The sequence below is a fragment of the Micromonospora craterilacus genome (genome assembly GCF_003236315.1).
Lineage (GTDB): Bacteria > Actinomycetota > Actinomycetes > Mycobacteriales > Micromonosporaceae > Micromonospora > Micromonospora craterilacus.
Genome location: NZ_POTY01000003.1, coordinates 1 through 93,732 on the forward strand (window position 1 = coordinate 1; position 93,732 = coordinate 93,732).

78 protein-coding genes and 1 pseudogene are annotated in these 93,732 nt (G+C 71.5%); 32 read left to right on the forward strand and 47 right to left on the reverse strand.

Annotated elements, in window-relative coordinates; translation table 11 throughout:
* The 4 genes from C1I95_RS00935 to C1I95_RS00950 all read right to left on the reverse strand — a co-directional run.
* A partial coding sequence (locus tag C1I95_RS00935; protein ID WP_111211816.1) for a fatty acyl-AMP ligase occupies positions 1 to 1,753 on the reverse strand: 1,753 nt, incomplete at its 3' end.
* Positions 1,754 to 1,759: 6 nt separating this feature from the next.
* Positions 1,760 to 8,122: a non-ribosomal peptide synthetase gene (locus tag C1I95_RS00940; protein WP_111211817.1), complete on the reverse strand. Its 6,363-nt coding sequence runs from the start codon at positions 8,120 to 8,122 to the stop codon at positions 1,760 to 1,762.
* A 54-nt stretch (positions 8,123 to 8,176) separates the two neighbouring features.
* Positions 8,177 to 8,557 (reverse strand): ArsR/SmtB family transcription factor, encoded by a 381-nt coding sequence (locus C1I95_RS00945; protein ID WP_111211818.1) that lies wholly within the window; start codon positions 8,555 to 8,557, stop codon positions 8,177 to 8,179.
* Positions 8,558 to 8,611: 54 nt separating this feature from the next.
* Complete coding sequence (locus C1I95_RS00950) at positions 8,612 to 9,874, reverse strand: NAD(P)-binding domain-containing protein (protein WP_158566232.1); 1,263 nt, start codon at positions 9,872 to 9,874, stop codon at positions 8,612 to 8,614.
* A gap of 123 nt (positions 9,875 to 9,997) precedes the next feature.
* Here C1I95_RS00950 and C1I95_RS00955 point away from each other — a divergent pair, with 123 nt between their 5' ends.
* Genes C1I95_RS00955 through C1I95_RS00970 form a run of 4 tightly spaced genes read left to right on the forward strand, consistent with a single transcriptional unit; the run spans position 9,998 to position 15,765 of the window.
* Positions 9,998 to 11,542, forward strand: coding sequence for a VOC family protein (locus C1I95_RS00955; RefSeq protein WP_111211820.1), 1,545 nt, complete (start codon positions 9,998 to 10,000; stop codon positions 11,540 to 11,542).
* Positions 11,535 to 11,921, forward strand: coding sequence for a DUF5990 family protein (locus tag C1I95_RS00960; protein ID WP_146605603.1), 387 nt, complete (start codon positions 11,535 to 11,537; stop codon positions 11,919 to 11,921). Before C1I95_RS00955 ends, C1I95_RS00960 begins: the two co-directional genes overlap by 8 nt.
* Before the next feature lie 13 nt (positions 11,922 to 11,934).
* Positions 11,935 to 13,692 carry a carbamoyltransferase family protein gene (locus C1I95_RS00965; protein ID WP_111211822.1) on the forward strand — a complete coding sequence of 586 codons (1,758 nt, stop codon included), beginning with the start codon at positions 11,935 to 11,937 and terminating at the stop codon, positions 13,690 to 13,692.
* A 9-nt stretch (positions 13,693 to 13,701) separates the two neighbouring features.
* Positions 13,702 to 15,765 carry a hypothetical protein gene (locus C1I95_RS00970; protein WP_146605604.1) on the forward strand — a complete coding sequence of 688 codons (2,064 nt, stop codon included), beginning with the start codon at positions 13,702 to 13,704 and terminating at the stop codon, positions 15,763 to 15,765.
* Positions 15,766 to 15,768: 3 nt separating this feature from the next.
* Here the strand turns inward: C1I95_RS00970 and C1I95_RS00975 are convergent, their stop codons facing one another.
* From C1I95_RS00975 to C1I95_RS00995, 6 genes are all read right to left on the reverse strand, one after another.
* The gene (locus tag C1I95_RS00975; protein WP_158566234.1) at positions 15,769 to 21,594 is read right to left on the reverse strand and encodes a type I polyketide synthase; all 5,826 of its coding nucleotides are present in this window, start codon (positions 21,592 to 21,594) and stop codon (positions 15,769 to 15,771) included.
* Positions 21,563 to 24,835, reverse strand: coding sequence for a non-ribosomal peptide synthetase (locus tag C1I95_RS00980; protein WP_111211825.1), 3,273 nt, complete (start codon positions 24,833 to 24,835; stop codon positions 21,563 to 21,565). The genes C1I95_RS00975 and C1I95_RS00980 overlap by 32 nt, the downstream gene beginning before the upstream one ends.
* 91 nt (positions 24,836 to 24,926) lie before the next feature.
* Entirely contained in the window at positions 24,927 to 25,277 is a 351-nt protein-coding gene (locus C1I95_RS00985) for an ArsR/SmtB family transcription factor (RefSeq protein WP_111211826.1), read from the reverse strand.
* A 111-nt stretch (positions 25,278 to 25,388) separates the two neighbouring features.
* Positions 25,389 to 26,102, reverse strand: a complete 714-nt coding sequence (locus C1I95_RS00990) for a DUF169 domain-containing protein (RefSeq protein ID WP_233513177.1) — start codon at positions 26,100 to 26,102, stop codon at positions 25,389 to 25,391.
* 148 nt (positions 26,103 to 26,250) lie between these two features.
* Positions 26,251 to 26,403 (reverse strand): hypothetical protein, encoded by a 153-nt coding sequence (locus C1I95_RS35070; RefSeq protein ID WP_158566236.1) that lies wholly within the window; start codon positions 26,401 to 26,403, stop codon positions 26,251 to 26,253.
* Between the two features lie 34 nt (positions 26,404 to 26,437).
* Positions 26,438 to 26,641: a hypothetical protein gene (locus tag C1I95_RS00995; RefSeq protein WP_111211828.1), complete on the reverse strand. Its 204-nt coding sequence runs from the start codon at positions 26,639 to 26,641 to the stop codon at positions 26,438 to 26,440.
* 20 nt (positions 26,642 to 26,661) lie between these two features.
* Here C1I95_RS00995 and C1I95_RS01000 point away from each other — a divergent pair, with 20 nt between their 5' ends.
* The gene (locus C1I95_RS01000) at positions 26,662 to 27,390 is read left to right on the forward strand and encodes an ankyrin repeat domain-containing protein (protein ID WP_111211829.1); all 729 of its coding nucleotides are present in this window, start codon (positions 26,662 to 26,664) and stop codon (positions 27,388 to 27,390) included.
* Here C1I95_RS01000 and C1I95_RS01005 read toward each other — a convergent pair.
* Both C1I95_RS01005 and C1I95_RS01010 read right to left on the reverse strand, forming a co-directional pair.
* Positions 27,387 to 28,811: a CUAEP/CCAEP-tail radical SAM (seleno)protein gene (locus tag C1I95_RS01005; protein WP_111211885.1), complete on the reverse strand. Its 1,425-nt coding sequence runs from the start codon at positions 28,809 to 28,811 to the stop codon at positions 27,387 to 27,389. The two genes, C1I95_RS01000 and C1I95_RS01005, sit on opposite strands and share 4 nt — an antisense overlap.
* A 120-nt stretch (positions 28,812 to 28,931) precedes the next feature.
* A complete protein-coding gene (locus C1I95_RS01010; protein WP_111211830.1) occupies positions 28,932 to 30,131 on the reverse strand; it encodes a lipase family protein in 1,200 nt (399 codons plus the stop codon).
* A 157-nt stretch (positions 30,132 to 30,288) separates the two neighbouring features.
* On the opposite strand from C1I95_RS01010, the gene C1I95_RS01015 reads away from it, so the two are divergent.
* From C1I95_RS01015 to C1I95_RS01025, 3 genes are all read left to right on the forward strand, one after another.
* Positions 30,289 to 31,821 (forward strand): VOC family protein, encoded by a 1,533-nt coding sequence (locus C1I95_RS01015; RefSeq protein WP_111211831.1) that lies wholly within the window; start codon positions 30,289 to 30,291, stop codon positions 31,819 to 31,821.
* A gap of 118 nt (positions 31,822 to 31,939) precedes the next feature.
* Positions 31,940 to 32,566: an organomercurial lyase gene (merB, locus tag C1I95_RS01020; RefSeq protein ID WP_111211832.1), complete on the forward strand. Its 627-nt coding sequence runs from the start codon at positions 31,940 to 31,942 to the stop codon at positions 32,564 to 32,566.
* 137 nt (positions 32,567 to 32,703) lie between these two features.
* Positions 32,704 to 33,396: a hypothetical protein gene (locus C1I95_RS01025; protein ID WP_146605605.1), complete on the forward strand. Its 693-nt coding sequence runs from the start codon at positions 32,704 to 32,706 to the stop codon at positions 33,394 to 33,396.
* 4 nt (positions 33,397 to 33,400) lie between these two features.
* Here the strand turns inward: C1I95_RS01025 and C1I95_RS01030 are convergent, their stop codons facing one another.
* The gene (locus tag C1I95_RS01030; RefSeq protein ID WP_111211834.1) at positions 33,401 to 33,889 is read right to left on the reverse strand and encodes a heavy metal-responsive transcriptional regulator; all 489 of its coding nucleotides are present in this window, start codon (positions 33,887 to 33,889) and stop codon (positions 33,401 to 33,403) included.
* Positions 33,890 to 33,973: 84 nt separating this feature from the next.
* On the opposite strand from C1I95_RS01030, the gene C1I95_RS01035 reads away from it, so the two are divergent.
* On the forward strand, positions 33,974 to 34,300 hold the full coding sequence (locus C1I95_RS01035) for a thioredoxin family protein (RefSeq protein WP_111211835.1): 327 nt from the start codon (positions 33,974 to 33,976) through the stop codon (positions 34,298 to 34,300).
* 71 nt (positions 34,301 to 34,371) lie between these two features.
* Here the strand turns inward: C1I95_RS01035 and C1I95_RS01040 are convergent, their stop codons facing one another.
* Entirely contained in the window at positions 34,372 to 35,211 is an 840-nt protein-coding gene (locus C1I95_RS01040) for an NAD(P)H-binding protein (RefSeq protein WP_111211836.1), read from the reverse strand.
* Positions 35,212 to 35,283: 72 nt separating this feature from the next.
* Between C1I95_RS01040 and C1I95_RS01045 the strand changes: the two genes are divergently transcribed.
* Entirely contained in the window at positions 35,284 to 36,222 is a 939-nt protein-coding gene (locus C1I95_RS01045; RefSeq protein WP_111211837.1) for an AraC family transcriptional regulator, read from the forward strand.
* Between the two features lie 19 nt (positions 36,223 to 36,241).
* On the opposite strand, the gene C1I95_RS01050 is transcribed toward C1I95_RS01045, so the two are convergent.
* Positions 36,242 to 37,207 carry an AraC family transcriptional regulator gene (locus C1I95_RS01050; RefSeq protein WP_233513178.1) on the reverse strand — a complete coding sequence of 322 codons (966 nt, stop codon included), beginning with the start codon at positions 37,205 to 37,207 and terminating at the stop codon, positions 36,242 to 36,244.
* Between the two features lie 219 nt (positions 37,208 to 37,426).
* Here C1I95_RS01050 and C1I95_RS01055 point away from each other — a divergent pair, with 219 nt between their 5' ends.
* Positions 37,427 to 40,183 carry an ATP-binding protein gene (locus tag C1I95_RS01055; RefSeq protein WP_111211839.1) on the forward strand — a complete coding sequence of 919 codons (2,757 nt, stop codon included), beginning with the start codon at positions 37,427 to 37,429 and terminating at the stop codon, positions 40,181 to 40,183.
* Here C1I95_RS01055 and C1I95_RS01060 read toward each other — a convergent pair.
* Positions 40,146 to 40,763 (reverse strand): ferritin-like domain-containing protein, encoded by a 618-nt coding sequence (locus tag C1I95_RS01060; RefSeq protein ID WP_111211840.1) that lies wholly within the window; start codon positions 40,761 to 40,763, stop codon positions 40,146 to 40,148. The two genes, C1I95_RS01055 and C1I95_RS01060, sit on opposite strands and share 38 nt — an antisense overlap.
* 327 nt (positions 40,764 to 41,090) lie before the next feature.
* Here C1I95_RS01060 and C1I95_RS01065 point away from each other — a divergent pair, with 327 nt between their 5' ends.
* The 5 genes from C1I95_RS01065 to C1I95_RS01085 all read left to right on the forward strand — a co-directional run bounded on the left by C1I95_RS01065 (position 41,091) and on the right by C1I95_RS01085 (position 46,796).
* Positions 41,091 to 41,396, forward strand: a complete 306-nt coding sequence (locus C1I95_RS01065; RefSeq protein ID WP_111211841.1) for a putative quinol monooxygenase — start codon at positions 41,091 to 41,093, stop codon at positions 41,394 to 41,396.
* A gap of 37 nt (positions 41,397 to 41,433) precedes the next feature.
* Entirely contained in the window at positions 41,434 to 42,435 is a 1,002-nt protein-coding gene (locus C1I95_RS01070; RefSeq protein WP_111211842.1) for an alpha/beta hydrolase, read from the forward strand.
* The gene (locus C1I95_RS01075) at positions 42,432 to 43,130 is read left to right on the forward strand and encodes a class I SAM-dependent methyltransferase (protein ID WP_111211843.1); all 699 of its coding nucleotides are present in this window, start codon (positions 42,432 to 42,434) and stop codon (positions 43,128 to 43,130) included. The genes C1I95_RS01070 and C1I95_RS01075 overlap by 4 nt, the downstream gene beginning before the upstream one ends.
* Entirely contained in the window at positions 43,127 to 43,567 is a 441-nt protein-coding gene (locus C1I95_RS01080) for an SDR family oxidoreductase (RefSeq protein ID WP_111211844.1), read from the forward strand. Before C1I95_RS01075 ends, C1I95_RS01080 begins: the two co-directional genes overlap by 4 nt.
* Positions 43,568 to 43,790: 223 nt before the next feature.
* On the forward strand, positions 43,791 to 46,796 hold the full coding sequence (locus tag C1I95_RS01085) for a 3-keto-alpha-glucoside-1,2-lyase-like domain-containing protein (protein ID WP_111211845.1): 3,006 nt from the start codon (positions 43,791 to 43,793) through the stop codon (positions 46,794 to 46,796).
* Between the two features lie 87 nt (positions 46,797 to 46,883).
* On the opposite strand, the gene C1I95_RS01090 is transcribed toward C1I95_RS01085, so the two are convergent.
* Positions 46,884 to 47,330, reverse strand: coding sequence for an NUDIX hydrolase (locus C1I95_RS01090; RefSeq protein ID WP_199523539.1), 447 nt, complete (start codon positions 47,328 to 47,330; stop codon positions 46,884 to 46,886).
* A gap of 139 nt (positions 47,331 to 47,469) precedes the next feature.
* Here C1I95_RS01090 and C1I95_RS01095 point away from each other — a divergent pair, with 139 nt between their 5' ends.
* Positions 47,470 to 47,799 (forward strand): putative quinol monooxygenase, encoded by a 330-nt coding sequence (locus tag C1I95_RS01095; RefSeq protein ID WP_111211847.1) that lies wholly within the window; start codon positions 47,470 to 47,472, stop codon positions 47,797 to 47,799.
* Between the two features lie 57 nt (positions 47,800 to 47,856).
* Here the strand turns inward: C1I95_RS01095 and C1I95_RS01100 are convergent, their stop codons facing one another.
* From C1I95_RS01100 to C1I95_RS01110, 3 genes are all read right to left on the reverse strand, one after another.
* Complete coding sequence (locus C1I95_RS01100; protein ID WP_111211848.1) at positions 47,857 to 48,189, reverse strand: nuclear transport factor 2 family protein; 333 nt, start codon at positions 48,187 to 48,189, stop codon at positions 47,857 to 47,859.
* 85 nt (positions 48,190 to 48,274) lie between these two features.
* A complete protein-coding gene (locus C1I95_RS01105) occupies positions 48,275 to 48,706 on the reverse strand; it encodes a VOC family protein (RefSeq protein ID WP_111211849.1) in 432 nt (143 codons plus the stop codon).
* A gap of 52 nt (positions 48,707 to 48,758) precedes the next feature.
* A complete protein-coding gene (locus tag C1I95_RS01110) occupies positions 48,759 to 49,178 on the reverse strand; it encodes a helix-turn-helix transcriptional regulator (protein ID WP_111211850.1) in 420 nt (139 codons plus the stop codon).
* Between the two features lie 168 nt (positions 49,179 to 49,346).
* On the opposite strand from C1I95_RS01110, the gene C1I95_RS01115 reads away from it, so the two are divergent.
* The 7 genes from C1I95_RS01115 to C1I95_RS01145 all read left to right on the forward strand — a co-directional run bounded on the left by C1I95_RS01115 (position 49,347) and on the right by C1I95_RS01145 (position 57,688).
* Entirely contained in the window at positions 49,347 to 50,576 is a 1,230-nt protein-coding gene (locus tag C1I95_RS01115; RefSeq protein ID WP_111211851.1) for a PucR family transcriptional regulator, read from the forward strand.
* Positions 50,577 to 50,704: 128 nt separating this feature from the next.
* Positions 50,705 to 51,538, forward strand: a complete 834-nt coding sequence (locus C1I95_RS01120; RefSeq protein ID WP_111211852.1) for a carbohydrate ABC transporter permease — start codon at positions 50,705 to 50,707, stop codon at positions 51,536 to 51,538.
* The gene (locus tag C1I95_RS01125; protein ID WP_111211853.1) at positions 51,535 to 52,818 is read left to right on the forward strand and encodes an ABC transporter substrate-binding protein; all 1,284 of its coding nucleotides are present in this window, start codon (positions 51,535 to 51,537) and stop codon (positions 52,816 to 52,818) included. The genes C1I95_RS01120 and C1I95_RS01125 overlap by 4 nt, the downstream gene beginning before the upstream one ends.
* Positions 52,815 to 53,822 (forward strand): ABC transporter ATP-binding protein, encoded by a 1,008-nt coding sequence (locus C1I95_RS01130; RefSeq protein WP_111211854.1) that lies wholly within the window; start codon positions 52,815 to 52,817, stop codon positions 53,820 to 53,822. The genes C1I95_RS01125 and C1I95_RS01130 overlap by 4 nt, the downstream gene beginning before the upstream one ends.
* The gene (locus tag C1I95_RS01135; RefSeq protein ID WP_111211855.1) at positions 53,819 to 54,694 is read left to right on the forward strand and encodes a carbohydrate ABC transporter permease; all 876 of its coding nucleotides are present in this window, start codon (positions 53,819 to 53,821) and stop codon (positions 54,692 to 54,694) included. The genes C1I95_RS01130 and C1I95_RS01135 overlap by 4 nt, the downstream gene beginning before the upstream one ends.
* A 17-nt stretch (positions 54,695 to 54,711) precedes the next feature.
* The gene (locus C1I95_RS01140; RefSeq protein WP_111211856.1) at positions 54,712 to 55,179 is read left to right on the forward strand and encodes a hypothetical protein; all 468 of its coding nucleotides are present in this window, start codon (positions 54,712 to 54,714) and stop codon (positions 55,177 to 55,179) included.
* A 118-nt stretch (positions 55,180 to 55,297) separates the two neighbouring features.
* Entirely contained in the window at positions 55,298 to 57,688 is a 2,391-nt protein-coding gene (locus C1I95_RS01145) for a WD40/YVTN/BNR-like repeat-containing protein (RefSeq protein ID WP_233513179.1), read from the forward strand.
* Positions 57,689 to 57,764: 76 nt separating this feature from the next.
* On the opposite strand, the gene pdxY is transcribed toward C1I95_RS01145, so the two are convergent.
* From pdxY to C1I95_RS34705, 6 genes and pseudogenes are all read right to left on the reverse strand, one after another.
* Positions 57,765 to 58,616: a pyridoxal kinase PdxY gene (pdxY, locus tag C1I95_RS01150; protein ID WP_111211857.1), complete on the reverse strand. Its 852-nt coding sequence runs from the start codon at positions 58,614 to 58,616 to the stop codon at positions 57,765 to 57,767.
* A 97-nt stretch (positions 58,617 to 58,713) separates the two neighbouring features.
* Positions 58,714 to 59,010 carry a hypothetical protein gene (locus C1I95_RS37010; RefSeq protein ID WP_111211858.1) on the reverse strand — a complete coding sequence of 99 codons (297 nt, stop codon included), beginning with the start codon at positions 59,008 to 59,010 and terminating at the stop codon, positions 58,714 to 58,716.
* Positions 59,007 to 59,447 (reverse strand): annotated as a pseudogene (locus tag C1I95_RS37015) (hypothetical protein). Before C1I95_RS37015 ends, C1I95_RS37010 begins: the two are co-directional and overlap by 4 nt.
* A 332-nt stretch (positions 59,448 to 59,779) precedes the next feature.
* Positions 59,780 to 60,979: a helix-turn-helix domain-containing protein gene (locus C1I95_RS01170; RefSeq protein WP_199523540.1), complete on the reverse strand. Its 1,200-nt coding sequence runs from the start codon at positions 60,977 to 60,979 to the stop codon at positions 59,780 to 59,782.
* A 370-nt stretch (positions 60,980 to 61,349) separates the two neighbouring features.
* Complete coding sequence (locus C1I95_RS01175) at positions 61,350 to 61,763, reverse strand: DUF5959 family protein (RefSeq protein ID WP_111211860.1); 414 nt, start codon at positions 61,761 to 61,763, stop codon at positions 61,350 to 61,352.
* Positions 61,764 to 62,079: 316 nt separating this feature from the next.
* On the reverse strand, positions 62,080 to 62,547 hold the full coding sequence (locus tag C1I95_RS34705) for a hypothetical protein (RefSeq protein ID WP_146605606.1): 468 nt from the start codon (positions 62,545 to 62,547) through the stop codon (positions 62,080 to 62,082).
* A 732-nt stretch (positions 62,548 to 63,279) separates the two neighbouring features.
* Between C1I95_RS34705 and C1I95_RS01185 the strand changes: the two genes are divergently transcribed.
* Positions 63,280 to 64,404 carry a serine hydrolase domain-containing protein gene (locus tag C1I95_RS01185; RefSeq protein ID WP_233513191.1) on the forward strand — a complete coding sequence of 375 codons (1,125 nt, stop codon included), beginning with the start codon at positions 63,280 to 63,282 and terminating at the stop codon, positions 64,402 to 64,404.
* 65 nt (positions 64,405 to 64,469) lie between these two features.
* On the opposite strand, the gene C1I95_RS01190 is transcribed toward C1I95_RS01185, so the two are convergent.
* The 3 genes from C1I95_RS01190 to C1I95_RS01200 all read right to left on the reverse strand — a co-directional run bounded on the left by C1I95_RS01190 (position 64,470) and on the right by C1I95_RS01200 (position 70,705).
* On the reverse strand, positions 64,470 to 65,102 hold the full coding sequence (locus C1I95_RS01190; protein WP_111211863.1) for a hypothetical protein: 633 nt from the start codon (positions 65,100 to 65,102) through the stop codon (positions 64,470 to 64,472).
* A gap of 25 nt (positions 65,103 to 65,127) precedes the next feature.
* Positions 65,128 to 67,896, reverse strand: coding sequence for a M14 family metallopeptidase (locus C1I95_RS01195; RefSeq protein WP_111211864.1), 2,769 nt, complete (start codon positions 67,894 to 67,896; stop codon positions 65,128 to 65,130).
* A 358-nt stretch (positions 67,897 to 68,254) separates the two neighbouring features.
* Positions 68,255 to 70,705 carry a M14 family metallopeptidase gene (locus C1I95_RS01200; RefSeq protein WP_233513180.1) on the reverse strand — a complete coding sequence of 817 codons (2,451 nt, stop codon included), beginning with the start codon at positions 70,703 to 70,705 and terminating at the stop codon, positions 68,255 to 68,257.
* 316 nt (positions 70,706 to 71,021) lie between these two features.
* Here C1I95_RS01200 and C1I95_RS36085 point away from each other — a divergent pair, with 316 nt between their 5' ends.
* The 4 genes from C1I95_RS36085 (at position 71,022) to C1I95_RS01220 (ending at position 74,044) form a co-directional block, all read left to right on the forward strand.
* A complete protein-coding gene (locus tag C1I95_RS36085) occupies positions 71,022 to 71,339 on the forward strand; it encodes a hypothetical protein (RefSeq protein ID WP_233513181.1) in 318 nt (105 codons plus the stop codon).
* A 128-nt stretch (positions 71,340 to 71,467) separates the two neighbouring features.
* Positions 71,468 to 71,947 carry a hypothetical protein gene (locus C1I95_RS01210; RefSeq protein WP_111211865.1) on the forward strand — a complete coding sequence of 160 codons (480 nt, stop codon included), beginning with the start codon at positions 71,468 to 71,470 and terminating at the stop codon, positions 71,945 to 71,947.
* Between the two features lie 77 nt (positions 71,948 to 72,024).
* Positions 72,025 to 73,197, forward strand: a complete 1,173-nt coding sequence (locus tag C1I95_RS01215; RefSeq protein ID WP_111211866.1) for an MFS transporter — start codon at positions 72,025 to 72,027, stop codon at positions 73,195 to 73,197.
* A 235-nt stretch (positions 73,198 to 73,432) separates the two neighbouring features.
* Positions 73,433 to 74,044: a hypothetical protein gene (locus C1I95_RS01220; RefSeq protein WP_146605607.1), complete on the forward strand. Its 612-nt coding sequence runs from the start codon at positions 73,433 to 73,435 to the stop codon at positions 74,042 to 74,044.
* A gap of 73 nt (positions 74,045 to 74,117) precedes the next feature.
* On the opposite strand, the gene htpG is transcribed toward C1I95_RS01220, so the two are convergent.
* From htpG to C1I95_RS01245, 5 genes are all read right to left on the reverse strand, one after another.
* Positions 74,118 to 76,031: a molecular chaperone HtpG gene (gene htpG, locus C1I95_RS01225; RefSeq protein ID WP_111211868.1), complete on the reverse strand. Its 1,914-nt coding sequence runs from the start codon at positions 76,029 to 76,031 to the stop codon at positions 74,118 to 74,120.
* 167 nt (positions 76,032 to 76,198) lie between these two features.
* The gene (locus C1I95_RS01230; RefSeq protein WP_111211869.1) at positions 76,199 to 76,465 is read right to left on the reverse strand and encodes a GlsB/YeaQ/YmgE family stress response membrane protein; all 267 of its coding nucleotides are present in this window, start codon (positions 76,463 to 76,465) and stop codon (positions 76,199 to 76,201) included.
* A 121-nt stretch (positions 76,466 to 76,586) separates the two neighbouring features.
* A complete protein-coding gene (locus tag C1I95_RS01235) occupies positions 76,587 to 77,192 on the reverse strand; it encodes a GerMN domain-containing protein (RefSeq protein ID WP_111211870.1) in 606 nt (201 codons plus the stop codon).
* Positions 77,189 to 78,544 (reverse strand): sensor histidine kinase, encoded by a 1,356-nt coding sequence (locus tag C1I95_RS01240; protein WP_111211871.1) that lies wholly within the window; start codon positions 78,542 to 78,544, stop codon positions 77,189 to 77,191. The genes C1I95_RS01235 and C1I95_RS01240 overlap by 4 nt, the downstream gene beginning before the upstream one ends.
* Positions 78,541 to 79,224 (reverse strand): response regulator transcription factor, encoded by a 684-nt coding sequence (locus C1I95_RS01245; protein ID WP_111211872.1) that lies wholly within the window; start codon positions 79,222 to 79,224, stop codon positions 78,541 to 78,543. Before C1I95_RS01245 ends, C1I95_RS01240 begins: the two co-directional genes overlap by 4 nt.
* Before the next feature lie 154 nt (positions 79,225 to 79,378).
* On the opposite strand from C1I95_RS01245, the gene C1I95_RS01250 reads away from it, so the two are divergent.
* The 3 genes from C1I95_RS01250 to C1I95_RS01260 all read left to right on the forward strand — a co-directional run bounded on the left by C1I95_RS01250 (position 79,379) and on the right by C1I95_RS01260 (position 80,851).
* Positions 79,379 to 79,810, forward strand: coding sequence for an STAS domain-containing protein (locus C1I95_RS01250; RefSeq protein WP_233513182.1), 432 nt, complete (start codon positions 79,379 to 79,381; stop codon positions 79,808 to 79,810).
* Positions 79,811 to 79,853: 43 nt separating this feature from the next.
* A complete protein-coding gene (locus C1I95_RS01255; protein ID WP_111211873.1) occupies positions 79,854 to 80,123 on the forward strand; it encodes a GlsB/YeaQ/YmgE family stress response membrane protein in 270 nt (89 codons plus the stop codon).
* Between the two features lie 86 nt (positions 80,124 to 80,209).
* Positions 80,210 to 80,851 carry an STAS domain-containing protein gene (locus C1I95_RS01260; RefSeq protein WP_111211874.1) on the forward strand — a complete coding sequence of 214 codons (642 nt, stop codon included), beginning with the start codon at positions 80,210 to 80,212 and terminating at the stop codon, positions 80,849 to 80,851.
* Between the two features lie 47 nt (positions 80,852 to 80,898).
* On the opposite strand, the gene C1I95_RS01265 is transcribed toward C1I95_RS01260, so the two are convergent.
* The 13 genes from C1I95_RS01265 to C1I95_RS36090 form a co-directional block, all read right to left on the reverse strand.
* Positions 80,899 to 81,414 carry a hypothetical protein gene (locus C1I95_RS01265; RefSeq protein WP_111211875.1) on the reverse strand — a complete coding sequence of 172 codons (516 nt, stop codon included), beginning with the start codon at positions 81,412 to 81,414 and terminating at the stop codon, positions 80,899 to 80,901.
* A gap of 162 nt (positions 81,415 to 81,576) precedes the next feature.
* Positions 81,577 to 82,839, reverse strand: a complete 1,263-nt coding sequence (locus tag C1I95_RS01270) for a cytochrome P450 (protein ID WP_111211876.1) — start codon at positions 82,837 to 82,839, stop codon at positions 81,577 to 81,579.
* Complete coding sequence (locus C1I95_RS01275) at positions 82,836 to 84,389, reverse strand: AMP-binding protein (protein ID WP_111211877.1); 1,554 nt, start codon at positions 84,387 to 84,389, stop codon at positions 82,836 to 82,838. Before C1I95_RS01275 ends, C1I95_RS01270 begins: the two co-directional genes overlap by 4 nt.
* A gap of 16 nt (positions 84,390 to 84,405) precedes the next feature.
* On the reverse strand, positions 84,406 to 85,140 hold the full coding sequence (locus tag C1I95_RS01280) for a class II aldolase/adducin family protein (RefSeq protein ID WP_111211878.1): 735 nt from the start codon (positions 85,138 to 85,140) through the stop codon (positions 84,406 to 84,408).
* Positions 85,137 to 85,841: a 2-hydroxychromene-2-carboxylate isomerase gene (locus C1I95_RS01285; protein WP_111211879.1), complete on the reverse strand. Its 705-nt coding sequence runs from the start codon at positions 85,839 to 85,841 to the stop codon at positions 85,137 to 85,139. Before C1I95_RS01285 ends, C1I95_RS01280 begins: the two co-directional genes overlap by 4 nt.
* On the reverse strand, positions 85,838 to 86,776 hold the full coding sequence (locus C1I95_RS01290; protein WP_111211880.1) for a thioesterase family protein: 939 nt from the start codon (positions 86,774 to 86,776) through the stop codon (positions 85,838 to 85,840). Before C1I95_RS01290 ends, C1I95_RS01285 begins: the two co-directional genes overlap by 4 nt.
* Positions 86,777 to 86,792: 16 nt before the next feature.
* On the reverse strand, positions 86,793 to 87,575 hold the full coding sequence (locus C1I95_RS01295; protein ID WP_438941266.1) for an alpha/beta fold hydrolase: 783 nt from the start codon (positions 87,573 to 87,575) through the stop codon (positions 86,793 to 86,795).
* Positions 87,575 to 88,900: a beta-ketoacyl synthase N-terminal-like domain-containing protein gene (locus C1I95_RS01300; protein ID WP_267900683.1), complete on the reverse strand. Its 1,326-nt coding sequence runs from the start codon at positions 88,898 to 88,900 to the stop codon at positions 87,575 to 87,577. The genes C1I95_RS01295 and C1I95_RS01300 overlap by 1 nt, the downstream gene beginning before the upstream one ends.
* Entirely contained in the window at positions 88,897 to 90,012 is a 1,116-nt protein-coding gene (locus C1I95_RS01305; protein ID WP_111211881.1) for a beta-ketoacyl synthase N-terminal-like domain-containing protein, read from the reverse strand. Before C1I95_RS01305 ends, C1I95_RS01300 begins: the two co-directional genes overlap by 4 nt.
* Positions 89,990 to 91,195 (reverse strand): beta-ketoacyl synthase N-terminal-like domain-containing protein, encoded by a 1,206-nt coding sequence (locus tag C1I95_RS01310; RefSeq protein ID WP_111211882.1) that lies wholly within the window; start codon positions 91,193 to 91,195, stop codon positions 89,990 to 89,992. The genes C1I95_RS01305 and C1I95_RS01310 overlap by 23 nt, the downstream gene beginning before the upstream one ends.
* Positions 91,192 to 92,397 (reverse strand): beta-ketoacyl-[acyl-carrier-protein] synthase family protein, encoded by a 1,206-nt coding sequence (locus C1I95_RS01315; RefSeq protein WP_111211883.1) that lies wholly within the window; start codon positions 92,395 to 92,397, stop codon positions 91,192 to 91,194. Before C1I95_RS01315 ends, C1I95_RS01310 begins: the two co-directional genes overlap by 4 nt.
* A gap of 3 nt (positions 92,398 to 92,400) precedes the next feature.
* A complete protein-coding gene (locus tag C1I95_RS01320; protein ID WP_111211884.1) occupies positions 92,401 to 92,655 on the reverse strand; it encodes an acyl carrier protein in 255 nt (84 codons plus the stop codon).
* A gap of 6 nt (positions 92,656 to 92,661) precedes the next feature.
* Positions 92,662 to 93,732 (reverse strand): 3-hydroxyacyl-ACP dehydratase FabZ family protein (locus C1I95_RS36090; RefSeq protein ID WP_233513184.1); only part of this gene is annotated, 1,071 nt, incomplete at its 5' end.

Genomic DNA, 93,732 nt, shown 5'->3' on the forward strand with positions numbered 1-93,732 from the left:
GGGCTTCGAGGCTGTGCCCGAGCAGCGGGAGCCAGCCTGCTCGGTAGGCGTCCCGGCATGCTTGGCGGCGTACCTTGCCGCTGCTGGTTTTCGGGACGGCACCGCGGCGAGCCAGCGCGACGGCGTGTACGTGCAGGCCGTGGCGTGCGGCGATGGCCTGTCTGATGGCGGCCGCAACCGCGGTGGTCTCTTCCTCGCTGAGGTTCTCCGCGTTGACCTCGTGCACGATCACCAGCTGTTCGTCGGTGTCGTCGGCTGGGTCGTCGGAGAAGGCGGCGCCGCAGGACGGGCGCAGGGCCGGGTGGCTTGACTGGACGGTCCATTCCAGATCGGTGGGGTGATGGTTCTGGCCCCGGACGATGATCAGGTCCTTGCGCCGACCGACGACGTAGAGCTCGCCGTCGACCAGCGCGCCGAGGTCGCCGGTGCGCAGGTGGGTGCCGGGCGGTCCGTCGGCGCGGGTCGCACCGAAGGTGGCGGCGGTGGCCGCCGGGTCCTGCCAGTAGCCGGCGGCGACACCGGGACCGCGAATCCAGATCTCTCCCACGGTGCCGTCGGCGACCGCCCGGCGATTCTCCGGGTCGACCACTGTGACGGTGGTGTCGGCCACCGGACGGCCGCTGCTGGCGGCCCGGCGGCTGTCGGCGGCGCCGGTGGCCGGGATCAGCCGGCCGGCACGTACCTGGGCCGCGTCGACGTCGAGGATGCGCGGAGGTGCGTTGCGGGGCGCTCCGGCAACGATCAGCGTGGCCTCGGCAAGGCCGTAGCAGGCGAAGAACGCCTCGGCGGAGAAGCCGGAGACGGCGAAGGCCGCGGTGAAACGGCGCATGGTCGTTTCCCGGACGACTTCGGCTCCGTTGTAGGCGCCCCGCCAGCAGGACAGGTCGAGCCGCCGCCGCGACGCGTCGTCGGTCCGGCTGACGCACAGCTCGTAGGCGAAGTTGGGGCCGCCGGCGACGGCCGCGCGGTACCGGTCGATCGCTTTCAGCCACCGGATCGGGCGGGCCAGGAAGGCCGCCGGGGGCATCAGGACCGACAGGGCCCCGAGGTAGAGCGGCTGCAGCGCGTTGGCGATCATCCCCATGTCGTGGAACAGCGGCAGCCAGCCCACGAAGGTGGAGTCCTCGTCGTTGATCAGCGATGACGCGATCGCCCGCTCGTTGGCCATGATGTTGCCGTGCGTCACCATGACGCCCTGCGGTTGCCGGGTCGAGCCGGAGGTGTACTGCAGGAACGCGAGTGCCTCCGAGTGCAGTTCAGGCCGGCGCCAGCCGTCGGCGGCGGCAACCGGTACCTCGGTCACATCGAGGTGGATGCCGGGCTGCCCGGTGCCGTCGTCGACTGGGTGTGGCCGGGGGGCGAGGAGGAACCGGGGTCGGGCGTCGCGGGCGATCCAGCCGAGCCGGTCCGCGCCTGGCCGGGTGGTCGGTGCGTCGCAGGGTACGGCGATGACGCCGGCGTAGAGACAGCCGAGGAAGGCGGCCATGTAGTCGAGGCCCGCCTCGGCCGGGTAGGCGACCAGTGCCCGTGGCGGCGTGCCCGCCGCGTCCTGGCCCGCGGCCAGGTGCTGCAGCGTGGCCGCGACGGCGCGGGCCCGCGCGTCGATGTCGGCGAAGGTGAGGCGTTCCGTCTCCTCCTCGCCGTCGGGCAGCAGGCAGTAGGCGGGCCGGTGGGGCTGCGCGGTGGCGCGGTGGCGCAGGACGTCCACGAGGGTCGGCAGGCCGTACGGCGGGGCCGGCGGTGGGAGACTCACCGCCGCTCACCCGCTCGTCAGCACGGTGGCCGGCGGGTTGGCCACGGCGCGGGCCCGGTCCACGGCCTCGGCGAACGAGGTGACGGTGCTGGCGTCGAAGATGGTCCGCACCGGCAGGTGCAGGCCGAAGACCTTGTTGGTGCGGGTGACCACCTGCATTGCGCGCAGTGACTCGCCTCCCAGGTCGAAGAAGTCGTCGTCGGCGCCGACGGCGTCCACGCCCAGTACCTGTTCCCACACCGCGGCTATCACCTGCTCGGTGTCGGTACGCGGGGCCGACGGCGCGGTCGCCCGGGCGGCGGTGCGGTCGACGGCGGGCAGGGCGCTGCGGTCGACCTTGCCGGTGCCGGTCAACGGCAGTGCGTCGAGCCGGACGATGGTGGCGGGCACCATGTACTTCGGCAGCCGGTCCCGCAGGTACTGCTGCAGGCCGGCGGCGTCGGGCGGGTCCATCGAGGTCACCGCGACGTAGGCGACCAGGGCCAGTTCCCCGCCGCCGTCGGCGCGCGCCACCACCACCGCGCGGGTGACTGCGGGGTGGATGTCGAGCACACCTTCGATCTCGCCGAGCTCGACCCGGAAACCGCGGATCTTCACCTGGTGGTCGGTGCGGCCGAGGAACTCCAGTTGGCCGTCCGTCGTGTGCCGGACCAGGTCCCCGGTGCGGTACATGCGCGCGCCGGGCTGGGCCGCGAAGGGATCGGGGAGAAAGCGGGCGGCGGTGCGGCCGGGCCTGCCGAGGTAGCCTCGGGCGACGCCGGCGCCGCCGAGGAGGAGTTCGGCTGGCACCCCGATCGGTACCGGCTGACCGTGGGCATTGAGCGCGTACGCCCGGACTCCGGCCACGGGCTGACCGATCGGCAGTTGGCTGCGGTACGGGATCGGCTCACCTGTCCAGGCGGTCGCCCAGACGGTGGCCTCGGTCGGCCCGTACTCGTTGACGAGCCGCGCGGCCGGCGCCACCCGCCGGGCCGCCGCGTGCAGGTCCTTCGTACTGGCCTCGCCGGCCGCGATCATCACCTGCAGGGTGGACAGCTGCCCTGGTTCGGCCTGCTCGAGGAGGGTGGACAACAGCGACGGCACGGCGAGGGTGTGGGTGATGTTCTCCTCGGCGAGGTGGCGCAGCAGGCGGGCGGGTTCGAGCTGACTGCCCTCGGTGGGCAGGTACACCGCCCCGCCCGTGCACAGCGGCCAGAACAGCCCGGCGATCGAGCTGTCGAAGACCAACGATGAGACGAGGAGGAACTTCGCCGGCGCCTGCCGGTACCACTGGGTGCGGGCCAGGGTCGAGTTGACCAGGCTGCGGTGGGTCACGCCGACGTGTTTCGGGGCGCCCGTGGATCCCGAGGTGGAGATCACGTAGGCGAGGTTGTCGGCTGCGGTCGGGACACCGGTGACGGCGGTGGGCCGGCTCGGCGGTTCCACGAACGGAGGCCGGTCGCGCAGCGCGAGCACGGGCGCGGTGGTGATCCGGTGCAATTGGCCGGGTTCGGTGAGGACGACGACCGGTCGGAGTTGGCCGGCGATGCTGTTGAGCCGTTCGTCGGGATGGTTCGGGTCCATCGGGAGGTAGGCGGCACCGGATCGCAGGACCGCCAGTACCGCCACGATTGTCGGGACGCTGCGGCCGGCGAGCAGGCCGACCAGGCGCTCCGGGCCGGCGCCGTGCTCCTGCAGGGTCCGCGCGAGCCCTCCGGCCCGGCGGGTCAGTTCGGCGTAGGTGAGGGTGCCGGTGGGCGCGCTGACCGCGACCGCGTCGGGGGTGGCCCGGGCCTGCGCCCAGATGAGGTCGGGCAGCCGCGCGTCGCCCCCCAGGGCGGGCCCACCGTTGGCGAACTCATCGAGTACGCGGGTCAGCTCCGGTTCGGACAGCAGGGCGGTGCGGTGGTATGCCGCCTCGGGTTCGCTGACCATGGCTGTCAGGACCCGCTGGTAGTCCTTCGCCATCTGGTCCATCAGCTCGGCGTCGAACTGGAGGTTGTCGTACTCGATGCGGATCTCGAGCTGTCCGTTGTCCCGGTTCAGCCGGAAGATGGCGCAGAACGGGAAGGTCGATTCGCCGTACAGCTCGGTCGCGACGTGCTCGATGCCGCGGGCCCGCCACCGGTCCAGTTCCCGGAAGACGTGGTAGTCGGTGAAGAAGAAGAGCGTCTCGGCCAGCGGCTCGTTGCCCTGGTGCCGCTTCAGCTCGGCCATCGGCAGCCGCCGGTACGGCAGGGAGCGTTGCTCGCTGGCCAGCGTATCGGCGATCAGGTCCAGCCAGGTGCCGCCGGTCATGGCGACCCGCACCGCGAGGCTGTTGACGAACAGGCCGATCGCGGTGCTTCCGTCAGCCTGCTCGGGGCGCCCGTTCGTGACGGTGTAGGTGAGGGTGTCCGGCTGCCCGTGGTAGTGGTTCATCACGGCCAGGTGACCGGCGAGCAGGACGCTCTTGAGCGGTACGGCGTGATCCAGGGCGAGCCGCTTGAGTCGGTCGGACAGGTCGGTGGAGATCGGCACCGCGATCCGGACGATTTCCCGGGCGCCCTTGTCGGCGGTGGGTGCGGCGTTCAGCCGGGGCAGCCGCATCAGGGTGGCGTCGCGCAGGTACTCCGACCAGAAGGTGATGTTCTCGGGGCGGCGCAGCGCCTCGATCTCGAGTGCGACGGCGTCACGCATGGACGAGCGCGGCGGCGCTGGGGTCCACGACTCGCCGAAGGTGATTGAGAAGTAGTGCCCGAACAATTCGGTCACCATCAGCGCCTCGCTCCAGCCGTCCACGATTTCGTGGTGGAAGCCGTAGGTGAACTGGAACGTCGCGTCGTCGAGCCGCTGCACCATGAACCGGATGAGCGGATACTCCTCGAGTTCGAAGCCGCGCTGCTTCTCGCTGTCCACCCACGCCTCGATGTGTCGTTGCTGTTCGTCGGGGGTGCGGCCGCGTAGGTCGGCGTAGGAGAGCGGGTCGGGGAAGCCTCGGTGCACGAGCTGCAGGGGGCGGCTGAACGTGGTCTGGTCGAACGAGGTCCGCAGCATCGGGTGCCGCTCGACCAGTTGCCGGATCACCGAACGCAGCGCGTCCACGTCCAGCGGCGCCGTGAGCCGTACCGAGGCGATGGCGTGGTAGACGGCGGACTTCGCTGCGAAGTCCCGGTGGAAGATCATGCCTTCCTGTAGGAGGTTGAGCGGGAAGGCGTCCTCGACGTCGGCGGGCATCAGCGCCCGGTCTTCGGCGGAGACGAGGCTGAACGGGGCGGTCGCCGGCTCGGCGACCATCGGCTGCCCGGTCACTTCCTGGGCGAGGGCCCGGACGGTCGGCCAGCGGTGCAGGTCGGCGACCGTGACCGCGACGCCGCGGGCCTGGGCCCGGCTGGCCACCATCACGCTGCGGATCGAGTCGCCGCCGATGGTGAAGTAGTTGTCGTCGACGCCGACCCGGTCCCGGCGCAGCACCGCGGCGATCGCCCCGGCGAGGATCTCCTCGGTTTCGGTGCGCGGCGCCAGGTACGGCGTGCTCGCTTCGGGGTCGACCGTCGCCTGTGCCGCGAGTGCCGCCCGGTCGAGCTTCCCGTTGGCCGTCAGTGGCAGCTGGGCGACAGTGCGGACGTCGGCCGGGACGAGGTACTCCGGCAGCCGCTGCCGGCAGTAGGCGACGAGGTCGGCCGAGGACGGTGCGGCAGCCGGCGCGACAACGACGTACGCGACGAGATGATTGCGGCTCGGCTCGCCCGGCGCGGACCCGGCGGCGACCGCGGCCTGCACCACCTGAGGGTGTCCGGCCAGCACGGTCTCCACCTCGCCGGGTTCGATCCGGTAGCCGCGCACCTTCAGTTGATCGTCCGTGCGGCCGAGGAAGATGAGCTCGCCTGCGGCGTCACGGCGGGCGTGGTCCCCGGTGCGGTAGGCACGTGCGGTCGGGTCGGCCGGATCGGTGACGAACCGCCGCCGGGTGAGCTCCGGCCGATTCAGGTAGCCGTCGGCGACACCGGCGCCGGCGATGACGATCTCCCCGACCGCACCGTCCGGAACCGGAGCGCCGAATCGGTCGAGCAGGTGGATCCGGGTGCCCGCGATCGGGTCGCCGAGCGGCACCGGGCCGGATGCCGGCGTGTCCGGGTGAATCTGGTACGCGCACGATCCGACCACGGTCTCCGTAGGCCCGTACTCGTTGACGATGGTGATGCCGGCGGGTTGGGCCCGCAGGTCCGCCAGTTGCTCGCCACGCAGCGGCTCGCCACCCAGAACCAGGGTGCGCACCTGCGTGGCCAACCGCGCCGCCGGGATGACCGCCAGCAGCGCGTCCAGTTGGGACGGGGTGAGCTTGAGCAGGGTGACGTCGGGTTCGTCGCGCAGCACCGCGACGAGTCCGGCCAGGCCCGGTCCGTCCGGGACCAGTCTGCACCGCTGCCCGACGAGCAGCGGTCCGAGTAGCGCGGTGAGGGTCAGGTCGAATCCGGCGGAGGTGTGCACGACGGTGCCGCCGCCGTCGCCGAGCCGGTACGCCCGCGCCGCCCAGCCCAGGTAGTTGAGCAGGCCGTGGTGGGTGACCGGCACACCGTTGGGCACCCCGGTGGAGCCCGAGGTGTACATCACGTAGGCGATGTCGCTGCCGCGGCCGACGGCGAGCTCCGCCCCGACCTGCTCCGGAACGGGCGCGGTCAGGTCGAGTCGTACCGGGTGCACCTGCGGTGGCAGGTCCTCGGTGGCGGTGCCGGGACCGAGGACCGCGAGCCGGGCCTCGACGTCCGCTGCGATAAACCGCACCCGTTGCGCCGGCTCGGCGAGGTCGACCGGCACGTACGCCGCGCCAGTCTTGGTCACGGCGAGCAGCGCGACGACGAGTTCCGCGCCGCGAGCGGCCCGGACCAGCACCCGTTGCCCGGCGCCCGCGCCGGCGGCCGCCAACCGCACGGCGAGCGCCGTGGCCGTTTCCTCCAGCCGCTCGTACGTCAACTGGTGGACACCGTCGTCGACGGCGACGGCGAGCGGTGTCCGGGCGGCCTGACTGGCGAACGCGTCGTGCAGGGTCGCCGGGCCGGTCGGCACGGTTGTCGGGCCGGACCGGCCGGTGCGCAGCCGCTGTGCCTCGCCGGGCAGCAGCAGGCTGACCGCGTCCACAGCCGGGGCGTCCTGGCCCACCAGCCGGTCCAGAACGACCCGGAACCGGTCGAGCAGCGTGGCCGCCGCCGGCGGTGGCAGCCGCTCGGAGTCGTAACCGAGGTGGACCCGCACACCGTCGGGTGCCAGGGTGAGCCGCAGCGCGACCGGTGCGCCGACGCAGCCGATGGCGGCCAGTGGCGGTGGCGGGTCGTCAACGGTGCGGTCCGCTGTACCGCCGTCGAGCTGGTCGACGTGGTGGACCCACTCGAACACCGGTGCCCGCCGTGCCGGCGGCGTTGCCGCCGGCTGGAGATCGTCGACGTGTTCGGCGGCATCCAGCAGGATCCGGTGTACCTGGGCCACCGCGTCGGGCCAGCTGGTGCCCGCAGCGAACCGGCAGACCACCGGTGCCTGCCGGGCGTACGGTCCGACCGCCCGGCGTAGCTCCGGGGCCGCCCGGGCGGGCAGCAGCACGTCGCAGAGCACGTCCCGTTCGCCGGCGATCCGCCAGAGCAGGACGGCCCAGGCGGTCGCGGCGACGGCACCGGGGGTGGTGGTCGTCGCGGTGGCGACGGATCGTATGGCGGCCCATGTTGCGGGGGAAAGAGTTCGGCTGTCGACCTGCCACGGTCCGGTCACGACGGTGTCGGCGAGCAGACCCTGCAACGCCACGGCAATGGCCGGGTCGCGGTGCGGTTCCCAGTACGCCCGCCGTGTCGTGCCCTGCGCATCGGCGAGCAGGTCGTGGTGCCAGGCGGCGAAGTCGGCGTACTGGACGGCCACCTCGGAAAGCGGGCGGCCCTGGTATGCCGCGACGATCTCGGCGGCGACGATGCGCAGGGATTCGTCGTCGGTGACCGCGGCATGCCCGGTCAGGACGAGCACCGGCGATTCGGGGCAGTGGACCAGGGTGATCCGGGCGGCAGGCCCGTGTTCGAGGTCGATCTGGTCTCGTTCGGCGGCGAGAATTCGCCACAGTGGGTCACCGTCGTCCGCGCTTCCCGCCGGCGGGGCGTCAACCCGATCCACCACCGCGTCGAGTCCGTGGTCGGCTTCGTCGATGACCTGGACGGGAACCTGGTGTTCGGTCGCGGACCGCACTCGGGTCCGCAGGGCCTCGTGCCGGTGTCGGACCTGGCGCACCGCCGCCGCGAGCCGGTCCGGATCACATCCAACACCCGATGTGGCGGCAGGAAGCGGGTACGCCGCCTGTACCCAGGCCGCCGGCAGCTGGTGCGTCTGCCGTTGCACCGGCGAGACCCGGAACCCGGCGATATCGGCTTCCTCCACGGCGGGTTCCCTTTCGCGTCGGTCGGGCGCCGGCTCGCTGATGTGCCGGCCGGGTCAGATCCAGTCGGGGCCGATCCGGCTGCAGGAACTGAGGTGGTCGCACTGGTCGCTGGCGACGATCTGCGCGACGGCGAGCACGTCACGCAGCCGGGGGTCGGCGATCCGGTACACGCCTCGGCGGGACACCCGGTCGACTTCGACGAACCGGCACCAGCGCAGGCAGGCGAGATGGTTCGACACACGGCTCTGCGGCACGTTCAGGATGCTGACAAGTTCGCTGACGCTGCGTTCCCCGTCGAGCAGGAGCCGCAGGATGGCCAGCCGGGTCGGGTCGGACAGCACCCGGAAGAAGCGGGCATCGGCGACGGCGGTCTCGACCGGCGACTGGGTGGTGGTGGTATCCGTTTTGGCTCCGCTGGCAGGAGCTGGCGTCATGGCGCGATCCTAAAACAGGATGTCCTGATACGACAGAGCCGAATCGACGGCGGTTCATCCGTCGCCGGCCGGCGACGGCTGCCCGCCGATGCGGTGGACGGTGACCCCCGGCCGGTCGGTCACGACGTGCCAGGGGTCGACCACCACGGAGCCCGCCGCGAAGGGGTACCCGGTGAACTCGGGTTCCGGGCAGCCGATGAAGTAGGCGCGGGCGGCGGCGGCAGGCGGCCGGCCGATCAGATCCGCAGGCGTGGCGACGACCTCGGCCGTGGCGCCCGCGAAGTGGAGCATGGTCACCATGAGCGCCGAGGAGCTGCCGGTCTGCAGGTCCGTGCCCGGTTTGAAGGCGGTGCCCAACACCGTCATCGGGAGGGGGCCGGCGTACTCGGCGAATCGCCGGGCCAGCCACTCCACGTACGCCTGCCGGGTCCGCAGGACGCCGGTGAACAGGTCGGCCTCGCCGCCGTGCGCCCGGAACAGCCAGGAGAGCGCGATGTTGTCCCGCGGATGGCAGGGCCCGCCGTCGCCCATGCCTGGGCTGAGGTATGCCGCGCTGGTCAGGCGTTGGTCCCCGCTGCGGATGATCCGCAGGACGTCCCCGGCGTCCGCGCCGGTCTCGTGCGCCATCCACTGGACCAGGTTGGCGACGGTCACCTTGGCGCTGACGAACGTGTTGTAGACGACCTTGGCGAGTTCGGCGGTCTCGTACGAGACCTCGAACAGCGGTGCGTCGGCGAGGCTGGCGAGCACCGTCGACACGGTGCCGTGGCGGTAGGTTGCCGGGGCGCCGATCATGGTGAACTCCGGCCGGCTCAGGTCCTGCGCGACGCGTCCCATGCCGACGAACTGTGGACAGTAGAGGATCGGGTGCGCGGTGGCGACCGGCAGGATCTGTGCGCGGATGGTCCCGGGCAGCACGGTGGACATCACGCCGATCTCGATCGGCCCGGGCGCGTGGGCGGCCACGTCGCTGACGGCACGCCGCAGCGCGGTGTAGTCGAAGTCCGCTCGGGAGTCCGGCAGCGGGGTGATGCCCTCGTACATTGGGCGATGCGGTGTCTCCACCACCACGAAGACGCAGTCCGCTGCGGACAAAAGCTCGGGTAGCGGTGCGAACCGCAGGGGTACGGTGTCGTCCACCAAGTCGACGAGGGTGCCCTCACCGTCCGGTCCGCGTTCGTACCGGGACAGCGCGGCGGTGCGCATCCGGGCGTCGTCCCGGTCGTATCCGATGACCTGGTAGCCCCGTAGGGCGAGCGCCGCTGCGACCGGTAGACCGAGCTTGCCGAGCCCAACGACGCCGATCGTTACCGCCATAGCGTGCAACTTGACCATGGGTGCGGTTGCCGCACAAGGCCCGCATCAGGTTTCCCTGATGGATGAACATCGGCCCGAGTCGGACAGTGATACATCTGGCTTCCCGGATGTTACGGTACCGGCGTGCGGGTGCGACCGACGCCACCGCCGGCCCGCCGGCCGGGCACAGTCGCCTGCCTGACCGTCGGCGACATCGGCAAGGCCGTCGCCTACTACGAGCAGTTCTTCGGCTTCCGGGCCCGCCTCGTCGAGTCCGCCGCCGCCTGGTTGACCGGCCACGGCACAACGCTGCGGCTCCGCCTCGGACCGCCGACGACCGCCGGAGCCGACGACCGCCCGGACCCGGACGCGGTGCTGTACGTAGGCCAGCCCGAGGTGCTGCGGCGGCGACTCGACGACTGGGGCGCGCACCTGACCAGCGGCACCACCCTGGGCGAGCAGTGGCGGGGCTACTACGCGGTGCGCGACTGCTACGGGAACCTGCTGGCTTTCGGAGCGACCGGCGCGCCGGCGGCGCTGCTGCGACCGCTTTACGAAGCCGGCGACGGCGCGCGGCGCTGGCTCGGACGGCAGATCGGCGACCGCGACCAGCGCCGGGAGTCGCGCCGGCTACGGGACTTCCACCAGCGGCACCAGATCCCCCAGGGCGCGTACTACCTGCACGTCACCACCGGGCTGCTGCACTGGCTGCTCGCCTGCGAACGACGCCTTCCCCCCGAGCTGCCCGTGGTGGTGGTCGGCTCCGGACTGACCGCGCAGGAGTCGGACTGGCTCGCACGCCAGCTGCCACGACCGTTCCACCACATAGCTGCACGCCGGGACGACGCCGGCGTCCTGGAACTCGTCTTCGCCGCCGCCACCGGCGACTTCGGCTGGATCGAGCCGGGCTGCCTGGTGCTCGACCACCGGGTGCTCACCGACCTCGCGGCACCCGCGGACGGCGTCGCCCTGCGGTGCGCCTGGTCGTACGACGCCGGGCTCGGGGCTCCGCTGGCCGCACCCTACCTGCTGTTCTTCGACGCCGACGCGATCCGTCAGGTGCGAGCAGCGGTCCCCGGCATCTCCCCTGGCATCTACGCCTACGACCGGTTCAACCGGCAGGTCGACGGCGAGCGGTGGTACACCCGCACCCCGAGCCGCCAGCAACGGCGACGGTTGGCGGCGGTGGCGCCCCGGGCGGCCGACGGGCGCCCGGCGACCCCGCTCGGCACGTCCTTCTACGACACCACCGTGCTGTACCAGCTGGCCGCGCGGACCTGCGGGTGGTCGGTACGCCCGGTGCGGTCGCTGCGCGCCAACAACCACGTCCGGGGCGACGCCGTGCAGGACGACGCCTCCGACGAGCTGGTCTACATCGGCGCGCTCGGCTACGCGGACCCGCTGGAGGAGTTCAGCGGCTTCTTCCACGACGGTGCGGTACGGCAGCGCTACCTGTTCGCCGAGTACGTCACCTTGCAGCCGGTGGCGGACCAGCTGCCGGACAGTTACCGGGCGCGCCTGGCGGCGGTTGTCGAAGCGATGGCCGCACAGGGCCTTCGTCCGGACGACGCCCACGCCGCGGTCCGCGACTACCTGTGCACCGTGCTCGGACTCTCCGCTGCGGCCACCGCTTCGGTGCTGCAGGCCGACAACTCGGGGCCGACAGTTCAGGAGGCGTTAGTTGAGTGACGTTCAGGTGAGGCTGACCATCGTGGCCGACGGGTTGCCCTCGACGGCGGACACGTTCGAGGTCGGTCTGCAGGCCGGGAAGGACCGGCTGCTGGCCGGGACCCCGACCGACGACGGTGGCCTGCGGTACGAGTGTGAGGTGGCTGCCACGAGCCGGCCGGACGGCTCGACGGGATTCCGCGGCGAGTGTGTGCACGGGCCGACGGCCGAGCGTTTCCTCTACCTCAGCGTACGGGCTCCCGGTGGCGACAGCTGGTATCGACGCATCAAGATCATGCTGCCGCGGGGTCCCGACCTCGGCACCGGCCGGCTGACCATCCGGGTACGCGACGAGGGCCGGGCTCGGGCCGCCGTCGTCACCGACTGGACGCCGGCCTGAACCGCCCACGACCATGATCGTCGTCGGCGTCTCCGCGCTCTACCACGACGCTGCGTGCGCGGTCCTGGTCGACGGCGAACTGGTCGCCGCCGCCCAGGAGGAACGGTTCACCCGGAGACGCTACGAGCCGGCGATGCCCGCCCAGGCGATGCGGGCCTGCCTGCGCCAGGGCGGACTGACGATCGCCGACGTCGACCGGATCGCGTACTACGAGAGCCCGGCCGCCCGGCTCAGCCGTCAACTCTGGCAGGGCCTGCCGGATCTGCCGTCCGCCGCGCCGCACTGGTTCGGCCGCCTCGACGCGGATCGGCCGTACCGTGAGATCCGCGAGCTGCTCGGTTACGACGGACCGGTCATGTCGGTGACCCACCACGAGGCCCACGCGGCAAGCGCCTTCTACTGCTCGGGTTTTGCCGAGTCGGCGCTGCTCACGGCCGACGCGGTCGGCGAATGGACCACGACCAGCTACGGTCGGGGCGGCCCGGAGGGCATCGAACTGTTCGAGGAGGTGTCGTTTCCCCACTCGTTGGGCCTGCTCTACAGCGCGGTTACCAGCTACCTGGGGTTCGACGTCAACAGTGACGAATACAAGGTGATGGGGCTGGCGCCGTACGGGCGACCGACCCTCGTCGGCCGGGTCGAAACGCTCGTCGAGAACCTCGCCGGCGGCCAGTTCCGCCTCGACCAGAGCTGCTTCGACTTCTCCACCCCGGACCGGATGTACCGGGATGCGTTGGCGCAGCGGATCGGCGCGCCGCCGAGAGCCAGGGACGAGCCCGTGACCCAGTTCCACCGGGACCTCGCCCGCAGCGTGCAACACGTGCTGGAGGAGATCCTGCTGGACAAGGTCCGCTATCTGTCGCGGCAGACCGGCAGCGACAACCTCAGCTACGCAGGCGGGGTAGCCCTCAACTGCGTCGCCAACGCCCGGATCCGCCGCGACGGTCCGTTCACCGCGCACTTCATCCAGCCCGCCGCGGGCGACGCCGGCGGCGCGATCGGTGCCGCCGCGATCGTGCACCATCGGGAGACCGGCACCTACACCCGCCGGCGGCTGTCGGACGCCCGGCTCGGTCCCGCCTACGACACCGGTGAGCTGCAACGGGCGCTGGACCTCGCCGGCGTGCCCTACCTCAGCTACCGCGGCCGGGAGGGCGACCTGGTCGCGGACGTGGCGGCAATGATCGCCGCCGGCAAGGTCGTCGGCTGGTACCAGGGCCGGATGGAGTTCGGGCCACGCGCCCTGGGCGCCCGGTCGATCCTCGCCGACCCGCGCGGTCGCGACACCCGCGATCACCTCAACGCCCTCGTCAAACAGCGCGAGGCGTTCCGCCCCTTCGCACCGGCTGTCGCCGCCGAAAGGGCCCGGGACTTCTTCGACCTCGATGTCGCCTCGCCGTTCATGCTCGACGTCGCCCAGGTACGCGATCCCGACGCGCTTCCGGCGGTGACCCACGTGGACGGCTCCGCCCGCCTGCAGACCGTCGACGCCGCCGTGAACCGCCGCTTCCACGCGCTGCTCACCGCGTTCGGGGCGCTGACCGGATACCCGATCCTGCTCAACACCTCTTTCAACCTGCGCGGCGAACCGATCGTCTGCACACCGGCCGACGCCCTCGCGGGTCTGGTCCGCTGCCGGCTGGACGCCCTCGCCGTCGAGGACATCGTGCTGCGACGCGCCGACCTGCCCCCCGATTGGCACGACATCGTCGATGACGTCGCGCCGGTCCGCCCGGGCGGCATCCCCACCGACGTCTACAGCTTCGTCTAGGTGGTCGACATGACCGGTGATCGGCGACTGCGCGCCGCGTTGGAGCAGCTCGCCCAGTTGCTCGCGGACAGCCGGGGAACGGTGGTGTTGACCGACCTGCAGCACGCCGCGCGGCGGCGGGACGACGCCCGACACCTCGCGCCGACCGCGAGCGACGACACGATCGGGCCGTGGCGGATCGCGCCGAGCCCGGACGGGGTGGCGCTGCTCCGTCGACCCGACCAGCCGGACCTTGCCCACGCCGACTGGTCGCCGGTCACCGACATTCCCGGTGCCGGAGCGGCCCGGCGGGTGGTCCTGCTCGGCGAGTCGGCCGCCCGTGGCTGGCCGCACGGCCCCGGCTTCACCCCGGCCGGCGTGCTCGCCGGCCAGCTGGCCCGGGCCGGCGACTACCAGTGCGTGGACCTGTCCAAGACCGGGGCCGACGGCCACGACCTCTGCCACGTCGCCGAACGTGTCGCGGCACTCCAACCGGATGTGATCGTGTCGTTCGCCGGCAACAACTGGGCCCTGCCACCGCCCGGCCTGACGGCGGCCGGTCCGGCCACCACGGAGCGCCCCGACGGCCTCGATCTGCACCACGAGCTCGCCGACGCGCTCGCCGCCGGCGGCTACCCCGGCCTGCGGCGGGCATTCCAGTCGGCCGTGGTGCTGCCGCCGGCGCGCCGCTATCTCGACCTGCTCGCCGCTGCCCGGCAGAACTGCGGCGCGGAGATCATCATCGTGGTGCCCGAGTTCAACCTGCGGGGCTGGACGCCACCGGCGGACATCGAGACCACCGCCCTGCCTGCGTCCGCCCTGCGGCAGTGGTACGCGTTGCGGGCCGAGGCGCAGCACGCACTCACCGACAACCGCCCGCAGGAGGTGCCGGCGCTGGCCCGGCGCATGGCGCAGCTGGACGGCGGCTGCAGCCCGATCCCCGGGCATCTGCTCGGCCTCGCCGCCACCCGGCTCGGCGACGGCGCACTGGCCCGCCAGGGCTTCGAGCAGTCCCGCGACGCGGTGTGCGGCCTGCTCGTCCGGTACACCCCCCGGGCGGTCCGCGCCGTACAGGATCTTCTGGTGTCCTATGCGGACGCCCACGGCTGGCCGTGCGTCGACCTGCGGAAGGTGCTCGCCGCAGCGGACCTGCCCGACCTGCCCGACGAGTCCAACTTCCACGACTACTGCCACCTGTCCGACACCGGCATCGAACGGGCTATGGCGGCGGTCACGGACGCGATCTGCCGCCGGCCGCCGGGCTCGACCCGTCCCGGTGCCGGGCTGCCCGACCCCGAACCACGTGGCTTCGTCCTGGCACGGGCCGCCGCCCACCTGGCGTACCAGGGACAGCCGGCCGACGCCGTCCGGGCCCGGCTCGCTGCGGCGCTGCGGCTGGCGCCGTCCGTACGGCCGCTGCTCGCGGACACCCGGGACGTGCTCGCCGCACCGAAGCCGGCCTGGACGCACCCGGCCGTTACCCGGCTGGCGGGAGACGCACAGGTCTGGCCGTTCATCGCCGCCCTGGCGGCGCAACCCGCCCTGTCCCCGGAGCTGTGGACCCTTCGATCCTGCCTCGACGACCTGCTGGCCGACGACGAGCCGGAGCGCGCACCGGCATCCGACGCCGGCCGACACCCGGCACGCCAGGAGATCGACCTCGTCGCCGCACCGCACCCCGACGGTCATCCGCTCCCGAACTGGGCTGCTCCCCGGGCCCATCACCACGCGACCGCTCGACGCTCGGTTTTCGGCTTCGCGGTCGACGCACCGGTCGACGGCATCCTGTCGATCGCCTACCGCATGCCGACCGGCTCCGGCTCGACGGCCGAGGTGTACTGCGGACCGACCCGGTTGGGCGACCTGCCACCGTCCCCGGTGTGGGCCTCGACCCGGTTGGCGGTCCCCACGGACGCGCTGCGTCCCGGAGTCAACTGGATCACGGTGATCTGGCCGCCCGAATGCCGGGATCCGACCGGCCAGGTGGAGCGCGACGCGGAGGCGCTGGGCTGCGGCAGGCCCGCGTACGTGCTGCCACTGTTCGGCGAGGTCCACGAGGCCCGGCTGCTCCTGTCCGCCGGCAGGGGCCAGTAACGGTCAGATCAACACGTCGTCGTCGCCCGCCAGATTGTCCTCCGGCTCCGGTCGCTGCGCACCATCGAGGCGGGCGGCCAGGGTGCGGATCGTCGGGGCGCCGAAGAACTGCGCGACGGGCAGCGTCACCCCGGTCGCCTCGCGGACGCGGGCAAGCATCCGGAGCGCCACAAGGGAGTCGCCACCCAGCTCGTCGAAGAAGTGGTCGTCGATTCCCAGCCGGTCGAACCCCAGCAGCTCGCTCCACAGGTCAGCGAGGACCTGCTCGGTCCGCGTCTCCGGCGCCGGATGCCGGTCCGGCTGTTCCGGACCTCGGCGCGCACCCGGTACCGGAACCATCGTCTCCAAGAGCGCGACATGCGCCTGTGGGGTGTACGCGGCGTGCACGGCGAGGAGTTCGTCGAGCGGCTGGGTAGAGATGATCACTGTCGGGGCGGGGCGGTGCGTGAGCACCCGGCGGAAGATTTCCGTTCCTTCCGCCGCGGTGATGCCGTGCAGGATGTCGCTGTCGGGTCGCAGTGCCGTCGGCGAGGACGGGGCGTAGCGGCCGGCGAGCCGGCGCTGCGCCGCCGCCCACATGCCGGCCTCCAACCAGTCGGTCCAGGCCACGGCGAGCACGCCGGGCGGTGCTGTCGGGTCGTCGGCGCGGTGTGCGGCGTAGGCGTTGAGGAACTCGTGGCCGGCGAGGTAGCCGACCTCGCCGAACTTCAGGTGGTGCAGCACGGTGCCGATCGAGGAGCTGAGGAGGACGAACTCGGGGCGTTGGTCGCCGAGCGCCGCGACGAGCGAGAGGGTGCCCTCGATCTTGGCGGCCGCCGCGGTCACCGTGTCGTCCCTGGTGCGACGTTGGATCATGCCGCCGAAGTCGGGTACGCCGGCCGCGTGGATCACGCCGGTGATCGGGCCGTGCCGGGTCACCACCCGCTCGACGACGCTGCGCATGCCGGCCCGGTCGGTCACGTCGACCTGGGCGATGTCGACCTGTCCCCCGGCTTCCTGCATCCGCCGCAGGCGGCGGATCGACAGCGCCGTCGGGTCGTCCTCGGGATGCGCCCGGAGCCACGCCGTCCATTCCTCGGGTGCCGGGAACCGCTCGCGTCGGGTCAGGACGACGGTCGCGGGCAGCGATGCGAGCGAGGCGGCCAGGCTGAGACCGATACCGCCGAGCCCACCGACCACGAGGTACACGCCGCCGGGTCGCAGTGCGTCGCCGAACCGGTCGGGTTCGGGCAGGCGGGCCGGCTCGAACCCGGGTAGCCACCGGCGTCCCCCACGGTAGGCGACCGCTGGCCGGGACTGGTCGGCGACGAGTTCGCCGACCACGTGCCGGGCGTCCCGATCCGGGTCGCCGCCTTCGGGCAGGTCGATGCTGTCGCATCGGACCCATGGCAGCTCACGCGGCACGACCTTGGTGACCGCGTACACGGTGGCCTGGCCGGGGTTGGCGAGGTCACCCCCGACAACGTCCTGCGCGGCGCGGGTGACGACCGACAGCCGCACGGCTCCGGCCGCCGTTTCGCCGAGACCACGGGCGATCGCCAGCAGGTGGTGCAGCCCGTACTCCTGGTCCCGGAGGCTGGTCTCCGCCGCCGGCCCGACCGGCAGGTCCGCCAGCCAGGCATGCACCACCAGATCGGGGCGGACCGAGGCGAGGATCCGCCGCACGGCCTCGTCGTCACCAGGCTCGACGGACACGTCCCCATGGTTCGCCGCCGGGCTCGACGGGGTCGAGCGCCCGGGGGTGGGCCGGACCACGGTGACCTGGCAGCCACGCGCGCTGAGTTCCTCGCCGACCCGGTCGCCGAGCGGACCGGCGGCGAACAGTAGACAGGTCCCCGGTACGGCCGATCTGGCCGGCATCGGCGCCCGCCGCCAGGTCGGCGTGTAGCACCAGTCCGCCATGTCGGGCTGCCGGGCGGGCAGGGCGGCCGGGAGCCCGGTCGGCGGGCTTTGGTGTTCCCCGGCGACGGCTTGCACCAGGATCAACGCGGCGTCGCCGCGGTCGCCGCCGGCGGCTGCCTCGGGCAGGACGACGCCGCGGTGACCGGGGAGTGCGTTCACGGCGGTACGCCAACCGTCATGGTCCAGCAGCGGTGTGCGGTCGCGCAGCCGGTCGGCGAACGACCACCACCCCTCGGACAGGCCCCACACCATGGACAGCCACCGGTGGGTCGCGGTGGTCTCGACCAACCCCAGCACCCCGCCGGGTGCCAGCAGCCGGGTCAGCCGTCGAAGCGTGTCCGGCACGTCCGGGGTGGCGTGCACCACGTCGAGGCCCACGACCAGGTCGTAGCCGCCGGACGGGTAGCCCTGGGCGACGTGGTCCCGGGTGACGTCGAACAGCCCGACGCGTATCGGCGCACGGCCGCGCTCCGCCTCCCGGCGCAGGTGCGCGACGAACATCGGTGAGATGTCGGTGGCCTGATAGTCGGCCCGGCTGCCGAGCGCGGTGACGAGCTGCCGGGTGAGCCGCCCCGCACCGGCGCCGACCTCTAGCACCCGCATTGGGCGTTCGTGGCCTGCGGTGAGGTGGTCGGTGAGCCGGGTCAGAGCCTGGATCTGTCGGTCGACGTCGTCGGCCGGCCGCTGGTCGCCGGCCTGGCCGAGTACCCGCTGCAGGAAGTCACCGCGTCCCTCGGGGTAGAGGACGGCGAGCGCCGCGCCGGGTTCCCGAAGGGCGTCACGGTAGTGGCGTACGCAGTGCCGCACCAGTTCGACGACTCCGCGGTACGCGGGGAACCCGGCGACGAGACGCTGGGCGAGCAGGTCCGGGTCCGGGTCGGCCGCCCGCTCGGCGAACACCACCTCGTCACCCGCACGGACCAGGACGGCGTCCTCGGCCAGAATGTCCAGCAGGTAGCTGACCAGGCGGCGGTAGGCGGGCAGGGGTCGCAACCGGGCGTCGAGGTCGGCGAGCCGGTGCCGGGCACCCGCGGCGGTGTCCACTCCCGTCTCGGTGAGGAATCGCAGTGCCAGTGCCGCGCAGAGCTGGTCACATGCCGCAGCGGCCGTCGCGATGTCCGGATCGGCGGCGCCGTGCGGACGCGACAGCTGGTCGAGGCTCTCGGTGTGGGCGGTGATGTCGACGACCGCCGGCTCGACCCGTTGCCCGCCGGGCTGGTCCGCCCCGGCCGGAGGCTCGATCCAGATGCGGCGCCGGCGCAGCGGGCGAGCGGGGAGTGGACGGCGGGCCGGTGGTGCGGGTCGCAGTAGCGCCGGTCGGTCCACGTTGACGCCGGCGGTCCACAGCCGTGCCGCCGTGGTCGCCAGCGACGCCCGTACCGCCCGGGTGTCGCCCTCCGGCCCGGAGGGTGGCAGCACGCTGTGCACGACGTGCGCCGGCGTACGGTGCGGGTGCCGCAGCGCCAGCGCGCCCAGCGCCGCGCCCGGGCCGACCTCCACGAGCACCGCGTCGTCGAGTCGCAGCGCCTGCCCCAGCGCGGCGTCGAACCGGACCGGCTCCCGCAACTGCCGTACCCAGTAGTCGATGTTGCTCAGGTCGTCCGCCGATGCTGGTCCGCCAGCTATTCCGGAGATCACCGTGATTCCGGCGGCCCGGCGGGTCGTGAGGGCCACCTCCTTGCGGTAGTCCGCGAGGATGCCGTCCACCGCGGGCGAGTGGTACGCCCGGTTGACGGGTAGGCGGTGGGTGGTGACGCCCGCTCGCCGCAGCCGATTGGCCAGCGCCGTCACGGCCGCCACCGGACCGGAGACCACGCACTGGTCCGCGGCGTTGACGGCGGTGACCGTCAGGCCCTGTCCGGGCAGATCGTGGAGGCGGCTGGGGGAACTGGCGACCGCCAGCATCGCGCCGGGCGGCAGCTGCGCCGACAGTCGGCCACGGGCCGACACGAGACGCAGCGCCTCCGGCAGATCGAACACGCCGGCGACGGTGGCTGCGGCGTACTCACCCAGGCTGTGTCCGAGCACGAGGGACGGCTCGATCCCCCAGCCGCGCAACGTCTGCGCGAGCGCGTACTCGACCGCGAACAGCGCGGGCTGCGCGATGGTCGGATCGTCGCCGCCCGCACCTCTCAACGCGGCCCACAGGTCGACGCCGCATGGCAGCAGGGCGGCGGCGCACGTACGCAGGTGGTGGGCGAGGGCCGGTTCGTCCTCGGCCAGGTCGGCGAGAGCCGCCGGCAGGGCGCCCTGGCCGGGAAACAGGAACACCACGGGCCGGTCGGAGATCGCGACCGCCTCGGTCCGCCGGTCAGGCAGCAGCTGACGCAGGTCGCGGTTCGGTGGGGCGGTGTCGAGCGCCGCGGCGGTGGCGTCGGCGGTCTCGGCGACGACCGCGGCGCGGTGCGTGTAGGCGCGCTGCCCGGCCGCGGTGATCGTCAGTTGCGCCAGCGCGGTGCGCTCTGGTGGCGGGTAGTCGGGCTGGCGTAGCCGCGCGGCGACTCGTCCCCGCGCCTCGGCGAGGGCATCGGCGTCGCAGGCGGACAGCAGCAACGGTTGCCAGCGCCGCCGTGCTGGCTCCGCAGCCGGTGTCGGGGCCTGCTGCACGACGAGGTGGGCGTTGGTGCCGCCGATCCCAAAGGCACTCACCCCTGCCCGGCGAGGCCCGTCGGGCTGCCGCCAGGCGGTGGTGGTGGGGTTCAAGCGGAACGGGGTCTCCGCCAGCCCGAGGCTGCGGTTGGCCGGCAGGCAGTGCAGGCTGGCCGGCAGGAGCCCGTGCTCGACCGCCAGAATCGTCTTGATCAGACCGGCCACGCCGGCTGCCGCGTCGAGGTGTCCGATGTTCGGCTTGACCGAGCCTATGGCGCAGTACTGGCGTCGGCCGGTGGTTTCCCGGAAGGCTCTGGTGAGGGCTCTGATCTCGACGGCGTCGCCGAGCGGTGTGCCGGTGCCGTGCGCCTCGACGTACCCGATGGCGTCGGCGGCGAGGCCGGCGACGGCCTGGGCCTCCGCGATGACGGCGGTCTGTCCGTCGGCCCCGGGTGCCGTGTAGCCGGACTTCGCCGCGCCGTCGTTGTTCACCGCCGACCCGACGACGAGGGCGTGGACGTGGTCACCGTCGCGGCGGGCGTCGGAGAGCCGTTTGAGCAGGACGACACCGGCACCGCTACCACCCACCGTGCCGGCCGCGTCGGCGCCGAAGGCACGGCACCGGCCGTCCGGGGAGTAGATGCCGTCCTCCCGGTAGACGTAGCCCTGGCGGGCCGGGACCTGGAGCGACACGCCACCGGCCAGCGCGAGGTCGCATTCCCCGGCCTGCAGTGCCTGCACGGCGAGGTGCACCGCGACCAGGGAGGACGAACAGGCGGTCCCCACCGCGATGCTGGGCCCGGTGAGGCCGAGCTTGTAGGAGACCGTCGACGGCAGGAAGTCCTTGTCGTTGTGGATCAGCAGCGGGAAGCCACCGACCTGGTCGAGCAGCCGACCGTGCGGTAGCAGGTTCCGGATCAGGTACGCGCTGAGTCCGGCGCTGAGGTACACCCCGACCGGGCGGTCGAGGGTGGCGGGGTCGTATCCCGCCGTGTCGAACGCATCCCACGCCACCTCGAGGCAGATCCGGTGCTGTGGGTCCATGAGCTCGGCTTCCCGGGGCGTGAATCCGAAGAACTCGGCGTCGAAGAGGTCGTCACCCTCGAGCACCCCTTCGGCACCGACGAATCGCGGGTCGCGGGCACGTCGCGGTTCGGTCCCACGCGCGATCGCGTCGTCCGGTGTCCACCTGGTGATGCTCTCGATGCCGGCGCAGAGGTTCGCCCAGTAGGTGCCGATGTCGGGTGCTCCCGGAAACCGGCCGGCCATGGAGACCACCGCCACCGGTTCGGCGCCGGCCGGGTCGTCAGCGGCCGGTCGGCTCGGCGTCGTCGTCATCGGCTTCACCTCCGCGACGTCTGAGGGCGGCCCGGCGTGCGGCCGCGCGGGCCCGTCCCCGGCCGGCGGCAGCGTCGGACGGCCGGTGAGCGGGTGCGGCGTTGCCGGCGGCGGCATGCTCGGTGCGGCCCGATCCTTGCAGCCGGTCCGCGAGCGCGGCGATGGTCGGCCACTGCAACAGGTCGACCACCTGCAGGTCGCCGTCGATCGCGGCGCGCAACTGACCGTAAAGCTTGAGCAGCAGCAGGGAGTTGCCCCCGAGGTCGAAGAAGCCGTCGTGCACGCCGACGTCCGGCCGGTCCAGGACGGAGCACCAGACGCGGGCGATGGTCCGCTCCAACTCGGAACGGGGCGGCACGGCGGTGGTTCGGGCGGGTGCGACGCCGGCGGCGTGCTCGGCGAGCCGGCGCCGATCCAGTTTGCCGTTGTCCGTGCGGGGCAGCCGGTCCAGGGTCGACCAGGCGGTCGGGGTCATCACCGGGGGCAGCCGTTGCCGCAGGTAGGCCGCCAGCTCGCCAGGTTCGGGCGGCACGGGACCGGGGACGGTGAACGCAACGAGCCGCTCGTGTGGCGCGGCGGTGTGCACCACCGCGACGTCTCGGACCGCCGGGTGGTCGCGCAGGACTCGCTCGATCTCCTCGAGTTCGATCCGCACACCCCGCACCTTGATCTGACGGTCCAGCCGGCCGAGGAACCAGATCGTGCCGGTCCTCCCACGCCGCGCCAGGTCACCGGTCCGGTACAGCCGGTCCCCCGTCGCCGGCCCGAGGTGGTCCGGCACGAACAGCTCGGCGGTGAGCGCGGGACGGTGCAGGTAACCCCGGGCCAGCGGCGGGCCACCGACGAGCAGGGTGCCGCGCATGCCGTCGGGCACCGGATGTCCGTCGGTGTCGACAAGCCAGATCCGCGCCCCGGCGACCTCACTTCCGATCGCGGGGGGCCCGTCGCCGTCGCCCACCATGCCGCTGGTGACGTACGTGGTCGCCTCGGACGGTCCGTAGAGGTTGCGGACGGTCAGGTCCGGCAGGTGGTGACGCAGCCGGGAGACGAGCTCACGGGGCAACGGCTCGCCGGCCAGGTTGGCGCACCGGAGCCCGGCCGGCAGCGCGTCGGCGTCGATGAGTGCGTCGAGCACCGAGGGCACCGTGTTAACCAGGGTTGCCTGCGGGGCGGCCGGGTGCGGCGGGAGTGCCTGCGGGCGGTCGACCAGGATAACCGCGCCACCGGCAACGAGCGGGGCGAACAGTTCGAAGATCGACAGGTCGAAGCCGACGGAGGTGAGGGCAACGAGGCCGGCGAGCGCGTCGCGGCCGAACTCCCCCGTCGCCCAGCGCAGGAAGTTGACGGCTCCTGCCTGGGTGATCGCCACACCTTTGGGTAGGCCGGTGGAGCCGGAGGTGAACAGGACGTACGCCAGGTTGGCCGGGTCGGTCGGCACCCGCGGCCGGCGGCGCGGCCGACCGCGCGCGACGGTGTCGCCGGCGTCGATGAGCAGGGTCGGACCGCGGTGACCGGCCTGCGCCGCCAGTGCGGTGGTGGTGACCAACAGCGTCGCCCGGGCCTGCGTCAGCATCAGCCGTATCCGGTGAGCCGGCAGGTCGGGATCCAGCGGCAGGAAGGCGGCACCGGCTTTGACCACGGCAAGAAGGGTGGCGAGGAGGTCCGGGGTGCGTGGCAGGTACACCCCGACCACCTGCTCCGGTGCGATGCCACGAGCCCGCAGCTCGTGTGCGAGCTGGTTCGCGCGGCGATCGAGGGCGGCATAGGTCACCTGTTCGTGGTGACCGTAGACGGCGACGGAGTCGGGTTGCCGGTCGGCTGTCTGTTCGACGAGGCGGGCGAGGCCGTCTGGCGCGCCGCTGGACTCGATCCGTCGGCGGTACGGCGCGGCCGTGCTTCCGGACACCGCGAGGGCCCCGATCGGGCGCTGCGGATCGGCCATGCCCGCCCGCAGCAACTCGCCGACGTGCTGGGCAAAGGTTTCCAGCGTGTCGGCGCGGCACTCGGCCGCGTCGGCTTCGAAGGTCAGTGCCACCCGGTCGGCCGTGGCGGTGACGGTGAGGCTGAGGTGGTATTTCGCGGCCGGGGTCGGCGGTGGCAGCGACGTGGTGACCACGCCGGGCAGCCGGGGTGCGGACGGTTCGGTCTGGTAGGTGAGCAGCACCTGGAACAGCGGGGTGTGCCGTGGCGATCGTGGTGGGCCGACCACGTCGACGATGGTCTCGAAGGGGGTGTGCCGGTGCTCCACGGCGTCCAGCAGCGTGTCGCGGCACTGGCGGACGAGAGCGTCGAGAGTGGTGGCGGGGGTGGGTCGCAGGCGTAGCGGCAGCGGGTTGAGCCGGAGCCCGATGTGGGCCAGGTCGGTAGGGGTTTCGCGGAGGCTGACCGGGGTGCCGATGACAAGGTCGTGGTGGCCGGTGTAGCGGTGGATCGTGGCCGCGAGCCCGGCCAGCAGGGCCATGGCCATGGTGGCGGATCGGTGGCGGGCGAAGCGGCGGAGGTGGTCCACCTCGTCGGAGCCGAGGATGGTGGTGTACGTGACAGCGGCCGGTGTCCGGGGCCGGCCGGTGGGTGCGGCGTCGGGTGGCCAGATCGAGACGGGAGTCGGCGGGCCGGACATCTGCCGCCGCCAGAACGTGAGATCGTCCGCCGGTCGGTCATGGTCGTCCGGCGGGTGGACCGGCGCGTCGTCGTCAGTGTCGGAGCCACCCCGGCCGCGGTCCTCCAGTGTTGCGGGCGGGGGTCGTCCCGCGGCCAGTGCGGCGCTCAGTGAGGTCAGGTCGGCGCTGAGAGGGGCCAGGCTCGCCCCGTCGAACACGATGTGATGTGTCGAGAAGACCAGGACATGCTCGTCGCGGCGGACGCGCAGCAGGGTCCAGCGGGTGACCGGGCCGGCGGCGAGGTCGATCGGGCGGCGGGCGATGCCCCGCACGACGGCGGGAACCTGCGCGGCGGGCAGTTCGACCAGTGCCATCGGATCAATCGCTCGGCGGTCTACCCGTCGCCACAACTCGCCGTCGCGCTCGACGTAGCGGGAGCGCAGTGCCGGGTGCTTGCGCATCAGGGCGACGACCGTCAGACGGAGGGTCGCCAGGTTGAGCAACCCGTCGATGCGGATCGGCAGGCACACGTGGTATGCCGGGTCGTCCGGGGCGATCCGGTGCAGCAGCCAGAGCCGCCGTTCGGCCGGCGTGACGGCGAGGTCGTCGGGATCGTCCGGCCGGTACGGCGATCCACCCACGCGGCGCTCCTGACGGCTTCAACCACGAAGAATCCGGTAAACCGGTTTTCGTCGATGTTAGACACGCGGCGAGTGGCGGGACAAGGGCTCGTCAGAGCGCGCGGCAGGTGGTGATCGCCGCCTCGTTCTCGCTGAGGAACGTCCGAGCCAGCCTGAGGAACTCCTGCGCCCTCTCGTCGGCGACCCGGTAGATGAGCCGGCGCCCGCGTCGCTCCACGGTGAGGAATCCACACCAGACCAGACAGTGCAGGTGTTCTGACGCGCGCGACTGCGGGATGCTCAGCCGCTGGAACAGTTCCGACTGCGACAGCTCGCCATGCTCGATGATCAGCTCGATGATGCTCAGCCGCCGGGCCTCGCCGAGCGTGCGGAACACGCGGGCGAGCAGCTCCCGTTCCGGTAGTGGCGTGTTGTCGGGGGCGACAGTGGCCGGCCGTCCCATTCGGTCGAACCTCCCGGAGGCGTCCCGCCGGCGCGGCGCCGGCCGCGGCCTGCATGGCCGTTCGACCGACGCTACGCCATCGGCTGGTGGATGCCTACCAACTGCGAACGGTCACGATGCGGTGACCGCCGCCAGTCGGCTCTGGTAGAAGCCGAGCATCTTGCCGTTGGCCTCGGCGGTGGACCTCAGGGCCGCGGTGAACGACTCGATCTGGTCACCGGGCACGACGGCGAGCATCCGGTCGTCGGCGATGCTGGTGAAGGTCCGCATGCCGATGCAGCCGAACGAGAGGGTCGGCGTCGCGGAGCCGAGGGCCAACGGGATCGCGGCGCAGGCCGGGCGTCCACCCACCCGGGCCGGGGTCGCCGCCCAACTCGCCGTGCCGATGGCCTCGTTGAACACCATCGCCTGCTTTGGGGTCAGCCACATCACCACCGCCTTCGGGGTGACGGGAAACGATCCCAGCGGCCCGTAGACGGCACCACCGGCGTTGCCGCCCACCGAGGGAATCTTGGCGCCCTCCTCAGCGCCCAGGTAGGACCATCCGCACATGGTTTCCACCAGGCCGCCGAGCTCCTGCATGACCTCGGCGGGCATATCGAAGCCCATGACCATGGAACCCACCGGGCAGTTGTAGTGCTGCGCTGCGGCCGCGAAGAACACCTCCTGCTCGCCCCGCCGCCAGAAGGCGCAGGCCGAGGGGGACACAGCGGTGGTCGTCTCGACCCCGTCAGGGACCTGCTCCACGAACGCGACCGCGACCGGCGGCTGCTCAAGGTCGAGCAGCGCGCTGATCTCCGTGGCGGCGTCCCGGTACTGCGGCATGGTCATTTGATGCCCCGATCATGAGCGGTAGGGATGGACCTGTGCTGGTGACGCTGATGGATCACTTCGGCGCAGATGTGTGCCAGGACCTGAAAGGCTCGACGTGCCCCGTTCGACACGTCGAGCCACAGCTACCCGATCGGGCCGACTAAAGCACCACCGACTCGGACGTCGAGTAGTCGACGGACGCGATTTCCGGGGGACACTCGCTGTCCACCGGCTCCACGTATCCGCCGAACACACGCGCGAGCTCCTCGTCGGTCATTTCGAGCGCCGAGAGCTCCGCTTCAACCTGGGCCATAACCTCACCTCCTTCCGGCCGCCTGCCACGGCTGTCATCGCAGCCGTGCGAACTGGACGACCAGCCCGGCCAGGACCAGGAACAGCAGCAGCAGAACAAGCCACAGTGCCCGGAACACGGCGGGCCGGACTCCGCGCGGAAAAATCTCAGGACGCTGCGCCGCCGGCGGTGGGACGGCCTCGGCCATCGACGCCAGGCGGGTTGATTGCTCGGGCAGCACTCCCACCTCCCGTGCCATCGCCACAATGACGTTCTTCGTTGCGGGCGCTCACCGATACGGAACCTTGCGGAAAACCGGATGTCAACACCCGGCCGGACAGGCCTGCTCGCCTCCACGTGCAACTGGCATCCGGTTCTCCCGATACCTACGATGTCCGAAAGGTACGTGTGCACAACCACCGGGAGCACATCGTGTCCGAAAGCCAGGACAAGTCCGCGCCGCTGTTCACCGCCGTCGCGAATGGATCAATCGAGGCGGCCACGGCGGCACTCGATGCGGGTGCGATCGTCGATACGCGGGACGACGACGGCTGGTCGGCGTTGGATCGCGCCGCCGGCCGCGGCGACACGCCGATGGTGCAGCTACTGCTCGACCACGGTGCCGACCCGTTCGGCACCGGGCCGGAGCAGCGCACGGCGTACGACATCGCCGTCGCGGCGGGCCGGTTGGACACTGCCCGGGCGCTGCGATCGGTGCAGGTGCGCCTCGACCCGACCAGCGCCGACGATCACCTGTGGCGGCCGTACTGCAAGGCGTATCAGCTGGGCCAGCTACGTGTCGCCGCCGGATGGGACGCGGCCGCCCGGGCGGACGAGTTGACCGACGACAGCGTTGTCTTCCTGCACGACGACTACACGGTGACCCGCGCCATGTGGCCGGGCGAGGATGTCGTGTTCGATGCGGTAACCCCTGATTGGATCACCTTCTGCCAGCAGGTGCTGACGTTCGCCGTCCCGGACGAGTTGGACCTGGTCCCGAAACCCTAGAGCAGGGGTTCCAGCTGGCTGCGAACCGGCTCCGCACAGCAGAACCAGGGCTCGGTCAGGTAGGGAACTGCCACCGAGGTGCTCGCTGTCGGTTCCAACGCGGCCAGCTTCTCCGCCTCCGGTCCACCCAGCAGCTGCGCAGCATGCTGCCGTACCCGATCGAAGACCTCGACTCGGCTCCACCCGACGCGTGCGGCATCCTCGGCGACGGCGAAGACGGCACTTTGCAGCTCGTCCATCAGCGGATCCGGATGGGTCCAGCGGTAACACAGTCCCTCGGGGTCGAACGTTCCGAGGTGCTCCTGCATGTCGGTACGGTCGAGCAGCCGTGACCCCGCGGGGACCAGTAGGCGGATGGCGTACTGCACCGCAGCCACCGACTCCACCAGACCCAGGTTGCAGACCGCCGTCAGGAAGTCCGCGTAGCTTTCCCGCGACGTCCACGGGGTGAACGCCACGAACGTCGGGTTGACCGCGATCCCGACCTCTCTCAACGTGCGAAGGGCGACGACGAGATCCTTCGTGGTGTGTCGCTTGTCGAACACCTCGAGAACGGTGTCGTCGAAACTTTCCACCGCGGTGGTGACGAGCACGCAGCCGGTGTCGCGCAGCAGCGGCATCATCTGCGGATGGGCGACCAGGTGTTCTACCTTGATCGTCACGTCGTAGCTGAGGGCCGGGAACCGCTCGTGCAGGCGGGTGACAATCGCGGCGGCGTGCGTCGGCCCATTGAGAAAATCCGGATCGCCGAACGTGATGTGCTCGGCGCCCGTCTCGACCAGGGCGGCCACGTCCGCATCGACGACGTCACGCTGAACGACGCGGAAGCGTCCGCCGTACACCGGCACGATCGGACAATGTCGGCAGACGTGCTTGCAGCCGCGGCTGGCCTCGGTGTAGCCGACAGTCCGTCGGGTGCCGTCGGGCAGTTGCAGCGAGGCGTACGACGTCAGTGGTGGCAGTCCCGCCCGGTCGGGCTGCCGGAACGTCTGTCGGTCCAGGGAGATCAGCGGCAGCGTCTGCCGTACCGGCGGGTGAGGTAAGGCCGGCGGCGATTGCGAAAGTTCGGACACAAGGGCGCTCAGCGGCGCCTCGAACTCGCCGCCGAGGACGGTGTCGACGCCGAGCGCACGCAGGAGGCTCTCGTTGACCGGCGCGTAGAGGCCGTACGCGCACAGGTGTGCCGTGGGGTTGAGGACGCGCACCCGTGGGATGAGCTCGACCGCCATCCGGGTGGCCGTGTGCATCGGTAGATAGAAGGCGACCACCTCGGCAGCCTTGACGGACGCCTCGGGGAACGACTCAACAGCGAGATCGACTGCCGTCACCTCGGCGCCTGCAGCGCGCAACCAGGCCGCCGGTGAGGCAAGCCCGAAGGGCTGATGGCCGAGTTCGTACGTCGACAGCAGTAGCACGGGTATCGGTCGGCGGGCGCGTTCCCTGTCCTGCGTGGCAGCAGTACTCACCGCGTTTCCTCTCGCGCGATCCGCGATTCAGCGAAGCATCCGGCTAACCGGAAGTCAACCACTGCCGCCGATGTCTCACGCAGGGGCGGCACAGGTGGACGAGGCGGTGGCACCGGCCAGCCGTTGCTTGAAGAAGGCGAGGATCTCGGGCAGGGCGGCGGGCAGGACGTCGACGTGTCCCTTGCCGGGAAAGAGCTTTGCGGTGATCATCGCGCTCGCGGCGCAATATCGCTGGCGCAACTCGCGCGCATTTCGCAGGGGGATCGTGTCGTCGACCTCACCGTGCACAAGCATGATCGGCACGTCCGGCGCCGTGCCGCCGAGCTCGTTCTTCGCCAGCAGCGCCCGGACCTCGGGTGCATCCAGGACAGCGCCGGTGCCGTAGGTGTCCGTCCTACCGTCGGCGTACTCCCCTAGAATCTCGTCTACGCACTTGCCGGGGATCTGGTCGAGGGCGGTGCTGCCGGCCGCCGTCAGTCCGTCCATCGCGACCTGCGGATACGCCGTCCGGTAGCCGTGCGCAGTCATCAGGACGTAGCCGAAGTAGGGACCACCGGCGAGCTGAGCGTCGAGTTCGTCGAGACCCGCCGGGACGGCGACTCCCGCCGCTCCGACCAGACGGATGTCGGGTGCGTACTTGGCGTGGATCTCGGCCGCGTACAGCGCGGCCGCGCCCCCCTGCGACTGCCCGAGAATGAAAGCGCTCGCACCGGTCGCGTCGAACAGTTGGCTGCCGGCGCGGATCGAATCCAGGACGTTGCGCGCCGATGCCTCGTTGACCATGAAGGGGTGTTCGCCCGGTGTCCCCAGCCCCTCGTAGTCCGAGGCGACGAAGATCGCACCCTCCGCGATGGCCCGCCGCACCAGGGCAAGTGAGTCTCCAGCACCTCGGGCGTAGCCACGCGACGGGGCACAACTGTCGTCCAGACCGACCGTCCCGTGGGCCCAGGCCAGAATCGACCGCGGACCGGCCGACGCCGGTTCCTCCGGCTGGAACGCCACGCCGGACACGGCGACCAGGTCACCACTCGTCGCCGTGGACCAGTAGAGAATGGCGAACCCGGTCAGCCCGTCCGGGCTCGGCACCGGTCTGGCCCAGATGAGCTGCCCCGGTTTGGCGTCGGCCGGCCGGGTGGGCGGCTGGTAGAAGGCGTCACCGGCCGGCCCGGGGGTCACCAGCGGGGCGGCGGTGCCGGCCTCGGGTGGGCTCGTGCCGTCGCAGCCGGCTCCGGCGAGCACACCGAGGATCGTGAGAAGTGCGAGGGCGCGCCGCATGCGACGCAGGCTACCAACCGGGCGGAGCAGATGACATGGATCGTCGTGGGGCGCCGTGCCGGCTCTGGCGGCTGAACCGCGACAGGCGGTAGCGTCTGTCAGATCCGCGATTCCGGATGCCAGGACGGCACCACCGTGACACTGAGGAGCGGACGCGATGGGTGGCATCAACCGCGAACACGTCCGGTTGCACGGTGTCCCCTGTCTCCTGGTCGACCAGGTCGTCGAAGCCGCCGAGTACTACCGGGACCGGCTCGGGTTCACCCACGTCGAACTGCTCGAAGATCCCCCGGTCGCGGCGGTGGTCCGGCGAGGTTCCGCCGCGGTACTGCTGCAGGCCGTGACGCAGTCGGGCGACGTGTCGTTACGCCAGTTCGCGGAGCAGGCCTGGGACGCCCTGTTCGAGGTGGACGACATCGAGGCCCTCGCCACCGACCTACGTCGACGTCACGCTGACGTCCAGGTCGGACTCGGTATCACCCCCGTGTCGAACCGCACCCTCGAAGTACGCGACAAGTGGGGCAACGTGCTTGCGTTCGCCGAACGCGCCGACCGCCGGCGGCTGAACGCACGCCGTATCGCCCGGGCAGCGGTACCGGCACCGGTGCGCAGATCCTGGGCGCAGGCCCGCCGCGACCGTGAGGATCGTCCACACCAGCGGGAGCTACACCGTTTCTGCCGATCACTTCGCGGCTCCGACCCGTTCTACATGTACTTCACCCGTGGGCTGTTGCACTGGGTCTACCAGGCACAGCGGCACGTCCCGGCCGACGTCAACCTCGTTCTCCTCGGCTCCGACCTGCCCGACGCCGAAGTCGACTGGCTTCGGGCGAACGTCGACCGCCCACTGCACAACATCCGCCTCGGCGTCGATGACAACACGACCTGGGAGTTCCTCTTCAGCGCCAACGACCGTAACTTCGGCTGGCTCGACATCGACTGCTTCGTCCTCGCCCCGCAGCTGTTCACCGAGATGGCGACGATCGCCGACGATGTCGCGGTCAACGGGATCTGGACCTACCCGGTGGCCGACGGGCTACCGATCGCCTGCACCCACTTCGCCTTCGTCAACCTCCAGGCGGCCCACGCGCTGCAACGAGGTGGAGCCGCGATGAGCCCGACGAACTACGACTGGAACGGCTCGAACATCTCTCTGATGCATCCCCGGACCCATTGCCGGGTGCCCAGCCCCCGCCAGCGCCGGGAACTTCTGAAAGTGCTGCCGCCGGACGCGCACGGCCGACCTTGCCCACCCGGCGGCAGCCCCTTCTTCGACACGCTTGTCGCCTACCAGGTCAGCGCGTACGCCAACGGGTACCGAACCCACCCGGTACGGCCACTCGCGCACCGTACCGAGGACTCACTCGGCGAGACCGCGAACGGGAAACGGGTCTGGCAGCAGGACATGAGCCCGGAGGTCGTGCACGTTGGCGGCGTGAGCTACTACCAGCGCTACTTCCACTCACCGGCGCTGCGGGCGATGTATCTGGCCGCGGAGTACGCGATGCTGCGGGGCCTGGTCGACCGTCTGCCCGCGTCCTACGGCGGCCGCCTCGCCCGCATCACCACGGGCCTCGCCCATCACCGGCTACGGCCGTCCGACGCCGTCGCGTTGGTCCACCACCACCTGACCGAGGACCGCGGCCTTCCGGGGCCCGCAGCCGACCAGGTCCTCGGCGGGAAGCCCTGACCGAACAGCCGGTGGTCACTTGCGGACCCGCGTCGATAGGCTCCGGCCAAGGCACTGACCAGCGCCGATGTCGTCGCGTCGTGATGGCCCGACCGCAGGACACCTCCGGAGGTCGTAGGTGCGGACGTTACCTCTCCCCGAACTGAGCGAGGTCCAGAACGAGCTCGTCCGCCAGGCATTCCTCCGTCTCCTGCACAGCGGGAATCCGGTTCCCGAGACGCAGCTGAATGTCGCGACGGCGGCCGGCCACGTTGACGTGCACCACGAACTTGACGCGCTGGTCGCCGCCGGACGCGTCCGGCGCGACGACAACTTGCGGGTGACCGGCGCCCTCGGGCTGACGCTGGAAACCACTCGGCATCGCCTCCTGCTCGCCGGACGGACCTGGCACACCTGGTGTGCGATCGACGCCCTCGGCATCCTCGGCGCGCTCGACGCCTCGGGCAGCATCCATTCGACGTCGCCGCCGGACGGTCGCGTCGTCGAGATTCACTTCGAGCAGGGACGCCCTGCTCGGGGCGACCTCTCCGCCGTGGTCTACGTACCGACATACCGTCCGGGGGCATCCGTCGTGGCGACGTGGTGCCCCAACGTCAACTTCTTCGAATCGTCGAGCGTGGCAGCGGTTTGGGCGTCCGGTGCCGGGGTGGACGGGGAGTGCCTCCCGCTCGTGGCCGCGTGTGACCTGGCCGCCACCCGCTGGCGAGAGCGGCTCACGCCGAGCGGATCCGCAATCACCGGGTGAGTCGCCGTTGGGGCACTGCCGAGCCGAGTCGCTTTGCCGATAGCCCACGCACTCCCACTGAGTTAAGCTGATAGAGATTCGTTAATGCATGGTCATGATGGGAGAGCACCATGCGCGCGACCCGACTGGCCGGTCTGTTGCTCGGCATCCTCAGCGCGGCAACCCTGACCGCCAGCCAGGCGGTCGCCGCGCCATCAGAGCGAACCGACGAGGAAACGCTGAAGGTCTTCCTTGAGGCGGTCGCCGCGACCCGCAGCACGGACTACAAGCTTGCCGTACGGGCGGACCGGGACATGCTCACCGGCGCCGTCTCAACGGCAGCCCGTGCCACCGAGGTCACCCATCTCACCGAATACTCGCAGTCCACGTTCGTGACGGTTCCCGACCGGATGTACGCCCAGGGCGAGTTCGGCTTCGGACCCGAGGCGTTCATCGAGCTCATCTTCGGACTCATGCGCGTGAACTGCGCGTTCGCCGCAGTCGCCGATCCGGCGATGGGGCTGAGCATGGCCGGGGCGGCCACCACCGCCGACAAGAGCGACGACCGCACGATTCGCGGCACGTTCGATCTGTCCCGGATCGACGGACCGGAAAACACGATGATGACCGTGAAGCATCTGAGGACCATCCTCACGGCGAAGGCCACCGCGATTCCCTTCACGGCCGTCATCGAGGATCGCTATGTCCGGTCGTTCGAAACGGTGCTCCCCCGCGCCGACGGCACCCGACTGGTGTACCGGATGGAGCTGTCGGAGATCGGAGCGACGAACAAGATCGCTGTCCCGCCCGGCGGAAAGATCATCCCGGCGCCACCCGAGCTCTACGAGTAACGCCTCACGGCGTACCCGAGTCGCTGCCGGTGCGGCGGCCTGATCCGATGCCCCGTTGGTCGGGTCGAACGTCATGCCGGCGTTCGGGCCGCCGCGCTCCCACCATGACGATCTGACAGATGTCCGTTCCGGAACACTGCGACGGGTCGAGCGCCTCAGCTCTGTCCGCGAGATGCCGCAGTTCCCGCTCGGCGGTCTCAAGTTCCGCGATGCGCGCGCGGACCTGCGCCAGGTGCCGGCCGATGAGATCGGCGACCTGCGTACATGGCGCATGCCCGCCGTCGCGAACGGCCAGAATGCTGCCGATATCGGCGAGAGTCAGCCCAGCCGCCTGGGCGGTGCGGATGAACCGCACGCGGGCCAGGATCTCCTGCGGGTAGTCACGGTAGCCCGCCGCCGTCCGTTTCACCTTCGGCAAGAGCTCGATCTCTTCGTAGAACCGTAGGGTCTTGGCGTTCACGCCGCTGGCGGCGGCAAGCTCACCGATACGCATGAGGCAACCGTACGCCCTTGACCTTCCACCACGCTGGAAGGTTTATCGTGCCGAGCACGAACGGCCACCGAAGGGTAGGAGATCATGCTGGTCACGCTGCTCTCAGTTCCGGGCTGCCCGCACGCCGCTGTGCTCAGCCACCGGCTCGACGAAGCGATCGCCGGCCGCACCGACGTGACCGTCATCCACCAGGTCGTACGCGAGCCGGCCGAAGCCGACCGCACCGGCATGCACGGCTCTCCGACGATCCTCGTCGACGGCACTGACCCCTTCCGTCGGCCAGACGAACCAACCAGCCTCTCCTGCCGCCTGTACCGCAAGATGGATGGCGGCGACCAAGGGATGCCAACGGTCGAGGAACTTCGCCGCGCGCTAATGAAGCAAGCCGTGTGCGGCGAGGGGGCTGCGTAGATTGCCAGCCGGATCGAAGAAGGAGCCAGAGAGCAGCAACGCTGTTGTCTTCGATTTCTTCGCATCCTGCGCTACTCCTGGTCCCACACGCCGGTCGCCGCGGTGTCCGCGGCGTAGTCGGCAAAGTCCCGGGGTGCCCGGCCCAGGGCGCGCTGAACCCCGTCGGCCAAATGGCCGTTGCGGCCATCCAGCACGGTCGTGAACAGGTACGTCAGCAACTCGACGACCCCGACCGGAACGCCCTCGGCGGTGAGCGCGTCCGCGTACTGCCCGGGAGACACCTGCACGAAGTCGATGCTCCGGCCGGTCGCCGTGGAGATCTCGGCGATCGCCTCGCCGAAGGTGAGCAATCGGGGCCCGGTCAGCTCGTAGAGCTGACCCGCGTGCCCGTTCCCGGTCAGTGCCGCCACGGCCACCTCGGCGATGTCGTCGGCGTCCACGAACGGCTCGGGTACGGTCCCGACCGGCAGGACGACCTCACCGCCACGCACCGGCTCCAGCAGGTAGTCCTCGCTGAAGTTCTGGCTGAACCAGCTCGACCGCAGAATTGTCCACTCCACTCCGGAGGACTGGACGAGCCCCTCAGTGACCTGGGCCTCCTCCTCACCGCGGCCGGACAGCAGCACCAACCGGGAGACCCCGGACGCCACCGCAAGTTCGGTGAACGCACCGACCGTCTCAGGTGCGCCCGGCACGGCGAGGTCCGGGTAGTAGGAGACATACACCGTGTCGATGTCCCGCAGCAGCGGCGCCCAGGTCGCCTGGTCGGTCCAGTCGAAGGGCTGCTGGGCGGAGCGGGAACCGACCCGGGCCGGCACTCCGCGTCGGCGCAGGCGTTCCACGATGCGGCGGCCGGTCTTGCCGGTGCCGCCGAGGACCAGGATCGTCTTCTGCTCTCGTTCGTTCGTCATACCGACCAGTGAAGTGCAGCGGCGTGAGACGGCACATAGCCAATGCTCGCGATTTTGTGTTTAGTCGTCTACATGGACGCAGTCGTAGGTCTTCTCGACGGCCCCCGGGCCCAGCGCGCATTCCTGCTGCGTTCGGTCCTGACCCCACCGTGGTCGATAGCGATCAGAGACAAGGCGCCGCTCACCCTGGTGGCCATGGTCCGAGGCGACGCCTGGGTCGTTCCCGACGAGGGCGCGGCCGTACGGCTGAACCCTGGGGATGTGGCGATCATCCGCGGCCCCGACCCGTACACCGTCGCCGACGACCCGGCCACGGCGCCGCAGGTCGTCATTCATCCGGGCCAGCGCTGCACCAATACGGATGGGCAGGAACTGTCCGAGATGACCGAGTTGGGGGTACGGACCTGGGGCAACAGTTCGGACGGCCCAACGATGCTGCTCACCGGCACGTACACGATGCAGGGCGAGGTCAGCCGACGGCTCCTGAACGCGCTGCCGCCGCTGCTGGTCGTTCCCGGCGACTCCTGGGACTCGCCGTTGGTCCCGCTGCTGGCCACCGAGATCGTTAAGGACGACCCCGGTCAGGAAGCGGTCCTCGACCGGCTGCTCGACCTACTGCTCATCGCGGTGCTGCGCGAATGGTTCGCGCGCCCTGGAATCAAGGCCCCGGGCTGGTACCAGGCGCACAGCGATCCCGTCGTCGGTCGGGCCCTGCAAATGCTCCACAACAGTCCGGCCCAGCCCTGGACCGTGGCGTCACTGGCCGCCAAGACCGGGGTCTCCCGGGCGGCGCTGGCCCGCCGCTTCACCGCGTTGGTCGGCGAACCGCCCATGTCCTACCTCACCGAATGGCGGCTGGCTCTCGCCGCCGACCTGCTCCGCGAGCCCGACGCCACCGTCGGCGCGGTCGCCCATCAGGTGGGTTACGGCAGCTCCTTCGCCCTGAGTACCGCCTTCAAACGCCGCCGTGGCGTAAGCCCCCGGGAGCACCGGATGACCGCCGGGACGTAGCGGGGCGCTGTCCGCGAGTTCAGGTGGCAACCTGGGCGGCGTTGCGCAGACGTGTGGCGTCCTGGCTTGGTGGGACGCCGAACTGGCGACGGTATTCGCGGCTGAACTGCGACAGGCTGCCGTAGCCAACGCGGCGGCTGACGGCCGCGATGTCGTCGGCGTACGCGGCGAGTTGGAGTCGGGCATGCTGGAGCCGGATCTGTTTCTGGAACTGGATCGGGCTCATCGCGGTGACGGCATGGAAGTTGCGGTGGAAGGCGGACACGCTCATGCCCGCTTGTTGCGCCACCTCCTCGACGAGGAAGCGCTGCATGTAGTTGTCGCGGATCCATCGCACGGCACGGGCGACGTGGCTGAGGCTGCTGTCGGGCAGGCCGAGTTGGCGGACCATCGCGCCTTGGCCGCCGGTGATGAGCCGCCAGAGGATCTCGCGTTTGACCAGCGGCGCAAGCACAGGGATGTCACGCGGCTGGTCGAGCAGGCGGACGAGTCGGACGACGGCGTCGAGGAGCTCGGCGGACGCGGTGCTGACGGCGAGGCCGGCCGGCACGTCGTTGCCGATGTCCGGCAGGTCGCCGGGTGCCACCTGAAGCAGCACGTCGGCAACGGCGGTCGGGTCGAGTTTCAGGCCGACGCCCAGGCCGGGAAGCTCCGGGCTGGCCACGGTGAAATGACTGCTCACGGGCAGGTCGACAGATGCGACGAGGTACTGCCCAGCACCGTAGTGGTAGACGCGATCATTCAGCGCCAACCGCTTGGTGCCTTGGGCCACCACTGCGAGCACCCTGCCGAAGATGGCCGGTGTCGGCGGGTACGGCCGGTCGGCCTTGAAGATCAACACATCGTCGATCCCGGTGGTGAGGTCGGGTCGGGCGTGGCGGGCCAACAGGCAGCGGAGCTCGTCGAGGGCCATGCGTGCGATTAAACCCCCGGCGAGGCGGTGCCCCCAACCTGGCGGGATGATGCGGGCCCCGGCGTCACGCACCCCGTCAAATCGGGCAGGATCGAGCTAGACTTCGCGGCTTTTGGGCAAGCCGCTACCGGTCTTGGACTGGTTTCATGTGTGTTCAGGTGTCCGGCTGTGCCCGAGGAGCAGAAGTGACCGATGAGCAGCGCCGCCAGGTGCGGATCGGCGTCAACGACGTGACGCGACGATCCGCCGGGCGCGGCCGGGGCACATCGCGTCCGGCACCGTGAGGCTGGCATGGCGACCAGCAAACTCTTCGGCCGCCACGCCGAGGTTGAGCAGCTGTCCGATTTCGTGACCGGCGTACGGAACCGCGGCGATGCGTGGCTGATCCGGGGTGAGCCCGGCGTAGGCAAGTCCTCCCTGATTGCCGCCGCGGCGGACCTCGCTGTCGCGGCGCAGATGCGACTGTTGCGGGCGTCCGGGTCGGAGTTCGAGGCCGACGTCAGTTACTCGTGCCTCAACCAGTTGCTCCTGCCGGTCCACGCCGATCTTGAGCGCCTTCCCCCCGGTCCGCGGGAGGCGCTGGCGGTGGCGCTCGGCTTTCGTGCCGGTCCGCCGCCGGACGCGCTGCTGGTCTGCAACGCCGCTCTGCTGCTGGTCAAGGCGGTCGCCGCCGATGTACCGGTGGTCCTGCTCGTCGACGACATCCAATGGATCGACCGGGCCAGTGCGGTCGTGCTCAGCTTCATCGCCCGTCGCCTGGACGGTTGCCGGGCCGGCCTGCTGGCGTCCGCCAGGACGGGAACGGCGAGCCTGCTTGATCCGCGGGGACTGACCGAGATCGTCGTCCCGCCGCTCGACGACGAGGCGGCCGGGCACCTGGTCGACGCCACCTTTCCGCAGCTGACACCTCGTATCCGGCAGCGGCTGCTGGACCTCGCCCAGGGCAATCCGCTGGCCTTGATGGAGTTGCCCTCGACGTTGGTGGGTGCTGTCCACCGTACGGCGGCGCGACCGGAAGTGGTTCCGCTCAGTGAGCGGCTGCAAGCGCTGTTCGCCGCACGTATCGCCGAGCTGCCGGAGCCGACCCGCCAGTTGCTGCTGCTGGCAACGTTCGAGGGCACCGGCGACATCCGGGTTCTGCGCGCCGTTCCCGACGATCAGCCTGGTCTTGCCGACCTCGCCCCGGCGGAACGGGCGCAACTTGTGCGGGTGGATGATGCCACCGCCCGGATCGCGTTCCGGCACCCGCTGATCCGATCGGCGATCGTGGCGATGTCCACCCATGAGGAGCGCCGCAACGCACACGTCGCCCTCGCCGACGCACTACGCGGGGACCAGGAACGCCGGGCCTGGCACCTGGCGGCGGCCGCCGTCGGACCGGACGAGGCGGTGGCGGAGCTGCTGGAGGACGCGGCACATCGCGTCATGCTCCGCGGGGACGCGTTCGCCGCCGTCGCGGCGCTGATCCGCGCCGCCGAGCTGAGCCTGACGAGTTCCGGCCGGGGCCGGCGCCTCGCCGAGGCCGCGTACATCGGTGCCGAGGCCAGCGGCGCCATCGACGACGCGAAGACGTTGCTGACCGATGCGCGCCGGGCCGCGCCGGACGGCACCGGTTCCCTGCACGCGGCCAACGCGGCGGCCTTCCTGATGCTCAACGGCGACGGTGACGTGAACACCGCGCACCGTCTCCTCGTCGGCGCCATCGAGACCGGCGACCACGGTTACCGGGCCGAGGATCCTGCGCTGATCGAGGCCATGCACACGTTGCTGCTGTTGTGCTGGTACGGCAGCGCCCCCGAGTACTGGGAGCCGTTCTACCAGGCGCTGGGCCGGCTGCAACCGCAGCCGCCCGAGGTCCTTGCCCTGGCGAGCAGGACCTTTCCTGACCCGGTGCGCACCGGGGCGTCGGCGCTGCCGCAGATCGACGCGATCCTCGACTCGCTGCCGGACGACGCCGATCCCACCCGGATCATGCGGATCGGCACGGCCTCGGTCTACCTGGATCGCCTGGCCGACTGCCGCGAGTCCTCCTGGCGGCTCGTACAGCACGGCCGGGACGGGGGGCCACCCCGGCGGCACCTCGGCGCCCTCATGCACCTGTGCCTGGACGACTACCTCGTCGGCCGCTGGGACGAGGCCGAGGAACTCGCGCGGGAGGGCCAGCGGGTCTGCGCTGAGGGCGGTTTCTCGTTCTTCGCGTGGTACTTCCGGTACAACCGGGCGATCATCACCGCCGGGCGGGGTCGCTTCGACGAGGCGTACGCCCTCGCCGACGAGATGAGCCACTGGGCACTTCCCCGTGGTGTGTCGGCGGCAGCATTGTTCGCCCATCATCCGCGTACCCTGGCCGCGCTGGGCCAAGGCGACTGGGATGCCGCCTTCCGCCATGCCGCCGCCATGAGCCCGCCCGGCGTGCTCGCCTCACATGTGCCGCACTGCACCTGGGTGATGTTCGACCTGGTTGAGGCGGCGGTCCGGACCGGGCGGATGGTCGAGGCCAGAGCGCACGTCGAGGCGATGCGGTCCGCCGATGTTGCCGCGCTGTCGACCCGGATGGCGCTCATCCTGGCGGGCGCGGAGGTCCTGGTCCTGGATGACGAGGCGGCGGCGACGCGGCTGGAGGAACTGCTGGCCACTCCGGCGGCGGAGCGGTGGCTGTTCGAGGCGTCCCGGATCCGGCTCGTCCTCGGCGAGAAGCTTCGCCGGGCCAGGTCGCCGTCCCATGCCCGCCGGCACCTGCTGGCCGCGCGGGACGGATTTGTGGCCATGGCCGCCACGCCGTGGCTCGAACGTACCCACGCCGAACTGCGCGCCACCAAGTACCGGCTCACCGACGTACCGTCTGATGGTCCGCTCGCCCTGACCGCGCAGGAACTCCAGATCGCGCAACTGGCGGCAACCGGTCTGACCAACAAGCAGATCGCCGAGCGCCTGTACCTGTCGCACCGCACCGTGGGTGCGCACCTGTACCGGATCTTTCCCAAGCTCGGCGTCGCCTCGCGTGCCGGACTCAGGGATGCCCTGTCGCCCGGCCCTGATCCCCGGTAGCCGGCGGGGGCCGGCGAGCGGCGGAGCACGGCGCACTGAGGTCGGCGGCCTGCGCCTCCTTCTCTTCGAGCAGCCGTTCCAACAGCCGTCGGGTGGTGGGATCGTCGTCGCCGACCCAGCGCACCGCCTCCTGCAATGTCTGGACGAGGATCCGCGCCCCGACCAGGTCCTGGGTCACGATGCCGGCGAGGTCGCCGTCGGGGAACGTCTGGAATGCCACCCGGGAGCGGCCGGCCAGGTGCTGCGGATCGTGGTCGGCGGCGAACCCGAGCTGCCGGATGCGCGCCGCAAGCAGCCGCGCACCCGCGCGGTCCCGGTCGGCACAGGCGTAGAGGAACTCCGCGATCGTCCGGTCCGCTGGTGCGCGGACGAGTAGCGCGTGCTGCTCGTGTTGCAGCGACGACACGACCAGGCTGGCCAGCAACACGTTCAGTAGCCCGGCCACCGCCGTCAGCTCGGCGCGGTTCGACGGTGTGACCGGCCCGTCGTCCAGGTCCAGCAGGGCCCGATCGCGAACCTCGCGCGTCCGTACTGCTGGTGGTGGCGGTCCGGCGGGTTCCCGCCCGGCATGCCTCGTCATGCATTCGATGGTCGAACGTCAGTCGCCGCCGTACATCTGTCAAACGACCTAACGCCCCTACCACCGCGGCCGGCGATCCGCCGCACCGGCCGGCACCTGGGCCGCGTGGCCGGAGCGGCTCGGCCTGGGTGCGAGCGGGGCCAACGGACCGGGCTGGCCGCCGGTGACGCCGTAGTCCGCTAAGCGCGTGTGGCAGCGACCCGCAAAGTCGCAGACAGATGACTGATGAGCGGGACCGGTCCGCGCCGAAGAGTGGAGCACACCCCCAGCCGAGTCGGCCCCCGCCGAGATCAGGCGAGCTCACCAGGATCAAGGAGACATACCACCATGACTGTCAACCACGGATTCCACGCCATCATGACCGCGCAGCCGGGCCGCGGTGACGAGCTGGTCGGCCTGCTGCTCGACGCGCCATCGCTGCCGAACGAGGACTGCGTCGTCTTCCTGGTCAGCCGCTCCAGCACCAACCCGGATGTCGTCTCCGTCGCCGAGGGCTGGACCAGCCGGGAGGCGCACGCCCGGTTCTTCGCCGCCGAGCAGGCGCAGGCATTCGTCGCGCGGCTCCAGCCGCTGCTGGCCGGCGAGTCGCACTACACCGACGCGGTCCCCATCGGCGGCAAGCCCACGTTCTGAGCATCCACCGCAACCACTGACGCCTCAGGAGCCGACCATGACCCTGACCCGACCCGGCATCGATCCCGAGCTGCGGACGCTGCTCGCGGACCTGCCCCTGTCATCCGAACTCAACCCCGAACTGCTCGCGCAGATCCGCCAGCTCCCCTCGACACCGGTGGACACCCTCCTCGAGCGTCGCGCCGTCGAGCGGCGCGAGGTCACCATTGCCCGCCCGGACGGCGCCCAGATTCCGGTGTCGATCTTCAGCCCGCAACGGACCGACGGCTTCACCGCGGCGCCGTGCGTCTACTGGCTGCACGGCGGCGGCATGGTTATGGGAGACCGCTTCTCCCAGATCGACATCCCGCTCGAATGGCTGGACCGCTTCGGCGCTGTGGTGGTCACGGTGGACTACCGGCTGGCACCGGAGGCCACCGGCACGACCCTGGTCGACGACTGCTACCACGGCCTGCTCTGGACCGCTGAGCACGCCGCCGCACTGGGCATCGACCCCGCCCGCCTGATCGTCGCCGGGATCAGCGCCGGTGGTGGCCTCGCCGCCGGCGTCACGCTGATGGCCCGCGACCGCGGCACCCCGGCGATCGCCGCCCAGGTTCTCATCTGCCCCATGCTCGACCACCGCAACACCACCACGTCGAGCCGGCAGTATTCAGGCGAACCGGGTGTGTGGACCCGCGAGATGAACGAGTTCGGATGGCGGTCGGTGCTCGGTGACCTTCAGGACGCCGACGTGCCCGACTACGTCTCACCCGGCACGGCCGAGGATCTCTCCGACCTGCCGCCCACCTACATCGACGCCGGTACGGCGGAGGTCTTCCGCGACGAGGACGTCGCCTACGCCACCCGCATCTGGGCCGCCGGTGGACAGGCCGAGCTGCACATCTGGGCCGGCGGCTTCCACGGCTTCGACGCCCTCTTCCCCCGCACCCGCGTCTCTGCGGCGGCCCGCCGCACCCGCAACAAATGGCTGACCCGGGTGTTGACCTCGCTCGACGCCAGCGAGCGCCACGCCGTCGGAACGAGCACCGCACCATGACCGCCCTCGCCGCGACCCAACCCAACCCGGCCGCCGCGCCGTCACCAGCGCCGGGCAACGACGACCGTGCCGCATTCCTGCGCGAGTTTCTTCGCGCCCCGTTCACCGTCGCCGCCCTCACCCCCAGCGGCCGGCCGCTGTCCGAGGCGGTCACCGCGACCGTGCCCCGCACCGGCGAGCCGCTGGTCGTGGAACTCGGCGCCGGCACCGGCGCGTTCACGGCGGCGATCCAGCAGCGGCTCACCGGCCGCGGGCGGCACCTGGCCATCGAGATCAACGCCCGGTTCGCCGAACGCCTGGTCGCTCGCTACCCCGGGGTCGACCTCGCCGTCGCCGATGCCCGCGGCCTGCGCGACATACTGACGCAACGCGGCCACGACCGCGCGGACGTGATCGTGAGCGGGCTGCCATGGGCCGCGTTCACGCCGGGCCGCCAGGACGACCTGCTCGACGCGGTGACCGACAGCCTGGCCCCGGACGGCGCGTTCACCACCTTCGCGTACGCGCACACGCGGTGGGCCCCGCCGGCCCTCCGGCTGCGGCGCATGCTGCGCGCGCGCTTCGAAGAGGTCGTGCCCAGCCGGACGTTGTGGGCCAACCTGCCACCGGCGTTCGTCTACTACTGCCGCAGGCCACGCACGCCACTCCCGACCTCCGCCAGTGGGTCGACGAACGAACGGGTGAGTCAACCATGAAGATCGCCATCGTCAGCGGCAGCAGCTCCGGGGTCGGACAGAGCACCGCCGTTCAAGTCGCTCGACGCGGGAACGGCGTGATCCTGACCTACCACGGCAACCAGGCCGGGGCATTGGAGACGGTCGCGATGATCGAGAAGGACGGCGGCGCGGCCGTCGCGCTGCCGCTGGACGTCGGCAACACCGCAGCCTTTCCGCCCTTTCGCGAGGCCGTCGCGGCGGCACTGCGCGACAGGTGGCAGCGAGACACCTTCGACTTCCTCGTCAACGCCTTCGAGCGCTTCCCCGAGGTGATCCCGGGCCTCGCGGCGAAGACCGCGCTCGGCCGGCTCGGCGAACCGGACGATATCGGCATGTTCATCGCGGCGCTGCTCTCCGAAGAATGCCGCTGGATCACCGCTCAGGACATCGAGGTCTCCGGCGGCTACAACCTCTGAGTGCTCCACCGGTCAGAGGCAGGGCGCGGCATCGCCCTGCCCCTGACCGGCAGCCGCCAGCACGCACACCTTTTATCTCTATATATAAAAGTTCCGCTACATCGATGGAAAGTGTTAGTGTCGGCCATCGAACTTTCGTGTTGCGAAACCGTACTAACTCGTCCAAAGAAGGAAGATGTGTCGCCCTTCACGGCCGGGTCCCCCGCCTAAAACAGGAGGAACCATGACCGCACCGAGCCGACGGCGCGGGCGCCGTCGCGCCGCGCTCGCGGCCGCGGGTGCCGCTCTGGCGACCCTGCTCGCCGCCGCCCCCGTCACCTCGGCCACGGCCGCACCCGTCACCGCCGACGTCCCGCCGCAGGAACCCGGCGTCACCCTGCGCTCGTACGACATGGGCGTTCCGCTGTCGGCACTGTGCACCCTCAAGCCCGCCCAGACGCCGAACGTCGACAAGCTCATGCCGCAGATCAACTGGACCACCACCGACGAGTTCGGCCTGTCCGACCGATTCATCAGCCACGTCATCGCCAACCTCGCCGTGCCGACCGACGGCGCCTACACGTTCCGGCTCACCAGCGACGACGGGTCCCGGCTCACGATCGACAATCAGCTCGTCGTCGACCACGACGGCCTGCACGCCGAGACCTCCCGGGAGGGATCGGTGACCCTGAGCGCCGGCCTGCACCCGTTGTTCGTCGAGTACTTCGAGAACGGCGGTGACCAGGTGCTGCGGCTCGAGTGGCGGCCCCCCGGCGCCGACGGGTTCTCGCTCGTGCCAACCGCCGCGCTGAGCACGGACGCCGGCGTCGTACGCGTCACCGCCCCCGGGTGGAAGTACTGCGAGGGCGCGGCCGACTCGGCCGGCGACGGCCTGCCGCTCGACCGGGTGCATCCGGGCTACACCCTCACCGACCTGCGTCCCGAGGGGTTCCAGCCGCAGGTCACCGGCATGGCCTTCACGCCCGGCGGCGACCTGGTGCTCTCGACCTGGGGCGGCACCGACAACGCGACCGGCGAGGTCTACGTGGTCAAGAGCGTCACCGGCCGGACCACCCCTGGGCAGGTGACCTACCGCAAGTTCGCGGAAGGGCTGCGCGAGCCTCAGGGAGTGGCGGTGGTCGACGGCACGGTCTACGTCACCCAGAAGCACGAGCTGACGGCCCTGCGCGACACCGACGGCGACGGCCGCGCGGACGACTACAAGACGGTGGCGACCTGGCCGTGGGGCGGCAACTTCCACGAGTTCGCGTTCGGCCTGCTCTACCGCGACGGGTACTTCCACCTCAACCTCTCGGTGGCCATCAACTACGGCGGCGCCACCACCGTGCCCCAGCCCGCGCCGAACCGTGGCACCTCGATCAAGGTGCACGCCAAGACCGGCAAGATCACCTACGTCGCCGGGGGGCTACGCACCCCCAACGGGATCGGGTGGGGGCCGCGTGGCGAGGTCCTCGTCACGGACAACCAGGGCGGCTGGCTGCCCGCCTCCAAGCTGGTCGAAATCCAGGACGGCGCGTTCTACAACCACTACACGACACCCACCGGCCCGTTCGACGACAAGCCGGTGACCCGGCCCATCGTCTGGATCCCGCAGAACGAGATCGGTAACTCGCCGTCCACACCGGTGCTGCTCAAGCAGGGCCCGTACGCGGGGCAGTTGGTCGTCGGCGACGTGACCTACGGCGGCCTGCAGCGCGTCTTCCTCGAGAAGATCGAAGGGCAGTACCAGGGTGCCGTGTTCCGGCACACGCAGGGCCTGGAGGCCGGCGTCAACGAGGTCACCCTCGGCCCCGACGGCGCGATCTATGTGGGTGGCCTGGGCGCCGGCGGCAACTGGGGCCAGGAGGGCAAACTCACCTACGGCCTGCAGAAGCTCACGCCCAACGGCACCTCGGTCTTCGACGTCAAGCAGATGCGCGCCTCGCATGTCGGATTCGAGCTGGAGTACACCAAGCCGCTGTCGGCCGAGACCGCACGGCAGCTCGCCGACGCGTACCAGGTGACGCAGTGGCGCTACGGCGCCACCAGCCAGTACGGCGGGCCCAAGCTCGAACTGGAGACGCTCACGGTGAGCAAGGCCGAGCTGTCGGGCGACCGCCGCACCGTCAAGCTGAAGATCCCGGGCCTGAAGGAGAGCCGCGTGGTGCACGTACGCTCCCCGCGTCCGTTCTCATCCGCTGACGGCGAGGAGCTGTGGAACACTGAGGCCTGGTACACGCTCAACGAGATCCCGGGCCGAGTGGTGCAGCCGCAGACGTTCTTCGAGGCCGAGGAGGGCCGAACGACTGCTGTCGGCATGGCCACCGACCACGCCGGCTACTCCGGCGCCGGCTTCGCCGCCGGTTTCGCCTCGGACGGCTCGTCGACCCGCATCTCCGTCGAGGTTCGCGAGGCCGGCACGTACGACCTGGCGATGCGCTACAGCAACGGCCCGAACCCCTACTCGGGTGAGAAGCAGCTGAGCCTGTACGTCAACGGTGCACGGATCGAGCAGACGGTCTTCCCCTCCACGGTGACCTGGAAGGAGTGGGGCACCGTCAGCACCACCGTGCGTCTGAACAAGGGCCGCAACCTGGTCGAGTACCGCAAGGAGGCCGCCGACTCCGGGCACGTCAACCTGGACGTGCTCGCCGTCCGGCCGCACGGCAAGCGGATCACGCTGTTCAACGGCGGTGACCTCACCGAGTGGCAACACACCGACGGACGCGAACCCGAGTGGGCGGTCGCCAACGGCGCCATGACGGTACGCAACGGGGACCTGCGCACCATGCAGGCCTTCGGCGACTTCCGCCTGCACGTCGAGTTCAACCTGCCGCTCTACCCGCCGGACGTGACCGGCCAGGCACGGGCCAACAGCGGCGTGTACCTGCAGGACCGCTACGAGATCCAGGTACTGGACTCGTTCGGCGTCGACCCGCCGCAGACCAACGACGCCGCGGCCATCTACCAGCAGAAGGCCCCCGACGTGAACGCGGCGCGGCCGCCGCAGACCTGGCAGACCTACGACATCGTCTACCGGCAGGCCCGCTACGACGCCGCCGGCAACAGGGTCGAGAAGCCGCGCGTCACCCTCGTCTGGAACGGCGTCACGGTGCACGACGACGTCGAGATCCAGGGCCCGACCGGCGGCAGCCGGCCCGAGGGTCCGGCGACGGGCGCGATCCGGCTACAGGACCACGGCGACCCGGTCCAGTACCGCAACATCTGGATCGAGCCGCTTGACCCGTAGTTTCGCCAGTGGCCAGCACGCGGACGGCCGGGACCGGGTTCGCCCGGCCCGGCCGCCCGCATGGCGGCCGCCCCAGCGCCCGGCGCGTCACCAGCCCCGCAATGACAACGAGTCGCCTCTCGCGATCGCCGCCAGCCCTTCCGCCACGTAGTCGGCGAGGTCCGACGGCAGCGCCGAAGCCTCCACCCAGCACAGCTCGCTGCATTTGCCGGGCTCGGCGATGAACGGCTCGCCGCTCCAGCGCTCCACGGCGAAGAACAGGTGGAAGTACTCACGATCTCCGGGATGCTCCGGCGCGGAGTGCATGAGCAGGGCAAGACGACAGCGCTGCGGATCAGCCTCGATCCCGAGTTCCTCCCGCAGTTCCCGCACGAGACCCGTGACGGCATCTTCACCGCCGTCGAGATGCCCGGCCGGCAGGCTGAGCTGACCGTCGCGGTAGCCGGTCGCCGAACGGCGGATAAGAAGTACCCTCCCCCGGTCCTGGAGAATGCCGTAGACGGCAGCGGCGACGCGAAAGGGTTCGGCGGGCACAGCCAGACCCTATGCCCGCCCGCATCGGCCCGCCGCACCCCGTCGACCACGGGTCCCAGCGCAACGTCGACCGGTCGGCGGATACGGTGGGGCGGCGATCGGTGACACGCGGGGCAACCCGGGACGGGAGACGCTTGAAATGATCTTCATCACCGCGAAGTTCCGGGTGCTGCCCGAGCACGCCGACCGGTGGCCGGAGATCGCCGCCGACTTCACCCGGGCCGCCCGCGCCGAGCCGGGGTGCCTGTGGTTCGACTGGTCCCGCAGCGTCGACGACCCGACGGAGTACGTGCTGGTCGAGGCGTTCCGCGACGGTGACGCCGGTGCGGCGCACGTGCAGTCCGAGCACTTCAAGCAGGCGCAGCAGAGTCTGCCGCCGCACCTCGCCGAGACGCCGCGCATCGTCAACTTCACGGTGCCGCAGGACGACTGGTCCGAACTCGGCGAGATGGCCGTCCCCGGCCGCTGACCACTACCGGTACCAGGCCGGACGGGCGAGATCTGCTCGGCGCATCCACCCCGCTCGTTATGGTCGGATGTCCAGGGCCCCGATCAGGCCGTCGCGGATGGTGAAGCGGTGCCGCAGCCGGACCGGGCTGCCCGGGAAGGTGCCCGTGATCAGGGTGGTCACCACGAAGTTGCCGCCGGCCTCCTCCTCGACCTGCTCCGGTACGGCGTCGTAGGCGAACTCGGCGGCGGTCCGCTCGCGCCAGGCGCGGATCGCCGCCGGTCCCTCGTACGTCTGGTCCTCGTCGGCGACGATCGCGTTGTCGGCGAAACAGGCGACGAAGGCGTCGATGTCCGTTTCGCCGATCACCCGGTAGTAGCGGTCGATCACGTCGGGAACCGTGGCCGTCATGTGCCATCTCCTCGATCGGGACGCACGGGCGCGTCGCGGGTCGTCGCGCCTGGGTTACCACGAATGCGCCCCGATAGGCATCTGCTCAGTCGAAGTCGGCCGGGCTGAACTCCCGCGGCTCCACCAGCACCAGCCAGTTGCCGGAGTTGTCGCGGGCCACGGCCTCCACCCCGTACGGGCGCTCCTCCGGCTCCTGGAGGAACTCGACCCCCTTGGCCCGCAGCTCGTCGTACGTCTTGCGGCAGTCGTCGACGCCCAGGCCGACGCCGAAGAGGCTGCCCTCGTCCTGCGCCCGGCGGAACATGCCGGCCACCTCCGGCGACAGCGGCGGCCCCGGCACGGTCAGGTTCACCTGTAGTTCGGGCTGGCTGGGGTGCTTCACGGTGCACCACCGGTAGGAGCCGTCACCGATGGTGACATCGGTGTGTTCGGCGAACCCGAGCACGTCGATGTAGAAGGCCTTGGCGGCGTCGATGTCCTTGACGAAGACGCTGGTGATGGAGACGTTGGTAATCATGCGGCCAGGCTAGGCAGGGCCGGGGGCGTCCGGCTTCTCCTATCGTGCGACGTCACCCGCGCCGCTCGGCGAGCCCCCACATGAACACGAAGCAGCCCGGGATCCGCGGCGCCCCGGTGCTCGCCCAGCGGCGCTGGAACTCGCTGGGCGTCTCGCCGACGAGTTCGGAGAACCGGCTGCTGAAGGAGCCGAGGCTGGCGAACCCGACGGCGTGGCAGACCTCGGTCACCGTGAGGTTGGTGGCCCGCAGCAGGTCCTGGGCCCGTTCGATGCGCCGCTGGGACAGGTACGCCGCCGGCGACCGGCCGTACGTGGCGGTGAACAGCCGCTGGAAGTGGTGCTTGCTGATGCCGGCGACCGCCGCGACGGCCGCGAGATCCAGCGCCTCGGTGTAGTGGCGGTCCATGTGGTCGCGGGCCCGTCGCAGGTGCACCAAGAGGTCACCCGGGACCCGGAGGGGTGGAGGGCTCATCACCGTCGAGCCTAGGCACCAGATCGACGCCGGACGCCGTAACACCCAGTATCCGTAACGGACGGGCCTGGTCGGGCGCTCTCTACCAGTGTAGACAGGATCCTGATCATGATGGCCGGGCCGGGCCTTTCCCGGGCGCCGTGGTCTGACTCAGAGGAAGGGGGCCTGGTGCGGGTCGAACTGCAACGCATCGTCGATGCCGTCGCCGCCCATGCCGGCCGTCCCGCCCTGATCGAGGACCGACGGCAACGCGTCGTCGTCTACAGCGAACAGACCGGCACGGTGGACGAGGTCCGCCGGGCCTCGATCCTGCGCCGGCAGACCGTCCCCGAGGTGATCGCCTGGCTCCGCGACTTCGGCATCGCCGACGCCCGGGCGGCGGTGCGTACGCCGGCCTGCCCGGAGCTGGACCTGCTGCCCCGGCTGTGCGTGCCGGTGCGCCACCACGACCTGCTGCTCGGGTTCGTCTGGTTCATCGATCCCGACGGCACCATGGCCGACGTCGACCTGGCGGCGACCGGGCTGCTCAAGGAGCTGTCCCTGGCCCTGTACCGGGAGAACCTGCTCGGCGAACTGGCCGCGCAGAGCGAGGCCGAGGCGGCGTGGACGCTGCTCGCCGACAGCCCGGACACCCGCGACCAGGCGGTCCGGGCGCTGCTGGAGGCGGGGATGATCGCCGCCGACGGGCCGCGGATCGCGCTCGTCGCCCGGCTCGTCGCGCCCCGGCAGCGGCAGCCGGACGAGCGGGCCCGGATCGCGCTGGAGCAGTCGCTGGTGGCGGCCCGACGGCGGGCCGGCACCCGGGAGGCGCTGCACCTGGTCCGGCACGACCACGGGGTGCTGCTGCTGCCCGCCGAACCGTCGGCCGGCCGGCCCACCCCGGAGGTCGCCGCCCGGCATCTCGACGACGACCTGCAACACGTCACCCGCAGCCTCGGCTCGGTGGAACGGACCGTGGTCGGGGTCGGCCGGACCAGGCCACGCCTGGCCGACGTCGTCGAGTCGTACGGCGAGGCGCTGCACGCCGCGCGGATCGGCGCGCAACTGCCGACGCTGGGCCGGGTGGTGCTCTGGTCCGGCCTGGGCATCTACCGCGTGCTGGCCCGGCTCGGCGAGCAGCAGCTCACGGTGGCCGACGTCCACCCGGGGCTGGCGCGGCTGCTGCCCGTACCGGGTAACCAGGCGCTGCTGGCGACGCTGGAACGGTACCTGGACCTGGCGGGCAACGCCCACGCCACCGCGGCCGAGCTGCGGCTGCACCGCACCACGCTCTACTACCGCCTGCAACGCATCGAGGAACTCGCCGGCACCGACCTCAAGGACGGCGCCGAGCGGCTCTGCCTGCACCTGGCGTTGAAGCTGGCCCGGTTGACCGGCCATCACCGACCGGAGGGGTGACCGGCTCCGACAGGCGTAGCAGACCGGAACGAAGATCTTCGACAGGTGCCCGATGACCGGGCGGTACGGCGGTCCATAGGTTCGGCGGGGCCCGAGCATTCGGGCCGTCACCGGATTGGGGGTAGTGCGTGGTCGGGCGCTGGCTCGGGCGGTACGTCCTGCCCGCCCTCGTCGCGGCGCTCTTCGTCGCCCCGCTGTGGTTCATGGTGGTCGGCTCGCTGCGGCCGACCGGTTCCCCGCCGCCCCGCACGCTGGAGCTGTGGCCGGCGGAACCCACCACGGCCGCGTACGCCCGCCTGCCGGAGCTGGTCCCGCTGTTCCGCTATCTGGCGAACTCCGCGCTGGTGGTGGCGCTGGCCGTGCCGCTGACCGTGCTGGTCGCCTCGCTGACCGGGTTCGGGCTGCGGCTGTTGTCCCGGCCCGCACGGCGGCGCGCACTGATCGGGCTGCTGGTGCTGCTGCTGGTGCCGGTCACCGCCGTGTGGGCGACCCGGTTCGAGGTGTTCCGGCTGGCCGGGGTCGTCGACACGTACCTGCCGCTGCTGGCACCGGCGGCCCTCGCTGTCAGCCCGTTCCTGGTCCTGCTGTACGCGTGGAGCTTCGGCGGCGTGCCGGACAGCCAGTTGCAGGCGGCCCGGCTGGAGGGTGCCGGATGGCTCACCATCTGGCGGCGGCTGGCGCTGCCGCAGGTCAAGCCGGCGACGCTCGCGGTCGCGGTGCTGGCCTTCACCTTCCACTGGGCCAACTTCATCGACCCGCTGCTCTACCTGACCAGCGGTGACCGTTACACCTGGCCCCTCGGGCTCCGCTTCCTCCTGCTGCTCAACCCGACCGACTGGCCGCTGCTGATGGCCGGCAGCGTGGTCGCCACCGCGCCGTGCGTGCTGGTGTTCCTGCTGGCCCAGCGGGTCCTGCTGGCCGACGACCCGTTGGCGGCGCTTCGATCGAAAGGACGACCATGACCCCGACCTGGCGGCGCGCCTGCGCGGCCCTGCTCACCGTCGCACTCGCCACCGCCGGTTGCACCTCCGGTGACGGGAAGGCGGACCGACCCGGCATCACGGTGGTGCTGTTCGGCGACGCCGAGGAGGTCGCGGGCTACCGCAGCCTGGTCGACGGCTTCACCGACGCCAACCCGGACATGGATGTCACCCTGTCCCCGGTGGCCACCCAGGACGAGCTGATGGCGCGGCTCACCACCTCGTTCGCCGGGGGCCAACCGCCGGACGTGTTCCTGATGAACTACCGCCGGTACGGGCAGTTCGCCGGGCAGGGCGCGATCGAGCCGGCGCAGTCGTACCTGGACGCCAGCAGCGCGATCAAGGAAAGCGACTTCAGCCCGCGCGCGTTGGACGCGTTCCGGTTCGACGGTCAGAAACTGACCTGCCTGCCGCAGAACCTGTCCTCGCTGGTCGTCTACTACAACGCCGACCTGTTCCAGGCCGCCGGCGTCGCCACGCCGGCACCCGGCTGGTCCTGGGACGACTTCCTGGCCGCCGGGAAGGCGCTGACCGGCGACGGCCGGTACGGGATCGGCGTGGAGGCGTCCATCGCCCGGCTCGCGCCGTTCGTCTGGTCCAACCGTGGTGAGCTGGTCGACGACGAGAACCGGCCGACCACGCTGACCCTGCGCGCGGACCCGGCCGCCCGCGAGGCCGTCGACTGGTTCCTCGACCTGCAACTGCGCCACCGGGTCGTGCCGCCGGACGCGGAGGAGCAGAGCGAGTCGAGCGAGGCCCGCTTCCTGCGCGGCACCCTCGGCATGTACCTGAGCAGCCGGGTCGCCGTGCCCACCCTGCGGACCATCACCGGGTTCACCTGGGACGTCGCGTCGCTGCCGGTCGCACCGGGCGGGGTGCCGGCGTCGATCCTGCACAGCGACGCGTACTGCATGAGCGCCGGTCTGCCCGACCACCGGCCGGCGTGGCGGTTCATCGAGTACGCGATGGGTGCCAGCGGGCAGCAGACGCTCGCCGAGTCGGGCCGGACCGTCCCGTCCCGGCTGGACGTGGCCGGCTCGCCGGCGTTCCTGGACCCGGCCAAGCCGCCGCGCTCGTCGCAGGTCTTCCTCGACGCCGAACCGCACCTGCGCGCCACCCCACGCACCGCCACCTGGGCCCGGGTCGAGAAGGAGGCGAACAAGCTGCTGGAGGAGGTGTTCTACGGCCGGGTCGACCGGGAGGAGGGACTGCGCCAGCTGGAGGAGACCGTCCGTCCACTGTTTACGCCGGCGGGCAAGTGAACGAGCCTCGAGGCACCATCCGGCTGGCGGCGCTGACCCGGTCGTACGGCCGGACCACCGCCGTCGACGGCGTCGACCTGGACGTGTCGGCCGGGGAGCTGATCACCCTGGTCGGGCCGTCCGGGTCGGGCAAGTCGACGATCCTGCGGCTGATCGCCGGGCTGGACCGCCCCGACGGCGGCCGGGTCCTGGTCGACGGCGCCGACGTCGCCGGGGTGCCGCCGCACCGCCGCGCGGTGGCGATGGTCTTCCAGGACTACGCGCTGTTCCCGCACCTCACCGTGCTGAGCAACCTCACCTTCGGGCTGCGGGTACGCCGGGTGCGGCGGGCCGAGGCCGACCGGCGGGCCCGCGCCGCCGCCGACCGGCTCGGCATCGGCGACCTGCTGGACCGCTACCCCGACCAGATGTCCGGCGGCCAGCGCCAGCGGGTGGCGCTGGCCCGGGCGCTGCTCCGCGACCCCAGCGTCTACCTGCTCGACGAGCCCCTCGCCAGCCTGGACGCGCCGCTGCGTTTCGCCACCCGGGCGGATCTGCTCGCCCTGCACCGGGAGCTGCGCACCACCACCATCCACGTCACGCACGACCAGCACGAGGCGATGACCCTCGGCGACCGGGTGGTCGTCCTCGCCGACGGGCGGGTACGCCAGGTCGGCCCACCCCAGCAGGTGTACGACGAGCCGGCCGACACGTTCGTCGCCGGGTTCCTCGGCAGCCCGCCGATGAACCTGGTTCCCGGCGGTGGAGTGCTCGGCGGCGATCCGGCGCTGACGCTCGGCGTACGCCCGGAGGACCTGACGCGCGACGACGCGGGGCCGATCACCGCGACCGTCGAGGCGGTGGAGGCGCTGGGCAGCGAGGCGATCCTGCTGACCCGCTGCCCGGACCGCACCCGGTTGATCGTCCGCACCGGTCCCCGCCCCGGTGTCGCCCCCGGCGACGAGGTACGGCTGCGCGCCGACCGGCTGCACCAGTTCGACGCGGCCACCGGGCGGCGCCGGTGAGCCGCCCCCGTTCACCGCTGACCGGCTGGGCGTTCCTCGCCCCGTACGCGATCGCGGTGGCCGTGCTGGTCGCGGTGCCGGTGCTGCTCAACGTGGGGTACGCGTTCACCGACCACACCGGACTGACCCGCGACCCGCAGTTCGTCGGGCTGGCCAACGTCCGCCGACTGCTCGACGACCGGTTCCTGCTGGACAGCCTGGAGGCGTCGCTGTTCCACGTGGCGCTGGCCGTACCGGTGCGGTTCCTCGCCGCGGTGGGGCTCGGCCTGCTGCTCGCCGCCCCGCGTCCCGGCGGGCGCTGGTTCCGCACCGCCGTCTACCTGCCCACGGTCATCCCGGACGTGGCGCTCGCGGTGCTGTTCCTGTGGGTGCTCAACCCGTTGTACGGGCCGCTGAACCAGTTCCTGGGGCTGTTCGGGCACGCCGGGTACAACTGGCTCGCCGACCCGACCACCGCGCGGATCGGCGTGGTGCTGATGCTCGCGTTCCCGATCGGCGAGGGGTTCATCGTGGTCCTCGCCGCCCGCCGGCTGCTCGACGGCCGGCTGTACGAGGCGGCGGCGCTGGAGGGCTGCGGGCCGTTCGGGCAGTTGCGCCGGCTCACCCTGCCGCTGCTGGCACCGGTGCTGGTGCTGCTGGCGGTGCGGGACATCATCCTCACCCTGCAGGTCAACTTCGTGCCGGCGTACGTGCTCACCGACGGCCGGCCGGCCAACGCCACCCTGTACCTGCCGGTCTACATCTTCGACCAGGTCTTCGAGTTCTCCGGCTTCGCGTACGGCTCGCTGGTGACGATCCTGCTGATGCTGATCACCGCTGTGATCATCACCGGGCTGCTGATCGCCGTCCGACGGTGGCGGGTGCTGCGATGAAGTGGCATCCTGCTGCGGTGAGATTCCGGGCCTTCGTCGCCGCCGTCGCCGTGCTCCCGCTGTTGGCCGCCTGCGGCGGCGGTACGCCGTCAGCGACCGGCGGCCCCCGGGACATGCTGGCGAACCTGCCCAGCTGCGACCGGGTGCCGCTGGACCAGGATCCGGAGGTTGCCGCCGACGTGCCGGGGCTGATGCTGCCCGACGGCGCCCGGGTCACCAGTGTGGTCGAGCAGGGTGTGCTGACCAGTGTGGAGGCCACTGTCCGGATGTCCCCGTTGGACGTACGCGCGCACTACGAGCAGCGCACCGACATCGACCTGCTGCGGGTCGAGGACGAGATCTTCGAGACCGAGGTGCTGGCCAGGGCGCAGGACCGGCGGATGTATCTGCGGGCCGGGGCGCTGTGCGCGGACGCCACCACGCTGACCGTCATGGTCGGTCCGGACTCCGAAGAGGCCGGGCTGCCCGAGTTCCGTTCGGGCTGACCTCGACATCTGTCCTAACTGGGCGGCAGCTTTCCCGACAGCTGCCCGGTGACGTTCGCCGATGCGGTGTCTAGCGTGCGCACACAGGACCGTACGCGTCCGGACAGGAGACACCCCCATGAAACTCATGCTCGCCCGACGTCGTCGCGGGCTGACGGCGACAGCGCTGCTGGCGCTGGTCGCCACGGCCGCGTTGACGGCGTCGTCCATTGCCGCACCGGCGGTACCGTCGCTGGCCACCAGCTTCCCCACCGGTCCCATGGAAGTGCCCGACGAGTGGATGACCGCCCAGCGGATGAGTGACGGCAGCACCGACCTGTCCGCCGCCAAGTACGCCAACGCCCGCGGCGAGGCCAACCAGCTCGTCGCCAAGACCCGCAACTCCTACCGGCCGCTCGCCGACCGGCCCTGGTCCTTCTTCGGCCCCGCCAACATCGGCGGTCGGGTCGTCGACATCGCGGTGGACCCGCAGGTGAACGACCAGGTGTTCATCGCCGCCGCCTCCGGCGGCGTGTGGAAGTCCAGCGACGCTGGGGCCACCTTCACCCCCGCGTGGCCGGACGGCTGGGGTCAGGCCATCGGCGCGGTCGCCATGACCAGCGACGGCGTCCTCTTCGCCGGCACCGGCGAGGCGCAGCCCGGTGGTGGCTCCATCACCTTCGGCGGCGACGGCGTCTACCGCTCCGCCGACCGGGGCGCCTCCTGGGAGCGGGTCGGCCTGGCCGACAGCCACGCCATCGCCCGGTTCGCGATCGACCCCAGCAACGAGTCCCGGATCTTCGCGGCGGCCGCGGGGAACCTGTTCGTGCCCGGCGGCGAGCGCGGCGTCTACCTCAGCGAGGACGGCGGTGACAACTGGCGGCAGGTCCTCGCCCCGCCGAACGACACCACCGGTGCCACCGAGGTCGTCATCGACCCGAGCAACCCCGCCCGGATGTACGCCGCCATGTGGGACCACCGGCGTGAGCCGCACCAGCGCACCTACGGTGGCGCCGGTTCCAGCCTCTGGCGTTCCGACGACGGCGGCGCGACCTGGCAGCGGATGACCACCGGCCTGCCCACCGACGCCGACCAGGGTCGCTGGGGTCTCGCGCTCGCGCCGAGCAACCCGCAGCGCCTCTATGCGTACGTGGGCACCGCCATCGGCCCGTTCCGGGCCTTCTACCGCTCCGACAACGGCGGCGACACCTGGACGCAGACCCCGGTCAGCTCCGGTCAGGCGTCGCAGTCGACGTTCAGCTGGTGGTTCGGCAAGCTCTTCGTCGACCCGGGCAACGAGAACCACGTGTTCCTCATGGGCGTCAACCTGATGCGTTCCACCAACGGCGCGCAGAGCTTCTCGTCCGTCGGTGGGGTGCACGCCGACCAGCACGCCATGCGCTGGGACCCGAAGATCCCGGGCCGGGTCTACCTCGGCAACGACGGCGGCTTCTACCGGTCGCAGAACAACGGCGCCAGCGGTTGGGTGAAGTCCACCGACGAGCGGTACACGCAGTTCTACACGGTCGACGTGGCGCAGACCGACCCGAGCCTGAAGGTCGGCGGCACCCAGGACAACGGCTGCAACCGCGGCTACAACGGCGTCGGTGGCCCCTGGAACGCCATCGGTTGCGGTGACGGCCTGCAGACGTTGATCCACCCGGAGAACCCGAACATCGTCTTCGGGTGCAGCCAGTACGGCGCCTGCTACCGGTCGGAGAACGCCGGCGGCACGCCGCGCCAGAACATCGGCACCGGCCAGACCACGTCGCAGCGACGCAACTGGCTCACCCCGCTGCAGTTCGACCCGACCGACCCGAACGTCATGTACTACGCCGGCAACATCGTGAACCGGTCGACGGACAACGGTCGTACCTGGACCGCGATCAGCCCCGACCTGACCGACGGCGGCCCGAACGACCCGTCCGGCTACCCGTGGGGCACGATCACCACGCTCGCCGCCGCGCCCACCGACGGCAACACGCTGTACGTCGGCACCGACGACGGCAAGCTCTGGTGGACCAACGACCTCGGCGCGAACTGGCACCAAGTCGACCCGGCGCAGCTGCCCGGCACCTGGGTGACCCGCGTCGCGGTCAACCCGAAGGACGCGAACATCGCGTACGCCACGTTCTCCGGCTTCCGCTCCGGCAGCAGCCGGGCGCACGTGAAGTTGACCGTTGACGGTGGGCGCACCTGGACCGACATCGGGCAGGGCCTGCCCGACGCGCCGGTCAACTCGGTGATCCCGACCGCCGACGGGCTGCTGCTGGTCGGCACCGACGTCGGGGTCTACGTGTCCGCCTGGCACGGCGGCGAGTGGGCCGCGCTCGGCGAGAACCTGCCGAAGGCGGCGGTAATGTACCTGCGCTACCACGAGCCGTCGCGGCAGCTCACCGCCGCGACGTTCGGCCGGGGCATCTACGACCTCACGGTGCCGCGGTGCCCGGCGTCCTCCACCAAGCTGCCCCTGAAGAACCCGGGGGTCGGTGTGGTGGGCGTCCTGTCGTCCTGCAACGCAAGTAAGTAGGTCGTCCACGGCCGTCTCCCGGCCGGGACGTCCGGAGGCCACCTCCCCCGTGCGGGGAGGTGGCCTCCACCGTCTGTTACCGAAGCCGCCGGGCGGGAAACCGTGCCGGCGGGTCGGCGATCGCCTGCTGGGCGGCGATCAGCTGGATCTCCCGGGTGCCCGCCGCCAGCGTCGCCTCCAGCACCGCGAAGATCGAGGCGGTGGTGCGCTCCAGCGCCGTCGCGGGCGATCCGGTCGTGCGCAGGTGGGCGAGGTACAGCGCGGCGGTGACGTCACCACCGCCGTTCGGGCTGATCGGCAGCAGCGGGGTGGTCACCGCCCAGGCGCCCTCGTCCGACACGGCCACCACCTCCAGCGAGCCGGCCGGCACGTCGCCGTGCAGCACGCTGGTGACCAGCACGTGCCGCGGCCCGGTGGCGCGTACCACGTCGACCGCCGCCAGCAGCTCGTCGACTGAGTTCGTCGGGCGGCCGGCGAGGAACTCCAGCTCGAACTGGTTCGGGGTGACGATGTCGGCCCGGGGAACCACCACGTCGCGCAGATACTCCGGGATGCCCGGCCGGACGAACATCCCCCGCCCGACATCGCCCATCACCGGGTCGCAGCAGTAGACCGCGTCCGGGTTGGCGGTCTTCACCAGGGCCACCGCGTCGAGGATCACCGCACCCATCGCCGGGTCACCCTGGTAGCCGGACAGGATCGCGTCGGCGTCGCCGAGCACCCCCCGGTCAGCGATACCGGCGATCACCTCGGCGACGTCGGCCGGGGCCAGCAGCGGCCCGCGCCATGCGCCGTACCCGGTGTGGTTGGAGAAGTGCACGGTCAGCACCGGCCAGACCTCGTGCCCGAGCCGTTGCAGCGGGAACACGGCGGCGGAGTTGCCGACGTGGCCGTAGGCGACCGAGGACTGGATGGACAGGATCTTCACCGTCTCATCATGGCGGTTGCGGATCCTCGATCGGCCCAGGGTCCGGATCTTCGTGACGAACTCTCGGCGAGCCGGTCGGATCGGGTGCCGTCCGAGGTCATCCGGGCTGCTGACGCTCGTGTCGGTCTGGTTCGGCCGGCACGGTTGCTGTACTTCGCTGCGGTGCGTCCGGCGGCTGCCTGGCCCAGCCGATGAAGCGGCGGTGCAGTGCACCGGCCGGTGCCCAGGGCATGTCCTCTGCCGCTTGGACGAGGTAGGCGCCGAGGTATAGAGCCAACGACACCGGGGCGTCGGCGTACTCCGCCCGCAGCTCCCGCCGCCGGGTGGGGCAGGGCCAGGGCAGGTCGCAACCACCACAGCTCCAAATCGGCAACACCGGGCCGTGGGTGGTCACCGCACACCTTCCAGAAACCGGGCCACGCTCGCGCGGGCCTGCCGACTGGTCGCCCAATCCACCTGCCAGCACGGGTACGGCGTCAGCCGCGACCACCACACCCGGCAACCGACGCACATGCCGTCGAGCCCTTGAACATGGATCGAGAGGATCATCCGCTCCGGGCCGCCGCTCACTGCTCACCCACCTGCGGCCAGTGCCCACGCCTGATCGGTATCCGGTGCCGGGCACGGCACGGCAGGTCGGCCCCACAGCGACAGATGCGCCGGTGGAACTGCGAGGACCACACCGGCCGATGCCGCCGCGCGAAGGTCAACGCGGTGGCGGAGATGTACTCGTCGTACGAGACGCGCCGGCTGCTCACGGTTGACCGGCCGGACGAGCTGGCCACGCGTCGGGTCACCGGAGGCCCTCCGGTCGGCGTGCGCTGAGCTGATCTGCCAATTCGTGGTGGCCCTGGCACCGCCGTAGTTGCCTCGCGTGGTCGAGTAGACGCTGCTGCGCCGCCGTTTGCTCAACGTCCTGGTACCGCTGCCCGGTCCCGGGCGGTGGCGGAGGCTGAGGCCGTCGAAACAGCCACCGCGTCAGCGCGCACAGCTCAGACCAGATCACCACAGACTCGCCCCCTTGATCGAGCAACAGGAGGCGGCGACGAGGTTCCGTCCGGCCCTATCGGGTGTCAAGCAGGCACAGGCTCGCCGCCGCCAGTGACGGGAACGCTACGAGTGGTCACCGATGGTGGCGGGGAGAGTTTGTACCTGAGGGAGGGTTACCCAGTCAGTCCGATGGCGAGGGCCAACTCTCGGGCGTCCTCACCAACCGTGCCCGGCCGGTTCGACAGCTCCAGCGCGACAGTGCGGGCGTAAGGGTTGTGTCGCACGGTGTCGACGCTCTCCCGCAGCGCCCGGCCGAGCAGGTGCACCGCCGCGACCTCCCCCCGGTCCAGCATGTGCGCCCGAGTGGCCTCGATCAGCGCGGCCGCCCGGCGGGTGTGCGAGGGCAACGCCCGGTAATCGGTGGTGTCGGCCCGGTGCACGGCCTCACCCGGCCGGCACAGGTCCGTCGCTATGGTGACCGCGTACGCCGCACACGCCGCCGGCCCGAACATCAGCCACGGATGGGCGTACCCACCACCAAGCCGGCTCGCGGCCGAGTCGCCGGCATCCCACGCCCGCCACGCCCGACCAGCCCGACCAGCCTTGCTATGCCCTAGCGCGATGCCGAGCTGTACCTGACCCCACCGCGCCAGCTGCTCACCACCCGCCGCCGGGTCGACCAATTCCGCAGCCTCGACCAGCACCTGCTCGGCGGCGTCGACCTGGTTCGCACCCCGATAGACGTGCGCGTAGTACCAGGCGGCAACCGCCATCGCAGCAGGGTCGTCAGCGTCCTGAGCAGCCGACATCGCCCGGTCGGCAGCAAGCCACACCAACTCCGGATACGGCTGGTGCGCCAGGTACAACTGCACCAGGTGATAGACCCGCGCCAGCTCCACCAACGCCTGCCGACGGCCCCCGCCATCGAGCATCCGGACGCTCTGCTGCACATCAGTCAGCAACCCCGGAAGCACCGTCGCCACCGCCGTACGCTCGGCCGTCGACCGATGCCACAACGCCCACGCTTGATCAACCAGATCACGCATCACGACAGCCGGCGTCACCACACCCACCGGCACGGAAGCCCGCTGCATCACCGCAGCCACCTTGCCGACCTCGGAATGCCCGGCCCTGGTCACCGACGCCACCGGCAAAGACTGATCACCAGTCAGATCCGCAAGATCTGAAATGTCGAGCACCTCAGCCAGCCGCAGCAACATCGGCAGGCGGGGCGGCAGAAGCCGACCATTCTCCAGCGCCTTGACCCACTCCGCGCTACGCCCGACCAACCCACCAAGAACCGGCCGGGTCTTCCCCGCACGCTCGCGATACATCCGAAGGCGCGCACCAAAGGTCGCGGTATCGTTCATCATCGTCTCCCAGGTAGCGGTCTGGGCAGGGACCACCGGCCACTACCCCGGCAGACCACCACAGTCGACGGTACCCGCGTCCACCGTCTGATCGCGCCCCACCACGGCGGCAAATGCCGTAACCGTCAGGTGGGGGATTTCGAGCTTCGCCAACCCCGACCGAGAGCGACCCCGACCCCTCGCTTGTAAGTTCTGGGCGCTTTGTCCGAGAGCGTCCGTCCGCGCCGCTCACCTGGAATCGCCGTCCGTCGAACGCTCGCCACGGTGCACCACGTTCGGGGTTGTTGCTGTCAGCGCTGGATCTGCCCTTGGCATTCATCGAGAAACCATGGGATGGCGGTGGCATGGGGCGTCACGCTGAAGCAGCGTTCGCCTACCCGCAGGCTGCTACCAGAGCGTGAACGCGTTGGCGGTGCTGGGTGACCCAGTCCTCGGGCAGAACCACCGGGACGCGGACGGTGACCATCGAACCGAATTCGTCTTCGACCACGACCTCAGGACAGTCGCGTTCCCCGGTGAGCTGTATGAAGACAGACGGCCCCCGGCTCATCCTCATCCAAGCGATATCCTCGCCCGCGCCGAGACGATCCAAGGCTTGAGCCCACTCCCGTAGATTGGAGGTCCACAGCGCTAGGTCGATGCGGCCACGCACGAACGGTGTCTCGACCACGATCTGCGCAGCCAGTGCGTTGGGCCAACTGCGGTGCCGCCCCAGGACCTTCACGCTAACGCTGTTCCCCTCGTCGTCAGCGAGCACTATCAGATCCATGGAGGCGATCTCGGCCACGACTTGAGCCTAGCCTTGGCCCCACCAGCCAACGGACCCTCGGCATCCGCAGAACCAGCGGATTAAGAAGATGGCTTCAGACAGACACGCCGTTCTTCCACTGCCAAGACTAAGCGCTGGCGATCCTGCCATCCCGATGCTCCTATGGATGTCAAGCTCCGTCGGCTGCCGTCTCGCTGGCGGAGCTTGACTCCTTCGTCCCGAACGAATGATCACGGGTCATTGGCCAGGCACGATGCTCAGCGTGAGCTGCTGAAACAGTCCCACGCCGTCCGTCAACGTCCAGCGCCGTGCACACCCGTTGTCACCCCGCTTGTCACTCAGCCCGAAGCGCACACGCGTGCCATGGCTTGTCCCATGTCGCCCACAGCCGCGCCTCATCGATGACATCGGGACCGGCGCAGAGCAGCACTGACAGGAGAGCGGCGAGCTTGGCGAAGACAACCGCTGACGAGCCGAATCGGCCTTCGGCCACGCCAGTAATGACCAGCCCACCGCCGAGAAACACGTTCGCAGCACCCAGCGCACCGTGATACTCGGGCTCAGTCAGGCCGAGCGTGACGTGGTCGCCCGCGACCACCAAAGTGCCAGGCTTCGGATCGAGCGAGAACGTGCCTTCATGTCCACGAGCTGCGCGGCCGACGAGCAGACCGTACGAAGATGGATGCCCCAATCGCCCTCGATACTCCACGCCTATGGCATCCGCGCTCGCCCGGATTGGCCCATCGTCGCCGGTCCAGACGATGAGCTGCGAGTACTGGCTGCGGACGAATGCTCGACGCATCGAACCACCGTAGCGACAGACCAGCGCGCCGTTGCCATCCCTGTCTGCCGCCGACCCGCCCGCCTGGGGAGCGGGCCGCCGCCGGCCCGCCATATCATCAACGGGACCTTGACGGCTCGTACGGACGTTCTCGGCGCTCCGGCTGGCTCGGTCCGCGCACGTCTCTGACGTCGGACGGTTGTCCGCTGCCCGCCGTACCCGGCCCTCAACGTCCGACCTCGTTGCTGTCACCGTAGCTGTCCGACACCGACCCACCCGGCTACGTCGGCCGATTTCGGTTGCGTTGATCCCGTAGCCTCACCCAGCCGCCACCCCGTCGACCGTACCCCGACGCGTCGCGCATCCGATGACCTCTCTTGAACCTCCTCGCGCCACGGTGACCGGCAGGAGGCATGCGCAGTCGGATCACGGGATCGGACCGCTGTCGCTGGTAGCGCCGGCATCGGAGGCCCGACTGCGCGCGCAGCCCCGCGCCAATGTTGACTCCGCTTCACTCGGCGGTGGGAGTCGAATCTCGCACCTGAGCAGGATGAGTTCAGCCTGGAACACACCAAGCATGTAGGTATGTCTAGTCTTCTTCGGACACTGAAGATCGTCACGACCAGCGCGACACTGGTGGTCTCGATCGCTGTCGTACCCGCATCCGCCGCCGCGCAGCCCGGCCCGTCGGCCGGGCCGGCCGGCGGACCGTCCTCCGGTGGTCCTGCCGCCAGCGGGCTGCATCGCGCCGAGTTGCGCGCTGCGCTCGCCGCGGTGCCCGAAGCCGGCGTCCCAGGCGTGCTGGCCGCCGTGCGCGACGGCCGGCATGACTGGCGCGACGCTGCCGGCCAGGCGTTTCTGACCAGGCCTCGACCGATGCAGCCACAGATGCGACACCGCATCGGCAGCATCACCAAAACGTTCGTCGCCACCACCGTGCTGCAACTCGTCGACGAGGGCCGGCTGGGTCTCGACGACCCGATCGGGCAGTGGCTGCCGGACATCGTGCCGGGTGAGCCCGGCTCCCAGGTCACCGTCCGGATGCTGCTGAACCACACCAGCGGTATCGGCAACTACACCAACGCGATGATCGACTCGTACGGGGCGATCAACCAGATGCAGGTCACCACGTACGCTCCGGCCGACCTGGTCGCCATGGGCCTGGCCATGCCGCCGACCAACGCCCCCGGCGCCAGTTTCAACTACTCGAACACCAACTACGTGCTGGCCGGACTGTTGATCGAAGCGGTCACCGGCAACGGTGCGGCGGCCGAGGTGCAGCGGCGCATCCTGCGGCCGCTGAAGCTCACCGGGACGAGCTTCCCCGGCAACGATCCGACGATCCGCGGCCCGCACGGTGGCGCCTACTTCGCCCCGTTCGGGGTTCGCGACCTCAGCGAGTTCAACATGAGTTGGGCGTGGACGGCGGGCGAGATGATCGCCACCACGGCGGACCTGAACACGTTCTTCCGGGCGCTGCTCGGCGGCGACCTGCTCAGCCCGGCCACCCTCGACGAGATGCTCAACGCAGTGCCGATGCTGCCGGAGATGCCCGAGGCCGGCGGCTACGGTCTCGGCATCTACTCGCTGCCCACCCCGTGCGGCGTGTTCTGGGGCCACGACGGCGCGGTGATCGGTCACCTGACGTACTCGATGCACAGTCGAAACGGTGCCCGCCAGGTATCGTCCGGGATCAACATCAGCCACTACCAGGTCGGCCTGCCCGGTCCGCACCCGATCGACATCGCCTGGCATACGTTCCTGCTCACCGCGATGTGCCCGGCCAGCGAGATGAACAGCCGCTCAATCGAGGCAGTGCCGCAGCTGCCCAGCGTGACCCGGATGCCGGGCAACGACGCGGCGGTGGCGGTGCCCTAGCGTCAAAGTCCGCGCGGAGTGAAAAGGGGGGCCGCTGGGTGCGGCCCCCCTTTTCACAGTTGGTCTTACTCGAACAGGGACAGGGTCAGCGTCGAGGTGTACGCACCCGCGGCGACGTCCGCCGGGGTCCGCAGGAACAGGTCGGCGTTGACCGAGTACGCGTCACCAGCAACCGCACCGGAGTCGAAGGTCGAGACGAGGAGTTCCTGGTCGACCAGACCCACGTTGTTACCCGGCTGGGTCGCCTCGTCGAGGACGGTCACGACCTCTTCACCTTCGGATACCAGGCCGGTGTCGCCGCCGTCGATCAGACGCGGCTTCCACCCCAGGTGCCCGGCACCGATCGGCGCCTGACCCGCACTACCGACAAAGTCGGTCGCGCTGCCCAGCACCGCCCACGCGGCACCCGCGGGCACCTCGTCGGCGGTGCGCGTGTCGGTCACGGTGACCGTGGGCAGGGTGCCGACGAACTGACGGACCAGCAGGGTCGACCCGTCCTCGGCCAGAGCGACCGAGTCACCGGCGATCGACATCGCCAGGACACCCGGCTCCTTGATCGGCTCGATGTCCACGGTCACCCGCACATCCGACTCGTCACCCGGCTCGGCCAACGCCGGCGACGCCATCGCCACCGAACCGGCCAGTAGGGCACCCGCGGCACCTGCCGCGGCGAGCCGCTTACGACTCCATGTATTCATTCGATCTCTCCGTTGCTGCGTTCAGTTACTGGGCGGCACGCGGGTCGGCGCAGTTGACGGCCGCGTATTCCTTGGTGACCACGCTCGTCACGGCCTCACCGTTGAGCGACCCGGTAGCGCGGGCGGTCGCCGAGCCGGCCGAGATCGCGGTCGCCCGGGTGTTGAACTGCTGGAACGTGTTTCCACCCGGCGCGACGTTGGCGGCGGCCTTGTTGCCGTACGCGCTCTCCAGACCGATACTCACCGCCGCGTTGTGCTCGTTGTTCGCCTGCACCGCGACGTACGCCTTACCCGCCACACACCGCACCTGCGCGGTCACCGTCAGCGGCAGCGCCTCCGGGTCCCACGCCTTCTTCTTGTTGAAGTTGGTGCCGCTGCCGTCGGGCAGGTAGCCGTTCTCCACGTTGCCCCGGGAGTCCACCGAGAACCAGTGCACGGTCGTGCCGGACGGGACGGTTACCGTCTCCCCGCCCTCGCGGATGCCCGCCGACCCGTAGAGGGCCGACTCGTACGTCGGGCGAGAACCGTCGAGGGTGTAGAAGACCGCCGCCGGCTCGTTGGTGTCGAAGGTGAGGTCGACCATGCCCGCCGTGGCGCTCGCTTCGACGTTCACCGTGCTGGTCGGCGCCGTCGTGTCGGTGTCGAAGTCACGGGCCACCCGCAGCATCTCCACCAGACCGTTGGAGAACTCCATGGTCTCTTCCTTGGCGGATGCCCAGGCCGGCTGGAAGGAGGTGCCGACCTCGAAGTTCCAGGCGTAGATGCCGTACTTGTACCAGAGCATGTCACCGGAGTTGCCGGCCGCCGAGTAGAGCACGTCAGCGATCGGACCGGTACGCGCCGGGGTGACCGCCAGGTTGCGGTGCCGCTTGATGGCGGTCAGGATCCGCGACGAGGCACCCCAGAACAGCGACTCCTCGGCCAGCGTCGGCCGCGGCGCCGAGATCCGACCCGGGGTCGCGTACGCGCCAGGCGACCACATGAAGTAGTTACCCGAGGAGTGCAGGTTCATCGAGAACTTGATGTTCCCCCGGGAGGCCAGCCAGTCCACGTTCCTGTTCTCCGGCTCGGACAGCTCGCTGGGCCCGGCGTACGTGTCGCTGGTGCAGCTCGCCGAGGCGCCCGAGTAGCCGTCGAAGAGGCTGTACTCGGTGTAGTTGCGGTTGTTGTCCACACCCCAGGTGTTACGGGCGAGGTAGTCCGCGTTGCCCGTGAGCGGGCAGTGGTTGGTCATGTTCCGACGCTGCGAGTTGAAGTCGTAGAACGAGTAGTGCCCGCCATCCGGGTTGATCGACGGGGCGATCCAGATGTCGAGGTTGTCCACCAGCTCGCGGGTGTTCGCGTCGCTCTCGTAGTTGCGCAGCAGCCGCTCGGCGGTCTCGACGGTCACCAGCGGCGGCACCCACTCGCGAGCGTGCTCCTGGGCGTAGGCGAGCACGCCGAGCTTGGAGCCGTCGCGGTGCTTGCCGATGCGGATGGCGTAGACGGTGTGCGGGTCGCGGGAGACCGACGCCGGCGCAAGGAGGCCGTCCGTCAGCATGGTCTTCCCGGTCGTCGCGACCACGCCCGTGCCCGCGTTGCCCCGGTAGGTGTATGCCTGCAGCAGCGCCGCGGCCTCAGGCGAGGCGTTGAGCGCTGCGGCGACCTCAGCGGCGGTGCTGGTGACGGCGCCGGAGGCGTTGGTGGCCAGGCTGACCATCACGTCGGTGCCGAGGACCTTCACCAGCAGGGCCGAGTCGGCCACGCCGGGGTTGGACAGCTGGACCGAGACGTTGTTGCCGCCCTCGTGGCCCCAGGCCAGCGAGTCGACGCCGACGCGGCTGGCGTTGGCGGTGCCGAGCACGGCCTGCGCCTTGCGGCGGTAGCCGTTGGTCTTGTACGGCAGCTCGACGATCTCGGACAGGCTCGGGTACTGCTGGGCCAGGTTCTTGATCCGGTCGTAGAGCTCGGTGGGGGTCAGGTAGCTGTTGACGAAGTCCTTCTGGTAGCCCGGGCCCTCGGGAGAGTCGCCGGAGATCGGCAGCCACTCCTTCACCTTGGCCACGGCGACGTCACCGGTGGGGCTGGTGATCCGCACGTAGTCGGGGCGGCTGGTCACGTTCGCCGCGCCGCGGTGGTACATGTAGGCCCCGCCGTCGACGAAGCGCGTGATGCTCTGCGTGCCGCCGGAACCGATCTCGGTGCCCGGTCCGCTGTCCCGCTGGACGGTGAGCGCGGTGGTGGCGGTCTGGCCCTGCGCCCACTTCGCCTCCACCGACAGCACCTGGGTGGTGCCGTTGGTGTAGTAGTCGGCACGGATGATCTTGACGTCGGAGACGGCCGCGCGGGCCGCCATCCCCGCCGCCGCGCTGAAGTCCTGGTTGTCGGCCAGGTGCGCGGCGATGGTCGCCTCGCGCTCGGCGATCCGGGCCTCGGAGTCGGCGGCGGTGTGCAGGACCTTGCCGAAGGTGTAGCCGGCGGCGGTCAGGGTGGCGACCTCGTTGCCGGTCACCACGGCGTGGACGACGATGCCGCCGTCCTCGGTGCGGTCGACGTGGTGGTCGAGGTCGACGCCGGTGGCCACCAGCGCGTCCAGCTCGTCGTTGTCGGCTAGGAGCACCTCGACAACGTTGGCCTTTTCGTCGGCGAGCCGGCCGAGGTCGGCGGGGGGTACCGCGGGTGCCGCGGGTGCGGCGGCCTGCGGCACGACGGCCGCCGCCGGGCTGACCATCAGCAGCACGGCCGTGCCGGCTGCCAGCGCTGCGGAGGCGGGTAGCCGGCGTCGCCACCGGGAACGGGTACGGAACTCGGTCATGAGGCTTGAAGCCCCTTCTCGGCGTGCGGTGGGCGAGAAGTTCACGCTTCGCCATGGCTGCCCCCATCCCCGTAAACAGCCATGACGATGCGCCCGGAAGAGGGACGCCGCCCGCACCGCCAATTACGCAGCGTCACACGTCCGGGGTAAGGAGTGATCAGGTTGCGGACAACTTTCACCCGCTGAAGGTGATCTGTCAATCATCCCAATTGGCGAGATGGTGATCGTCCTCACGTTGCCCCAACGGTTCGAATCCGGCGTTTGACCTGCATGTAGACATGTCGTAAGGGGTGACGGTCTGGTCTGCACGCAAAGGCGGCGGCACCCAGCCGGGCGCCGCCGCCTCCCCGCGCTGTCGTCAGCCGATCGGTGCGACGACCGTCTGCTTGTTGAAGTTCTTGCCGTTGCCGTCAGGCTTGTAGTTCTTCTCCACGTTGCCCCGCGCGTCCACCGAGAACCAGTGGACGGTCGTGCCGGACGGGACGGTCACCGTCTCCCCGCCCTCACGGATGCCCGCCGACCCGTAGAGGGCCGACTCGTAGGTGGGCTTGGCACCATCGAGGGTGTAGAAGACCGCTGCCGGTTCGTCGGTCTCGAACTTCAGGTCGACCATGCCCGCCGTGGCGCTCGCGGTGACCGACAGCGAGCTGGTCGGCCGCTGGTGGTCGGTGTCGAAGTCGCGGGCCACCCGCAGCATCTCCACCAGACCGTTGGAGAACTCCATCGTCTCCTGGTGGGCGGAAGCCCACGGAGGCTGGAAGGACGTGCCGACCTCGAAGTTCCAGGCGTAGATGCCGTACTTGTACCAGAGCATGTCACCGGAGTTGCCGGCCGCCGAGTACAGCACGTCGGCGATCGGACCGGTACGCGCCGGGGTGACCGCCAGGTTGCGGTGCCGCTTGATGGCGGTCAGGATCCGCGACGAGGCACCCCAGAACAACGACTCCTCGGCCAGCGTCGGCCGCGGCGCCGAGATCCGACCCGGGGTCGCGTACGCGCCAGGCGACCACATGAAGTAGTTACCCGAGGAGTGCAGGTTCATCGAGAACTTGATGTTCGGCCGGGAGGCCAGCCAGTCCACGTTCCTGTTCTCCGGCTCCGACAGCTCGCTGGGCCCGGCGTACGTGCCGCTGGTGCAGCTCGCCGACGCGCCCGAGTAGCCGTCGAAGAGGCTGTACTCGGTGTAGTTGCGGTTGTTGTCCACACCCCACGAGGTGCGGCCGAGGAAGTCCCCGGACGTCTCCGGCGTGCAGTGGTTGGTCATGTTCTTACGCTGCGAGTTGAAGTCGTAGAACGAGTAGTGCCCGCCATCCGGGTTGATCGACGGGGCGATCCAGATGTCCAGGTTGTCCACCAGCTGCTTGGTACGACCGTCGTGGGCGTAGTTGCGCAGCAGCCGCTCGGCGGTCTCGATGGTGACCAGCGGCGGCACCCACTCCCGGGCGTGCTCCTGGGCGTAGGCGAGCACGCCGAGCTTGGAACCGTCGCGGTGCTTGCCGATCCGGATGGCGTACACCGAGTGCGGATCGCGGGAGACCGACGCCGGCGCGGACAAGCCGTCCGACAGCGCGGTCGGCGCGGCCGTCGCGACCACGCCGGTGCCCGCGTTGCCCCGGTAGGTGTACGCCTTCAGCAGCGTCCCCGCCTGCGCGTTGAGCGCGGCGACGACCTGAGCGGCGGTGCTGGTGACGGCGCCGCTGGCGTTGGTGGCGAGGCTGACGCGGACCTGGGTGCCGGTGACGGTCACCGTCAGGGGCGCGTCGGCGACGCCGGGGTTGGCCAGCTCGACCGAGACGTTGTTGCCGCCCTCGTGACCCCAGGCCAGCGAGTCCACCCCGACCCGGCTGGCGTTGGCGGTGCCGAGCACGGCCTGCGCCTTGCGCCGGTAGCCGTTGGTCTTGTACGGCAGCTCGACGATCTCGGAGATCTTCGGGTACTGCGCGGCCAGGGCCTTGATCCGGTCGTACAGCTCAGTCGGCGTGAGGTAGCTGGTGACGAAGTCCTTCTGGTAACCCGGGCCCTCCGGGTCCTTGCCCGAGATCGGCAGCCACTCGTTCACCTTGGCCACCGCGACGTCACCGGTGGGGCTGGTGATCCGCACGTAGTCGGGCCGGCTGGTCACCTGCGCCGCGCCCCGGTGGTACATGTAGACGCCGGCGTCGACGAAGCGGGTGATGTTCTGGGTACCGCCGGAACCGATCTCGGTGCCCGGCCCGCTGTCCCGCTCGACGGTGAGCGCGTTGGTGGCAGTCTGCCCCTGCGCCCACTTCGCCTCCACCGACAGCACCTGGTTCTCACCGGAGGTGTAGTAGTCGGCACGAATGATCTTGACGTCGGAGACGGTGGACTGGGCCGAGAACGAGGCCGCCGCGGCGAACTCCTGGTTGTCCGCCAGGTGTGCGGCGATGGTCGCCTCGCGCTCGTCGATCCGAGCCTCGGCGTCGGCCGGGGTGTGCAGGACCTCGCCGAAGGTGAAGCCGGCCTGGGTCAGCGTGGCGACCTCGTTGCCGGTCACCACGGCATGCACGACGATGCCGTCCTCGGTCTGGTCGACGTGGTGGTCGAGGTCGACGCCGGTGGCCACCAACGCGTCCAACTCGGCGTTGTCGGCCAGCAGCACCTCGACGACGTTGACCGCCTCGTCGGCGAGTCGGCCGAGGTCGGCGGGGGTTTCGGTGGTGGGTACCGCGGCCTGCGGCACGACGGCCACAGCCGGGCTCACCATCAGCAGCACGGCCGTGCCGGCCGCCAGCGCCGCGGACGCGGGTAGCCGGCGTCGCCACCGGCTACGGGTACGGAATTCGGACATGAGGCTATCGCCCCTTCTCGGCGTGCGGGGCGGACGGGTACGCGGCTCGCCTCGGCTGCCCTCAGCTCCGTGGACAGCCATGACCGCACGCGCTGCGCGCGACGCTGCCCGCATCGCCGTTACGCAGCGTCGCGCATCCGGTAGACCAGGAGTGAATGATCTAGGTGTCGCTCATCTTTCGCCGACGGATGTCGATCTGTCAATCAATCGTGGGTGACCGCGCCCACCTCGCCCCGACCCGCCCCGGAAAGAGTGTTTGACCTGCATGCAGACTGGAGACCAGAAGCGTGCAGCTTGAAGCGAGGGGGGATCACGCGTGTCTGAGAACGACGACCGGTCCAGCCATACCACCGACCGACCCACAGAGGTCACCGACCCGCTGCTGTGGCGGCTCGCCCTGGACGTCGCCGACGCCCACGCGCCGGCCGAGGGCGGCGGTTGCGTCCACCTGCTCTGCGCCGGCCAGGCCTGGCCCTGCGCGCCCTGGCAGCGGGCCCAGCGGGCGCTCAGCCTGGCCCAGGGTGGCCCGGCGGACGAGCCGCCCGCACCCACCGCCCCGCAGTGGGACGGCTGGCAGGGCACGGGGTCCGGCTGGGCTCCGGAGCAGTCCCGGCGCGGGTCTGCCGCCGCCTGACCCGCGGGGCCCCGTCCACGCGCCTCACCCGCCGGACGGATGCCGGCCGCCACTGACCCGTTGGACGACCCGGTCAACCGGCTGACCGGCGGATCAGGCCGGAGCGGCTGTCAATGTAGCGTTGACACGTGCGTGACACGCTGGGCCGGCTGGCCGGGATCCCGGCCGCGCGCGACGAGCTGGACGAGAACGAGCTGGATCTCATCGACCGGGCCCGGCAGGCCGGCGCGACCTGGTCGCAGGTCGCCGACGCCCTCGGGCTGGGCAGCCGGCAGGCCGCCGAGCAGCGCCGCCAGCGCCTGGCCGCCGCGCGCCGGTCCCGCCGGACGGAGTCCGACCGGCACTGGCCGGCCGAGGTCGCCCGGCTACGCGCCCGGCTCGCCGCCTTGCAGCAGTGGATCGACGCCGACCGGCGCTGGGACACGCGGTTTCCCCGGGCCGCGCTGATCCGCCGCACCACGGCACTCGCCCTGGAGGCGGCGCCCGGCGGCCTGTACGACCTGGCCGGGCACGTCGCCGCCGACCTCGCCGCGACCGGCCCCGGGCTACCGATCCCGGTACGCGCCGTCGCCCGCGACCTCTCCGCCGCGCTGTCAACACATCATTGACAACCCTCCATCGCTATTGCCTCCAGCAGACTCAGAGTTGAGGCTGTGAGTCACTTCGACTCAACCCTGGAGGGCCCGTGCGGCGCAACGCGACCCTGTTCGTGGCGATCTCCCTGCTGTCCGGCTTCGGCAGCAGCGCGATGTCCCTGGTCGCCGGCATCTGGATCCTCGACCTCACCGGCTCCCCCGGCCGCGCCGCCCTCGCCGCGCTCTGCGTCTACGCGCCCACGCTCGCCGGCCCGTGGCTCGGCGCCCTGGTCGACCGGGTGCCCCGGCGACCGCTCGTGGTCGCGGCCAACCTCGCGCTCGCGGCCACCCTGCCGAGCCTGCTCGCGGTCCGCGGCCCCGACCAGGTGTGGCTGATCTACGGCGTCGCCGCCGCCTACGGCGTCAGCTACCTGCTGATCGACGCGGGCGAGACCGCGCTGCTGCCCGCCGCGCTACCGGCCGCCGAACTCGGGCACGTCAACGGCTGGCGCTCCAGCGCCCAGGAGGGCATGAAGCTGATCGCCCCGCTGGCCGGCGCCGGCCTGTACGCCTGGCAGGGCGGCCACCTGGTGGCCCTGGTCAGCGCCGCCGTGCCGATCCTGGTGGCCGCCCTCTACCTGACGCTGCGGCTGACGGTCCCGCCGGCCGGCACCGCCCCGGGCCGCCCTCCCCGGGGCGTACGGGTCGGGCTCACCGCGCTGCTCGGGCATCCGGTGCTGCGAGTGTGCGTGGCCCTGGCGGCGGTGGCGATCGCGATGTCGGGCTTCACCACCGCCGCCGGGTACGCGATCGTCGTCGACGACCTCGGTCTGCCGGCCACGTTCCTCGGCGTGCTGCTCAGCGCACAGGGCGGCGGGTCGATCGTCGCCGGTGCCGTCGTCGGCCGGCTCATCGCCCGGCGAGGGCCGCTCGCCGTGGCCGCCGCCGGCACCGCACTGTTCGCCGCGAGTTGCCTGATCCGCTGCGTACCCTGGTGGCCCGCCGTGCTCGCGGCCTCGGTGGCCGCCGGCGCCGGCCTGGTGTCGGCCCTCGTCGCGGCCGTGACGGCGATACAGACACAGACCCCGGACGCGTTGCTGGGCCGGGTCGGCGCCACCGCCAACATGGTGATGTTCGGCCCGATCGCCCTGGCGAATCCGCTCGGTGCCGCCGCCGTCGGGTGGGGCGGCCGTCCGCCGCTCGTCGCCGCCGCGCTGGCCTGCCTCGGCGCGTGCGCCCTGGCCTACCGCGCCGCCACCGCCCCGGTCGCGGTGCGGGCGTAGGGATGGTCCGGCCGATCAGGGCAGACCGCATCAGCGGCGCCGGGTCGGGCCAGCGCGCCACCGCCCGGGTCGGCGTCGACCGGTTCCTCACCCGATGATCCACTGAGCACCACCGGAACGGCGGGTGCCGAGGTCGGTGCGAGCCGGCAGGATCCGATGGACCGGTGGCCCGTGTGCACCCGTCGACCGACACGTACCCGGGCAGCCCCGACCCGACACGAACGGAGCCGGCCACGTGGGCATCTTCGGCAGGAAGCGCAAGCCGCTACCCGAACCCCCGCCCGGACCGCCACCACCGCCCACCGTGGCCCCCGGTGACCTGGACATCGCCCGCCGGGTGGTGCGGGGTTTCCTCGCGGCGCTGGGTGACGACGCGTTGATGGGGCAGGCGGCGCAGGCGGTGATCGAGGCCGGCGGTGGCGTGGCCGACCTGGAGACCCTGCTGCGGCACGTCCGACAGGTCGAGCAGACCGGAGACCTCGGGATCGACCGGCCGTGGCGCTGGCTGGCCGTGGTCGCCGCCGAGGCACAGCGACTCGGCGACCACCACCTCGTCGCCGACATCGGGTACTTCGTGTTCGTCTGGGACACCCGACTGCGGAGCCGCATCGTCGCCGGCGAGCCGATATCGATGCTCCAGCTGCCACCCGTCGAGGCCGTCCGGGACGTCTACTCGACGGCGCTGTCCGCCCTCGCCGAGGTCGATCCGGGGCACCTCATCGCCGACCGGACCGGCACCACCACCGCGTCCACGTTGCGGACCGCGATCGCCCACATCGTCCTCGACGCGGACCCGCCGTACCCCGCGGAGGTCTCGGCCGAGGCACGCCGGCTGGTGCAGGGCTGATCGTGCTCGATCCAGGATCGGGTGGCGCCACCGTCGCGGCGAGGCCACCCGACCCTGGATCGAGACCCCGAACCTAGAGGGTACGGGCGAGCCGGTCGGCGAGGATCCGGGCGAACCGGGACGGGTCCGCCAGATCGCCGCCCTCGGCGAGCAGGGCCATGCCGTACAGCAGCTCGGCGGTCTCCGCCAACGACGCCTCGGTGCCGCCCTGCTCGTGCGCCTTGCGCAGACCGGCGACGAGCGGGTGGCCCGGGTTGACCTCCAGGATCCGCTTGACCTTCGGCACCTCGTGGCCCATCGCCCGGTACATCTTCTCCAGGGTCGGGGTGAGGTCGTGGGCGTCGCCGACCACACAGGCCGGCGAGGTGGTCAGCCGGGTCGACAGGCGAACCTCCTTGACGGAGTCGGTGAGCACACCGCCCATCCAGCCGAGCAGGTCGGCGTACTCGGCGCGCTGGCGCTCCCGCTCGGCCTCGGCCTCGGTCCGCTCCTCCTCGGTGTCCAGGTCGACCTGGCCCTTGGCGACCGAACGCAGGGTCCGGCCGTCGTAGCTGCCCACCTGCTCCACCCAGACCTCGTCGACCGGGTCGGTGAGCAGGAGCACCTCGTAGCCCTTGGCGCGGAACGCCTCCATGTGCGGGGAGTTCTCGATGGTGGCGCGGTTCTCGCCGGTGGCGTAGTAGATGTCGGTCTGGCCGTCCTTCATCCGGCCGACGTAGCCGGCCAGGTCGGTCAGCTCGGCCTGATCGTGGGTGGAGGCGACCGACAGGATCTCCAGCAGGGTGTCCCGGTTGTCGGTGTCGTCGATCAGGCCCTCCTTGACCGCGGGGCCGAACTCGGTCCAGAAGGTGCGGTACCGCTCCGGCTGGCCGGTCTTGACTTCCTTGACGGTGGCGAGGACCTTCTTGACCAGACGGCGGCGCACCGCCCGGATCTGCCGGTCCTGCTGGAGGATCTCCCGGGAGATGTTCAGCGACAGATCGTGGGCGTCCACCACACCCTTGACGAAGCGCAGGTAGTTGGGCATGAGCGCGTCGCAGTCGTCCATGATGAAGACGCGCTTGACGTAGAGCTGCACGCCACGGCGCCCTTGCGGGGAGAACAGGTCCAGCGGCGCGTGCGAGGGGATGAACAGCAGCGCCTCGTACTCGAAGGTCCCCTCGCCCCGCATGTGGATGGTTTCGAGGGGGTCCGCCCAGTCGTGGCTGACGTGCTTGTAGAACTCGTGGTACTCGGCCGGCTCGACCTCGCCGCGCGGGCGGGCCCACAACGCCTTCATCGAGTTGAGCGTGACCGTCTCGGTGCTGGTCTCGTCGCCCTCGCCGGTCCGCTGCACGGCCATCCGGATCGGGTGGGCGATGAAGTCGGAGTACCGCTTGACGATCTCGCGGATGGTCCACTCGGCGGTGTAGTCGTGCAGGTTGTCCTCGGCGTCGGCGGGCTTGAGGTGCAGGGTCACCGCCGTGCCCTGGGGTGCCTCGTCGACCGTGGCGACGGTGTAGGTGCCGCCGCCGTCGGACTCCCAGCGGGTACCGCCGCTCTCACCGGCCCGCCGGGTCACCAGGACGACCTTCTCGGCGACCATGAACGCGGCGTAGAAGCCGACGCCGAACTGGCCGATCAGCTCCTGCGACGCGCCGGCGTCCTTGGCCTCGCGCAGCTGGCGCAGCAGCTCGGCGGTGCCGGACTTGGCGATCGTGCCGATGACCGAGACGACCTCGTCGCGGGTCATGCCGACGCCGTTGTCCCGCACGGTCAGGGTGCGGGCCTCCCGGTCCACCTCGATGGCGACGTGCAGGTCGTCGATGTCGACGGCCAGATCCTTGTCGACCAACGCCGCCAGGCGCAGCTTGTCCAGCGCGTCGGACGCGTTCGAGATCAGCTCGCGGAGGAAGACGTCCTTGTTGGAGTAGATCGAGTGGACCATCAGCTGAAGCAGCTGACGCGCCTCGGCCTGAAACTCCAACGTCTCGGTCTGGTCGTTCACAGCATGTCCCTTCGGTCCTCGCCCGCCACGACGGTTCGCGGAAAGGATACGAGCCGTCGCGGTCCGCGTACGCCGGGCGGTCCACCTCCGCCGTGACCGCCGCCGCCGGTCGGGCCTCCCGCACGACGCCGGCCCGCCCCGGTGGGGCGGGCCGGCGGCAGGAAGGGTCAGCGTCGGCGGCCGTACAACCCGGCGACGAGCGAGACGCCGACCGCGGCGAAGGCCACCTGGATGGCCAGCTCGATCCAGTCGACGCCCCGGGTCTCGGCCACACCGAGCACCTCGGCGACCAACGTGCCGAGGATCGCGGCGACGATACCGATCAGCAGGGTCAGCAGGAGCGGGATGCGCTGCCGGCCCGGCACGACGAGCCGGCCGAGCGCACCGATGATCAGACCGATGATGATGGCGGTGAAGAAGCCGGTGATTTCCACGAGAGCCGTCCCTCCAAACGTCAACGTTGGCGCCGACCTTCTGCCCCGGCCGGTGCCCCTGTCAAACTCCGGCACCCGCCACCGTTGGGTTTGTCACGCAACCGTCACAGTCGGGGCTCACTCAACGAGGGCTGATCAGGACCGCGTAGTCGGCCGCCGTGAGCGGGTCCGCCGAGAGGGAAAGATCCGCCCGGGGCACCCGCAGGGGCACGCCGTCGCGCACGAAGAACACCGCCTCGACGTCGGTGCGGGCGGTGAGCGTACACACGAGCTGCCCGTACGCGAGCAGCTCGTCGCTGCGGCCGGTGTCCGCGGCGGCCGGCCCGACCGTGACCCGCGCCCGCCCGTCGACGAGTTCGACCACGGCGTCGCTGAGCGCGCCCGGCAGCGCGCTGGTCAGGCCGTCGTCGCGCTCGGCGGGCGTCGGCCCGGCGAGCAGGTCCCGCAGCAACGCGTCGAGGGTGGGCACCTCGTCGATCCGGCGGATCACCGGCACCAGCCGGTCGTCGCGGGAGAAGTAGAGCATCTCGGTCACCGCACCGGTCTCGGCCGCCGTCGGCGCGGCCGTCGCGGTATGCGGAAACGGGCCGGGCGGCGGGGTGACCGCCCGGGGCCGGTCCTCGGCGGGCACCCCGCACGCGGCGACCAGGGTCAGCAGGGCGGCGGCCAGCACGGTACGGGCGGTACGGGCGGTACGGGCGGTACGGGCGGTACGGGCATTGGTCATGTGACGCTCCCGGGCAGGGTGATCCGGAACCGGGCGCCGCCCTCGGGGCGGTCGCTGACCGTGGCGTCGCCGCCGTGCGCGGCGGCGTGCTGGGCCACCAGCGCGAGCCCGAGACCGGTGCCGTCGCCGCCGCCCCGGTAGTTGGCCGCCCGGCCCCGAACGAAGCGGTCGAAGATCGCCTTCCGGTCCTCCACCGGCACCCCCGGGCCCTCGTCGTCCACCTCGACCACACCGGTGTCGCCGTCGCGGGAGAACCGCACCAGGACCGGGCCGGCGCCGTAGCGCTCGGCGTTGTCGAGCAGATTTGCCAGCACCTGCGCGACGCGGCGCTGGTCCACCCGCCAGGTCTCCGGGGTGTCCTCGTCGAGCTGCACCATCGACTCCGCCAGGTTCCGGTCGCGGCACGCCTGCCGGGCGAGTTCGGCCATGTCGACCGGCTCCCGGTGCACCGGCTGATCGCTGCGCGCCAGGTCCAGCAGGTCGTTGACCAACTGCTGGAAGCGGTCGATCTCGTCGGCCACCAGTCGGGCCGCGGTGGCGGTGCGCTGGTCCTGGTTCTCCCGGCGGCGGGACAGCACGCTCGCCGCCGCGGCGAGCGTCTGCAGCGGTGAGCGCAGCTCGTGGCTGACGTCGGCGGCGAAGCGTCGATCCCGGTCGATGCGCCGGGCCAGCTCGTCGACCATCCGGTTGAACGAGGTGGACAACCGGGTCAGGTCCGGGTCGGTGTCCGGGGTGAGGCGGGTGGTGAAGTCTCCGGCCGCGATCCGCTCGGCCGCGTCGGCGACGGCGGTCAGCGGGCGCAGCCCGTGCCGGGTGGCGTACCAGCCGAGCGCCGCCCCCGATCCGGCCACCATGATCGCGACCGCGGTCAACGCCAGCGCCAGGACCTGGAAGGTCTGCTCCAACTCGCGCAGCGAGGCGATCTCGTAGAACTCGGCCGACTCCGACAACGGCACGCCGACCAGCATCACCGGCTGGTCGTCCACCCGGATCCGCTGCACCGCCGGTTCCCCCGCGATGACCAGCTCGCGCAGCCGGACCGGGATGGCGGCGGTGGCACCGCTGTCGGCGGCGCGGCCGTACCACTTTCCGTTGAGATGCAGCAGCGCCCGCCGGCTGGTACCGGTGTCCAACGCCCGCAACGCCTCCGCGACGTCCGGGTTCTCGGTGTCCAGCCCGATGCGGACCACCGCCGCGTCGTAGTACGCCGCCCGCAGCACGGTGCGTTCCCGCTCGTCGAGCAGCGTACGGCGGGTCAGCTCGTACGACACCAGGGCCATCGAGGCCGACAGCAGCAGCGCGCCCACCGCGAACGCGGTGGTGACCCGGGCGCGCAGTCCGAGGCGTCTCATCGTTGGAGTTTGTAGCCCAGGCCGCGCAACGTCACCAGGTGGCGGGGGTTGGCCGGATCGGATTCGATCTTCTGACGCAACCGGCCCACGTGCACGTCGACCAGCCGTTCGTCGCCGCTGTCGTACCCCCAGACCCGGCTGAGCAACTGCTGGCGGGAGAGCACCCGCCCGGCGTGCTCGGCCAGCTCGCACAGCAGCCGGAACTCGGTGCGGGTGACCGCGACCGGCTCCCCCGCCCGGCGGACCTCCCCGGCCTCGGGGCTGACCTCCAACTCGCCGAAGGCGAACACCGGCAGCGCCGCCTCCACCCCGGTCACCGTGCGGCCCCGCCGTCGCAGGGCCCGCAGCCGGGCGGTCAGCTCCTTGATCGCCACCGGCTTGACCACGTAGTCGTCGGCACCGGCCTCCAGTGCGGCGACGATGTCGTGGGTGTCGTCGCGGGCGCTGACCACCACGATCGGCACGTCGTCGTCGCGGCGCAGCTGGCGGATGCCCTCGAAGCCGTCGATTCCGGGCAGCATCAGGTCGACCAAGACGTAGTCGGCCGGCTCCCGGCGCTGGGAGCGCAGCCCCTCCTCCGCGGTCGCCGCGCCTCGGGCGTCGTAGCCCTCGTCCTCCAAGGCGAGCAGCAACGCCAACCGGATCCGGTCGTCGTCCTCGATCACCAGTACCGCTGTCATACCCGAATCATCCCCAAGCCCTTACCAGCCGGCCAACCGCGCCCGGCTTACGGGTGTTTTGTCACGCAACTGTCATACGTCCGCGCAGTGCCCGCCAATCCGGCTGGGCAGGGTGAGAGCCGACCTCGGGACACCAGAAGAGGGGGCCGCCGCCGTGACCACGCCACAACGCCCCGAGTGCACCGTGCCGCTGGTGGAGGTGGCCATCACCGAGTTCGACCTGGCCTGCCTGCGGGAGACCGGTGCGGTCTTCGACCAACTGCTGACCCTGCACCCGAAGCAGGTCGTGATCGACTTGTCCGGTTGCCGGCACATCGACGCCGCGGCCATCGGCCTGCTGCTCGACGTGCACCGCCGGATGGTCCGCGCCGGCGGCGTGCTCTCGGTGCGGAATCCCAACCCGCGCATCGCCCGCATCCTGCAGACCGCCCGGCTGGACCAGATCCTGCCGGTGCACACCGATTCCGAGGCGCCGCCGACGGCGGTCACCGGCCCCGCGACACCGCCCGCGGGCGGCACCACACTGCCGGTTGCCGCCCCGCGCACGACGGCGTACGGCCGCGCCACCGTCACCGTACGCACCTGACCCACCGCAGCTGACGCACGGATCCGCGAGTACGAGGAGCAGGATGACCATCGCCGGGATCGCCGCGGCCCTCGCCGTCGGCATCGCCGTCGGCGCGCTCGGCCGACTCGTCGTCCCCGGCCGGCCGACCGTGCCGCTGTGGCTCACCATGACCATCGGCGCCGTCGCCGCGCTGCTCGGCGCCATCAGCGCCTGGCTCGTCGGCGTTCGGGGTTTCAGCCTGTTGGGCCTGGTCGTCCAGGCCGGTCTCGCCGCGGTCGGCGTGGCGATCGTGGTCGCCACCGCCGGCAAGGAACGCTCCGACTCCCTCTGACCGTCCGCACGGCGACGGCGCCACCCGCCCGACGCCCCGAGTCCGTGTTCCGGCCGCACCGGCCGCGACACCGGAGAGGAAGCAGGATGACCGTCGTACCGGACGACAACCTGATGACCCTGATCTGCGACGTCTGCGGCGAGACCACCACCGGCACCGCCTGCGTGCTGCCGGACGCCGAGGTCGTCTGGACGCTGGTCTCCGACCACGGATGGAGCGGTTCGCCGTTCGCCACCGGCCCACACCGCTGCCCACGGTGCAGCACCCTGCCCCCGGGCCCGACCGCGCCGGGGGGCGACCGCGCCGGCGGGCCGCGCGGCATGGACCGCATCGGCGACGTGATGGTGGTCGCCACCAACGGCGACCTCGACGCGGACGCCGGCAACGCGCTGCGCACCGCGCTGCGCGGGGCGGTCGACATGGGCGGGACGGTCGTGGTGGACCTGGCCCGCGTCCAGGTCATCGACCCGGTCGGGCTGGGCCTGCTGGTCCGCGCCCACCGCGAGGTACGTGACCGCGGTGGACGGCTCTGCCTGGCCGCACCGTCGAGGTTCATCCGCACCGTGCTGCACACGATGAAGCTCGACGGGGTCTTCCCGATCTACGACGACCTGGATGCCGCCCTCGCCGAGTTGCGGGCGGCCGCCCGGTCCGACGCCCCGGCCGACGCCGGGTCGCCGGCGCCCCTGCCGACCAGGCGTCGACCCGCCAGCAGCGTCACCGTGTGACCGCGCGGTAGTCCGGCCGGGCACGCGCCCGGCGGACGGGCAGACGGTCAGGAGGCGGCGGAGAAACCGCCACGGCGGCGCAGCCGGCCGATCCAGCCCTGCGCGGTGTGCCGGGGCACGCCGTAGTGTTCGGCGACGGCGGTGACGGTGCCGGTGCGGTTGAAGACCTCGACGACGTCCTCCGGCATACGCCGGTAGACCCGGCCCTTGGGCACCGGTGCCTCGGTGCGGCGGCGCCCGGTGCCGGCGGCGGCGCGGTTGGCACCGGACCGCACCGACCGCTTGCCGGCGGCGGTGGCGCGTGGCTGCTCGGCGGACGTCTCCTCGACGGCCGGCCCGACGGTGCTCTCGACCGCAGCCGGCGTCGCGGGCGTCGCACCGGACGGGAACAGCGCGCGCAGCAGCAGATTCAGGTCGAAGGTGGGGAGGGTCGGTGCCGAGATGCCACTGCCGGCCCGCATCGCAAGCTCCACGACTCGCGGGGTCGACCCGTCCATGTCGACACAGATGACGGTTTCCGTGTCGGCGCCCTCGGCTCTGATGGTGATTGTGTAGTCACCCATCGCTACCCTCCGCCGTTCGTCACATGACCGCACACACCCCGACAGTGTGGTGGCTCGACATCATAACCAGACTAGCGGATTGAGCTGGCTCCTTACAGATGCCGCCCCGCCGCGTGTCGGCATGACCGAACGTAGCCGACACACACGTCACGTGGCGGGCCGTCACCGGCGGGCCGCGGTGAAGCGTCCGGGCAGCGACTTCACCCCGTTGACGAAGTTGCTTTCCAGCCGGATGACCGGGCCGGTCAGCTCGAAACGCGCCAGGTGCGGCACCAGTTCCCGCAGCATGGTCTGCGCCTCCAGCCGGGCCAGGTGGGCGCCGAGACAGAAGTGCGGTCCCATGCCGAAGGCCAGGTGCGGGTTCGGGTCCCGGTCCAGACGCAGCGTGTCCGCGGCGTCGAAGACGCGTGCGTCGCGGTTCGCCGACACGTACCACAGCACCACCTTCTCCCCCTCGGCGATGGGCTGACCGCACAGTTCGGTGTCGCGGGTGGCGGTACGCCGAAACTGCATGATCGGGGTGACCCAGCGCAGCATCTCCTCCGTTGCCGAGGGCGTCAGCGTCGCTTCTCGGGTCAGCCGCTCCCGCTGCGCCGGGTCGTCCAGCAACGCCAGCACACTGCCGGAGATGAGGTGTCGGGTCGTCTCGTTGCCGGCCACCACCAGCAGCAGCCAGAAGCTGCAGAACTCCCGGTCGGACAGTCGGCGGCCGTCCACCTCGCTCGTCGCCAGCAGCGTCATCAGGTCGTCGCGGGGTGACCGGCGGCGTTCGCCGGCGACGGTGAGCGCGTACTGGAACGCCTCGAAGAAGGTGGCCCGGTACGCCTCCACGTTTCCGCCGCCGTACTCGGGATCGTCGAAGCCGACCAGGTTGTTGCTCCACCGGTAGAGCAGGTGTCGGTCCTCACGGGGCAGACCGAGCAGGTCCGCGAGGACCAGCAGCGGCAACTCGGCGGCCAGGTCGGTGACCACGTCGCAGTCCGCCCGGCGTACCGCCCGCTGCACCAGGGCGTGGGCGTGGGCGGCGACGCTGTCGTGCAGCGCCCGGATCGCCCGCGGCGTGAACACCGCGGTGACCAGCCGGCGGATCCGGGAGTGCTGGGGCGCGTCCATGTTGACCAGTAGTTGACGGGCCTGTTCCAGGTCGGCGGTGGTGCGCGGGTCGGGCAGGAACGCGCCCTTGCGGCCGGAGGAGAACAGCTCCGGCTGCCGGGACGCGGCGACCACTCCCTCGTGGCTGGTGACCGCCCAGAACCCGGACCCCTGACTGAGCATCTGTCCGCCGCCGCTGCGCCGCCAGAGGGCCGGCTCCGGCACCCAGCACACCGGCGACTCCCGCCGCATCCGGGCGAACTCGGCGAACGGCACCCCGGCGCCGTACGTCGCCGGATGCGCCACGTCCGGGCGGTCCACCAGCTGGCTCATGACCGGTCTCCGGCCGCCTCGGGGTGCAGCAGCTCCCGCAGCACGTCGTGACGCAGCTTGCCGGTGCTGTCGCGGGGCAGCTCGGCGACGAACCGCCACCGTCGGGGCACCTTGAACCCGGCCAGGGAACGCCGGCAGAACCGGTCCAGAGCCGGCGCGGCGTCGGTCGGGTCGAGCCGGCGCGGGTCCAGTTCGACGACGGCCACCACCCGCTCGCCGTACTCGTCGTCCGGCTCGCCGGTCACCGCCACGTCCCGCACCCCCGGGTGGGCCAGCAGCACCGCCTGCACCTCGGCCGGGTAGATGTTCACCCCGCCGGAGATGATCAGTTCCCGGGCCCGGCCGGTCAGGTAGAGGTAGCCGTCGTCGTCGAGGTAGCCGGTCTCGCCGTAGGTGAACACGCCGGGGCTCAGATGTGCGTCCCGGGTCTTCTCCGGGGCGTTGTGGTACTCGAAGGTCTGCCCGGCGCGGCGGACGAAGACCCGGCCCGGCTGACCGGCCGGCAGCGTGGCACCCTCCGGATCGAGGATCACGATCTCATTGGGCGGCACGGCCCGGCCGACGCTGCCCGGACGGCGCAGCCAGTCGTCGGCCCCGATGAGGGTGACCACCCCCGCCTCGGTGGCCGCGTAGTACTCGACCACCACCGGCCCCCACCAGCCGATCATCCGGCGTTTCACCTCGACCGGGCAGGGGCCCCCGCCGTGCCACACCACCCGCAGGCTGTGCACGTCGGCCCGGGCCCGTACGGCGATGTCCAGCCGCAGCAGCCGGACGAACTGGGTGGGCACCAGGTGGCAGGCGGTGATCCGGTGCTCGGCCAGCGCGGCCAGGAACGCCTGCGGGTCGAACCGCTCGTGCAGCACCAACCGGCTGCCGCGCAGCAGCGGCAGCAGCGCGAAGAACAGCTGCGCGGAGTGGTACCAGGGGCCGGCCAGCAGCACCGCGCCCCGCGCCGGCACCGCCAGGGTGTGCCCGGCGTACGCCAACAGCCGCTCCACCCGGCTGAACGGCGCACCGGTGCGGAACAGGTTGTTGCGTACCCCTTTCGGGGCGCCGGTGGTGCCCGAGGTGTAGAGCATGGTGGAGCCGCACACCTGCTCCGCCGGCTCGTCGTCGGCGTGGTCGGCCAGCAGCGGCTCGACCGCGGCGGCCTCGGCGACGTCCCGATCTCCGGTCACCAGCTGGCGCACCGGGGCGGCGCAGGCCCGCACCGCCTCGCCGACCACCGCCGCGTACGCCGGCTCGGCCAGCACCAGCCGGCTCGTCGAGTCCGTCAGCTGGTACGCGATCTCGGGCGCGGTCAGGTGCCAGTTGACCGGCACCACCGTCACCCCGGTGTGGATGGCGGCGAGCAGCGCCTCGAAGGTCTCCCGCCGGTTGCCGCAGACCACCGCCATCGTGTCGCCGACCCGCAGCCCCTGCGCGCGCAACAGCCGGATCCACCGGTTCACCCGCGCGTCGAGGCCCGGCCAGTCCAGTTCCCCGGTCGCGTCGCGCAGCGCCGGCTCGCCGGCGGCCCCGGCCAGATCCCGCAGCAGTACGGCCATCCCCGCCCCTTCCCGGTCAGTCCAGCAGGTCCGGCTGGGCCCGGACGATGTCGGCGTACAGCGGACGGAAGTTCAGCCGGGCGATCCCCGGGGTGCCGATGGTGCGCCGGGTCTCGGCGGCCGCCGCCGGGTCGATCAGGACCGGCCGACCGGCCGCCTCGGCGAGCAGCTGCACCTGGCAGCTGCGGTCCATGGCGATGAACCACCAGGCCGCCTCCGCCACCGAACCGCCGACGGTCAGCAACCCGTGGTTGCGCAACACCACCGCCTTGGTCTCGCCGAGCGCGTCGGCGATGCGCTTGCCCTCCTCGTCGGCGAGCACCACCCCGGTGTAGTCGTCGAACACCGTGTGGTCCTGGTAGAAGGCGCAGGCGTCCTGGGTGATCGGATCCAGCGGACGGCCCAGCGCCGACCAGGCCCGCCCGTGGGTGGAGTGGGTGTGCGCGGCGGCGACCACGTCGGGACGCGCGGCGTGCACGTGCGAGTGGATGACGTACCCGGCCGGGTTGATCCGCCCGGCGCCCTCCAGCACCTCCCCGGCCGCGTCGACCAGCAGCAGGTCGCTGACCCGTACGTGCCCGAAGTGCATGCCGAACGGGTTGATCCAGAACCGGTCCGGGTCCTGCGGGTCACGGGCGGTCACGTGGCCGCCGGCCCCCTCGTCGAACCCGTACCGGGCGAAGAGCCGGCAAGTCGCGGCGAGTTGCCGCTGCCGGCGTAGGCGTTCCTCGGCCGGCGTCCGCCCGGTCATCCGCAGCCTCCCGGGGTGTCGGTGTCGAAGGCGGCGCCGGCGACGACCGCCGCCGGTACGCCTGCGGCGGGGTCCGCCGCCGGGGGATCGATCTCGGGCCGCCAGGCGGCCAGGAAGTGGTCGAGCCGGTCCAGCCCCCAGAACCGGTGCCGGCCCCAACGCAGGTACGGGATGCCGAACACATCGTCGTCGTACGCCGCTTCCAGGCAGTCGGTGGCCTCCGCGCGGATCTCCTCGTCGTCCGTGGCGTGCTGCGCGGCGACCGGGTCGAACCCGGCCTCGACGGCGGCCCGGCCGATCACCTCCGGGGTGCAGATGTCCTCGCCGCGCCCCCACCGGGCGGCGACCAGCGCGTCGTAGAACGGCATCGCCCGCCCCGCGCGGCGAGCCGCCAACCAGGCCAGGTGCGGCAACTCCCACCACGGGTCCACGTCGATCGGCCAGGCCATCGTCAGGCCCGACCGCTCCGCCAGCCGCTTGGTGTCCAACAGGATGTAGCGGTGTTTGGCCCGGCTCATCTGCACGTAGTGGAACTCGGCGCCCCGCTCGGCCAGCGCCGCGGCCGTCTTGGCGTCCGGATCCCAGTACGGGAACCAGTCCAGCCGGTCGAAGACGTCGGGCACCTCGCGGCGCAGCCGGTGCACGGTCAGCCAGCTGTACGGGCTGCGGAACGAGAAGTACAGCCGGGGCCGCCGCTTCACGCCGCGGTCCCGGACAGCGCGCGCAGCACCTCGTCGTCGAACTCGGCCAGCTCACCGGCGCGTGGTCCGGCGCTGATCGCGTACCCGTGCAGGATGCTCGCGGTCGCGGTGTGCACCAGCCGGTCGTCGCGGCGTACGTAGCAGTCCATCCGGGCGTCGAACATGACCCCGCGCAGCACGTCGGTGACGGTCAGCACGGTGTGCACCTCCTCCTCCATCCGGGCCGCCTCGACCAGTCGTACCCGGGCCCGGGAGACCACCGGGATCCAGGACCGCTCGCGGACCAGCCGGCCCACCGAGATGCCCCGGGCGGCCAGGAACCGGTCCACCACCTCCTCCAGCGCCCGCACGTAGCCGGAGTGCTGCACCCGGTCGGAGAAGTGGCAGTAGAAGTACGGCGCCCGCCAGCTCCACAAGAACGCGTTCGACCAGGCCGGGGCCAGCACGTCGGCGACCGTCTCACCGGCGCCGATCGGCCGGTGATCGGGGCGGGCGAGCACCCCGGCCGCGCCGACCGTCGGCACCACCAGGTCGGCCAGGTGCGCAGGTGCGGGCGCGCTGGCCGTCGCGGCGGGCTCGGCGACCAGTGCGATGCGTACCTTGCCGCGCAGCACCAGCTGTTCCCGGCCGTCGCGGTGCACCGTCATCTGCACCGCGAGTCGGCTGCCGGACTCCCCGGTCACCTCGACCCGCACCTCGTCGTCGACCTCCAGCACCGCCGGCAGCTGCACCGAGCAGTCGACCACCTCGACGCCGAGGCCGTGGTCGTGGAAGAGGTCCCGCGCGCCGGGGCCACGGTCGCGCAGCCACTGCAGGACGGCTTCCTCCACCAGGTAGATGAAGTGTTTGAAGCCGATCCAGGTGCGGATGTTCGCCCCCTCGTACCGGGGCCGCCCGACCAGGACGGTCAGCGGGGCGGTGGGCGCACTGGTCATGTGTCTGCTCCTGTCGTCAGGGACGTACCGTCACCCGGTTCGCCGCGCCGACGAACCGGGCGGCCTGCTCCGCGACCTCGGCGGCGTGGCGGACGTGGCAGAAGTGGTCGTAGTGCTCGTGCACCAGCAGGTTCGCCCGGGGCATGTCCCGGCCCAGGGTCGCGGCGGCGGCCGCGGACAGGGTCGGGTCGGCGCCGCCGGCCAGGATCAGCGTCGGGGTGTCCACCGTGGTCAGCGCGAGCCCGCCGCTGGCGACGAACTGGTCGAAGACGGTGAGGAAGCCGGCCGGACCGATCCGGTCGATCGCCTTGGCGATCATCGCCTCGAGGACGGCGGCGTCCAGCGTGCGCAGCCGCTCGCCGATGCGCAGCCGCAGCCCGTCGCGGACGTGCCGGTCGAAGGTACGCCGGGCCCGGTCGAAGACCTGCCAGGTGATCGGCTGCTCCGGCGGGCAGTACAGCGGGCAGATCAGCACCGCCGCGCGGGCCGGCGGCCGGCCCGAGGCCATCAGCTCCAGCGTCGCGTTGGCCCCGAACGAGTGGGCGACGACGGTGTCCGCCGGCCGGGGCAGCTGGTCCAGCCCGGCGGCCAGCCACCGGGCCACACTGCCCTGGCGGCGCCACCGGTAGTCGTTGCCGGCCCGCCACGGCAGGTCCAGCGCCAGCACCCGCCAGCGGGGATCGAAGGCCCGGGCCAGTGGCCGCCACGACTCCCAGGAGTCCTCCAGGCCGTGGGCGAGCACCACCAGGTCTCCCCCGGCCGTCCCCGGGCTCAGCTCGTGCACCACCGGCGCTGCGATCACCGCCCCGCCCACCGTTCACCGTCCCGGCCCGCCTCGGGGCCGTTGTTGGTGTCGGCCATCGCCTCACGCCCGCCGTCAGCGCCGAGGCGCGCCGCGGGCCCGCCGTCGGTGTCAGGGCGCGCCTTGGGCCCGCCGTCGGTACCGAGGCACACCTCGCGCCGGCCGTCGGTGTCGTCGCCGCAGGCGACGGCGAGCGGGCCGGGCACACCGGCGTCCAGCAGTGTTGCGGCCAGGGCCAGGTTGACCACCCCGGCGGCGCCGTAGCAGTCGCCCCACCGCACCGCCGGGTCGAAGCCACCCGGGCCCAACCGGCGATACGCCGGCCGTGCCGCGGCCGGCAGCAGGACCGGCCCCGCACCACCGGCGGTCCTGACGTCGGCAGTCCCGACGTCGGCAGTCTCGACGTTGGCAGTCCGGGCGTCGGCAGTCCGGGCGTCGGTGGTGAGCACCAGGCAGGCCGCGCCGGCGCGCAGCGTGGAAGGGCGGCCCGCCTGGTGCAGTCCGGTGGCGACCTCGTCGGCCGGTTCGGTGCCCACCACCACCACTCGCGCGGCCCGGCCGGCCCGCAGCAGCAGGGCCGCGGCACGGACGGCGTCGAGCCCGGCGGTGGCGCCCGAGCAGATCATCAGATTCGGCCCGCCGAAGCCGAACCACAGGGCGATCGTGCTGGCCACCACGTTGCTGGAGGCGTTCGGCGCGGCCAGCGGGCTGACCGCGCGACCGCCGTCGGCGCGGATCGTTCGCGCCAGGTCGGCGACGGTGGCCACGTTGCCGAGGTTGCCGGCCACGACCACCGCGGTGGTCGGGTCCACGGCCGCCGGAGCGTTGCGGCCGGGCGGCAGGCCGAGGGCACGGTGCACCGCGCACAGCGCCAACCGGGTCGCCGGCTCCTTGTACAGCAGGCCCTTGCGGCCGAGCACCTCGGACGCGCGGTCGGCCGGCACCGCGCCGGCCAACGCCCCGGCCAGCCGCTGCGGTGCCACGCCGGACCAGCCGGCCAGGTCGGTGGCGAGGCTGTCCGCGTCTGGCAGGTGCAGACTCCAACCGGTCACCCGCACCGTCACCCGTCCCTCGGCACCGGACGCCGTCCGGCCGACCCTGCCCCCGGCGGTGTCTGTCGCGGGTTTGCCCGGACCGCCGGTGCGCGGGGCCCGGCCCGGACCAGCGGCGGGCACGGACCCACCCGGACCGACGGCGGGCACGGACCCACCTGGACCAGCGGCGGGCGTGGAGCCGCCCGGGCCGGCGGCGGGCGTGGAGCCGTCCGGGTCGGCGGCGGGCGTGGAGCCGTCCGGGTCGGCGGCGGTCAGTGGGCGGGTCACGGGGCCTCCACCAGGGTGACGGCGTTGACGCCGCCGAAGCCGAACGCGTCGCACTGCACCAGGCGGGGCGTCGACGCGGTGGCCGTGGTGGCGAAGCGCAGCCCCGCCCCCTCGGGCAGCGGGCGGCGCAGCCCCACCACCGGCGGCACCCGGCCGCCGGCCAGGCAGCGCCAGGCCACGTCGACGTTGACCAGCGCGGCGGCGCCGGAGGTGTGCCCGGTGGCGCCCTTCACGGCGGTGACCAGCGGGTCGCCGCCGCCGGCCACCAGCACCTGCCGGATCGCCTCGGATTCGGCGGGGTCGTTGAGCGCGGTGCCGGTGCCGTGCGCCACGACCAGGTCCACCTCGGCCGGGTCCCGGCCGCCGCGGGCCAGCGCGTCGCGCATCGCCCGCGCGATACCCGGCACGGCGGGGGCGGTCTCGTGGTGGGCGTCGCAGGACAGGCCGGTGGCCACGATCCGGGCCAGGGCCGGGCCGGCGTGGTCGTCGGGCATCAGCACCGCGGCGACCGCGCCGTCGCCGAGCAGCACCCCCTGCCGGTCGGCGTCGAACGGGCGTACCGCGTCGGTCGGGTGGTCGGCGACCCGGCCGATCATCGCCAGCATCGACTCGGTGGCGGCGTCGACGCCGCAGACCAGCACCGCGTCGGCCTCGCCGAGCATGAGCAGATCCTCGGCGAGGGCCAGTACGTGTCCACCCGCGCTGCACGCGTTGCTGACCGTCACCACCTCGTGCAGGCCGGGCACGGCCGCGCGTACCGCGTCGCCGAAGTGCAGCCGGTGCGCCGGGAACGCCGCGCCGCCGGTGGCGTACGCCTCCACCGCAGCCAGTTCCCGCAGCCCGGTGCCGACCAGCGCCACCATCCGACGCCGCCGCGGATCGAGACCGCAGTCGGCGATGGCCCGCCGGGCGCAGTCGGCGACCCAGCGGCTGGCCGCGAAGGCGCGCGTCGCGCCGTCCTCGACGTGGTAGCCGTGGGCGACGTTGAGGGCGGTCGGCTCCCCGTGTCGCAGCGGCCCGATCCCGCTGCGCCCGGCGAGCAGCGCCGCGAAGGTCTCCGCCCCGTCACCGAGGCAGGTGCGCAGCTGGCTAGCGATCAGACGCGCCGGCACCGGGCCACCCCCTGACGATGGCGGCGGCGGTGCCGCCGTCCGGGCTGCGCCCGGTCAGCAGCGCCAGCCTCGGGGTCGGCTCGGGCGGCTCGGAGGCCAGGAAGGTGGCCAGCGCGAGACCTCCGGTGGCCGCGTCGCAGCGCCCGAACAGTCGGCTGACCCGCATCCGGGCCGGTACGTGCCCGAGCGCCGCGCAGGCGGGGGCGTACTCGTCGGTGTCGTCCGGGTCCGTCTCCCCGGTGAGGACACAGCTGATGTCGGCCGGGTCGACGCCGGCGCGGCGTACCGCCCGGGTGACGCAGCCGGTCAGCGCCTGGTCGGCCGCCGGGCCGCCGCCCGGCCCGTACCCGGTGGTCAGGGCGAGTACCTCGGCCTCGCGGCGCGGGCCGGCCCAGTCGGGTCGGTCGGCTCGGGTGAGCAGGAACACCGCGGCGGCCTCCCCGGTCGGGATGGACCGCCCGGGCTGGCCGGTCAGCCAGGTCGTCCAGGCCCGGTGCGGGCTGAACTCCTCGACCGCGCCGACCAGCATCGCGTCGACGTAGCCGCGGGCGATGGCGTTGGTGCCGTAGCGCAGCGCGTCGAGAAAGGCCAGCGGGCCGGTCGCCACGGTGGCGTTGACGCCACGCAGGCCGTACCGGATCGCCGCCTGGCCGGCGGCGCAGTTCATCACGGTGTTGGGGAACAGCACCGGGTTGACCAGGTACGGCTTGTCCTGGACCAGGGTCTCCCGGGTGTAGTCGCTGGTCGAGCGGAAGCTGCCCAGCGAGGTGCCGAGCACCACGCCGAGCCGGGACCGGTTGGTGTCGTCCACCTCGACGGCCGCGTCGCGCAGCGCGTCCCCGCAGGCCACCACGGCCAGTGCGGTCGCCCGGTCGTAGAAGCTGGTGCCCTTGCGCCCCAGGTGGGCGCGGACGTCGAAGTCGACCAGCGCGTGCCCGGTCGGGGTGGGCAGCGGCTCGTCGGACAGCGCGGTCACCTCGACCGGGTCGGCCGGCGGCGGCTCGACCGGCCAGCCGGCACCGTCCGGGACGGCCGTCGCAGCGCCGACCAGCGGTGAATCACCGGTCGCGGCGGTGCCGGCCGCGGCGGCGCCGACGACGGTGGCCAGGCGGTCGACGAGGGCGGCCCGGCCCACCCCGGCGGGGCTGGTCGTGCTCCATCCGGTGATCACGACGCCACTCATTCGACCGCTCCGATCAGGACGATGGCGTTGTTGCCGCCGAAGGCGAACCCGTTGTTCTGCACCACCCGCACGCCGGTCTCCCGAGCGGTGTTCGGCACCGGGTCCAGCCCGGCCAGGGCCGGGTCCGGAGTGGACCAGTTGATGGTCGGCGGCAGGAAGCCGTGCGCGATGGCGAGCGTCCCGGCGATCGCGCCGAAGCCGCTGGCCGCGCCCATGGTGTGGCCCATCATCGACTTGATCGAACTGACCGGAGGCACCCGGTCGCCGAACACGTCGAAGATGGCCTGGGCCTCCACCGAGTCGTTGGCCGGGGTTCCGGTGCCGTGGGCGCAGATGTAGTCCACGTCCTCCGGCTTGATCGAGGCGTTGCGGTGTGCCGCGCGCATGCAGTTGGCGATGCTGGCGCGATCCGGTGCGACGGGATGGCTGGCGTCGCAGTTGACGCCGTACCCGAGCACCTCCGCGTAGATGCGCGCGCCCCGGGCCCGCGCGTGGTCCAGGGTCTCCAGCATCAGGATCGCCCCGCCCTCGCCGGTGAGGATGCCCGAGCGGTTCCGGTCGAACGGTGAGCAGGCGTCGGCGGTGAGCGCGCCCAGCCGGAAGAAGCCGGCGTGGGCCCAGCGGCAGACCGAGTCGGCGCCGCCGGCGAACATCACCTCCGCCTCCCCGGTGACCAGCATGTCGTACGCGTAGCCGATCGCGTAGTTGCTGGCCGAGCAGGCGGTGGCCAGGGTCAGCGACTCCCCGGCCAGGTCCAGCTCGGTGCTGACCGCGTGGGCGAGCCGGCCGGCCGGGACCTGCCCGAGCAGGTCCGGGTCCATGCCGCCGAAGCCGGCCTCGACCTGCTGGGCGGTGACCGCCTCGACCACCACCGACTCGCCGCTGGTGGTCCCGACGACCACCCCGGCCCGGCCGGCGGCGACCGTCGCCGGGTCCAGGCCGGAGTCGGCCAGGGCGAGCCGTGCGGCGGCCGCCGCGAACTGGCCGGACCGGCCCCACCGCGCCGCCTCGATCCGGCGCAGCAGCGTCTCGGGGCGGAACCCGGGCACCTCCCCGGCGTTGCGGTGCGGAAACCCGCTGGCGTCGAAGCTGCTGATCGGGGAGATGCCGGACCGGCCTTCCCGCAGGCCGTCGGTGAACGCGGACACGCCGATCCCGATGCTGGACACCGGGCCGAGCCCGGTCACCACGACCCGGTGCACGGCTCAGACCTGACCGGCAGAGTGGCGCACCACCGCGTCGTAGACCGCCTTGAGGTTGTTCAGCTGGGGCAGCTCCGACTGCGGGATCTCGATCTTGAACTTCTTGTCGATCCGGGCCAGGATCTCGATGGCCCGCAGCGAGTCCGCCTGGTAGTCCTCGGCGAAGTCGCCGGTCTCGGTGAGCTCCTCCGGCTCGAGCTCCAGCACCTCCGCCACGATGTCGCGGAGTTCGGCCATGCGGGGGTCGGTCTGCGTCATGACAGGTCAGCCTTTCCAGCGGAGGATTGACGGAGGCGGTGGCGCCCCGCGCCGGGACGGTTCCCGGGCGGTGGAGACGCCGGCGCCGGGCGGGGTGGCGGTCGCCGCGCCGACCGGAGCCGGTGCCGCGAGCGCCGTACGCGGACGTCGGGCGGCCATCAGCGTGCCGACGCGGGCGATGCGGCGGTCACCGACGTACGTCTCGCCGGTGGCGAAGGCGGTGTCGGCGATCACCCGTTCGAGGTGGACGGTGTGGCGCAGCACATCGCCCGGGTAGGCGGCGCTGTCGAAGACGAAGTCCCGGGCCCCGACGAACATCAGCACCTGGTCGTCGCCGACCGGTCCGTCGGCTTCGGCGAGCCAGAGCAGGGCGGCGGTCTGCCCGAGCGACTCCACCAGCAGCGAGGCCGGGTAGGCGTAGTCGCCGGGCGGCGCGTCGTCGGTCAGGTCCCGGTAGCAGGGTTCGGTGGCGGTGACCGCCTTGACCGCCTCGATGTGGGTACCCGGCGTCATCGTCAGCACCCGGTCGACCAGCAGCAGTGGAAAGCGCTGCGGCAGCAACGCACGGATCTGGTGCTGCCCGAGCCCGCCGCTCGACGGCCGGGCGGATCCGGCAGGGGTGGGCACGAGCCCGGCTGGCGTGGCGATGCCGCCGTCGGGCCGGTCGGCGGGGTCGCTGCCGTCGAAGCGGGCGCGCAGCGTCACGGTCACCGTGCCGTCGTCCCGGCTGCCCGAGGCGGTGACCGCCCATCGCTCGGGCCCGTCGGCGACCGCGACGATGTCGAGGGTCAGCCGGTCCGGCGGCAGCAGCGGCGCCAGGAAGCGCACCGCGTCCACCGCGCGCAGCCGCAGCCGGGGCCGGCCGGCGCCCCGCAGCGCGATGTCGACCGCCTGCACCAGCGCCTCGACGATGAACACGCCGGGGAACACCGGGAAGCCGGGGAAGTGGCCGCAGAGGTTCGGATCGTCGAGGCGGACCGGCACCCCGGCGATCACCTCCACCCGGCCGCCCTCGGCGCTGACCTGAAGGTCGTCGACGGCGGCCAGCGGGGCGGCACCGGGCGGGCAGGGTCGACC

Bases quoted from the DNA above. Each gene is read 5' to 3' on its own strand.
- C1I95_RS01125 (WP_111211853.1), top strand. From the start codon at position 51,535: ATGACCCCGACCTGGCGGCGCGCCTGCGCGGCCCTGCTCACCGTCGCA.
- C1I95_RS01240 (WP_111211871.1), bottom strand. From the start codon at position 78,544: ATGAGACGCCTCGGACTGCGCGCCCGGGTCACCACCGCGTTCGCGGTG.
- C1I95_RS00975 (WP_158566234.1), bottom strand. From the start codon at position 21,594: ATGACGACGACGCCGAGCCGACCGGCCGCTGACGACCCGGCCGGCGCC.
- C1I95_RS00995 (WP_111211828.1), bottom strand. From the start codon at position 26,641: ATGGCACGGGAGGTGGGAGTGCTGCCCGAGCAATCAACCCGCCTGGCG.
- C1I95_RS01070 (WP_111211842.1), top strand. From the start codon at position 41,434: ATGACCCTGACCCGACCCGGCATCGATCCCGAGCTGCGGACGCTGCTC.
- C1I95_RS01110 (WP_111211850.1), bottom strand. From the start codon at position 49,178: ATGAGCCCTCCACCCCTCCGGGTCCCGGGTGACCTCTTGGTGCACCTG.
- C1I95_RS34705 (WP_146605606.1), bottom strand. From the start codon at position 62,547: ATGCGTCGAGCATTCGTCCGCAGCCAGTACTCGCAGCTCATCGTCTGG.
- C1I95_RS01095 (WP_111211847.1), top strand. From the start codon at position 47,470: ATGATCTTCATCACCGCGAAGTTCCGGGTGCTGCCCGAGCACGCCGAC.
- C1I95_RS01010 (WP_111211830.1), bottom strand. From the start codon at position 30,131: ATGCGGCGCGCCCTCGCACTTCTCACGATCCTCGGTGTGCTCGCCGGA.
- C1I95_RS01015 (WP_111211831.1), top strand. From the start codon at position 30,289: ATGGGTGGCATCAACCGCGAACACGTCCGGTTGCACGGTGTCCCCTGT.
- C1I95_RS01085 (WP_111211845.1), top strand. From the start codon at position 43,791: ATGACCGCACCGAGCCGACGGCGCGGGCGCCGTCGCGCCGCGCTCGCG.
- C1I95_RS01065 (WP_111211841.1), top strand. From the start codon at position 41,091: ATGACTGTCAACCACGGATTCCACGCCATCATGACCGCGCAGCCGGGC.
- C1I95_RS01235 (WP_111211870.1), bottom strand. From the start codon at position 77,192: ATGACCAATGCCCGTACCGCCCGTACCGCCCGTACCGCCCGTACCGCC.
- C1I95_RS01190 (WP_111211863.1), bottom strand. From the start codon at position 65,102: ATGAATACATGGAGTCGTAAGCGGCTCGCCGCGGCAGGTGCCGCGGGT.
- C1I95_RS00985 (WP_111211826.1), bottom strand. From the start codon at position 25,277: ATGGGACGGCCGGCCACTGTCGCCCCCGACAACACGCCACTACCGGAA.
- C1I95_RS01145 (WP_233513179.1), top strand. From the start codon at position 55,298: ATGAAACTCATGCTCGCCCGACGTCGTCGCGGGCTGACGGCGACAGCG.
- C1I95_RS01310 (WP_111211882.1), bottom strand. From the start codon at position 91,195: ATGAGTGGCGTCGTGATCACCGGATGGAGCACGACCAGCCCCGCCGGG.
- C1I95_RS01320 (WP_111211884.1), bottom strand. From the start codon at position 92,655: ATGACGCAGACCGACCCCCGCATGGCCGAACTCCGCGACATCGTGGCG.
- C1I95_RS00990 (WP_233513177.1), bottom strand. From the start codon at position 26,102: ATGCCGCAGTACCGGGACGCCGCCACGGAGATCAGCGCGCTGCTCGAC.
- C1I95_RS01245 (WP_111211872.1), bottom strand. From the start codon at position 79,224: ATGACAGCGGTACTGGTGATCGAGGACGACGACCGGATCCGGTTGGCG.
- C1I95_RS01055 (WP_111211839.1), top strand. From the start codon at position 37,427: ATGGCGACCAGCAAACTCTTCGGCCGCCACGCCGAGGTTGAGCAGCTG.
- C1I95_RS01170 (WP_199523540.1), bottom strand. From the start codon at position 60,979: ATGATGAACGATACCGCGACCTTTGGTGCGCGCCTTCGGATGTATCGC.
- C1I95_RS00950 (WP_158566232.1), bottom strand. From the start codon at position 9,874: ATGGCGGTAACGATCGGCGTCGTTGGGCTCGGCAAGCTCGGTCTACCG.
- C1I95_RS35070 (WP_158566236.1), bottom strand. From the start codon at position 26,403: ATGGCCCAGGTTGAAGCGGAGCTCTCGGCGCTCGAAATGACCGACGAG.
- C1I95_RS00970 (WP_146605604.1), top strand. From the start codon at position 13,702: ATGACCGGTGATCGGCGACTGCGCGCCGCGTTGGAGCAGCTCGCCCAG.
- C1I95_RS01030 (WP_111211834.1), bottom strand. From the start codon at position 33,889: ATGCGTATCGGTGAGCTTGCCGCCGCCAGCGGCGTGAACGCCAAGACC.
- C1I95_RS01275 (WP_111211877.1), bottom strand. From the start codon at position 84,389: ATGGCCGTACTGCTGCGGGATCTGGCCGGGGCCGCCGGCGAGCCGGCG.
- C1I95_RS01100 (WP_111211848.1), bottom strand. From the start codon at position 48,189: ATGACGGCCACGGTTCCCGACGTGATCGACCGCTACTACCGGGTGATC.
- C1I95_RS01045 (WP_111211837.1), top strand. From the start codon at position 35,284: ATGGACGCAGTCGTAGGTCTTCTCGACGGCCCCCGGGCCCAGCGCGCA.
- C1I95_RS00945 (WP_111211818.1), bottom strand. From the start codon at position 8,557: ATGACGCCAGCTCCTGCCAGCGGAGCCAAAACGGATACCACCACCACC.
- C1I95_RS01280 (WP_111211878.1), bottom strand. From the start codon at position 85,140: ATGACCGGGCGGACGCCGGCCGAGGAACGCCTACGCCGGCAGCGGCAA.
- C1I95_RS01105 (WP_111211849.1), bottom strand. From the start codon at position 48,706: ATGATTACCAACGTCTCCATCACCAGCGTCTTCGTCAAGGACATCGAC.
- C1I95_RS01255 (WP_111211873.1), top strand. From the start codon at position 79,854: ATGACCATCGCCGGGATCGCCGCGGCCCTCGCCGTCGGCATCGCCGTC.
- C1I95_RS01265 (WP_111211875.1), bottom strand. From the start codon at position 81,414: ATGGGTGACTACACAATCACCATCAGAGCCGAGGGCGCCGACACGGAA.
- C1I95_RS01270 (WP_111211876.1), bottom strand. From the start codon at position 82,839: ATGAGCCAGCTGGTGGACCGCCCGGACGTGGCGCATCCGGCGACGTAC.
- C1I95_RS01080 (WP_111211844.1), top strand. From the start codon at position 43,127: ATGAAGATCGCCATCGTCAGCGGCAGCAGCTCCGGGGTCGGACAGAGC.
- C1I95_RS01035 (WP_111211835.1), top strand. From the start codon at position 33,974: ATGCTGGTCACGCTGCTCTCAGTTCCGGGCTGCCCGCACGCCGCTGTG.
- C1I95_RS00965 (WP_111211822.1), top strand. From the start codon at position 11,935: ATGATCGTCGTCGGCGTCTCCGCGCTCTACCACGACGCTGCGTGCGCG.
- C1I95_RS01075 (WP_111211843.1), top strand. From the start codon at position 42,432: ATGACCGCCCTCGCCGCGACCCAACCCAACCCGGCCGCCGCGCCGTCA.
- C1I95_RS01040 (WP_111211836.1), bottom strand. From the start codon at position 35,211: ATGACGAACGAACGAGAGCAGAAGACGATCCTGGTCCTCGGCGGCACC.
- C1I95_RS01200 (WP_233513180.1), bottom strand. From the start codon at position 70,705: ATGTCCGAATTCCGTACCCGTAGCCGGTGGCGACGCCGGCTACCCGCG.
- C1I95_RS01195 (WP_111211864.1), bottom strand. From the start codon at position 67,896: ATGACCGAGTTCCGTACCCGTTCCCGGTGGCGACGCCGGCTACCCGCC.
- C1I95_RS01260 (WP_111211874.1), top strand. From the start codon at position 80,210: ATGACCGTCGTACCGGACGACAACCTGATGACCCTGATCTGCGACGTC.
- C1I95_RS01060 (WP_111211840.1), bottom strand. From the start codon at position 40,763: ATGACGAGGCATGCCGGGCGGGAACCCGCCGGACCGCCACCACCAGCA.
- C1I95_RS01290 (WP_111211880.1), bottom strand. From the start codon at position 86,776: ATGACCAGTGCGCCCACCGCCCCGCTGACCGTCCTGGTCGGGCGGCCC.